Origin of the sequence: Stenotrophomonas tumulicola (assembly GCF_014117215.1) — a bacterium.
In the GTDB taxonomy this organism is placed as follows: domain Bacteria; phylum Pseudomonadota; class Gammaproteobacteria; order Xanthomonadales; family Xanthomonadaceae; genus Stenotrophomonas; species Stenotrophomonas tumulicola.
The window spans coordinates 1-115,343 of sequence record NZ_JACGXS010000001.1; the positions used below are offsets into that span (position 1 = coordinate 1).

The 115,343-nt window shown below is 64.7% G+C and carries 92 protein-coding genes, 1 tRNA gene and 1 pseudogene (1 of these 94 running past the window's edge); 54 read left to right on the forward strand and 40 right to left on the reverse strand.

The window, feature by feature from the left end; genetic code table 11:
* Window positions 1-427: 427 nt before the first annotated feature.
* Window positions 428-697, reverse strand: a complete 270-nt coding sequence (rpsT, locus tag H4O11_RS00005) for a 30S ribosomal protein S20 (RefSeq protein WP_166924970.1) — start codon at window positions 695-697, stop codon at window positions 428-430.
* 116 nt (window positions 698-813) lie between these two features.
* On the opposite strand from rpsT, the gene murJ reads away from it, so the two are divergent.
* From murJ to H4O11_RS00035, 6 genes are all read left to right on the forward strand, one after another.
* The gene (gene murJ, locus H4O11_RS00010; RefSeq protein ID WP_182338360.1) at window positions 814-2,406 is read left to right on the forward strand and encodes a murein biosynthesis integral membrane protein MurJ; all 1,593 of its coding nucleotides are present in this window, start codon (window positions 814-816) and stop codon (window positions 2,404-2,406) included.
* A 75-nt stretch (window positions 2,407-2,481) separates the two neighbouring features.
* Complete coding sequence (locus tag H4O11_RS00015) at window positions 2,482-3,429, forward strand: bifunctional riboflavin kinase/FAD synthetase (protein ID WP_182337381.1); 948 nt, start codon at window positions 2,482-2,484, stop codon at window positions 3,427-3,429.
* Window positions 3,426-6,257 carry an isoleucine--tRNA ligase gene (ileS, locus tag H4O11_RS00020; RefSeq protein WP_182337382.1) on the forward strand — a complete coding sequence of 944 codons (2,832 nt, stop codon included), beginning with the start codon at window positions 3,426-3,428 and terminating at the stop codon, window positions 6,255-6,257. The genes H4O11_RS00015 and ileS overlap by 4 nt, the downstream gene beginning before the upstream one ends.
* Entirely contained in the window at window positions 6,257-6,775 is a 519-nt protein-coding gene (gene lspA, locus H4O11_RS00025) for a signal peptidase II (RefSeq protein WP_182337383.1), read from the forward strand. Before ileS ends, lspA begins: the two co-directional genes overlap by 1 nt.
* Window positions 6,776-6,811: 36 nt before the next feature.
* Window positions 6,812-7,762 (forward strand): 4-hydroxy-3-methylbut-2-enyl diphosphate reductase, encoded by a 951-nt coding sequence (ispH, locus tag H4O11_RS00030; protein WP_182337384.1) that lies wholly within the window; start codon window positions 6,812-6,814, stop codon window positions 7,760-7,762.
* A 250-nt stretch (window positions 7,763-8,012) separates the two neighbouring features.
* Complete coding sequence (locus H4O11_RS00035) at window positions 8,013-9,896, forward strand: M61 family metallopeptidase (RefSeq protein ID WP_182337385.1); 1,884 nt, start codon at window positions 8,013-8,015, stop codon at window positions 9,894-9,896.
* A 69-nt stretch (window positions 9,897-9,965) separates the two neighbouring features.
* On the opposite strand, the gene H4O11_RS00040 is transcribed toward H4O11_RS00035, so the two are convergent.
* A complete protein-coding gene (locus tag H4O11_RS00040) occupies window positions 9,966-10,709 on the reverse strand; it encodes a hypothetical protein (protein ID WP_182337386.1) in 744 nt (247 codons plus the stop codon).
* Complete coding sequence (locus tag H4O11_RS00045; RefSeq protein ID WP_182337387.1) at window positions 10,706-11,662, reverse strand: hypothetical protein; 957 nt, start codon at window positions 11,660-11,662, stop codon at window positions 10,706-10,708. The genes H4O11_RS00040 and H4O11_RS00045 overlap by 4 nt, the downstream gene beginning before the upstream one ends.
* A 116-nt stretch (window positions 11,663-11,778) precedes the next feature.
* Here H4O11_RS00045 and H4O11_RS00050 point away from each other — a divergent pair.
* Together H4O11_RS00050 and H4O11_RS00055 are read left to right on the forward strand one after the other, a co-directional pair.
* Window positions 11,779-11,854, forward strand: a tRNA-Thr gene (locus tag H4O11_RS00050).
* Between the two features lie 277 nt (window positions 11,855-12,131).
* Window positions 12,132-12,410 (forward strand): hypothetical protein, encoded by a 279-nt coding sequence (locus H4O11_RS00055; RefSeq protein WP_182337388.1) that lies wholly within the window; start codon window positions 12,132-12,134, stop codon window positions 12,408-12,410.
* Window positions 12,411-12,480: 70 nt separating this feature from the next.
* Here H4O11_RS00055 and H4O11_RS00060 read toward each other — a convergent pair whose 3' ends face one another.
* On the reverse strand, window positions 12,481-14,295 hold the full coding sequence (locus H4O11_RS00060) for an AAA family ATPase (RefSeq protein WP_182337389.1): 1,815 nt from the start codon (window positions 14,293-14,295) through the stop codon (window positions 12,481-12,483).
* A 392-nt stretch (window positions 14,296-14,687) separates the two neighbouring features.
* Here H4O11_RS00060 and H4O11_RS00065 point away from each other — a divergent pair.
* Window positions 14,688-14,888 (forward strand): annotated as a pseudogene (locus H4O11_RS00065) (DUF1153 domain-containing protein); the annotation flags it as partial.
* Between the two features lie 280 nt (window positions 14,889-15,168).
* On the opposite strand, the gene H4O11_RS00070 reads toward H4O11_RS00065, so the two are convergent.
* From H4O11_RS00070 to H4O11_RS00090, 5 genes are all read right to left on the reverse strand, one after another.
* Window positions 15,169-15,876: a hypothetical protein gene (locus tag H4O11_RS00070; protein ID WP_182337390.1), complete on the reverse strand. Its 708-nt coding sequence runs from the start codon at window positions 15,874-15,876 to the stop codon at window positions 15,169-15,171.
* A gap of 1,379 nt (window positions 15,877-17,255) precedes the next feature.
* Window positions 17,256-17,666: a hypothetical protein gene (locus H4O11_RS00075; RefSeq protein WP_182337391.1), complete on the reverse strand. Its 411-nt coding sequence runs from the start codon at window positions 17,664-17,666 to the stop codon at window positions 17,256-17,258.
* A 444-nt stretch (window positions 17,667-18,110) separates the two neighbouring features.
* Window positions 18,111-18,536: a VOC family protein gene (locus H4O11_RS00080; RefSeq protein WP_182337392.1), complete on the reverse strand. Its 426-nt coding sequence runs from the start codon at window positions 18,534-18,536 to the stop codon at window positions 18,111-18,113.
* Window positions 18,537-18,572: 36 nt separating this feature from the next.
* The gene (locus H4O11_RS00085; RefSeq protein ID WP_182337393.1) at window positions 18,573-18,911 is read right to left on the reverse strand and encodes a hypothetical protein; all 339 of its coding nucleotides are present in this window, start codon (window positions 18,909-18,911) and stop codon (window positions 18,573-18,575) included.
* Between the two features lie 13 nt (window positions 18,912-18,924).
* Window positions 18,925-20,055, reverse strand: coding sequence for an alpha/beta fold hydrolase (locus H4O11_RS00090; protein ID WP_182337394.1), 1,131 nt, complete (start codon window positions 20,053-20,055; stop codon window positions 18,925-18,927).
* Between the two features lie 145 nt (window positions 20,056-20,200).
* Here H4O11_RS00090 and H4O11_RS00095 point away from each other — a divergent pair, with 145 nt between their 5' ends.
* The 19 genes from H4O11_RS00095 (at window position 20,201) to H4O11_RS00185 (ending at window position 43,913) form a co-directional block, all read left to right on the forward strand.
* Window positions 20,201-21,583 carry a serine hydrolase domain-containing protein gene (locus H4O11_RS00095; protein WP_182337395.1) on the forward strand — a complete coding sequence of 461 codons (1,383 nt, stop codon included), beginning with the start codon at window positions 20,201-20,203 and terminating at the stop codon, window positions 21,581-21,583.
* 132 nt (window positions 21,584-21,715) lie between these two features.
* Window positions 21,716-22,573 carry an HpcH/HpaI aldolase/citrate lyase family protein gene (locus tag H4O11_RS00100; RefSeq protein ID WP_182337396.1) on the forward strand — a complete coding sequence of 286 codons (858 nt, stop codon included), beginning with the start codon at window positions 21,716-21,718 and terminating at the stop codon, window positions 22,571-22,573.
* Between the two features lie 85 nt (window positions 22,574-22,658).
* Window positions 22,659-25,106 (forward strand): sodium:solute symporter family protein, encoded by a 2,448-nt coding sequence (locus H4O11_RS00105; protein WP_182337397.1) that lies wholly within the window; start codon window positions 22,659-22,661, stop codon window positions 25,104-25,106.
* 85 nt (window positions 25,107-25,191) lie between these two features.
* Window positions 25,192-26,073, forward strand: a complete 882-nt coding sequence (locus H4O11_RS00110; protein WP_182337398.1) for a LysR substrate-binding domain-containing protein — start codon at window positions 25,192-25,194, stop codon at window positions 26,071-26,073.
* Window positions 26,074-26,315: 242 nt separating this feature from the next.
* Entirely contained in the window at window positions 26,316-28,493 is a 2,178-nt protein-coding gene (locus H4O11_RS00115; protein ID WP_182337399.1) for a TonB-dependent receptor, read from the forward strand.
* 107 nt (window positions 28,494-28,600) lie between these two features.
* Complete coding sequence (locus H4O11_RS00120) at window positions 28,601-29,899, forward strand: serine hydrolase domain-containing protein (RefSeq protein WP_182337400.1); 1,299 nt, start codon at window positions 28,601-28,603, stop codon at window positions 29,897-29,899.
* Complete coding sequence (locus tag H4O11_RS00125) at window positions 29,896-30,849, forward strand: ribokinase (RefSeq protein ID WP_182337401.1); 954 nt, start codon at window positions 29,896-29,898, stop codon at window positions 30,847-30,849. Before H4O11_RS00120 ends, H4O11_RS00125 begins: the two co-directional genes overlap by 4 nt.
* Window positions 30,818-33,076: a formylglycine-generating enzyme family protein gene (locus tag H4O11_RS00130; RefSeq protein WP_246333194.1), complete on the forward strand. Its 2,259-nt coding sequence runs from the start codon at window positions 30,818-30,820 to the stop codon at window positions 33,074-33,076. The genes H4O11_RS00125 and H4O11_RS00130 overlap by 32 nt, the downstream gene beginning before the upstream one ends.
* Window positions 33,073-34,953 carry a glycoside hydrolase family 127 protein gene (locus tag H4O11_RS00135; RefSeq protein ID WP_182337402.1) on the forward strand — a complete coding sequence of 627 codons (1,881 nt, stop codon included), beginning with the start codon at window positions 33,073-33,075 and terminating at the stop codon, window positions 34,951-34,953. Before H4O11_RS00130 ends, H4O11_RS00135 begins: the two co-directional genes overlap by 4 nt.
* A gap of 122 nt (window positions 34,954-35,075) precedes the next feature.
* The gene (locus H4O11_RS00140) at window positions 35,076-36,266 is read left to right on the forward strand and encodes a CaiB/BaiF CoA transferase family protein (RefSeq protein ID WP_182337403.1); all 1,191 of its coding nucleotides are present in this window, start codon (window positions 35,076-35,078) and stop codon (window positions 36,264-36,266) included.
* Window positions 36,244-36,540: a type II toxin-antitoxin system HigB family toxin gene (locus tag H4O11_RS00145; RefSeq protein ID WP_182338362.1), complete on the forward strand. Its 297-nt coding sequence runs from the start codon at window positions 36,244-36,246 to the stop codon at window positions 36,538-36,540. Before H4O11_RS00140 ends, H4O11_RS00145 begins: the two co-directional genes overlap by 23 nt.
* Window positions 36,537-36,731: a hypothetical protein gene (locus tag H4O11_RS00150; protein ID WP_182337404.1), complete on the forward strand. Its 195-nt coding sequence runs from the start codon at window positions 36,537-36,539 to the stop codon at window positions 36,729-36,731. Before H4O11_RS00145 ends, H4O11_RS00150 begins: the two co-directional genes overlap by 4 nt.
* Before the next feature lie 50 nt (window positions 36,732-36,781).
* Complete coding sequence (locus H4O11_RS00155) at window positions 36,782-37,786, forward strand: 2-hydroxyacid dehydrogenase (RefSeq protein ID WP_182337405.1); 1,005 nt, start codon at window positions 36,782-36,784, stop codon at window positions 37,784-37,786.
* A 351-nt stretch (window positions 37,787-38,137) separates the two neighbouring features.
* Window positions 38,138-39,202, forward strand: a complete 1,065-nt coding sequence (gene cyoA, locus H4O11_RS00160) for a ubiquinol oxidase subunit II (RefSeq protein WP_182337406.1) — start codon at window positions 38,138-38,140, stop codon at window positions 39,200-39,202.
* A 2-nt stretch (window positions 39,203-39,204) separates the two neighbouring features.
* Window positions 39,205-41,202 (forward strand): cytochrome o ubiquinol oxidase subunit I, encoded by a 1,998-nt coding sequence (gene cyoB / locus H4O11_RS00165; protein ID WP_182337407.1) that lies wholly within the window; start codon window positions 39,205-39,207, stop codon window positions 41,200-41,202.
* The gene (gene cyoC / locus H4O11_RS00170; RefSeq protein ID WP_182337408.1) at window positions 41,199-41,837 is read left to right on the forward strand and encodes a cytochrome o ubiquinol oxidase subunit III; all 639 of its coding nucleotides are present in this window, start codon (window positions 41,199-41,201) and stop codon (window positions 41,835-41,837) included. Before cyoB ends, cyoC begins: the two co-directional genes overlap by 4 nt.
* Window positions 41,837-42,175: a cytochrome o ubiquinol oxidase subunit IV gene (gene cyoD, locus H4O11_RS00175; RefSeq protein WP_182337409.1), complete on the forward strand. Its 339-nt coding sequence runs from the start codon at window positions 41,837-41,839 to the stop codon at window positions 42,173-42,175. Before cyoC ends, cyoD begins: the two co-directional genes overlap by 1 nt.
* A 122-nt stretch (window positions 42,176-42,297) precedes the next feature.
* Window positions 42,298-43,680, forward strand: a complete 1,383-nt coding sequence (gene radA, locus H4O11_RS00180; protein WP_182337410.1) for a DNA repair protein RadA — start codon at window positions 42,298-42,300, stop codon at window positions 43,678-43,680.
* A 38-nt stretch (window positions 43,681-43,718) separates the two neighbouring features.
* Entirely contained in the window at window positions 43,719-43,913 is a 195-nt protein-coding gene (locus H4O11_RS00185) for a hypothetical protein (RefSeq protein ID WP_182337411.1), read from the forward strand.
* Window positions 43,914-44,077: 164 nt separating this feature from the next.
* Here H4O11_RS00185 and H4O11_RS00190 read toward each other — a convergent pair whose 3' ends face one another.
* Window positions 44,078-44,875: a cytochrome C assembly family protein gene (locus H4O11_RS00190; RefSeq protein ID WP_182337412.1), complete on the reverse strand. Its 798-nt coding sequence runs from the start codon at window positions 44,873-44,875 to the stop codon at window positions 44,078-44,080.
* Between the two features lie 120 nt (window positions 44,876-44,995).
* Here H4O11_RS00190 and ffh point away from each other — a divergent pair, with 120 nt between their 5' ends.
* The 8 genes from ffh (at window position 44,996) to H4O11_RS00230 (ending at window position 51,294) form a co-directional block, all read left to right on the forward strand.
* Window positions 44,996-46,372 (forward strand): signal recognition particle protein, encoded by a 1,377-nt coding sequence (gene ffh, locus H4O11_RS00195; RefSeq protein WP_182337413.1) that lies wholly within the window; start codon window positions 44,996-44,998, stop codon window positions 46,370-46,372.
* A gap of 134 nt (window positions 46,373-46,506) precedes the next feature.
* Complete coding sequence (locus H4O11_RS00200) at window positions 46,507-47,499, forward strand: NAD(P)H-dependent flavin oxidoreductase (protein ID WP_246333242.1); 993 nt, start codon at window positions 46,507-46,509, stop codon at window positions 47,497-47,499.
* Complete coding sequence (locus H4O11_RS00205; RefSeq protein ID WP_343042745.1) at window positions 47,496-48,281, forward strand: aminotransferase class IV; 786 nt, start codon at window positions 47,496-47,498, stop codon at window positions 48,279-48,281. Before H4O11_RS00200 ends, H4O11_RS00205 begins: the two co-directional genes overlap by 4 nt.
* Before the next feature lie 232 nt (window positions 48,282-48,513).
* On the forward strand, window positions 48,514-48,774 hold the full coding sequence (gene rpsP / locus H4O11_RS00210) for a 30S ribosomal protein S16 (protein WP_182337415.1): 261 nt from the start codon (window positions 48,514-48,516) through the stop codon (window positions 48,772-48,774).
* A gap of 45 nt (window positions 48,775-48,819) precedes the next feature.
* A complete protein-coding gene (gene rimM / locus H4O11_RS00215; RefSeq protein ID WP_182337416.1) occupies window positions 48,820-49,332 on the forward strand; it encodes a ribosome maturation factor RimM in 513 nt (170 codons plus the stop codon).
* The gene (gene trmD, locus H4O11_RS00220) at window positions 49,332-50,090 is read left to right on the forward strand and encodes a tRNA (guanosine(37)-N1)-methyltransferase TrmD (RefSeq protein WP_182337417.1); all 759 of its coding nucleotides are present in this window, start codon (window positions 49,332-49,334) and stop codon (window positions 50,088-50,090) included. Before rimM ends, trmD begins: the two co-directional genes overlap by 1 nt.
* 158 nt (window positions 50,091-50,248) lie before the next feature.
* Window positions 50,249-50,653: a 50S ribosomal protein L19 gene (rplS, locus tag H4O11_RS00225; protein WP_182337418.1), complete on the forward strand. Its 405-nt coding sequence runs from the start codon at window positions 50,249-50,251 to the stop codon at window positions 50,651-50,653.
* A gap of 194 nt (window positions 50,654-50,847) precedes the next feature.
* The gene (locus H4O11_RS00230) at window positions 50,848-51,294 is read left to right on the forward strand and encodes a DUF1801 domain-containing protein (protein ID WP_182337419.1); all 447 of its coding nucleotides are present in this window, start codon (window positions 50,848-50,850) and stop codon (window positions 51,292-51,294) included.
* A 179-nt stretch (window positions 51,295-51,473) separates the two neighbouring features.
* Here H4O11_RS00230 and H4O11_RS00235 read toward each other — a convergent pair whose 3' ends face one another.
* A complete protein-coding gene (locus H4O11_RS00235) occupies window positions 51,474-52,973 on the reverse strand; it encodes an MATE family efflux transporter (protein ID WP_182337420.1) in 1,500 nt (499 codons plus the stop codon).
* Window positions 52,974-53,035: 62 nt separating this feature from the next.
* Between H4O11_RS00235 and H4O11_RS19470 the strand changes: the two genes are divergently transcribed.
* Window positions 53,036-53,275, forward strand: a complete 240-nt coding sequence (locus tag H4O11_RS19470; RefSeq protein WP_343042747.1) for a hypothetical protein — start codon at window positions 53,036-53,038, stop codon at window positions 53,273-53,275.
* A gap of 9 nt (window positions 53,276-53,284) precedes the next feature.
* The gene (locus H4O11_RS00240) at window positions 53,285-53,692 is read left to right on the forward strand and encodes an RNA-binding S4 domain-containing protein (RefSeq protein ID WP_182337421.1); all 408 of its coding nucleotides are present in this window, start codon (window positions 53,285-53,287) and stop codon (window positions 53,690-53,692) included.
* Between the two features lie 107 nt (window positions 53,693-53,799).
* Here the strand turns inward: H4O11_RS00240 and katG are convergent, their stop codons facing one another.
* From katG to mutS, 4 genes are all read right to left on the reverse strand, one after another.
* Window positions 53,800-56,040, reverse strand: a complete 2,241-nt coding sequence (gene katG, locus H4O11_RS00245) for a catalase/peroxidase HPI (protein ID WP_182337422.1) — start codon at window positions 56,038-56,040, stop codon at window positions 53,800-53,802.
* 155 nt (window positions 56,041-56,195) lie between these two features.
* The gene (locus H4O11_RS00250) at window positions 56,196-56,825 is read right to left on the reverse strand and encodes a DUF937 domain-containing protein (protein WP_182337423.1); all 630 of its coding nucleotides are present in this window, start codon (window positions 56,823-56,825) and stop codon (window positions 56,196-56,198) included.
* Between the two features lie 113 nt (window positions 56,826-56,938).
* A complete protein-coding gene (locus H4O11_RS00255; RefSeq protein WP_182337424.1) occupies window positions 56,939-58,909 on the reverse strand; it encodes an acyltransferase family protein in 1,971 nt (656 codons plus the stop codon).
* Window positions 58,910-59,087: 178 nt separating this feature from the next.
* Window positions 59,088-61,658 carry a DNA mismatch repair protein MutS gene (mutS, locus tag H4O11_RS00260; RefSeq protein ID WP_246333197.1) on the reverse strand — a complete coding sequence of 857 codons (2,571 nt, stop codon included), beginning with the start codon at window positions 61,656-61,658 and terminating at the stop codon, window positions 59,088-59,090.
* 202 nt (window positions 61,659-61,860) lie between these two features.
* On the opposite strand from mutS, the gene H4O11_RS00265 reads away from it, so the two are divergent.
* The gene (locus H4O11_RS00265) at window positions 61,861-63,009 is read left to right on the forward strand and encodes a hypothetical protein (protein WP_182337426.1); all 1,149 of its coding nucleotides are present in this window, start codon (window positions 61,861-61,863) and stop codon (window positions 63,007-63,009) included.
* On the forward strand, window positions 62,994-65,318 hold the full coding sequence (locus H4O11_RS00270; RefSeq protein WP_182337427.1) for a KAP family P-loop NTPase fold protein: 2,325 nt from the start codon (window positions 62,994-62,996) through the stop codon (window positions 65,316-65,318). The genes H4O11_RS00265 and H4O11_RS00270 overlap by 16 nt, the downstream gene beginning before the upstream one ends.
* Window positions 65,319-65,434: 116 nt before the next feature.
* Here H4O11_RS00270 and H4O11_RS00275 read toward each other — a convergent pair whose 3' ends face one another.
* Window positions 65,435-66,190, reverse strand: a complete 756-nt coding sequence (locus tag H4O11_RS00275; protein WP_182337428.1) for a hypothetical protein — start codon at window positions 66,188-66,190, stop codon at window positions 65,435-65,437.
* A gap of 267 nt (window positions 66,191-66,457) precedes the next feature.
* On the opposite strand from H4O11_RS00275, the gene H4O11_RS00280 reads away from it, so the two are divergent.
* The 6 genes from H4O11_RS00280 to H4O11_RS00305 all read left to right on the forward strand — a co-directional run bounded on the left by H4O11_RS00280 (window position 66,458) and on the right by H4O11_RS00305 (window position 74,802).
* Window positions 66,458-66,727, forward strand: a complete 270-nt coding sequence (locus tag H4O11_RS00280; protein WP_182337429.1) for a hypothetical protein — start codon at window positions 66,458-66,460, stop codon at window positions 66,725-66,727.
* A gap of 157 nt (window positions 66,728-66,884) precedes the next feature.
* A complete protein-coding gene (locus tag H4O11_RS00285; protein WP_182337430.1) occupies window positions 66,885-67,562 on the forward strand; it encodes a L,D-transpeptidase in 678 nt (225 codons plus the stop codon).
* A gap of 89 nt (window positions 67,563-67,651) precedes the next feature.
* Window positions 67,652-68,992 (forward strand): S41 family peptidase, encoded by a 1,341-nt coding sequence (locus H4O11_RS00290; protein WP_182337431.1) that lies wholly within the window; start codon window positions 67,652-67,654, stop codon window positions 68,990-68,992.
* 511 nt (window positions 68,993-69,503) lie between these two features.
* The gene (locus H4O11_RS00295; protein WP_220466537.1) at window positions 69,504-70,727 is read left to right on the forward strand and encodes a hypothetical protein; all 1,224 of its coding nucleotides are present in this window, start codon (window positions 69,504-69,506) and stop codon (window positions 70,725-70,727) included.
* Window positions 70,728-70,927: 200 nt separating this feature from the next.
* Window positions 70,928-73,984, forward strand: coding sequence for a TonB-dependent receptor (locus H4O11_RS00300; protein WP_182337433.1), 3,057 nt, complete (start codon window positions 70,928-70,930; stop codon window positions 73,982-73,984).
* Window positions 73,985-74,175: 191 nt separating this feature from the next.
* A complete protein-coding gene (locus tag H4O11_RS00305; RefSeq protein ID WP_182337434.1) occupies window positions 74,176-74,802 on the forward strand; it encodes a YiiX/YebB-like N1pC/P60 family cysteine hydrolase in 627 nt (208 codons plus the stop codon).
* A gap of 80 nt (window positions 74,803-74,882) precedes the next feature.
* On the opposite strand, the gene H4O11_RS00310 is transcribed toward H4O11_RS00305, so the two are convergent.
* Entirely contained in the window at window positions 74,883-76,772 is a 1,890-nt protein-coding gene (locus H4O11_RS00310) for a S8 family peptidase (protein WP_182337435.1), read from the reverse strand.
* A 63-nt stretch (window positions 76,773-76,835) separates the two neighbouring features.
* Window positions 76,836-80,270 carry a YadA-like family protein gene (locus H4O11_RS00315; RefSeq protein WP_182337436.1) on the reverse strand — a complete coding sequence of 1,145 codons (3,435 nt, stop codon included), beginning with the start codon at window positions 80,268-80,270 and terminating at the stop codon, window positions 76,836-76,838.
* A 240-nt stretch (window positions 80,271-80,510) separates the two neighbouring features.
* On the opposite strand from H4O11_RS00315, the gene H4O11_RS00320 reads away from it, so the two are divergent.
* On the forward strand, window positions 80,511-81,923 hold the full coding sequence (locus H4O11_RS00320) for a sensor histidine kinase (protein WP_182337437.1): 1,413 nt from the start codon (window positions 80,511-80,513) through the stop codon (window positions 81,921-81,923).
* On the opposite strand, the gene H4O11_RS00325 is transcribed toward H4O11_RS00320, so the two are convergent.
* From H4O11_RS00325 to H4O11_RS00355, 7 genes are all read right to left on the reverse strand, one after another.
* A complete protein-coding gene (locus H4O11_RS00325; RefSeq protein WP_182337438.1) occupies window positions 81,870-82,568 on the reverse strand; it encodes a response regulator transcription factor in 699 nt (232 codons plus the stop codon). The genes H4O11_RS00320 and H4O11_RS00325 overlap by 54 nt on opposite strands.
* A 101-nt stretch (window positions 82,569-82,669) precedes the next feature.
* A complete protein-coding gene (locus H4O11_RS00330; RefSeq protein WP_182338364.1) occupies window positions 82,670-83,629 on the reverse strand; it encodes a cation diffusion facilitator family transporter in 960 nt (319 codons plus the stop codon).
* Window positions 83,630-83,765: 136 nt separating this feature from the next.
* Window positions 83,766-85,409, reverse strand: coding sequence for an alkaline phosphatase D family protein (locus H4O11_RS00335; protein ID WP_182337439.1), 1,644 nt, complete (start codon window positions 85,407-85,409; stop codon window positions 83,766-83,768).
* Between the two features lie 14 nt (window positions 85,410-85,423).
* The gene (locus tag H4O11_RS00340) at window positions 85,424-88,471 is read right to left on the reverse strand and encodes a TonB-dependent receptor (protein ID WP_182337440.1); all 3,048 of its coding nucleotides are present in this window, start codon (window positions 88,469-88,471) and stop codon (window positions 85,424-85,426) included.
* A 64-nt stretch (window positions 88,472-88,535) separates the two neighbouring features.
* On the reverse strand, window positions 88,536-89,723 hold the full coding sequence (locus H4O11_RS00345; protein WP_246333199.1) for a hypothetical protein: 1,188 nt from the start codon (window positions 89,721-89,723) through the stop codon (window positions 88,536-88,538).
* Window positions 89,724-89,808: 85 nt separating this feature from the next.
* Window positions 89,809-90,705: a FecR family protein gene (locus H4O11_RS00350; protein WP_182337441.1), complete on the reverse strand. Its 897-nt coding sequence runs from the start codon at window positions 90,703-90,705 to the stop codon at window positions 89,809-89,811.
* Entirely contained in the window at window positions 90,702-91,295 is a 594-nt protein-coding gene (locus tag H4O11_RS00355; RefSeq protein WP_182337442.1) for a sigma-70 family RNA polymerase sigma factor, read from the reverse strand. Before H4O11_RS00355 ends, H4O11_RS00350 begins: the two co-directional genes overlap by 4 nt.
* A gap of 200 nt (window positions 91,296-91,495) precedes the next feature.
* Between H4O11_RS00355 and H4O11_RS00360 the strand changes: the two genes are divergently transcribed.
* Complete coding sequence (locus tag H4O11_RS00360) at window positions 91,496-92,425, forward strand: hypothetical protein (protein ID WP_182337443.1); 930 nt, start codon at window positions 91,496-91,498, stop codon at window positions 92,423-92,425.
* Window positions 92,426-92,444: 19 nt separating this feature from the next.
* Here the strand turns inward: H4O11_RS00360 and H4O11_RS00365 are convergent, their stop codons facing one another.
* The 12 genes from H4O11_RS00365 to H4O11_RS00420 form a co-directional block, all read right to left on the reverse strand.
* Window positions 92,445-94,727, reverse strand: coding sequence for a glycoside hydrolase family 3 N-terminal domain-containing protein (locus H4O11_RS00365; RefSeq protein WP_182337444.1), 2,283 nt, complete (start codon window positions 94,725-94,727; stop codon window positions 92,445-92,447).
* Window positions 94,728-94,825: 98 nt separating this feature from the next.
* Window positions 94,826-94,975, reverse strand: a complete 150-nt coding sequence (locus H4O11_RS00370) for a hypothetical protein (protein WP_182337445.1) — start codon at window positions 94,973-94,975, stop codon at window positions 94,826-94,828.
* A 5-nt stretch (window positions 94,976-94,980) separates the two neighbouring features.
* Window positions 94,981-96,540, reverse strand: coding sequence for a sodium/sugar symporter (locus tag H4O11_RS00375; RefSeq protein WP_182337446.1), 1,560 nt, complete (start codon window positions 96,538-96,540; stop codon window positions 94,981-94,983).
* A gap of 27 nt (window positions 96,541-96,567) precedes the next feature.
* A complete protein-coding gene (locus tag H4O11_RS00380) occupies window positions 96,568-97,470 on the reverse strand; it encodes an SMP-30/gluconolactonase/LRE family protein (RefSeq protein WP_182337447.1) in 903 nt (300 codons plus the stop codon).
* Window positions 97,467-98,255, reverse strand: a complete 789-nt coding sequence (locus H4O11_RS00385; RefSeq protein ID WP_182337448.1) for an SDR family NAD(P)-dependent oxidoreductase — start codon at window positions 98,253-98,255, stop codon at window positions 97,467-97,469. The genes H4O11_RS00380 and H4O11_RS00385 overlap by 4 nt, the downstream gene beginning before the upstream one ends.
* Before the next feature lie 5 nt (window positions 98,256-98,260).
* A complete protein-coding gene (dgoD, locus tag H4O11_RS00390; RefSeq protein ID WP_182337449.1) occupies window positions 98,261-99,409 on the reverse strand; it encodes a galactonate dehydratase in 1,149 nt (382 codons plus the stop codon).
* A complete protein-coding gene (locus H4O11_RS00395; RefSeq protein WP_182337450.1) occupies window positions 99,406-100,041 on the reverse strand; it encodes a 2-dehydro-3-deoxy-6-phosphogalactonate aldolase in 636 nt (211 codons plus the stop codon). Before H4O11_RS00395 ends, dgoD begins: the two co-directional genes overlap by 4 nt.
* A gap of 10 nt (window positions 100,042-100,051) precedes the next feature.
* On the reverse strand, window positions 100,052-100,768 hold the full coding sequence (locus tag H4O11_RS19475) for an FCD domain-containing protein (RefSeq protein WP_182337451.1): 717 nt from the start codon (window positions 100,766-100,768) through the stop codon (window positions 100,052-100,054).
* Window positions 100,769-100,867: 99 nt separating this feature from the next.
* Complete coding sequence (locus tag H4O11_RS00405) at window positions 100,868-103,624, reverse strand: TonB-dependent receptor (RefSeq protein WP_182337452.1); 2,757 nt, start codon at window positions 103,622-103,624, stop codon at window positions 100,868-100,870.
* 78 nt (window positions 103,625-103,702) lie between these two features.
* A complete protein-coding gene (locus H4O11_RS00410; protein WP_182337453.1) occupies window positions 103,703-104,851 on the reverse strand; it encodes a cellulase family glycosylhydrolase in 1,149 nt (382 codons plus the stop codon).
* A gap of 105 nt (window positions 104,852-104,956) precedes the next feature.
* Window positions 104,957-106,102: an aldose epimerase family protein gene (locus H4O11_RS00415; protein WP_182337454.1), complete on the reverse strand. Its 1,146-nt coding sequence runs from the start codon at window positions 106,100-106,102 to the stop codon at window positions 104,957-104,959.
* A 107-nt stretch (window positions 106,103-106,209) separates the two neighbouring features.
* Window positions 106,210-107,139 carry a 2-dehydro-3-deoxygalactonokinase gene (locus H4O11_RS00420; RefSeq protein WP_182337455.1) on the reverse strand — a complete coding sequence of 310 codons (930 nt, stop codon included), beginning with the start codon at window positions 107,137-107,139 and terminating at the stop codon, window positions 106,210-106,212.
* 185 nt (window positions 107,140-107,324) lie between these two features.
* Between H4O11_RS00420 and H4O11_RS00425 the strand changes: the two genes are divergently transcribed.
* Window positions 107,325-108,332 (forward strand): glycoside hydrolase family 43 protein, encoded by a 1,008-nt coding sequence (locus H4O11_RS00425; RefSeq protein WP_182337456.1) that lies wholly within the window; start codon window positions 107,325-107,327, stop codon window positions 108,330-108,332.
* 18 nt (window positions 108,333-108,350) lie between these two features.
* Here H4O11_RS00425 and H4O11_RS00430 read toward each other — a convergent pair whose 3' ends face one another.
* Window positions 108,351-108,743 carry a barstar family protein gene (locus tag H4O11_RS00430; protein ID WP_182337457.1) on the reverse strand — a complete coding sequence of 131 codons (393 nt, stop codon included), beginning with the start codon at window positions 108,741-108,743 and terminating at the stop codon, window positions 108,351-108,353.
* Between the two features lie 122 nt (window positions 108,744-108,865).
* Here H4O11_RS00430 and H4O11_RS00435 point away from each other — a divergent pair, with 122 nt between their 5' ends.
* Window positions 108,866-109,228, forward strand: a complete 363-nt coding sequence (locus tag H4O11_RS00435; protein WP_182337458.1) for a glycine zipper 2TM domain-containing protein — start codon at window positions 108,866-108,868, stop codon at window positions 109,226-109,228.
* 55 nt (window positions 109,229-109,283) lie between these two features.
* Here the strand turns inward: H4O11_RS00435 and H4O11_RS00440 are convergent, their stop codons facing one another.
* Window positions 109,284-110,336 carry a threonine aldolase family protein gene (locus H4O11_RS00440; RefSeq protein WP_182337459.1) on the reverse strand — a complete coding sequence of 351 codons (1,053 nt, stop codon included), beginning with the start codon at window positions 110,334-110,336 and terminating at the stop codon, window positions 109,284-109,286.
* A 198-nt stretch (window positions 110,337-110,534) separates the two neighbouring features.
* Here H4O11_RS00440 and H4O11_RS00445 point away from each other — a divergent pair, with 198 nt between their 5' ends.
* The 4 genes from H4O11_RS00445 to uraH all read left to right on the forward strand — a co-directional run bounded on the left by H4O11_RS00445 (window position 110,535) and on the right by uraH (window position 114,672).
* Window positions 110,535-111,122 carry an ECF-type sigma factor gene (locus H4O11_RS00445; RefSeq protein ID WP_182337460.1) on the forward strand — a complete coding sequence of 196 codons (588 nt, stop codon included), beginning with the start codon at window positions 110,535-110,537 and terminating at the stop codon, window positions 111,120-111,122.
* Window positions 111,119-113,815 (forward strand): serine/threonine-protein kinase, encoded by a 2,697-nt coding sequence (locus H4O11_RS00450; protein ID WP_182337461.1) that lies wholly within the window; start codon window positions 111,119-111,121, stop codon window positions 113,813-113,815. Before H4O11_RS00445 ends, H4O11_RS00450 begins: the two co-directional genes overlap by 4 nt.
* Before the next feature lie 66 nt (window positions 113,816-113,881).
* Complete coding sequence (locus H4O11_RS00455) at window positions 113,882-114,142, forward strand: hypothetical protein (protein WP_182337462.1); 261 nt, start codon at window positions 113,882-113,884, stop codon at window positions 114,140-114,142.
* 116 nt (window positions 114,143-114,258) lie between these two features.
* Window positions 114,259-114,672, forward strand: a complete 414-nt coding sequence (uraH, locus tag H4O11_RS00460; RefSeq protein ID WP_182337463.1) for a hydroxyisourate hydrolase — start codon at window positions 114,259-114,261, stop codon at window positions 114,670-114,672.
* Here uraH and H4O11_RS00465 read toward each other — a convergent pair whose 3' ends face one another.
* On the reverse strand, window positions 114,673-115,343 hold the 3' portion of the coding sequence (locus H4O11_RS00465; protein WP_220466573.1) for a Rieske 2Fe-2S domain-containing protein. It continues 403 nt past the right edge of the window; the window shows 671 of its 1,074 coding nt (coding positions 404-1,074); its start codon lies off the right edge, out of view; it ends in the stop codon at window positions 114,673-114,675.

Genomic DNA, 115,343 nt, shown 5'->3' on the forward strand with positions numbered 1-115,343 from the left:
GATCTTTCGTGGGGGACGGCAAGAGCCGCATCCTGCGGGCCTCGTTTCGCGCCATCCATGGCGCTCAACGCCCCCACGAACCCCTCCCGCCCGGCCCTGAGAGTTCGCTCGCGCGTCCCGCCACGTATGAAAAGAAAGAAGAGCGGTAGCGCCGAGCCATGCTCGGCGGCTCTTTGCTGGCGCGAACGGATGGTTTCCGCCGACCATGGGTCGGCGCTACCGACCTGCTCTTCTTTTTTCCTTTGCGTGGTGGGGCGCCACGAATCTCCCGCCCGGCCAACCCCGTAGAGCCTGCCGTGAGCGACCCACCACGAGGGGCTTCGCCGTTCGCTGCCAACCTCAGCCAAATCGCAGGCAACAAAAAACCCGGCCGAAGCCGGGTTTCAAGCAGCAGCCAGCACCGGAAGGTGCCGGAAGCTTCGCCGGATCAGGCGGCCTTGAGGGCCTTGATACGGGCGGTCAGGCGGCTCTTGTGGCGAGCAGCCTTGTTCTTGTGGATCAGACCACGCGCGCTGAAACGATCGAGGATCGGCTGGGCAACGGTGAATGCGGCTTCTGCGCCGGCAGCATCGTTGGCATCCAGAGCCTTGATCACTTTCTTGACAGCGGTGCGCAGCATCGAGCGCTGAGCCACGTTGCGCGCGTTGCGCACGACGGTCTGCTTGGCGCGCTTCTTGGCGGACTTGATATTGGCCACGGTGGTGGGTTCCTGAAAAATCGGTGTTATGGGGACAGCAAGCTAGCTAGTATGATGACTCGGAAAATGTACGTCAAGTCGATTGTCAAGAGGATGTTTGAGTGAGTTCACCCAAGATGCTGCGGGGCCTGCTGTCGTTCAGCAGCATGACAATGGTTTCGCGGGTGTTGGGGCTGGTGCGGGACACCGTCATCACCACGACTTTCGGTACGAACGCGGTCACCGACGCGTTCTGGGTCGCCTTCAGGGTACCTAATTTCCTGCGCCGTTTGTTCGCCGAGGGCTCCTTTGCCACCGCTTTCGTGCCGGTGTTCACCGAAGTGAAGGAGACCCGCAGCCACGAGGAACTGCGCGAGCTGATGGCCCGCGTGGCCGGCACCCTGGCTGGCGTGCTGATGGTGGTGACCGCGCTGGCGCTGATCTTCGCGCCGCAGCTGGCCAACCTGTTCGCCAGTGGCGCCGACACCGATCCGGCCAAGCAGGGCCTGCTGGTCGACCTGTTCCGGCTGACCTTCCCGTTCCTGTTCTTCGTATCGTTGACCGCGCTGGCGGGCGGGGCGCTGAACAGCTTCCAGAAATTCGCGATGCCGGCGCTGACCCCGGTCATCCTCAACCTGTGCATGATCGCCGGTGCGCTGTGGCTGGCCCCGCGGATGGACGTGCCGATCCTGGCGCTGGGCTGGTCAGTGCTGGTGGCCGGGGTGCTGCAGTTGCTGTTCCAGTTGCCTTCCCTGAAGGGCATCAACCTGCTGACCCTGCCGCGCTGGGGCTGGAGCCATCCCGGCGTGCGCAGGGTGATGACGCTGATGATCCCGACCCTGTTCGGCTCGTCAGTGGCGCAGATCAACCTGCTGCTGGATACCGTCATCGCGGCCAAGCTCACCGATGGCTCGCAGTCCTGGCTGTCGCTGGCGGACCGCTTCCTGGAGCTGCCGCTGGGCGTGTTCGGGGTGGCCCTGGGCACGGTGATCCTGCCAGCGCTGGCCCGCCACCACGTCGGCACCGACCGTGCCGGGTTCTCCAATGCGCTGGACTGGGGCCTGCGCATGACCCTGCTGATTTCCGTGCCGGCCATGCTGGGCCTGCTGCTGCTGGCCGAGCCGCTGATCGCCACGATCTTCCAGCACGGTGCATTCAGCGCTTTCGACACCCGCATGACCGCCCTGGCGGTGTATGGCTTGAGCTTCGGCCTGCCGGCCTTTGCCCTGCTGAAAGTCGTGTTGCCGGCCTTCTATGCCCGCCAGGACACCCGTACCCCGGTGCGCGCCGGCATTGCCGCGCTGGTCGCCAACATGGTGTTCAACTTCGCCCTGCTGGCCGTGCTGTACCACGTGATGGTGCCGCAGGAACTGCGCGCGCAGGGCGTGATGCAGGCGTTGGGCCAGCAGCCGGGCCTGCACCTGGCGCTGGGCATCGCCAGTGCGCTGTCCAGTTACCTGAACCTCGGGCTGCTCTGGTACTGGCTGGGCAAGACCGACGTCTATGAGCGCCGCCCCGGCTGGAGCCGTTTCCTGGTCCGCCTGCTGGTGTCCTGCGTGGTGATGGTGGCCGTGCTGCTGGGCCTGCTTTACTGGCTGCCGCCGTTCTCGCCGATGGCCGTGTGGGAGCGGATCGGGGCGCTGGCACTGCTGGTCGGGGCCGGTGCCGCCGCCTATCTGCTGGTCCAGGTGGCGCTGGGCCTGCGTCCGCGCGACCTGCGTGGGCATTGATCCCCGGCCATGGCGGCTATACTTCAGGGTTACCACGGTTGAATCGACGGCCACTGCGTGCCGCGAGCGGAGTTGATGAGCAGGTTGTTTCGAAGCGTTGAAGGCGGGCCCCTGGTTCCGCACGGAAGCGTGGTCTGCATTGGTGCCTTCGACGGCCTGCATCTGGGCCATCGGGCGCTGGTGCGCCACGCCGTCGCCCGTGCGCGTGCGCTCGGGGTGGCCGCGGTGGCCGTGGCATTCGAACCATTGCCCCGGGAGTTCTTTGCCCGGGACACGCCGCCGCCGCGGCTGACGCTGGCGCGCGGCAAGGTCGACATGCTGCGGGAGATGGGCGTGGACGCCATCGGCCTGCTGCGCTTCGATGCCGCGATGGCCGCGATGCAGGCCGAGGACTTCGTCCGCCAGTTGCTGGTCGGCCGCCTGGCCGCGCGCGAAGTGTGGATCGGGCCGCAGTTCCAGTTCGGCAACCGCCGCCGGGGCGACCTGGCCCTGCTGCAGCAGATGGGCGCGGCGCATGGTTTCGAGGCCAACGAGATCGAGGCGGTGGACCTGCGCGGCGAGCGCATTTCCAGCACCCGCATCCGCCAGTTGCTGCAGGCCGGTGACTTCGACCATGCAGGCGAACTGCTGGGCCGTCCCTACGCCATCAGCGGGCGGGTGGTGCGCGGGCGCCAGTTGGGCCGTACGCTGGGCTTCCCTACGGCCAACCTGCGCTTCCCGAAGACGCCTGCCCTGGCCGGCATCTATGCCACCTGGGTGCATGGCGTGTTCGACCAGCCATGGCCGTCGGTGTCCAGCTTCGGCACCCGGCCCACGGTGCAGGGCGTGGAGCCGTTGCTGGAGGCGCACCTTTTCGATTTCCAGGGAGACCTGTACGGTCGTCATATCGAAGTCGAATTCGTCGCCAAGCTGCGCGACGAAGAGAAATTCAACGATCTGGCGGCATTGACCGTCCAGATGCACCGCGATGCCGAACAGGCGCGCGCCATCCTTTCCGAACATAGATTGCGAGCCACTGCGTGAGCCAGGACTACAAAGCCACCCTCCACCTGCCGGCCACCGAGTTCCCGATGCGCGGCGACCTGCCCAAGCGCGAGCCGGGCATCCTGGCGCGCTGGGAAGAGCAGGGGCTCTACGCGCAGCTGCGCGCGAACGCCGCCGGCCGCCCGCTGTTCGTGCTGCACGATGGCCCGCCGTATGCCAACGGCCGCATCCACCTGGGCCATGCGGTCAACAAGATCCTCAAGGACATCATCGTCAAGTCGCGCTACCTGGCCGGCTTCGATGCGCCTTATGTTCCGGGTTGGGACTGCCACGGCCTGCCGATCGAGATCGCGGTCGAGAAGAAGTGGGGCAAGGTCGGGGTGAAGCTGGACGCGGTGGAATTCCGGCAGAAGTGCCGCGAGTTCGCCGAAGAGCAGATCGAAATCCAGCGCGCCGACTTCAAGCGCCTGGGCGTGACCGGCGATTGGGACAACCCGTACAAGACGCTCAGCTTCGAATTCGAAGCCAACGAAATCCGCGCGTTGTCGAAGATCTTCGCCAACGGCCACGTGGTGCGCGGCGCCAAGCCGGTGCACTGGTGCTTCGACTGCGGCTCGGCGCTGGCCGAAGCGGAGATCGAGTACCAGGACAAGGTATCGCCGGCCATCGACGTGGCTTACGCCGCCCGCGACAGCAAGGCGCTGGCCGCGCGCTTCGGCGTGGACCTGCCCGAGGGCGTGGAAGTGGCGGTGCCGATCTGGACCACTACCCCTTGGACCCTGCCGGCGTCGCTGGCGGTGTCGTTGGGTGCGGACATCGAGTACTCGCTGGTGGAAGGCCCGGCGCACAACGGTGCGCGTCGCTGGCTGGTGCTGGCCACTGCGCTGGCCGGTCGTTCGTTGGTGCGCTATGGCGTGGCCGACGTGGTCAGCCATGGCCACGCTTCCGGTGCGGCGCTGGAAAACCTGCTGCTGGCACATCCGTTCTATCCGCAGCGTGACATCCCCCTGCTCAACGGCGCGCATGTGTCCGACGAGGACGGTACCGGCGCGGTGCATACCGCGCCCGGCCATGGCCAGGAAGACTATGCGGTCAGCCAGCAGTACGGCCTGCTGGAGCGTTACCACGCCGGCGAGATCAATCCGGTGGACGGTGCGGGCGTGTACCTGCCGTCGACCCCGCCGGCCGGTGACACCGTGCTGGCGGGCGTGCATCTGTGGAAGGCGCAGCCGCTGATCGTGGAGGTGCTGCGCGGTTCCGGCGCGCTGCTGGCGTTCGTGGAAATCACCCACAGCTACCCGCATTGCTGGCGCCACAAGAAGCCGGTGGTGTTCCGCGCCACGCCGCAGTGGTTCATCTCGATGGACAAGGCCAACCTGCGCAGCGATGCACTGGCTGCCATCGACCAGGTGGGCTGGTTCCCGACCTGGGGCAAGGCGCGCATCCAGAGCATGGTCGACGGGCGCCCGGACTGGTGCATCAGCCGCCAGCGCACCTGGGGCGTGCCGATCGCCTTGTTCACCCATCGCATCACCGGTGAGCCGCACCCGCGCAGCGTGGAGTTGATGCAGGCCGTCGCCGACCGCGTGCAGGCCGAAGGCATCGACGTCTGGTATTCGCTGGACGCCGCCGAACTGCTGGGCGCCGAAGCCGCCGACTACGATAAGGTCACCGACATCCTCGATGTCTGGTTCGATTCCGGCGTTACCCATGAAGGCGTGCTGCTGGCCCGTGGATTCGGCAAGCCGGCCGACCTGTACCTGGAAGGTTCCGACCAGCACCGCGGCTGGTTCCAGTCCTCGCTGTTGACCGGCGTGGCCATCGACAGGCATGCCCCGTACAAGCAGTGCCTGACCCACGGTTTCACCGTGGACGAGCACGGCCGCAAGATGTCCAAGTCGCTGGGCAACGGCATCGAGCCGCAGGACATCATGAAGAACCTGGGGGCGGACATCCTGCGCCTGTGGATCGCATCGGCCGACTACAGCAACGAGATGTCGCTGTCGCAGGAAATCCTCAAGCGCAACGCCGATGCGTACCGCCGCCTGCGCAACACCGCGCGTTTCCTGCTGTCCAACCTGGATGGATTCGATCCGGCCAGGCACCTGCGCCCGTTGAACGACATGGTCGCGCTGGACCGCTGGATCGTGCACCGCGCGTTCGAGCTGCAGGAGAAGATCAAGGCAGCGTACGAACGCTACGACATGGCCGAGATCGTGCAGCTGCTGCTGAATTTCTGCAGCGTTGACCTCGGGTCGCTGTACCTGGACGTGACCAAGGACCGGTTGTACACCATGCAGGAGGACTCGCGCGGCCGGCGTTCGGCGCAGAGTGCGATGTACCACATCGCCGAGGCGTTCACCCGCTGGGTCGCCCCGATCCTGACGTTCACCTCCGATGAACTGTGGGGTTACCTGCCGGGCGAGCGCAGCGGCCACGTGCTGTTCGATACCTGGTACGACGGCCTGGCCCCGCTGCCGGCCGACGCCGAGCTGGGCGCGGACGATTTCGACCAGTTGCTGGCGCTGCGCGAGCAGGTGTCCAAGGTGCTGGAGCCGATGCGTGCCAATGGGGCGATCGGTGCTGCACTGGAAGCGGAGATCACCGTGGCGGCCAGTGCCGAACAGGCCGCCCGTTGGCAGCCGCTGGCCGAGGAGCTGCGCTTCCTGCTGATCAGCGGTGACGTGCAGGTGCGCCCGGCCACCACCGACGAAGTGTTCGTCAGTGCGCAGCCGACCAGCAAGACCAAGTGCGCGCGTTGCTGGCACTACCGTGCCGACGTGGGAAGCGTGGCCGCGCATCCGGAAATCTGCGGCCGGTGCGCCGACAACATCGACGGTGCCGGCGAAGACCGGCGGTGGTTCTGATGGCCGCCGCGCGTCCGCGTCCGAATGCGCTGGTGTGGCTGCTGCTGTCGGCGCTGGTCATCGTGCTGGACCAGTGGAGCAAGGCCTGGGTGCTGTCCAGCCTGCCCGAGTTCCAGCCGGTGCCGGTCATCGATGGGTTCTGGAACTGGTACCGCACCTACAACACCGGGGCGGCGTTCAGCTTCCTCAGTGATGCCGGTGGCTGGCAGAAGTACTTCTTCACCGTACTGGCGGTGGGCATCAGCGGGCTGATGGCGTGGTGGCTACATGGCACCGCCCGCGGCAACTGGCGCAGCGCGCTGCCGTTCGCCCTGGTGATCGGCGGGGCCATCGGCAACGTCATCGACCGCCAGGTGCACGGCCACGTGGTGGATTTCATCCAGTGGTACGTCGGTGACCACTACTGGCCGTCGTTCAACATCGCCGATGCGGCGATCGTGGTTGGCGCCGTCGGTATCGCGGTATTCGGCCTGTTCGAGGGCAAGCCGAAGAAAAAAGCGGATAATACGACCCCGTAACCCCCCCAGCCGGCTGACGCCGGGAGACGTTGATAGATGGATGTCCTGCTCGCCAATCCGCGTGGTTTCTGTGCTGGTGTCGATCGTGCGATCGAGATCGTCAAGCGCGCGATCGAAACGCTCGGCGCGCCCATCTACGTGCGCCATGAAGTGGTGCACAACCGTTTCGTGGTCGATGACCTGAAGAGCCGCGGTGCCATCTTCGTCGAGGAACTGGACGAAGTACCGGACAACAACACGGTGATTTTCAGCGCGCACGGTGTTTCGCAGGCGGTGCGTGCCGAGGCCGATCGCCGTGGGCTGAAAGTGTTCGATGCCACCTGCCCGCTGGTGACCAAGGTGCACTTCGAAGTGGCCCGCCATTGCCGCGCTGGCCGCGACGTGGTGCTGATCGGCCATGCCGGGCACCCGGAAGTGGAAGGCACCATGGGGCAGTGGAACCAGGAGGCCGGCACCGGGAAGATCTACCTGGTCGAAGACGTGGAGCAGGTCGCCACGCTGGTGCTGGAGCAACCGGAAAACTTTGCCTACACCACGCAGACCACGCTGTCGGTGGACGATACGCGCGGCATCATCGATGCATTGCGCACGCGCTTCCCTGCCATGCAGGGGCCGAAGAACGATGACATCTGTTATGCCACGCAGAACCGGCAGGATGCCGTGCGTGACCTGGCCGCGCGTTGCGACCTGGTGCTGGTGGTCGGCTCGCCGAACAGCTCCAATTCCAACCGGCTGAGCGAGCTGGCACGTCGCGAAGGCGTGGAGTCGTACCTGATCGATGGTGCGCAGGAGATCGACCCGAAGTGGGTGGTCGGCAAGCAGCACATCGGCGTCACCGCGGGCGCATCGGCACCCCAGGTGCTGGTGGACGGCGTGCTGGCGCGCCTGCGCGAACTGGGTGCTGATGGTATCGGCGAGCTGGATGGCGAGCCGGAATCGATGGTGTTCGCGCTGCCCAAGGAACTGCGGCTGCGGCTGGTCGACTGACGGCCCCTGTGACGGGCATGGCCCGTCACTACCAAGGTGGTGCAGGATGTTGCCTGTGACGGGCATGGCCCGTCACTACCGGTGTGATGTGCCATGCCGCGTGGTACGGGTAGTGACGGGCCATGCCCGTCAACCACGCAGATTCGCTTTGCTGCATCAGGCCATCGGCCCGTGCATGACCTTTGGCCATGGGGCAGGGCGCTGCATCGCGCCTAGCATCGGTGTTCTTCCCCGCTTGCTGGAACTGCCGATGAAATCCCGTGCCCTGGCGTTGTCCGTCCTTCTCTCACTGACGGCCGTGCCGGCGCTCGCGCAGACTCCACCGCCGGCACAGAGCGCTTGGCCGGGCACGCTGCGCATCAACGTCGATGCGCGTGACCTCGGCCATCGCATTTTCAAGGTCACCACCACCGTCCCCGCCAAGCCAGGCCCGCTGACCCTGCTGTATCCGCAGTGGTTGCCCGGCCATCATTCGCCCAGTGGCCCGATCGACAAGCTGGCTGGCCTGCAGGTCACTGCCAATGGCAAGCCGCTGAAGTGGCAGCGCGACCAGTACAACGTCTATGCATTCAAGGTGGAGGTGCCGGAAGGTGCCAGCGAGGTAGTGGCCCACTTTGACTATCTGTCCTCGCAGGGCGGCAGCCAGGGGCGGGTGGTGATGACCCCGGAAATGCTCAACCTGCAGTGGAACGCCAATTCGCTGTATCCGGCTGGCGTGGACACCCATGGCGTGACGGTGCAGGCCAGCGTCACCCTGCCCAGCGGCTGGTCCTATGCCACCGCGCTGGAAACCGAACGCCGTGATGGCGACACCGTGGTGTTCAAGCCGATCAGCTACGACCACCTGGTGGATTCGCCACTGTTCGCCGGCACGCACTACCAGCGCTTCGACCTGGACCCGGGTGCCCGCATGCCGGTGCACCTGAATGTATTTGCCGATGACGCAAAATCGCTCAAGGCCAGCGAAGACCAGCTGAAGGCGCATCGCGCGCTGGTGCAGCAGATGGACAAGCTGTACGGCGCGCGCCACTTCGACCATTACGAGTTCCTGCTGGCATTGACCGGGAAACTCGGCGGCATCGGCCTGGAGCATCATCGTTCCAGCGAGAACAGCGGTGACGTTGGCTACTTCACCGAATGGGACAAGACCTGGCTGGGCCGCGACCTGTTGCCGCACGAGTTCAACCATTCCTGGAATGGCAAATATCGCCGTGGCGCCGACCTGGCCACCGCCAACTTCAATACGCCGATGGGCGACAGCCTGCTGTGGGTATATGAAGGCCAGACCCAGTTCTGGGGCCAAGTGCTGGCTGCGCGGTCGGGTCTGTGGAGCCAGCAGCAGGCCCGCGACGTGCTGGCCAACGTGGCGGCAGTGTACGACCGCGGCCGTCCCGGGCTGGCGTGGCGCGCGCTGCAGGACACCACCAATGACCCGACCATCGCCCAGCGCCGCACGTTGCCTTATCGCAACTACCAGATGAGCGAGGACTACTACTCCGGCGGACAGATGCTGTGGCTGGAGGTGGAAGGCAAGCTGCGCGCGCTGACCGCTGGCAAGCGCGGGCTGGATGATTTCGCCAAGGCATTCTTCGGCATGGACGACGGCGACTGGGACGTCAATCCCTACACTTTCGAAGATGTGGCCAGCACGCTCAACGGCATTGCGCCGAGCGACTGGTCCGGATTCCTGCGCGAGCGGCTGGATGGCAATGGCCCGCTGATTGGTGGGCTGGAAATGGCCGGCTGGAAACTCGTGTACCGCGATACCCCGAACGAAGCCTTCAAGGCCCAGGAAACCCGCGCCAAGTCGGCGATGCTGGCCTATTCGATCGGCGCGACGGTGACCGATGGCGGCGTGGTTGGTGATGTCATCTGGGACAGCCCGGCCTTCAATGCCGGCCTGGCACCGGGCATGACGGTGATCGCCATCGATGGCCGCGAGTACAAGAGCGAGCGGCTGAAGGACGCCGTTGCTGGCTCCAGGGACAGCAAGGCACCGATCACCCTGCTGGTGAAGAGCTTCGACCGCATCATGCCGCTCAGTATCGATTACCACGGTGGTGCGCAGTACCCGGTGCTGGAGCGCATTGCCGGCACGCCGGACCGGTTGTCGGCATTGTGGAAGGCCCGCTGATACAACGATTCCAGCGGTTCCGCGGTGGCTGGGCCGGAGCATTCCCGCCTGGCCACCGTGCGTTGCCTGTCAGCGCTTCCGCACGCCAGTAGCGTTGCCCTGCGCATCGAAGCCGATGCTTACCGTTTCACGGTCGCCGGCCACATCATCGGGCAGCCAGCGCAGTCGTCCGCCCTTGGAAACGATCAGGTAGACATGGTCCACCTGCTTTGGCTCGCGCATCAGCGCGTCGCGCTGTTCCTGCAGGGCCACGGCCACGCGCTGCACCGCTTCGAAGTCGATCCTGTCCAGCGGCGCACTGTTGGCCTGCACGGTGATCAGCGGTGACATCCGCTGCGGATTCACCGGTTCGCCCTTCTGCCATGCATCGTCCTTGAAATGGTATTCGTCGACGTAGGTCGGCTGTCCGGGATCCACCAACTGGATGTTGATGCGCCCGTCGTCGTAGAAGTGGATGCTGTGGAAGACGCGGAGATCACCTGCTTCCAGGCCGGGCAGGGCCTGCAGGGCAGCCTTGGCGGCCAGCAGGCGTTCGCGGTCGAACAGCAGGTTGCCGCGTGGCTCCGGCGGTAGCGTAGGTGTCGGTGCTGACGGCGGTTGCGTCGCCGCCGCTTCATCGTCGCTTGGGCGCGGGTGCTGCGCGATGGGCGTCTGCAACCGCCCAGGCCGGGCAGGCGCATCCGTCGCGGTGGCCATGCGTGGCCCTGCCTCCAGCGTCTGCACGATGGTCTGCCAGGCGCCGCCAGCGAAGGCCAGGCCGGCCAGCACCAGCAGCACGATGGTGAAAAGCTGTGGAGTCGAGGGAGTCTTCATGGGCTCACCATCTGCACCTGGGCCGGGTCTTCCGGGTCGTACAGGATGTCCAGTTGATGCCGTGGAATGTTCGCCAGGTCGATCAGTGACCAGAACCGACGCAGGCTGGCCTGGCGCGCCACGCCATTGGCATCGTCGAATGCCAGCTTGAACTCGACCTGCGGTTGCTCGTTGAGGTAGGTACCGGTCTGGCGGACATCCAGCACGCTGGCCGTGGTGCGAACACCGCGAAACTTGAGTGATTCGCCCTTGGCATCGCCCTGCATCAGTCGCAGCAGCACGCGCAGGGTGACCAGGTAGCTGCACAGCACCAACGGGCAGATCAGCAGGGGATGGCCGAAGGACAGGAAGGTCCAGCCCATGCCTTCATTCTGCACCCGCCACGCGGCGATGTAGGCGGCGGCCACTACTGCCGTCGCACAGGCACCCAGCAAACCGCGCAGCCAGAGCGCGCGCCGGTCGGTTTCCGGCCTTGTTCCTTCCAGCACCAGGTTCGGCACGACGCCTGGGGCGCGACTGAGCCGGACCGTCAACGTCCTGCCGATGTCGAAGCGACGCTGCTCCGGCTTGGTATCCACCACCACCAGCTCGTCGGTGATCGGGCTGCCGGACAGGTTGTCGAAGACAAGCCGCAGCTTCCATTGCGCGAAGCCACGAACCTGCGCGCCGGTTTGCCCGGCGTGCTCCACCCGCGCGCTGCGCGTCACGCCGCCAACCAGGATGCCGCGCACGCGCTGCAGCGCACGTACCGGGCCCAGCAGCAGCTTGTCCAGGAACTGGTACAGCAGCACCAGCCACAGGGCGAGCGAGATCGCCAGCAGGGTCAGCGCCCACCAGGGTTCGGCACGCTGTGACAGGGGCATCGGCCAGGAGGTGCTGAAGTAGATGACGCAGGGGAAGGGCAGCGCGAAGAACAGCATGAACGCGCCCCAGAACCAGAGAATTTTCTTCACGTTCGCGGTGAGGATCCGTTCGGGCGGGGCAGGGTACTACAGCCGGCAGCAGCACCCTGTCGCGTTCACCGGCCGGATTGACCGGCCCCCGGCGAGCCTCTAGAATTGCCTGCTCAGCCGGAATAGCTCAGTTGGTAGAGCGGCGCATTCGTAATGCGTAGGTCGTAGGTTCGATTCCTATTTCCGGCACCAGTTGTACGAAAAGCCCCGGCCCTGGTCGGGGCTTTTTGTTTGGACGAATGTTGGAACTCGTTGATGCGAAAGGGATTCGCTGCAAGCCGATCATTGGTCGACGCTCATGTTCTCTATTGCGGATGGTTCGCTTCCGAGCGAATGGGGCGCGTTGGTCCTGATCACTTGGCTTCTCAGCTACTTACGTAAAGCACGCATTCGTAGGGATGGCTTGCTGCTTGAAAGATTCCCATCGATGTCGATAATCGAAAGACACGAGATGTAGGCAGGAACAGCTATGAACAAAGAGATGCATCTTGAGCAGGCGGAGCAGGAATACGCGGAGAGCGTGCAAGAGGCAATTGAGGAGGTTGCAGCGACGTGGGTAGCCAAGGGCATGGGGCGAGAGGAGGCTCTGTCTCGTGCCCACGACGCAGTAAATGGCGCACTCGAGGCAGATCACGACCCCACCGGTGTCCAGCAGCTTCTCCCCGAAAATCAAATCCCAGCGCTGCCCGCCGATACAGCACTGCGGCGTCAAGTGGCTGCTATTGCCCGGGATTTAAAACGGGGGTGATTTTTCTGAGGTCGTGTTGATAAGTCCCTTTGGAGACCGACTGTCTTTAGAACGGTTCGTTGGAGAACCTCTACGGCGCCCCTGAATCTATCCCTCGTGCCGGTGGAAGTTGAGGGATCGGCAACGGGCTAGGCTGAGCTTGCTGGGGCTGGCTTGGAGTGGCTAGGGCTCGCGGGATACGGCCAGTTGATATCTGGTTGGTGTTGGACTGGGCTGCAAGGCGGATTGCAATGAGATCGGAGAGGTCTAGTGCCGGCGTAGGCTGAATCAGCTGAACTTTTCTCTCGTCACTGGCAAGCTGCGGGCGGATCCATTTGAGCATGTCTTTACCCCTCAAGTGGCTCGACGGGAGGGGTACTTGATTTCCCATAAGTTGGGTCGTGCTGGGTGCCTGATCGCTCCTGCCTCTGTACAGTAAGTGCTTGATCTCGTCGCGTTTGCGGACATAGCTAACCACAGCATCATTGTGGTTCAGTTGCGCGACCTGCGAGAGCCAACCCTCAGTCGCCTCACGGCTGACTCCGAGGAGCAAGGCCACATGCGTAGGGCCGGTGAAATACGACTCGACATCACTGCCCATCGTGATAAACGGAATTGCATCAGCTCCCCGTATTTTATCCGCAACCGTTTCAGCCTCCTCGGCTGTCATGAAATCTCGGTCTCTATGAATGATCACATTGGTCGCGGGCCAGAGCTCTCTAAGATACGTCGCGAGCGCCAGCGCTGCTTCGAGCTTAGAGCTAGTTCCATAGCTACGAAACTCACTACGATTGGCAGGGAAGCCCGCATGCTGGAATAAAATTTGAAGCATGCTCATGTCAGAATCTTCGGAAAGAACGAACCAATCGGTTCTACCTCCTTTGATTCGGTCAAGGCTATCAAACGCGCCTATATCCATGAGCAGAGGGACAAGCGGCATGTACGTTCCTTGCTCAGCTATGGTTCCTTCCCGGAGCCAGATGAACTGAGCCTCATCGTTCAAAGCCTCGACTAGGTTTCTGGAGTGCGTTGAACAAATGATCTGTGTATCGGTGTGTTTTGACGCGTGTATGAGGGCTCGAGCCAGTGCTACTTGATTGTTGGGATGAAGATGGGCGTCTGGCTCGTCTAGCAGTAGAACTGTCGGCTCAAAAAGAGTGATGTATGAAAAGATCTGCAAGGCTTGGAGGAGGCCCGTGCCCGCGAGCTCGAGCGGAACAAACTGTGTGCCATCCGTAACCTTTACCTCGATCCCAACATCAACTTGTTGATTGAAGTCAATCTGGATCAGGAACGCAGGAAAAACCTGTTTTACTTGCTCGAGTAGCGTCGGTAGCCTTCCCTTCTGCTTTATAAGAAGTAAGACGTTTCTAAGATAGAGGTTGGCGTCTCCGCCTGCTACGCCTCGGCGGACGACGCCTTCGGATCGAAATTCTTCCACGCGCGATATGCCGGCAAGGCCGGGGACATAGACGCTAAAGGGGCGGCTGGGATCGCTGACGAGTTGGCCCAGTCGAACATCTCCCGTCCTTCTGCAACCGACGTTTCCTTTGTTCCTGGCTCGATAGATGCTTATCCTATGTTCTACAACAGTTTGTGATGGCGTTTTTGCTAGGAAAGTGAGCGACCCCCAGTGCGTTTGGTTAGTGTAGGGAGTGGCATGGCGAAGTTCTGTGAAATCATTGGAAGGGCAGTATAGAAGCGCGTCTTGAGAGAATGTCTCTTTTTCCGTAACTCTGCGCGCTGTTGCAACGCTGACGCCGAAATGAATTGCCTGAAGCAGGCTGCTCTTTCCGGAACTGTTGCCGCCCACAACGAGATTGAGTCCTCGGAGTATTACGTCTGCAAGTCTCAAACGTCGGAAAAACTGCACCTTGACGCCGGTTAGTTCGTAGTCCCTGCTCATGGATCTCCCTCCCGCCAATGTGTGGGAGATGTTACCTGAGGAAACGGCGTTCTCTCTACGATGTAAGCGGTTCCGTCTCCTCATCCGACTGAGGTAGCCTGGGCGCACAAGAGATCTCTCCCGTTCTGCAATGCGGACAATCCGCATCCAAACACCGCCTCGCATCCTGTCCTAAGTTGGCCCTATCGCCACTTATGGACAGGTTGCCTGATGTCATCCCCCCTCACCAAGCGCATCGTTCTCACAGCTGAGCCCCGAGAGCGCCCCTACGAGCTCAGGGACGCTCAGGTTCGCGGACTGATCCTGCGTGTGCAGCCTTCAGGGCATAAGGCTTGGATGTAATGACCCACTGATTTCCTGCTCAGGTGTTACTTTCCCCGAAGGAGACACCGATGAGCGAAATGATGGAAGAAGAGATCAAGCGCTGGACCGCCCGGCGCGAGTCGGCGCTGGGCCTTGAGATCATCCAAGGCAAGACGACGGTGGCCGCTGCCGGTCGCCAGTTCGACCTGACCCCGGCTGAGATCGAAAGCTGGGTCGAGGACGGCAAGCGTGGCATGGAGAATGCCTTGCGGGCCAAACCGGAGGACGTATAGCACTGTGGCTGCGTTGCTTGGCATGAACAAGAACACCGTGCAGCGGATCTTCCAGTTGAAGGGCTGGCAGGAAGGATAAATCCGCCTGGAGGTGCACGCTAGCACCTCCAAAACAGCAGAACATTATCAATCTGGGGTGTCAGTCGTTAGCAGATCGAGCTTGGCCCGAGAGCTCCGGGCTCAAAGCTGATTGTTCAGAGCATCCTCAAATAAAACAGGCGCCCCGAGGTGCGCCTGTTCGCGTTAAGGCGGTTGCCAGGAAACTAGCCGAAACACCTTACTCCTGAGGCCTGGGATCCGGCACTTGGTCGCCTGCGAATCCCTTATACAGTTGGGATGCCCGTGAATCAGCTGCGGCGAGCTCCGCCGAAGTGAGCCCCATCCTCGCCAATTCAGTTGCCGCCTTGTGGTCGCCTAAAATGTAGGCTACCCGGAGATATGCGGCGCTGTCTATGAGGTTTGGGCTCTTTGCTTCGCGATACGACTCCGATATGGCATAGAACGCGTAGATGTTTCCGGAAAGTGCCTGATCCCGGAGAATAACCTGTCCGTCCAAAAAGTTCCTCTCCAAAGAAATGCGCTTACCCAGCACTGCAGCAGCAGCCGTATTGCCAGCGGAGGTTTCCTGTTTCAACACATCAAGGGACTGCGTGCGCATAATTTCAAGTTCTGCAGCGGTCGGATATCGATGTCGAATCAGCCATTCAGCCTCTTCCGTGGTTTTTGCCTCTAAAGGACCAGGCCGCTGGCATTCACCCACACAAAGTCGAGAGGCAAGAGCGGTCGGGCTTGCCGAAAGATAATGCTTAGGCGTCAAGTGAGATTGAGAGCTTGACGATGGTGCCTGAGCTTTCCCAGCCGCGGACGCACCCATCTGCTGACGACCCGTTGATTGACCACTATCCGTTTCTGCAGGCTCGTTCGAGCACCCGGCCAGCGTAGCTGCGAACACCAACGCAAAGACAATCCAATTGAAACGCATCACGGCACCCCGCACATGTTTGTCTGAACTCGACCGCATGGCTTGGCGGATACCCATCTCACCGGGCAGCGCAAAGATACTCTTTGCAATGGTCGCTGTTGCCGGCAAATGCGCAGAAGGGAGGACTTCCTAATCGTAACCGCAGGAGAATCCGTACAGAAAGACACGTCCCCTGACGTCATGTTCAAACGATGCGCGAGAAGTTCAAGGTAAGGCATCGCCTGAAGCACCAAAGCTTCCGCGGCCCTGAACTGATAACAAGCCAAGTCTGGCGGCACCTCTACCCTGACTTCGTGAGCGCCCCAAACATCGTCTTCGGAGCATTCCAGGCGAGCAGGCGGAGGGCAAAAATAGTGAGTCCCTGAATGCATTCCCATCGACACAATCCTTGTCATGTTACGAGGAAACATATCGCTGAAGCTATCACGCTCGTCGCCATACGTCTGCTTAACCTCCCATTTTTGCGATACGTATCACCCTTGATGATCACGCTGTGCTGCATTGCCGCGCAATGCCCGGCAGACTACATCCTGATACAGCTGCCCACCGATCTCATCGGCAACCGTTTCGTAGATGCATTCTAGGTGGAAAAATTGAAGGATCTCCGGATGGCCGCTTCGTTCAGGCGAAAGGGCCTGATGGTCAGCCTACTGGGGTGCGTATAGATGGAGGACATAAACCATCAACCCATCCCGATCCGCGTGCGCAGCAGCCGCATGCCCATGTGTTAGGAGTAAACAATGCCGGTGGGACCCCTTGGCTTCCAATAAAAATGGCAGAGGAACTGCGTGGAACATGGATAATGATGTAGGGCTCATCAAGATGACGAGGCTTGTTAGAGAATTTGCGCACGGCACTGTCAACGCCCAGAGCTTCATTGACGAGTACGCCAACTTTTACTACTGCTAGGCGTTGGATGGGCACGAGGCTTCAAGTACGGTACCTGCTGGAGATATGGTGCGACTAGGTCTGGCTTTTGAGTTGCATCGCCGCATTCAGGAGGAAGTTGTGAACAGAATTTCGCTTGATTCGGAGTTTTCAACCGAAACATTTTGAAGATGGCAGGGCGACTGACGGCCTCTGAAGCCCGAGAGCGCGCGCTTCGGATCTGTACAGACGTCGGAATTGATGCTGTCTTGTCGGCGGTAGGGTCTGCTTGAGTAGATGGTTCTGAGATATCTAAAGGATGCCAAGTAGATCGTACTGGTCGGAAAGCTACTCAATGCCCAAATGGGTGGCCTCGTAATGCGTAGTGTAATGACCCACTAATAATCTGCTCACATGTGTTCTTTCTCCAAAGAAGACGCCGATGAGCACAGTGATGGAGAAAGAGATCAAGCGCTGGACCGCCCGACGCCTCGGCGACGGGCGGCTGCATCCAATTACCCGGCGCCAGATAGACCGTCATCCACTGCGTCGAACAGCTCCCGGCCAGCCATCAGCAATCCTTCCACCAGATGCACGCCCAGCACTGGCTCGTTGGTGTCCTCTTCCCGGCAATGATGCGCGGCCTCCAGTATCTGCATGATCGCGCTCAGGCCGGCGAACTTGCGGCTGATCGAGGCGGCCTGGTCCTGCCCGTTGGCAGGTGCCCATGTCGCTTCAGAACGAGGGTGGCCTTGGGCGCGATGCCGGTCGCCGAAGAGGTTCACCACGCGGTCGGTGGTGGTTTCCTTGTCATCCTGATCGGCCAGGAGGCGATCAAGCTTCCTGACAAAGTGGGGCGAGAGGTCGTGAATGGCGTCGCCTATCAGGGCCTGCAGGCGCTCACTGGCGGGGGAGGAATCGGTCATCGGTAGCCTCGCGTCACAAGGAGGCCACCTGCGCCGTAGCGCAGGGTGGCGGACGGTGCGGGTTGGCGTACCGGACAACTTCTATGCGAAAAACCGGCGGATCGGGAGATCGATCCCCGCACACCGCCCGCCATGTAACCGGCAAGGCAGTGCATTCTCCGCCGTGCCCTAGGGGCAACAACAGAGCTAACCGCATAGAAATATGATCGGGACGCCAATCCCGGCTGACGCCAATCGCGCCAGCCCGACCATCCTGCGCAGGATTCTTGCCCGTGTACATGAGGAAATATGCAGATCTGTTGCGTTGTGTGAGCAGGAAAACGTGAAGCGAATGACCATTCGATGCCGTCATCCTGCGTAGATCGCCATCGACGCTTCAGACTGAGCCGCCAGGCGCTGCAAGTGTCGGTGCAGAGGGGCCCAGGCCTGCGCTTCGCAGCAGTATTATCCCGAAACGACCGAAGGCCCCTTCAACTCGATCGCATTGCCATCAGGGTCCCTGAAATACAGCGATGGCCCGTCTCCCTCGGCGCCGAAATTGACCTCGGCTGGTCCGCGCGACGAGATGCCATGCCGTGCCAGGTGGGCGACCAGTGCTGGCTCATCAAAGGGCTCTATGCGCAGGCACAGATGGTCCACGTTGCGTCCGTCCTCGCCTGGCCCCCGGCCGCCCTGGCTGCCCAATGTTCCATCAAGGCTGATCAAGTCGATCATCGACACGCCCGCCCGCAGGTGGACCAGCCCCAGGTGATCGCGTCGCCGCACCACCTCGCACCCGAGTACCTCGCGGTAGAAGTCCACGCTTCGTTGCAGGTCGCGTACGCGGAACACCAGGTGGTCGATGCGTTCAACAACGAATGGCCTATCCATCAAGGTTTCCTCCAGGGGATCAGGAATGCTTCCTGGTCATGCAGGTCGCCCGATGACGACCGTCCCACGCGCGATGCCGAAGACAAGCTGCCGCAGATAGCCTCCGATGGCACCGGCCAGCAGGGCAGCGAGCACTCGGCAGGCCTGCCGGGCACCCCGCGTGGCATGGTCGCGTAGCCACGGTGCCGTGGCCATTACCTGGGCACCCAACAGCAACACCAGGACATCCAGGCCGACGGCATCGATGACCGGCAGCAGCGGCAGCAACTGCGGGTTGCAGGCCACGATGACGGCGGCCACCGTCGTAACCGCGAACAGGACGCGGCGGCCAGTTGGCGTGGCGCTGCAGCGCAGAAGGCGGGATATCAGGCTCATGGCGCGTGCTCCTTCATGGCGCGACGTCGCCAGCACGTTCGGCGATGGGGCGGACCTGCTGCACCAGCGTGAGCAGTGTCTTGCCGGGCTCTTCGATCATGACCTCATGGGCGGATTGCTCGAACCAGACCAGTTGCTTGCGGGGTGCCTGCACGGCCTGGAACCACTCTGCAGCCAGCGCCGACGAGACATTGTGGTCGTGACGTCCCAGGAACAGGAACAGCGGCGTATCGAGCGAGCGGACCGTCGTCATGTCCAGCGTCAGCACGTCGGCCAGCAGGTGTTGCGTCGAGAAGTCGTTACCTTTCCATACCCCGGCAACGTCAAGGTCGGTGTACTCGGGCGAGAGGCTTATCGCTGCCGCTTCGGCATCGCCGCCTTTGCGGTTGTGCACCATGCCGCCATAGTGGTTCAGCCATTTTCGCTGTTTGAACAGGCTGTCGAGCGGAACCGGTGCGCTGCCCTGTGCGTAGGGGGCAAGCGCTTCCAGCTCGGCGATGGCCTGTGCGTTGCCGTCGCGCCGGGCCTGCTGCAGCGTCCATGACCAGCCGCGGCGCTCGCTCTCGGGCGCGTTCGAAACCTGCCCCATGCCGATATAGGCATGCAGCCATTCCGGTCGGCGTTGTGCCAGTTCAAGCCCGAGATAACTGCCCCAGGAGTGGCCAAGCACGAAGATCTTCTCTTTCTCGAATTCCCTGCGCAGCCACGCCACCATTTCCTCGGTATCGGCGACCATGCGCTCGCGGGTCATGGTGGGTGCCACCGTGTGCGGATCATTGGCAGAATAGGTTTTTCCCGCGCCGCGCTGGTCCCATTGCACCACGGTGAAATACTCTTCCCAGCCCCGCTGGAAGTACCAGCTGGTCGGCATCGCGACCCAGCCCGGTCCGCCGTGCAGCATCAGCAGCACCGGGTTCCGGCGGTCGTTGCCACGTATGGATACCCATTGGTCGATGCCGCCGATACGGACCTTCTCGAGCCGCTCGATGCCATTGTCGGCCACCACCCGGCGCATCTCCGCCACGATCGCGGTGGCCTCGGTGCGATTGTGCGGCGCAGGAACTGCCGCTGCCGACACGGATGCGGGGATGCAAGCCAAACCTGCAACGGCAATGGATATAAACCCGAGAAGCGGCGTTTTCATCAGTCTCCTTTACCGGACAGGGCGGTCGACGCTGATTGTGGCATGCTCCGCGGCAAGGGGCGCCACGCTTGCCCGGCCTGCAGATCCTGCTGCAGGCGCATCGCCGGATGCAGAAGACTACTGAAGAATGAAGGATCGGGTGAGAATGAAACTGGCCAGATTTGCTTTGGTGACATGCTTCCTGTTGCCCCTCGGTGTTGCTGCCGGGGCCGCCTCCGGCAACGAGGCCAAAGATGCATTCGATATGTGGCTGGCCGCGCACAATTCTGCTGAGCGCAGCCAGTTCGAAGCATTCAATACCAGGTACCACCTCACCCAGGACGTCCAGGATGACCTGGATATCCGCGAGTCCATTGGCAGCCTGCAGGTGGCCGAGGTCAGGCGCAGCGCGCCGACGGACACGCAGGTGTTGCTTGTGTCGGAGTGGGGCAGGGCCATCCTGGCAACCTTCGAGATGGTTCCCGGTTCCCCCTTGAAGGTGAAGCGGCAGCTGGAAGGCGCGCCGATGCCCGAAGCATTCAAGCCCCGGCCCATGGCGCTGGACGCGCTGGCCGAAGAAGCTAGGCGACGGCTGGACGTGCTGTTGGCCGACGACAAGGTGGCGGGGAGCTTCCTGCTGGCACGCAATGGCCAACCGCTGTTCGAATGGCATGGCGGGCTGGCCGACCGTGAGGCATCGGTTGCTGTCTCGCCGACGACGCAGTTCCGGTTTGCCTCGCTTGGCAAGATGTTCACCGCCGTTGCCATCCTGCAGCTTGTTGACGGAGGCAAGGTGTCACTGGATAAACCCCTGTCGACGTACCTGCCGGACTACCCCAACCGTGCCGTGGCCGATGCGGTCACCGTGCGCCAGCTGTTGAACCACACCGGCGGCACCGGGGAGATATTCGGCGAGGGGTTCAACCGGATATCGGGCACGCTCAGGACGCACCGGGATTACTGGGGAGCCTTTTCTGCCAGGCCACTGGAGTTCGAGCCGGGTTCACAGGATGCCTATTCGAACTACGGTTACATCCTGCTGGGCTCGGTCATCGAGGCGGTCAGCGGCACCAGTTATTACGACTACGTAGAGCAGCATGTCTATCGCCCCGCGGGCATGTCTTCGACCGGGGCGGAGCCGGAGTCTGAAGCCGTGCCCCGGCGCGCGCATGCCTACACCCGCACCGATGGACGATGGACGAGGGAAACGGAATCGCTGCCCTGGCGCGGCACGGCAGCCGGTGGCGGATACACCACCACGGGCGATCTGATGCGGTTTGCGACCGCATTGAATAACGGCACGTTGCTGTCCGCCAGGTCCCTTGAGGCGGCCACCCGCGCGCAGAACAACAAGGCCTGGTACGGCTATGGATTCATGGTAAGTGGCGAGGGTGGGCAGCGGCAGTTCGGCCATGAGGGTGGGGCGCCGGGGGCGAATGCGATCCTGAATGTGAAACCTGCCGCCGGCTATGTCGTGATCGGACTGAGCAACGTCGACCCGGCCGCAATGGAAAACACCGTGAACTACGTGACCCAACGCTTGCCTTGAGGTGGCGCGTCCAGCGCATGGACCTGGGCGAAAGCGCGCCACTCGCAACAAAAGCTATGCAATGAATGTCGGGGAATGCGCTTTTTCAGGCGTTCTAATTCTGCAGACTGCGCTGGTTGATGAGGGAAAACCATGCGCAGCAAGCTTTTCGTACCCGGTGCCCGTCCGGAGTTGTTCCACAAGGCCATGGCCAGCGAGGCCGACGCGCTGTCGTTTGACCTGGAAGATTCGGTTCCCGAAGCCGGCAAGGACCAGGCCCGCCGCCACGTGGGGGACTTCCTGCAGCGTCCGCAGGCCGGCGCCAGCGCAAAGATGCTGATCGTGCGGACCAATGCCACCGACAGCCCGCACTTCGAGGCGGACCTCGCTGCCGTGGCGCTGCCCGCCGTTGCACTGCTGAACATCCCGAAGATCGAATCGGTGCCGCAGTTGCTGAAAGTCATTGCGCGGCTGGAACAGAGCGAACGTGACAATGCCGTGCAGCGTCCGATCGGCCTGTTGATCAATATCGAGACCCCCAGGGGCCTGCGCATCGCGGCCGAACTGGCCGTGGCGACGCCGCGCGTGGTCGGCCTCCAGCTGGGGCTGGGCGATCTGTTCGCGCCCAATGGCATCAGCCGCGAGCCGGTGAACGTGCATGCCACCCTGTTCGCGTTGAGGATGGCCGCCGCCGAGGCCGGGGTGTTCGCCTGTGACGGCGCTTATCCTGACGTGGCCGATCTCGATGGCTTCCGCGCCGAGGCAATGCTGGCGCAGCAACTGGGATTCATCGGCAAGAGTTGCATCCATCCGCGCCAGGTCGGCATTGCCAATGCCACCTTCAGCGTATCGGCGGACATGGTCGAGGAGGCACGTCGGATCGTGGCCGCGTCTGCTGAAGCCGCCACACGGCGTCATGGCGCTTTCCTGTTCGAAGGACGGATGATCGATCTGCCATTCCTGCGCCGTGCCGAAGCCATCCTGGCTTCGGTCCGTGCTGCTGCGGACTGATCGCGGCATCCCGGACACCATGACTGCCTCCTTTCATCGCGTGACGGCCTGCATGGGCCCTCCCACGCTTTTCCCGGGTGACCCCATGCTCAAGCCTGCATCATTCGTCTTCGCCTCAACCGTGCTCCGGCATGTCGGACGCCAGTTCCGGCTGGTCGCCGCGCTCGTCCTGCTGGCGGCAAGTGGCACGGCCGCTGCTGACAGCCTGACCACGGTCAAGTCCGGCAGCCTGCCTATGCTGCCGGTACAGCTTGTGCCTGCGGGCCTGGTCAACGTAGAGGGGCGCACCGTTGCCTTCAGCAAACAGGACGCCTGGGCGCTGGCTGCCGACGGCACGGCGTGGGAGCCACTGGCCTACGCGTCGAACGACGGTGGCATGGTGCTGCAGGGAAGCGTGCACGCTGCCGGCCAGGCCTACCTGCTGGGCAGCAGGGAAGCCGCCACGGTGCTGCAGCCGGTGGGCGTGGAGGCGGCCACTCTTGTTGCCGGCGAGCCACTGCCATTGCCGGTCGTCCTGGATGCTGCCCACGCGGCGGCGCTCGGCGATGCACTGTACGTGGCCGGTAATGACGCCGCCGGCGTTACCCACCTGTACCGTCGCAGCGCGTCAGCGGCCGACGTTGCATGGCAGCGCCTGGCGGCCTGGCCGCAGGTCGGCGTTCCCCATGCGTTGCAGGCCCAGAAGGGCGCGCTGTACGCCGGTGTCGGCATCCCGGGGCAGGGTGACCAGCTGTGGCGCTGGACCCCGGACGACAACTGGCGGCAGGTGACATCGCCAGAAGGGCAGATCATTGCCGGCTCGATGCGCGCGTTGGGCCAGGCGCACCTGCTGATGTTGGTCAAGGACGCGCAAGGCCAGGTCCATGCCCGCACCTTCCATACCATTACCAGCGCCTGGGCCACGCTGGACGATACGCTGGCCAGCGATCCAGTAGCCGTTACCGCCTGGGGCAATGGCCTTGCATGGGCAAGCCCCGGCGCCGCAGGCACCCGGTTCCAGTACGCCGAAATGCAGGGCGGCAAGCACCTGCTGCGCTGGCTCGACTGGACGGTGATCGGCATCTACCTGCTGGCCATGCTCGGCATGGGCTTCTATTTCTACCTGCGCGACCGGAACTCCAATACCACCGCCGACTTCTTCGTCGGTGGCCGTTCGATCCCCTTCTGGGCCGCCGGTATCAGCCTGTATGCAACCAATACCAGCTCGATCAGCTTCATCGCCATCCCGGCCAAGGCCTTCGACACCAACTGGCAATACATGACCAACAACCTGATCGCGGTGACAGGGCTGATGTTCGTGGCCATCTGGATCGTGCCGTTGCTGCGCCGCTTGGATCTGATGAGCGTGTTCTCCTATCTGGAAACCCGTTTCCATCCGGCCATCCGCATGCTGTCCAGTGCGCTGTGCATCGTGATGCAGATCGGCAGCCGCATGAGCGTGATCCTGTTCCTGCCGGCGCTGGCGATCTCCACCATCACCGGTGTCGACGTTGTCTGGTCGATCATGCTGATGGGGGTATTCACCATCATCTACTCCACCGCTGGTGGTTCCAAGGCCGTGATCTGGACCGACGTGGTCCAGGTAGTGGTGATGTTCGGCGGCGCCCTGTTCGCGATCGGCTTCATCTTCCTGCATGCCGGTGGCGACCTGCCGCAACTGCTCAGCGCCGCTGCGGCCGAAGACAAGACCCGGCTGTTCGATTTCAGCTTCGACCTGACCAAGGCCACGGTGTGGGGTTTCATCTTCCTGGTCGTATTCGACGTGGTACTTACCTTCCCCAAGGACCAGGTGTTGATGCAGCGGACCCTGTCCACCCGCTCGGACAAGGAGGCGGGCCGTTCGATCTGGACATTCGCGGCGATCATGATACCGGGCGGTTTCGTGTTCTATGGCATCGGTACCGCACTGTGGATGTACTACCGCAACAATCCGGAACGGTTGAACCCGTTGCTGCCCATCGATGCCACGTTCCCATTGTTCATTGCCGCCGAGTTGCCGGCGGGGGTCACCGGGCTGATCATCGCCGGCATCTTCGCTGCGGCCATGTCGACCCTGTCCAGCATCATCAATTCCATCTCCACGCTGGTCTCGGTGGATTTCTACCAGAAGCTGGTCAAGGATCCGAACGACAAGACCGCCGTGCGCATCGCCGAATGGTCCGGTGTCGGGGTGGGTTTCATCGGCATCGGGATCGCGCTGTTGATGAGCCGCTATGACATCCATTCGCTGTTCGATGTCTCCATTGAACTGGCTGGCCTGCTCGGTGGCGGCTTTGCAGGCGCGTACACGCTGGGCATGTTCACCCGTCGCGCCAATGCGCCGGGCGTGGCCATCGGCGTGGCCGGCTCGATCCTGGTCACCTTGGCCTGCTGGACCATGGACCTGGTGCACCCCTATTTCTACCTGGCCATATCGATCCTGCTGTGCATCGTGATCGGCTACGTGGCGAGTTTGTTCTTCCCGGCTCCGGCGCAGTCGCTCAAGGGCCTGACCATTTACCGCGATACCCCTGCAGAGGCAGCCAGCGCATGACGGCCGCCGATGTGGGCCGCGTGCCGATTGGATCGCATTGCGCTGGTGGCTGGTGTAGCGTGCTGGCGGGCTGAGAGGGCAATCCGTGGAAACCCAGTTTCTCAATACATTCGTAACGGTCGTGGATCGCGGCTCGATGGCTGCGGCCGCGCGTTCCCTGCACATCACGCCTGCTGCCGTGGCGCAGCAGATCCGTACGCTGGAGCGCGAGTTGGGCGCGCCGCTGATCGCCCGCTCCGGGCGGACGGTCAGTGTCACCGAAGACGGCGCGCGCATCCTGCAACGGGCGCGTGACCTGCTGCGCAGCGTGGCCGACCTGCGCAGCGTGGCCAACGAGAACGACCTTGCCGGCGAGCTGCGGTTGGGCGCCTGTCCTACCGCGCTGGCGGGACTGCTGCCGGACATCCTGTCGCGGATGGTGGCGACCTTTCCGCAGATAAACGTTTTCATCAAGCCGGGTTATTCGGCTGATCTGTATCGTGCGGTGGAAGCCGGCGATCTGGACGCCGCGATGGTCCTGCAGGCGCCGTTCGCCCTGCCCAAGACCTGCAACTGGCAGTTGCTGAGGGAAGAGCCGCTGGTGGTGCTGGCACCCGCCCATATGGTTGGCTGCGATCCGCATGCATTGCTGCGCGAACAGCCGTTGATTCGATATGACCGCCACGAGTGGGGCGGTCGCCAGGCAGACGAATATCTGCGCCTGGCCGGGATCGTGCCGCGCGAGCGCTTCGAACTGAACGCTCTCAATGCCATCGCGGTGATGGTCGACCGCGGGCTTGGCGTTTCGCTGGTGCCGGACTGGGCCAAGCCTTGGCCGGAAGGCCTGAACGTGGTGCGCATTCCTTTGCCGCAGCGCAGCGAACCGCGCCGTATCGGCATGGTGTGGTCGCGTTCGTCCGTCCGTATCCGCCTGGTGAGTGTCCTGCTCGAAGAAGGTCGTGTCGTCCTGAGCGAGCGGCAGCGCTGAAAGCAGGGGCCTGGCGGGGCTTGCTGGGCTGACCGAAACAAATACTAGTCATTGAACATACGAAACCGCGCTTCTATCGCCACGGAGCCACGCCTAGGCTCTCGCCTCATTCCCGGACAGTACGTGGACGCCCGCAAGGCAGGCCACGGACCGGATGAAGAGAACGGGAGCCCAGTGCTCTTATCGGTGGCGACGGCTCCCCGGCCGGCTGTCCCGCATTTCCATATCGGGGGGAGAGACGAATGATCAAGCCACTTTCTGCGGCCATCAGCGCAGCACTGTTCGCCAGCGCCATCAATCCGGCGTTGGCCCAGGACACCACCGCCGCCACCGATCTGGACCAGGTGATCGTCACCGGCAGCCGCACCCCTGTCGCGATCGACAAAGTCCCCGGAGCAGTCACCCTGGTGAACCAGGAGCAGGTGCAGCGCACTCTCAACCTCACCGAAGATGCCACCGCGGTGCTGGCGCGCATGGTGCCGGGCTATTCCGAGTCTTCGCAGGCGATGAGCAACAGCGGTGAAACGCTGCGCGGCCGTGTCGCACTGCGCCTGTTCGATGGCGTGCCGCAGGGCTCGCCGTTGCGCGAAGGCAGCCGCAACGGCACGTTCACCGATATGGGGGTGATCGGCCGGATCGAAGTCATCAACGGCCCGTCGGCTGCCGAAGGCATTGGTGGCGCCGGTGGCGTCATCAACTATCTGTCCAAGGACCCGCAGGTGGAAGGCCACGAGACCACCGTGACCACCCGCTACAGCAGCCAGTTCAAGGACGACAGCGCACAGTCGAAGATCGGCATCACCCACGCCTACAAGGGCGATTCGGCCGATTTTCTGGTCAGTGGCGCCTATATCGACCGTGGCATCGCCTATGACGGCGATGGCCGCCGCGTGGGCCTGAATACCTCCGGCTCGCTTTCCGATTCGTACAGCAAGAACCTGTTCCTGAAGGGTGGCTACAACTTCGGCGAAGGGCAGATGCAGCGCATCCAGGCCAGCTACAGCAATTTCCATATCGGCGGAAAGCACAATTACATCCCGGTCGAAGGCTGTCGCTTCGATCCCGTCGAGTGCCCGGTGCCCAGCACCAATACCGCCGAGAAGGGATCCATCGCCGGTGCACTGGCTGAGTTCAATGATTTCGAGCAGGCCGCAGTCAAGTACACCAATGCCGATTTCTTCGGTGGCGACCTGAGCGTGGATGCCTACTGGGCAAAGCAGGCGATGCGCTATGTGCCCGAGAACGGCGCCGACCGCCAGTTGGTGAAGCCACCGCCGGCCGACGCCGACCTCATCTGGGATCAGTCGGAGATCAATTCCGAGAAGAAGGGGCTGCGTTTTGGCTACGCCTACAACGATCTGTTCAAGGTCGAAGGCCTGCGCCTGCGCGCTGGCCTGGACCTGGTGGAGGACACGGCCGACCAGCGCCTGGCATTGACCAACCGCGTGTGGGTTCCACCGATGAAGTACACCAGCATCGCCCCCTATGCCCAGCTGAGCTGGGACATCGGGCCGGTGACGCTGGATGCCGGCATCCGTCGCGAAGACGGCGAACTGGAGATCGACAGCTATACCACCACCGCCTACCGGGATTTCACCCCGGTGCAGGGCGGCAAGATGGACTACAACGCCAACATGCCCAACTTCGGTGCGATCTGGCGCATCAGCGATGAATGGTCGGTGTTCGCTTCGTACTCGGAAGGATTCGGCATCGCAAACGTCGGCATCCCGTTGCGCAACATCCAGGCCAACAGCCCGTGCAAGGCCGTTTCCTGCATCGCCGACCTGCAGCCGCTGATCACCGAGAACAAGGAGATCGGCTTCAATTGGCGGGGCGCCAGGGGCCAGCTGGGTGTGTCGGCATACCGCTCGACCTCCGATTTTGGTTCCAGCCTGACCATCGACAAAGCCACCGAAGACTTCATCCTTACCCGTGCCCCGGTGGAGATCGAAGGCATCGAACTCAACAGTGCCTGGACCTTCAATGATCATTGGAAGGCCACCTTCCTGTACTCGCGCATCCGTGGCCAGACGCAATACTACGAAGGGTCCGGCCTCAGCAAGGAGATGGGCATCCTCGACATCTCGCCGGACAAGGTGAACGCCTCGCTGACCTGGACCCCGAACGAGCGCTTCGACGCCACGCTGGGCGTGAGCAGGACCTTCAGCCGCGACCTGCGCGAGACGTTCGTCAATCCAGCCAACGGCGACGTGTATCTCAACGAAGAGGACACCTACGGTTACGCGTTGTGGGATCTCAGCATGAACTACGACACCGGCCGTTACGGCCAGCTGTCGCTGGGCATCGAGAACGTGTTCGACAAGCAGTACGTGCTGACCTGGTCGCAGCTGCCGGGCTGGCAGAACTACTTCGCCGGCCGCGGCCGGATGGTTTCGCTGACCCACACGTTCAAGTTCTGATCGTTGCAACGGAGGAGCGGCGCTGCAGGCTTGCCACGGCGCCGTTTCCCCGTTTCTGGCTTACCCTGACGCGACGAGGCTGTCGCGCTGGATACACAGGAGAGCGGATGTACAGGTTCCAAGGTGGGCAGGCCGGTACCTGCCCACGCCGGAGACGCCGGTTCGGTGCGGGCGTGCTGTTGATGCTGGTGTGCGGCAGCGCGGTGGCGTGCGCCCCTGCGGAACCTGCGGCTTCGCCTTGCCTGCCGAAGGTGGACCGCTTTCTTCGCGAGGCGACCGGCGCGCAGGGCTATGCCGGCGCGGTAGCGCTGGTGATGCATGAAGGGCAGGTCGTGCATGCCGCCGGTTACGGTTGGCAGGACCTGGCACACACCCGGCCAATGCAGCGCGACAGCATCTTCCGCATCTATTCGATGACCAAGACCGTTGCCTCGGTGGCGGCGCTGATGTTGATGGACGAGGGCAAGCTGGACTTGGATGATCCGGTGGCGCGCCACCTGCCGGAGTTTTCCCGGCTGCAGTTGTTCGTCGGCGGCAGTGCCGACGCGCCGCAGCTGCGCCCGGTGGCCAATACGCTGACGGTACGCCACCTGTTCACCCATACATCCGGTTTTGCTGCCGGCGGCGAAGGCTTCGAGGCCGCCACGCAGCTGCTGGACCGGCAGCATGTACGCGATGCCGCCACGCTGGCCGATTACAGCGTGCGGTTGGCCAGGGTGCCGCTGGCGTCCGAACCGGGCACGCGCTTCCGTTATGACAGTACGTCCGCCGAAGTGCTGTCGCGGCTGGTGGAAGTGGCCAGTGGCATGCCGTTCGAGACGTTCCTGCAGCAACGCATCTTCACCCCACTGGACATGCGCGACACCGGATTCGAGGTGCCTGGGCCACAGCGCGGACGCGTCGCCGACCTGGCCACCATGGATGCCCAAGGTGACCTGGTGCTGGCCGATGAGGCGCATGCGCGCCATCCCGGCATCGCCTTGCGGCCTTATCGCAGTGGTGCGGGCGGGCTGTACTCCAGTGCCGCGGACTATGCCCGGTTTGCCCAGATGCTGCTCGACGGTGGCGAGTACCATGGCATGCACCTGCTCAAGCCAGGCACCGTCGCGTTGATGATGCGCAACCAGCTGGTGCATACCGCACTGCCCCGCCCGGTCACCGAATTCAGTGATGCCGAGGGCTTCGGCCTGGGCGGATCGGTATTGCTGGATCCGGCAGGGAAGGGGCGGACCGCATCGGCAGGGGCCTTCGGCTGGTCCGGCGCCGCTTCGACCTATTACACGATCGACCCGGCCAGGAAGGTGGTGGCGATCCTGATGCTGCAGTATCTCCCCGGTGGAAAGGACGACCTGCCACGCGTCAGCACCCCGTTCTACAACCTGGTAGATGAGGCGATGGAACCATGACCGATGCAGTCCGCCCCATGGTGCTTGTTGCCGGCTCGGCCAATCTTGATTTCGTGGTGCGTGCCGCGCACGTTCCGGCTCCAGGTGAAACGGTGCTGGGGCGTGACTTCAGCACGTTCCCGGGTGGCAAGGGGGCCAACCAGGCGGTCGCCTGCGCCCGCGCAGGCGGTGCGCAGACGCAGATGCTGCTGGCATTGGGCCAGGACGAAGCTGCCAGGCCGATCGAGGCATCGTTGCGTGATGCCGGCGTGGTGCTGCACGTCATGCGCGATGCCGCGTTGCCAACCGGCACCGCCTTCATCTGCCTGTCCGACAGCGCCGAGAACGCGATTACCGTGGCCCCTGGTGCCAACATGGCACTGCGTGGTGAACACCTTCCTGCGCTGGACGGCATTGGATGGCTGTTGCTGCAGCTGGAAACGCCGATGGCCAGCGTGCTGGCACACGCGCGCGCTGCACGGGCAGCCGGGGTCAAGGTCGCGCTCAATGCCGCGCCGGCACGAGCACTGTCCGGCGAGCTGTTGTCCCTGCTGGACGTGCTGATCGTCAACGAAGGCGAGCTGCAGGTCGTAGCGGACAACCCACCGGACCTGGCGACCGGCCTGGCGCGGCTGCCGGTGCCGTGCGTGATCGTGACGCTGGGTGCACGTGGCAGCCTGGCGCGCATGGCTGGACAGATCCGGGTGCAGCCTGCATTCGGCGTCGAGCCACTGGATACCACTGCAGCCGGCGATACGTTCTGCGGCGTGCTGGTCGCCGCGTTCGCCCACGGCGCATCCGTGGTGGAGGCGCTGCGCCAGGCCAGCGCTGCTTCGGCACTGGCCTGCACCCGGTTGGGTGCGCAGTCGAGCATTCCCACCCTGGCCGAGGTCGAGGCGCTGCTGTCGGACACCTCGCGAACGCCTGATGCCGACGCCCATGCCGCGCTTGCGGCATGGTGCGCGCCGTGATGCTTCTCCTTTCCATTACCTGCTGGATGTTCCGTTCATGACCACGCCTTATCGAACCCCCGACTACGACAACGAGGCAGCTGACCATGGGCGCGAGGCGGTCAATACCGAGTACAAGTTCTCGCATGTAACCACCGGCCGCTACCTGCCGACGCCAGGCAAGGCACCGGCGTGGCCGTTCGCCGATATCGGCAGCTGGATGATCGATGCCAACGGCAGCGCCGCTGACTGGCTGACCGAACTGAAGGATTGGCGCCGCGAGCACCTGGTCCGCATCGGCTATACCGACGTGAACTATCGCCGGCCGGAACTGCAGTGGGCGCAACGCAACTTCGTGCATGCGCAGATGATGGTCGAGGATCGTTATTTCTTCGATGTCGATACCGCACGGTACACGGTGGACAAGTACCTGGATGATCTGGTCGCGCGCTTCGGCGGCCTGGATTCGGTGCTGATCTGGTACATCTACCCGAACATCGGCATCGATGACCGCAACCAGTTCGATCTCGCCCACACCCTGCCCGGGGGGCTGGAAGGCCTGAAGGCGGCAGTGCAGGCATTCCAGGCGCGTGGGGTGCGGGTGTTCCTGCCGGCCAAACCATGGGACCACGGTACCCGTGACCCGGGCGTCAGCCATTGGGATGGACTGGCTGGAATCATCAAGGCAACCGGTGCCGATGGCATCAACGGCGACACCTTCAACGGCGTGCCGCGCGCGTTCTTCGATGCCTGCGATGCACTGGGAAATCCGGTGGTGGTGCAGCCGGAGTCGACCATCAGTTCGGAAGAACAATTGATCTGGAACGTGCAGAGCTGGGGCAAGAAGGCCCCGGATGGCCCGGTGCCGCCGGTATCCAAGTGGAAGTGGCTTGAGCCGCGCCACATGGTCAATTATGAGAACCGTTGGGGCCGCAACCGCAACCACGATCTGCAGTATTGCTTCTTCAACGGCATCGGCTACAACGCCTGGGAGAACATCTGGGGCATCTGGAACGCATTCACCGCCCGCGATGGCGAGACACTGCGCCGCATGGCGGCGATCTACCGGCAGTTCCCGCAACTGATCGTGGCGATGGACTGGGAGCCGTACCAGGTCTGCTACCAGGGCGGGATCTTCGCCAGCAGGTTCCCGGTGGACGGGGTGTGCCTGCATACCTTGATCAACCGCAACGAATACGCGGTGGACGGCGAGCAGATCGGCCTTGCGCATGTCGACGGCACCCGTTACTACGATGTGTGGCACGGCGTTGAGCTGTCGCCGGTGGTGCGCCACGGCGTGGCCGTGATCGAGCTGCCGATGGAGGCGCGTGGCTTCGGTGCGGTGCTGAGCGTACAGCCGGGTGCATCGGTGGAAGGCCTGGATGCTTTCCTGGCGCACGCGGCCAAGCGCGCCGAACAGCCGCTCAACAGCTATCCGGCTGCCTGGAAGGCCATGGCGCAGCAGTTGCGCGAGATCCCTGCCACGCCGCCGCAGCCGATCGCACCGCACGGGATGGTCACCATTCCGGCGGGGGACTTCGTGTTCGCCGTGGGCGGGGTGGAAATAGAAGGCTTCAACTGGGCTGGCCAGGACGTGCAGTTTCCGTGGGAGGACTGCCCGCGTCGCCACCACCGCAAGCTGATGCAGATGGCCTCGTTCCATATCGACCGCTACCCGGTGACCAACGCACAGTTCAAGCAGTTCGTCGATGCCACCGGTTATCACCCGGCCGACGACATCAACTTCCTTGCCCATTGGCGGGAGGGCGCGCCGCGTGCTGGCTGGGAAAACAAGCCGGTGGTGTGGGTGTCGCTGGAAGATGCACGTGCCTACGCCGCCTGGGCCGGCAAGCGCCTTCCGCACGAATGGGAATGGCAATACGCCGCACAGGGCCATGACGGCCGTACCTATCCCTGGGGCAATGACTGGGACGACGCCCGCGTGCCGCGTGTGAACCGTGGCCGCCGCGTGCTGGCACCGGCCGACGTGGATGCACATCCACAGGGGGCCAGTCCATTCGGCGTGGAGGACCTGGTCGGCAATGTCTGGCAGTGGACCGACGAGTTCATCGATGACCATACCCGCGCGGCGGTCCTGCGTGGTGGCTCCAGCTACCAGCCGCAGACCTCGCACTGGTATTTCCCCCAGGCCTACCGCCTGGACCAGCACGGCAAGTACCTGCTGATGGCACCCGCCAAGGACCGCAGCGGCATGCTCGGCTTCCGTTGCGTGGTGGACGCGGCATGAGCGCACCCATCACCTGTGGCCAGCAGCTGGTCACGCCATCGGCAGTGCAGCTCGATGGCCTGTTCGGGCAGATGCTGGCGGCCAACCGCAGCGGCCGCCTGAGCCATTTCATCGTCGATGAAGGCAGCCCGTCGATCACTATCTTCGGCCAGGCGCACAAGCAGAAAAACCAGGAAGGCGACTGGTATGGCGAACATGCCGGCAAGTGGTTGTCGGCCACCGCACGCGCCGTTGCGCAGGGCGGGCAGGCGCAACTGGAGGCCAACCTGCGGCGTGTCGCCGATTGGTTGCTCAGCCAGCAGGACGCCGATGGCTATCTGGGTACTTACGCCGCCGACCGCCGTTTCACCGTGCCGCAGCCGCCCCTGCCGGAGAGCTGGAACGGCGAACCGGCGCTGCGCACCTGGGATATCTGGACGCACAGCTACCTGATCCTGGGCTTCCTCGAAACCTGGCGCGCGCTGGGCGACGAAAGCTACCTGTACGCCGCGCGTCGCATCGCCGACCTGTGTTGGCAGGCACTGGAATCGGGCATCGACATCACCACGCTGGGCAACCACCACGGCATGTCGGCCACGGTGCTGCTGGATCCGGCCGCCGACCTGTACCTGGCCACTGGCGAACCACGCTACCTGGCACTGGCCGAGAAGATCCTGCAGCAGGCCAATGCGAACCCGCGCCTGGCGCTGCTCGACAAGGGCCTAGCCGGCGAGGACGCTGCCTTCATCGCCACCGGCAAGGCCTACCAGCTGTCCTGGAACCTGGTCGGCCTGGCCAAGCTGTACAAGGCTACCGGCAATCCCGACTATCGCCTGGCCGTCGACAACCTGTGGCGCAGCATCCGCGAGCACCACCTCACGCTGGGCGGCGGCCCGTCGGGTGGCGTTGCCCATCGTTCGCGCGAAGTGTTCAACGCGCCCCGTACGTTCTTCCCGCAGGCCTACGTGGAAACCTGCTCGGTACTGGCGTGGATGCAGCTCAACCGCGAACTGCTGGCCATCACCGGCCACGCGCGCCATGCCGCCGAGCTGGAACGCACGGCCTACAATGACCTGCTGGCGGCGATGGCACCCAACGGCGAGGACTGGTGCTACTACACCTTTCCCAACGGGAAGCGGGTGCATACCACCTACTGGCGCTGCTGCAAATCCAGCGGCGCGATGGCGGTGGAAGAACTGCCGCAGATCGCATACGGCATTGCTGCCGACGGTGGGTTGCGGGTGAACCTGTACGGCCCGGGCAAGGCCGTGCTGGTGCACGCCGACGCCGGCAAGGTCAGCCTGGAACAGCGCACCCGCTATCCGTTCGATGGCACCATCGATATCGACGTGCGGCCCGAGCACGGCGCCGTCTTCAGCATCGGCCTGCGCATTCCCGATTGGGCCGAGGACGCACGCATCGCGATCAATGGCGAATTCCAGCCCGTCGAAGCAGGGGACGATGGTTTCGTGCAGCTGCGGCGCTGCTGGCAGGCCGGCGACAGCATCCGTGTGGGCCTGCCGATGCAGCCGCGGTTGCACCGTGCCGCCAACATCAATGTGCAGGAATCGCGCGCGCCGGATGGTTCGCCGGTGGCACAGGAAGTGCTGCGCTGGGAATATGTCGGCCTGAGCCTGGGCCCGTTGGTGTATGCCACCCGCCTGGTCGATGGCTACAAGACCGACGAAACCCTGCGCCTGCCGGATGCGCCGCCGTCGCAATGGCTGCAGGTGGGGGAGGACGGCGGGGAGGGGCCGGTGGTCACGATGCAGTTGCAGTACCGCGCGCCGCTGCAGTTCGAGCCCTACTACCGTTGCGGCGGCCGCGAAGATGGAAGCTGGCGGCTGAGCTGGCTGTCGCTGGCACCGGCGTGCCCGGGTCCGGGGGACCACCGGTGATCCTGCCGTTGCTGGTGATACCGGCGCAGCGTGTTTTTTGTCCACGCTGAAAATACCCCCGCGACCTGTTTCCTGCTGATCGCTGGGAGGAAACTGCCACCAAGGTATCGAGTGCACTGACCATGACCGGAAGCAACAGCCCCTCTCCCTTTGCCATCGCCCGCCGCGAGGGCCCGACCGGACCGTTGAGCGGCATCCGGGTGCTGGACCTGAGTGCCTATATCGCCGGTCCCTACGGCTGCACGTTGTTGGCCGACCAGGGCGCCGAAGTGATCAAGGTGGAGCCCCCTGTCGGCGACAACCTGCGCCGGTATCCCTCGACGCTGGAACCGGAAAGCCGGGCGTTCCTCGGGGTGAACCGCTCCAAGCGTGGCGTCGTGCTGGACCTCAAGCAGCCGGACCAACGCGCGGTGCTCATGCGCCTGGTGCGTGAGGCCGACGTGCTGGTGCATAACTTCCGGCCCAATGTACCGGTGCGCCTGGGCATTGATTTCGAGAGCCTGCACAAGATCAATCCGCGGCTGGTGTACTGCTCGGTTACCGGCTACGGGGAGCAGGGCCCCTTGAAGGACAAGGCCGGCTATGACCAGGTGCTGCAGACCATGACCGGCATGTGTGCCATGCAGGGCAAGGCCGGGGGGGCGCCGGAAATCCTGTATGGCTCGGTGGTGGACTACTACGCCGCCGCGCTGGTGGCCGCTGGTGTGTCTTCGGCGCTGTATGAGCGCGAACGCAGTGGCGAGGGACAGTTCGTGGGCGTGTCGCTGCTGCGCAGCGCACTGACCATGCAATCGGCGCGGATGATCTGGGCCGAAGGCGAACCCGCTGCGGTGGGGCGTGACATGCGCTCCGGTGGCGTCACCGGCATCCATCCTACTGCTGAAGGCCATCTGTACATATCGGCCAACACGGCACGCTTCTGGCAGGCGTTGTGCGAACGCACCGGCCTGCCACAGCTGGCGACCGACCCGCGCTATGACAGCGTACGCAAGCGCGCCGTGCAGGCAGCCGAACTGCTGCCACAGCTGCATGCCGCGCTGGCCACGCGCACCGCGCTGGAATGGGAAGCCCTGTTCGGCGAGGAGGTGCCATGCGCCGCCGCACGCAAGGTGGAAGACATGTTCGATCATCCGCAGGTGCTGGCCGAAGACATGGTTGCCTCGCTGGAACACCCGCTGCTGGGCAGCTACCGGGGCATTACCCGCCCGATCGTGTTCGGCCGCACCCCGGGGCCGCAACCGTTCGCCGCACCCGCGCTGGACCAGGACACCGCGGCGGTCAACGCGCTGGCTGAGGCGCCGTCCGAAGGGTGACTCCACCCGGGAGTGGCAGCCAGCGTCCGAACAGCCACTCAAAGCCTGGTATGACGAAGCCAAGCATGCCGCTTGGCTCACACCGCAGGACATTCGTGGTCACTACGCAAGCGCGAGATTTGTCGGCAGGAACCGCATGGTGTTCAATATCAAGGGCAACGATTACCGGCTGATCGTTGCGCTGGCTTATCGGTTTCAATCCGTATACATCAAGTTTGTCGGTACGCATGCCGAGTACGACAAGATCGATGCTGTCATCGTGGGAGCCCCATGAATATCCACCCCGTGCGAAATGAACAGGAATATCTCGCTGCGCTCGCTGAACTGTCGGCGTACTTCGAACGCGAGCCTGAGCCCGGAACGGAGGAAGGAGATCGGTTCGACGTGCTTGCGACGCTTGTCGAGGCCTATGAGGCAAAGCGGTACCCGATCGATGCACCGGCCGAAAGCCTGATCGGCGCCTGAGCCTGCTGGCTTGGTAGGCTGTACCCATGTCGTCCGGACAGGCTGTCTCCATGAAGATCGCGGTTTACAGTGCGCGCCCTTACGATCGTCGCTCCCTCGACGCGGCCAGCCAGCGCGATGGCGCGGGGCAGGGGGCCGAGTTCGTCTACTTCGATGCAGCACTGGATGACCACACCGCGGCGCTGGCGCAGGATTGCGAGGCAGTCTGCGTGTTCGTCAACGACCGGCTGGATGCCGGGGTGCTGCAGGCGTTGCATGCCTTGGGTGTCCGGGCGGTCCTGCTGCGCTGCGCCGGCTTCAACAACGTCGACCTGGCGGCGGCCGGACGGCTGGGCCTGTTCGTAGCGCGCGTGCCTGCCTATTCGCCCGAAGCGGTGGCCGAACACACGCTGGCACTGGTCATGACCCTCAACCGGCAGACGCACCGGGCCTACAACCGCGTCCGCGAGGGCAATTTCATGCTCGACGGCCTGCTCGGCCGCACCCTGCATGGCAAGACCGTCGGTATCGTCGGCACCGGGAAGATCGGCCTGGCGACGGCGCGCATCTTCCATGGCATGGGCTGCACGGTGCTGGGCCATGATCCGTTTCCCTCGCCTGCGCTCCACGCGCTCGGGACGGCTGTCACGCTGGAAGCCTTGCTCGCACATTCGGATATCGTGTCGCTGCATTGCCCGCTGACCGAACAGAGCCGGCACATGATCGATGAGGCGTCGCTGTCATTGATGAAGCCCGGGGCGATGCTGGTGAATACCTCGCGCGGCGCACTGGTGGATACCGACGCGGTGATCCACGCGCTGAAGTCACGCCAGCTCGGCCAGCTGGCCATCGATGTCTATGAACAGGAAAACGCGTTGTTCTTCCAGGATCGGTCCAGCGAGATCATCGACGACGACGTATTCCAGCGCCTGATGACCTTTCCCAACGTGCTGGTAACCGGGCACCAGGGCTTCTTCACTGCCGAAGCGCTGCAGGAAATCGCCGAGACCACGCTGGACAACCTGGCCCACTTCGCCGCCGGAACGGCCTGTCCCAACCGCATTTCCGCTAACTGAGGAGGGGCTGCCGGCCTTGGCGGGCCTGGCCAAGGGGCGTTGCACGGCCGACGGTGAGCGGGTAGGGTGCCGGGGCCGGGACTGGTGGTGGCTGTGCCCGTGCCCGGCCCAGCGCAGGAAAGTGCGCAATATCGCGGCAACTGCGACGCTGCGACAACGTGTCGCAGGCCAAAAACGCCGGAAACTGCGTCAGATCAATGTCAATGCCTTTCTTAAATGGTCGGTGACGGCCTAAAATTGGAAGGCTGACTCCTCCCCCGTATTCCCAACCTGTCCCACAAGACCGGTCGGGCCGGCTTTTGGCCGGACAGGGCAGGGCGGGGCGGCATTCCCTCGCAATTGGATCGACCGATGATTCCGTTGAAAACCCTTGGACGCTATTTGCGTCCGGGCCTGCTGTTGGCACTGGCGGTGTTCCTCACCGGCTGCAACACGGCCATCCTGAATCCGAAGGGCCAGATCGGCCACGACGAGAAAACGCTGCTGATCACGGCTGTCGTGCTCATGCTGCTGGTGGTCATTCCAGTGATCGTGATGACCTTGGCCTTCGCGTGGAAGTACCGCGCGTCCAACACCAAGGCCCGTTACGAACCGAACTGGTCGCATTCCACTGCGATCGAAGTCGTCGTCTGGTCGATCCCCTGCATGATCGTGCTGGTGCTGGCCGTGCTGACCTGGCGGTCCTCGCACGCGCTGGACCCCTACAAGCCGATTGAATCGGATGTGCCGCCGGTCACCATCGAGGCCATCTCGCTGGACTGGAAGTGGCTGTTCATCTATCCGGAAGAGAAGATCGCCACGGTCAACGAGATCAAGTTCCCGGTGAACACCCCGCTGAACTTCAAGCTGACCTCCGACACGGTGATGAATGCGTTCTTCATCCCGCACCTGGGCAGCATGATCTACTCGATGGCCGCGATGGAGACCAAGCTCCATCTGATCGCCAACGAGACCGGTGAATTCCCGGGCATGTCCTCGCATTACAGCGGCGCGGGCTTCGCCAAGATGCATTTCACCGCCTATTCGGTCACCGATGCGGAATACCGCCAGTGGCTGGACCAGGTGCGTGCCGGCCAGGACAGCCTGGACAAGGCCTCGTTCAACGCGCTGGGTGCGGACCGCAATGCCGATTGGCATCCGGTGACCTACTACGGCCAGGTCGAGGAAGGCCTGTTCGACTGGGTCGTCGCCAAGCACATGGGCAACAACCAGCACTACGGTATGAAGCATGCGCACACCGCGCCGGCCGATGCCGGGGACGCCGGTGCGCACGACGCGCATGGCAGCCACGCTGGCCATGATGCGCATGAGGGCCACGACGCTGCGGCGCCGGGCGAGCATGCCGGACACGCCGAACACACTGCAGACGAGCACGCCGCCGGCACCCATGCCGGTCACGCGGGCTCGGGAGAATGAACATGTTGGGAAAACTCTCGTTTGAGTCGCTCCCCCACGACCCGATCGTCCTTTCGACGCTGATCGGTGCGGTGCTTGGTGGCCTGGCCGTCGTCGGGCTGGTCACCAAGTTCAAGCTGTGGGGCTATCTGTGGAAGGAGTGGTTCACTTCGGTGGATCACAAGAAGATCGGCGTGATGTACATCATCGTCGCCTTCGTCATGCTGCTGCGCGGCTTCTCCGACGCCATCATGATGCGTACCCAGCAGGCCATCGCCGTCGGCGGGTCCGAGGGTTACCTGCCGCCGCACCACTACGACCAGATCTTCACCGCCCACGGCGTGATCATGATCTTCTTCGTGGCGATGCCGCTGATCACCGGCCTGATGAACCTGGCCGTGCCGCTGCAGATCGGCGCGCGCGACGTTGCGTTCCCGTTCGTCAACTCGCTCAGCTTCTGGCTGTTCGTGTCCGGTGCGGTGCTGATCATGCTGTCGCTGTGGATCGGTGAGTTCGCCGCCACCGGCTGGCTGGCGTTCCCCCCCTTGTCGGGCATCGAGTACAGTCCAAGCGTCGGCATGGACTACTACATATGGGGACTACAGGTAGCAGGCCTGGGCACCACGCTGAGCGGCATCAACTTCTTCATTACCATCCTGAAGATGCGCACGCCCAGCATGAAGCTGATGCAGATGCCGATCTTCACCTGGACGGCGCTGGTGACCAACGTGCTGATCGTCGCCGCCTTCCCGGTGCTGACCATCACCCTGGTGCTGCTGACCCTGGACCGCTACCTGGGCACGCATTTCTTCACCAATGATGGTGGCGGCAACGCCATGCTGTACATCAACCTGATCTGGATCTGGGGCCACCCGGAAGTCTATATCCTGGTCCTGCCGGCGTTCGGCGTGTTCTCCGAAGTGATCGCCACGTTCTCGCGCAAGGCGCTGTTCGGCTACAAGGGCATGGTCTATGCGACCGGCGCCATCGGCGTGCTGTCGTTCCTGGTGTGGCTGCACCACTTCTTCACCATGGGCTCGGGTGCCAACGTCAATGCCTTCTTCGGCATAACGACGATGATCATCTCGATCCCGACCGGCGTGAAGATCTTCAACTGGCTGTTCACCATGTTCCGCGGCCGCGTGCACTTCACCTCTCCGGTGCTGTGGACCATCGGCTTCATGATCACCTTCGTGATCGGCGGCATGACCGGCGTGATGCTGGCCATCCCGGCCATCGACTTCGTGCTGCACAACAGCCTGTTCCTGATCGCCCACTTCCACAACGTCATCATCGGCGGCGTGGTGTTCGGCATGTTCGCGGGCATCACCTACTGGTGGCCGAAGATGTTCGGCTTCAAGCTCAACGAAGCCTGGGGCAAGGCCGCGTTCTGGTGCTGGTTCATCGGTTTCTACGTGACCTTCATGCCGATGTACGTGCTGGGCTTCATGGGCATGACCCGTCGCCTGCAGAGCACCGTCAACCCGGCCTACGAGCCGCTGCTGCTGATCGCGGCCGGTGGTGCGTTCATCGTCGGCGCCGGCATCCTGTGCCAGATCATCCAGGTGGCCGTCTCCATCCGCGACCGCAAGAAGAATGCCGACCTGACCGGCGACCCGTGGGATGCCCGCACGCTGGAGTGGGAAACCTCCTCGCCGCCGGCCTTCTACAACTTCGCGACGCTGCCGCAGGTCACCGGCCTGGACGATTTCTGGGAGCGCAAGCAGAGTGGTGAGGCCTGGCAGAAGCCGGCGAAGTACAGCGACATCCACATGCCGCGCAACACCGGCACGGGCGTTGTCATCGGTGCCTTCAGCATGGTGTTTGGCTTTGCGATGATCTGGCACATCTGGTGGATGGCCATCATCGGCCTGGTCGGCATGATCGGCACGTTCATCTACCGCACCTTCGACAAGGACGTGGACTATTGGGTCCCGGCCGCCGAGGTGGAGCGCATCGAAAACGAACACCGCAAGCACCTGGAAGCCCAGGGCCTGGTGAAGTCGGAGCTGAAGGCATGAGCACCCATACCGCTACCGTGAACCACGGGCACGCCGCGCAAGCGGCGGCCCATGGCCATGACGACCACGAGCACCACGACACCGGCGGCAACACCGTCTTCGGTTTCTGGGTGTACCTGATGAGCGATTGCCTCATCTTCGCCTCGCTGTTCGCCACCTACGTGGTGCTGGCAGGCGGCACCGATGGTGGCCCCGGCCCGAAGGACCTGTTCGAACTGTCCTTCGTGGCATGGGAAACCGCGTTGCTGCTGACCTCCTCGCTGACCTTCGGCCTGGGCATGATCGCCATGCACAAGAGCAAGGTTGGCCAGATGTACCTGTGGCTGGGCATCACCTGGCTGCTGGGCTTCGGCTTCATGTGCATGGAAGTCTGGGAGTTCAACCACCTGATCCACCAGGGTTATGGTCCGGACCGCAGTGCCTTCCTGTCGGCGTTCTTCGCCCTGGTCGGTACCCACGGCCTGCACGTCAGCGCCGGCCTGCTGTGGCTGCTGGTGATGTTCATCCAGGTCAAGCAGAACGGCCTGACCGCCACCAACAAGACGCGTCTGGCGTGCCTGAGCCTGTTCTGGCACTTCCTGGACCTGATCTGGATCGGCGTGTTCTCCGTCGTCTACCTCAATGGAGCGCTGTAATGGCACATGACAACGCACACGACCACGGCGCCGGCGGCGAGAGCCACGGCAACGTCAAGTCGTACCTGATCGGCTTCGTGCTGGCGGTGATCCTGACCGTCATTCCGTTCTGGATGGTGATGTCGGGCGATTTCTCGCGCACCGTCAGCGGCGTGGTGATCGCGGTGAGCGCGGTCCTGCAGATGCTGGTCCACCTGGTGTTCTTCCTGCACCTGGACCGTTCTTCGGAAAGCCGCTGGAACGTCAACGCTGCGGTGTTCACCGTGGTGGTGATCGGCATCATCGTCGCCGGCACCCTGTGGGTGATGCACAACATGAACGTGCACATGATGCACTGACGTCGTTGCGACGTTGCCTGCACTGCAGAAAGGCCACCCCCGGGGTGGCCTTTCTGTTTGGGTCGCAGCGGCTGCGACCGGCCTCGGCTATGCTCGCCATCCAACGTGTACACAGGATCGACATGGCCAAGAGCCGCACCGCCTACGTCTGCAACGAATGCGGCGCCGAGTACAGCAAGTGGCAGGGGCAATGCACCGAGTGCAATGCCTGGAACACGCTGTCGCAGATCGTGCTGGAAAGCGCCACCGCTGCCAGCGCGCCGGCCGCGCGGCGCGGTGGTTGGGCCGGCAAGGTCGATCCGCCCAAGGTCACCGCGCTGAAGGACGTGGCACAGACCGACCATGTGCGGGTGACGACCCGCATCGGAGAGTTCGACCGCGTGCTGGGCGGTGGCCTGGTCGAAGGCGCGGTGGTGCTGGTGGGTGGCGATCCCGGTATCGGCAAGTCGACCCTGTTGCTGCAGGCGGTGGCGCTGATGGCGGCTGAACTGCCGGTGCTGTACGTCACCGGCGAAGAGTCGTTGGCCCAGGTGGCGGGCCGCGCGCACCGGCTGGAGCTGCCGCTGGAAGGGGTCAACGCGCTGGCCGAAACCTGCGTGGAAACCATCCTGCAGCACGCCGGCAAGGCCAAGCCACGGCTGATCGTGGCCGATTCGGTGCAGACGCTGTGGACCGAATCGTTGACTGCCGCACCGGGTTCGGTCAGCCAGGTGCGCGAAAGCGCGGCGCGGCTGGTGCGCTTCGCCAAGGAAACCGGCACGGCGGTGTTCCTGGTCGGGCATGTCACCAAGGAGGGCGGCATCGCCGGTCCGCGCGTGCTGGAGCACATGGTGGATGCGGTGTTGTATTTCGAAGGCGAAAGCGGCAGCCGGTTCCGCCTGTTGCGCGCGTTCAAGAACCGCTTCGGCGCGGTCAACGAGCTGGGCGTGTTCGCGATGGGCGACAAGGGGCTGAAAGAGGTCTCCAACCCGTCGGCGATCTTCCTGTCCGGTGGCAGCACGCGCCAGCCGGGTTCATGCGTGATGGTTACCCGTGAAGGCACCCGGCCGTTGCTGGTGGAAGTGCAGGCGCTGGTGGATTCCTCGCCGTTGTCCAACCCGCGGCGGGTCGCGGTGGGACTGGAGCAGAACCGGCTGGCGATGCTGCTGGCGGTACTGCATCGCCATGGTGGTGTGGTGGTGGGCGATCAGGACGTGTTCGTCAACGTGGTCGGAGGCATCCGCGTGCAGGAAACTGCGGCGGACCTGCCGGTGCTGCTGGCGGTGCTGTCTTCACTGCAGGACCGCGCGCTGGCGGAGAAGACCATTGCCTTCGGCGAGGTCGGCCTGTCCGGCGAGATCCGCCCGGTGCCCAATGGCGAAGACCGCCTGCGCGAAGCGGCGACGCACGGTTTCAAGCGCGCCATCGTGCCCAAGGCCAACGCCCCCAAGGGCGGGACGGTGAAGGGCATGGAAGTGATTGCCGTGGAGCGCCTGTCCGAAGCCCTGGAAGCGGCCGGCCGGTAGAGCGGGGCCATGCCCCGCTGCCTTTTCTGGTGACGGGCATGGCCCGTCACTACCGGAACAGCGGCCGGCCGGTAGAGCGGGGCCATGCTCCGCTGCTTTTGCTGGTGACGGGCATGGCCCGTCACTACCGGAACAGCGGCGCCGCATGGTTTCAAGCGCGCCGTCGTGCCCAAGGCCAGGAAGTGATTGCCGTGGGGCGCCTGTCCGAAGCCTTGGAAGCGGCCGATCGGTAGAGCGGGGCCATGCCCCGCTGCCTTTGCTGGTGACGGGCATGGCCCGTCACTACCGGAACAGCGGCCGGCCGGTAGAGCGGGGCCATGCCCCGCTGCCTTTGCTGGTGACGGGCATGGCCCGTCACTACCGGAACAGCGGCGCCGCACGGTGAAGTGATTGCCGGTCAGCGGGTGGTGTGCCCGAAGACCAGTTCGATCACGAACTGGCTGCCGAAGAACGCCAGCAACAGCAGCAGCATCGCGCTGAGCGTCCAGTGCACGGCCTTCAGTCCGCGCCAGCCATAACGTCGGCGGCCGATCAGCAGCACCCCGAACACGATCCATGACAGCACGCTCAGCACGGTCTTGTGCACCAGCTTCTGGGCCAGCAGGTCGTCCACGAACAGCACGCCGGTCACCAGCGTCAACGTCAACAGCGCAAAGCCCACGGTGATCACCCGGAACAGCAGGGCTTCAAGGTCGCCCAGCGGCGGCAGGGCGCGCAGCCATGGGCGGAATTCGCGGCGGCGCAACGCGCGTTCCTGCAGCCATTGCATGATCGCCAGCAATGCGGCCACGCTCAGTGTGGCGTAGGACAGCAGCGCCAGCCAGGCATGGCTGGCCAGCCGCCAGCCCAGTTCCTTGCTGGGTTCGTGGCCATAGCCGTGGTACGCCGCCAGCAGCAGCGCCGCCAACGGAAACACCACCACGCCCAGCGCCGCCATGCGCCCGCGCGCGCCCACCAGCGATGTCAGCCCCGCCATGCCCAGGCCGACCAGCGACAGCGCGGCGAAGAAATGCATGTCCGGACCACCGCTGTTCTGCAGCGCGACCTGCACGTGGTAGCCGGCATGCAGCAGCGCTGCCGGCACGGCGGCCCACAGCCAGCCCTTGCCCGGCCGCGGCGCCTCGCCGGCGACAGCGCGCACCAGCAGGACCGTGGCGGCCAGGTAGAGCAGGACAGCGATGAGAACGATTGTCATCGTGGAAGTTTCGCACACCCCCAGCGCAGTGGCGACGGTTCAGCGGTCGCATCCGGGCCACTGGGGTGACCGGCTATACTGTGTGCCTCATTGTCCCCCGTTCCAGACAGGTTGCATCGCATGTTCGAGTCCCTGACCCAGCGCCTTTCCGGCACCATCGAGCGCCTGCGCGGCCGTGGCCGCCTGACCGAGGAAAACATCCGCGACGCCACCCGCGAAGTGCGCATCGCGCTGCTGGAAGCCGACGTCGCCCTGCCGGTGGTCCAAGCCCTGGTCGAACGCATCAAGGTGCGGGCAGTCGGCCAGGAAGTGCTGAAGTCGCTGACCCCCGGCCAGGCGCTGATCAAGGTGGTGCGTGACGAGCTGACCGCGGTGATGGGCGCTGAAGCCAGCGACCTCAACCTCAACGTGCCGGCCCCGGCGATCATCCTGATGGCCGGCCTGCAGGGTGCGGGCAAGACCACCACGGTCGGCAAGCTGGCCAAGCACCTAAAGGAAAAGCGCAAGAAGAAGGTGATGGTGGTGTCGGCCGACGTCTACCGTCCGGCCGCTATCGAGCAGCTGAAGACCCTGGCCGACCAAGTCGGGGTGATGTTCTTCCCGTCCAGCGCCGACCAGAAGCCTGAAGCCATCGTGCGCGCGGCCATCGACGACGCCCGCCGGTCGTTCGTGGACGTGCTGCTGGTCGATACCGCAGGCCGCCTGGCCATCGACGAAGCGATGATGGCCGAGATCAAGGCCCTGCACGCGGCGGTCAACCCGGCTGAAACGCTGTTCGTGGTCGATGCCATGACCGGCCAGGATGCCGCCAACACCGCCAAGGCCTTCGGCGATGCGCTGCCGTTGACCGGCGTGGTGCTGACCAAGACCGACGGTGATGCCCGTGGCGGTGCCGCGCTGAGCGTGCGCTACATCACCGGCAAGCCGATCAAGTTCGTCGGTGTCAGCGAAAAGCCTGACGGCCTGGACGTGTTCCACCCGGACCGCATCGCCAGCCGCATCCTGGACATGGGCGATGTGCTGTCGCTGGTGGAGCAGGTGGAACAGCAGGTCGACAAGGACAAGGCGCAGAAGCTGGCCGAGAAGGTCGCCAAGGGCAAGAAATTCGACCTCAATGACATGCGCGACCAACTGGAGCAGATGCAGAACATGGGCGGCATCGGCGGGCTGATGGACAAGCTGCCGGGCCTGGGCCAGATTCCCGAGCACCTGAAGCAGCAGGTCAGCCAGGGCAAGGAAGTGCCGCGCATGATCGCCATCATCAGCTCGATGACCAGGAAGGAACGGCGCAACCCGGGCCTGTTGAACGGTTCGCGCCGCGCGCGCATCGCCAAGGGCTCGGGTACCCAGCCGGCCGACGTCAACAAGCTGATGAAGCAGTACATGCAGATGGAAAAGATGATGAGCAAGATGGCCGGCGGCGGCATGAAGGGCATGATGCGCAGCATGAAAGGCATGATGGGTGCCATGGGCGGTCGCGGCCTGCCGTTCCGCTGAGTGCCGGTCCCTGATGGCCGGGCATGCCCCGGCACTACCCGGAGATGAGCTGCGTGCGCAATCCTGAAACCGCCTCCCGCGTGGAGGCATTCTGCCAGCGCTTCGGTGTAACGCTTCCGGTCCTGCTGGCGCCGATGGCCGGTGCGTGCCCGGTGCCACTGTCGGCCGCGCTGGCCAATGCCGGCAGCATGGGCGCAATGGGGGCGGTACTTTCCAGCGCCGCCGATATCGGCCACTGGATGGACGCCTTCCGTGCCGCCTCGCATGGCCCGGCCCAGGTGAACCTCTGGCTGCCCGATGCGCCGCCGCCGCGTGATGCCGCCGCTGAAGCGCGCACCCGCGAATTCCTCGCCAAGTGGGGCCCGGATGTGCCGGCCAGCGCCGGTGATGCCGGACCTGCGGATTTCGAAGCGCAGTTCGCTGCGTTGCTGGCAGCACGCCCTGCGGTCGCCTCCACCATCATGGGGGTGTTCGGCCAGCACCACGTGCAGCAGTTGAAGGACGCCGGGATCGCCTGGTTCGCCTGTGCCACCACCCTTGCAGAAGCGCGTGCGGCCCAGGATGCGGGCGCCGATGCGGTGGTGGCACAGGGATTCGAGGCCGGCGGACATCGGGGTGCCTTTGATCCGGCGCGGGCCGAACAGCAACTGGTCGGGCTGTTCTCGCTGTTGCCGCGGCTGGTGGACCATCTGCAGGTTCCGGTGATCGCGGCGGGTGGTATCGCCGATGGGCGCGGCATTGCCGCGGCGCTTACCCTGGGTGCCAGCGCGGTGCAGGTCGGTACCGGCTTCCTGCGCACGCCCGAGGCCGCGCTGCCGGCCGCCTGGGCCGGGGCGTTGGCCACGGCCGAACCCGAAGACACCTGGCCGACCCGGGCGTTCAGTGGACGCCTCGGGCGTGGATTGGCGACGCCTTACCTGCGTGCATCGGCAGCAGCCGATGCGCCGCCGCCGCGACCGTATCCGGTGCAGCGTGGCCTGACCGCGCCGATGCGCGCGCAGGCCGTGCGCGAAGACAATCTTGCCGCGATGCAGGCGTGGGCGGGACAGTCGGCATGGATGGTACCGGCCGCGCCCGCCGCCGGGCTGCTGCAGCGCTGGTGGCAGGACGCCCAGGCGCTGCTGTGACAGGGGTTTCCTGCAATGGCCAACCCGCCGATGCCGCTTTGCTGGCGCCTGCGTTGGTCAATTACGGCCACTTCACCTCGCTGCAGGTGCGCGCTGGTGCCGTGCAGGGGCTGGACCTGCACCTGCAGCGGTTGGCGCATGCCACCGGCGTGTTGTTCGGCAGTGCATTGGACACGGCGCAGGTTCGGCAGTGGATGGGCGCGGCGCTCCAGCAGGCAGGCATGGCTGACGCGTCGTTGCGGGTGACGGTGTTCTCGCGCGCCTTTGATTTCCGCGACCCGCTGGCACCGGTCGCCGTGGACACCCTGGTGGCGGTCTCGCCGCCGGTGCAGCTGACCGCCGCGCGGAGCGTGCGCACGGCCACCTATCAGCGCGACCAGCCGGCGTTGAAGCACGTTGGCACGTTCGGCCTGTTCGACCAGCGACGGCAGGCGATGGCGGCCGGATTCGATGATGCGCTGTTCCTCGGCGCTGGCGGAATGGTCAGCGAAGGCAGCACCTGGAACCTGGCCATGCACGATGGCGAACGCCTGCTATGGCCGCAGGCACCCGCGCTGCGCGGCATTGCCGAGGCCCTGCTGCAGGCGGGCTGGGAAGGGCCGCAGGCTGTGCGGCCGGTGGCCGCAGCGGAACTGGTTGATGTGAAGGCGGCTTTTGCCTGCAATGCCAGCGGAATCTGGCCGTTGGCGGCGATCGATGGCCATGTCCTGCAGGGTTCGGCGGACCTGGCTGCCCAGGGCAGGGCGGTGATGGCCCGGGTGCCGTGGCAGCCGCTCCGGTAGCGCCGAACCGTGAATCCGGTGGCATCGCGCCATGAACCCCGTAGCGCCGAGCCATGCTCGGCGAGCGCAGCGGCGCCCCAACAGCGCCCCAACAGCACAACAGCCGCCGGGCCAAGCCCGGCGCTACCAAGGGCTGGCGTTGCCCATGGGCTTGGCGCGGGCCAAAGCTGCCGCTATAATCACCGGCTTACCGCGCCATCCTGGCGACTGGGCAACATAGGAAAACACCACCATGGTCAAGATTCGACTGACCCGCGGCGGCGCCAAGAAGCGTCCGTTCTACCACATCATCGTGACCGACGTCCGTAGCGCCCGTGATGGCCGCAACATCGAGCGCGTCGGTTTCTACAACCCGGTCGCCCAGGGCGCCGAGAAGCGTATCGAGCTGGACCTGGCCCGTGTTGACCATTGGGTCAAGAACGGCGCCCAGCCGACCGAAAAGGTCCGCAACCTGATCAAGGAAGCGGCCAAGACCCAGGCCGTTGCGGCCTGATCCTGAAGGGCCGCGCCTGGCGCGCGGCCCGTCTGGCATACGCATATGAAAGATACCGAGCGCCGGATCCTGCTGGGCAGGGTTGCCGGCGCTTTTGGTGTGCGCGGCGAACTGAAGCTCGAGTCCTGGACCGAGCCGCGTTCCGCCATTTTCCGTTACCAACCGTGGATCCTGCGCAGCCCGTCCGGGCAGGAATCGACGCTTTCCGGCGTGCGTGGCCGGGATAGTGGCAAGCATCTGGTCGCCACCTTCCCGGGCATCGAAGACCGTGACACGGTCGAAGCCATGCGCGGCACCGAGATCTTCGTGGCCCGCAGCGCGCTGCCGCCGCCACGGCCGGACGAATACTACTGGGTCGACCTGGAAGGCCTGGACGTGCGGACCGTCGAAGGCGTGTCGTTGGGGCAGGTGTCGCACCTGTTCTCCACCGGCGCCAACGATGTCCTGGTCGCACGTGGCGACCGCGAAAGGATGATCCCGTTCGTGCTGCCGGATTTCGTCAGGTCGGTGGATTTCGAGGCGAACCTGGTGGTCGTCGACTGGGATCCCGAGTTCTGATGCGATTTGACGTCATCACCCTGTTTCCCGATTTCCTCGCCCAGTCCGCCGGACTGGGCGTGGTTGGGCGTGCACAGGAAAAGAGCCTGTTCAGCCTGCACGGCTGGAATCCGCGTGATTACGCCGAAGGCAACTACCGCCGGGTGGATGACCGTCCTTTCGGTGGTGGTCCGGGCATGGTCATGCTGATCGAGCCGCTGCAGGCCTGTTTGGCAGCGGTCCGCGCCGCGGACCCGACCCCTGCGCCGCTGATCCATCTCAGCCCGCAGGGGCGCCCGCTGACCCAGTCCAGGGTGCGTGAGCTGGCAGCGTTGCCGCGGATGATCCTGCTGTGCGGCCGCTATGAAGGCATCGACGAGCGCTTCCTGGCCAGCGAGGTCGACGAGGAGATTTCCCTCGGTGATTACGTGCTGTCTGGCGGCGAGCTCGGCGCGGCGGTGATCATCGACGCGGTCGCGCGGCTGCAGGAGGGGGCGCTGAACGACGCCGAATCCGCAGCCCAGGACAGCTTCGAGGGGGAACTCGGGCTGCTCGACTGCCCGCATTTCAGCCAGCCGGCCCAGCACCCGCTGGGGGAGGTGCCGGACGTGCTGCGTTCGGGCAACCACGCCGCCATCGCCCGCTGGCGCCGCCAGCAGTCGCTGCTGCGCACCTGGCAGCGGCGTCCGGAACTGCTGGACGAGGCCGTCCTGTCCAAGGCCGACCGCAAACTGCTGGAGCAGGCGCGGCAAGGCCTGGGCGATGAACCCACCCCCTAGCGCTACGGCGCTGGATTGGGCTATCATTGCGAATTACCGTCGGCCGGACCGGTCGATGTGCGCCACACATAACAAACGTGCAGCACAGTCCAGTGACTGCATGAGCCCACGTTGTCGAATGACACGCCCACCCGAACATTACGAATCGGTGTAACCCAATGAGCAAGCTGAACAAGTCCATCGTCGCGGAATTCGAATCCGCCCAGATCACCCGTGAACTGCCGAAGTTCAGCCAGGGCGACACCGTTGTCGTCAACGTGAAGGTGAAGGAAGGTACGCGCGAGCGCGTGCAGGCCTATGAAGGCGTCGTGATCGCGACCAAGAACGGCGGCCTGAACTCCTCGTTCACCGTGCGCAAGATCTCGCATGGCTACGGCGTCGAGCGCGTGTTCCAGACCCACAGCGCCATCATCGACTCGGTCGAAGTGAAGCGTCGTGGCAAGGTCCGCGCCGGCAAGCTGTACTACCTGCGTGGCCTGGAAGGCAAGGCTGCCCGCATCAAGGAAGACCTGGCCGCTGCTGCGCAGGCCAAGGCTGCCCGCCTGGCTGCCAAGGCCCAGTAATACCGCCGACAACTCCGCTTGTCGCCGCAACGGCCGCCTTCGGGCGGCCGTTTGCGTTTGCGTTCTGCCAGGGGGCAGGGCCATGTCGGCCGCCGTGGCGTGGTATCGGCAGCCTGCGGCACGTGTGGCGCCGCGCCATGACGGCAAGGGCAGGGCGTGGCACGCTGGCACACCGTCATCAAGGTGCGCTCTGCATGCCTGGTCCGCGAACGTCCAAAGCCGTTGCCAGCCCCGCATCCCCCAGGTTGCTGTCTGGCGGAAATCCCCAGATACCCAAAGGCGAGGGCGATGCGCCGGTGCAGGCGTGGATCGCCGCCGCACCCGAGTGGAAGCGTGCCGCCGCCGCGCGCCTGGATGCGCTGGTCGAACAGGCGGTGCCCGGCGTGCGCAAAGCGGTGAAATGGAACTCGCCGCTTTATGCGGCACCCGGGCAGGAAGGCTGGTTCCTCAGCCTGCATTGCTTCACCCGCTACATCAAGGTCGCCTTCCTCACCGGCGCACACCTGGAACCGGTGCCGCCGGAGGCGTCCAAGCACCCGCAGACCCGCTACCTGCATGTGTTCGAAGAGGCGCCGCTGGACGAAGCGCAGTTCCTTGACTGGGTGCGGCAGGCTGCCGCGATACCCGGCGAGCGCATGTAGTCTCTGCGCGCGCAGTGCCGACGCCCGCGACGGCATTCCGGTGGCTCGTAGCGCCGAGCCGTGCTCGGCGGCTGTCGATCGCCGCGAGTGCCATGCCTGGCACTGCTCGCCGAGCATGGCTCGGCGCTACGGTCGCTTCGTTCTGGTGGCCATTCCGCGCACGCCAGAGCGGGGCAGGCTCAGCGTGGCGGTGATGCAGGCGATGCCGCCGCCGGGGCCACCGCTTCCAGCGCCGCATCCGGATCAGCCACGGGCGAGGGCGGCAGGGCCGGAATTTCAGCGGGCGTGGCCAGTTCCTCGGCATGTGCCGGCGTGCCCATCATGCGTGCCTTGCGCCAGCCACCCCAGCGGTAATACGCCAGTGACAGCAGCATCGACACCAGCGAGCTGACCGGGAAACTCCACCAGATCGCATCCACGCCCCAGTAAGGTTGCAACAGCTCGGCGAACGGCACGCGCACGCCCCACAGCGAGCCGGCCAGGATCAGCAGTGGCGGCAGCACCGCACCGGTGGAGCGCACCACGCCGGAAATCACGAAGCTGACGCCGAAGAACAGGAACGACCACACGGCGATGTGGTTCAGGTGGCGGGCCGCCTCCAGCGCCTGGCTGCCATCGGGCATGAACAACGCCAGGGTATAGCGGTCGAACAGGATCAGCGGAGCGATCAGCACGCCGGTCAGCAGGAAATTGAACAGCACGCCCTGGCGCGCGGTGGCGCGCACGCGTCCCCACAACTGCGCGCCGACGTTCTGCGCCGCCATCGAAGAGCATGCTGCACCGATCGCCATCGCCGGCATCTGCACATAGGTCCACAACTGCAGCGAGGCGCCATAGGCTGCGGCGGTGTCGGTGCCGTACTGGTTGACCATGGTCATCAGCATGATCATCGACAGGGAAATCAGCACCATCTGCAGGCCCATTGGCACGCCCTTGACCACCAGCGCCTTGAGGACCGGCAGGTCCACCTTGAACAGCGCGATGTCCTTGCGGCCCAGCCACAGCACATGGCGCTTGTGGCGCATGTACAGCAGCAGCGCGATCAACGAAAGCGTCTGCGCGATCAGCGTCGCCCAGGCGGCGCCGGCGATGCCCAGTTCAGGCAGCGGCCCCAGGCCAAAGATCAGCAACGGGTTGAACACGATGTCCAGCGCTACCGAGACCAGCAGGAAGCGGAACGGCGTACGCGAATCGCCGGCACCCCGCATCGCCGCGCTGAGGAAGGCGAACGCGTAGAGCGTGGGCATTGCGAGGAAGATGACCTTGAGATAGGCCTCGGCCAGCGGCAGCGACTCGGCCGGCGTGCCCATCGCGGCCAGCAACGGATGGGCCAGGAACCAGCCCGCTACCGCGATCACCACTGACAAGCCGATGAAGAAGGTCGCGCTGGTGCCCATCACCTTGCGCGCCTGGCCGATGTCGCGCGCACCGATGGCCTGGCCGATCAGGATGGTCGAGGCCATGCCGATGCCGAACACCGATCCGATCAGGAAAAACATGATGTTGTTGGCGTTGGCCGTCGCGGTCAGCGCCGCCTCGCCGAGGAAACGCCCCACCCAGACCGCATTCACCGAACCGTTCAGCGATTGGGCGATGTTGCCGGCCAGGATGGGCAGCGAGAACAGCAGCAGGTTGCGCCCGATCGGGCCGGCAGTCAGGTCAAGAGGCGCTTTTGCCATGGAGTGGAGATCGAACAGGGGTGGGCGCACACTAGCATCAAGCCGGTCTGGAGAATGTGCCGATGAATGCAGGACGAAAACGGTGCCGCGCTGCGGCAATGGCCTTGTTCGGGCTTGTATTGGCCGCATGTTCCACTACGGACCGTTTCGGCGACGCCCAGGTACGGCCCAGCGACCGGCCCGAATGCCAGGTAGGCAGCCAGCGTGATGACCTGTCGGCTGGCGTGCCCACCTTGATCGGCGGTACCGGCTGCCGGTCCGATCCCGACCATGCGCGTCCCCTGAACAAGCCACAGGAGTAACCCGAAACGATGACCGAGCTCTCCCTGCCCCTGCCCAGCGTTCGTTTGGACATCTGGTTGTGGGCGGCACGTTTCTTCAAGACCCGCAGCCTGGCCAAGCAGGCCATCGAAACCGGCAAGGTGGCCGTGGCAGGGCAGCGGCCCAAATCCTCGCGGGCATTGCGGGTTGGCGAACAGTTGGCCATCGACCGCGGCGAGGAGCATTTCGAGGTGCAGGTGCTGGGCCTGAGCGAACAGCGCGGGCCGGCGCCGGTGGCGCACCAGTTGTATGCCGAAAGCGCGGAATCCAAGGCGCGTCGTGCCGAACAGCGGGCGATGCGGATTGCCGCACGGGATGGTTACAAGGCGCCCGAACACCGCCCCGACAAACGTGCCAGGAAGCTGATCCGCGCGTTGGGTGACCTGGACGCACTGTAGGTGCCGGCTACTGGCCGGCATGGTGGGCCCAGGCCAGGGTGACGGGCGTGGCCCGTCACTACACCGGGTCAAAGGGGGTGACGAACAACGTTCGCCACCCTATCGGCTCAGCCGTGCAGGTCGTAGCGGTCCAGCTCCATCACCCGCGTCCATGCAGCGACGAAATCCTGCACGAACTTCTGCTGGCCATCGGCACTGCCATACACTTCGGCCAACGCACGCAGCACCGAGTGTGAGCCGAATACCAGGTCGGCACGGCTGGCGGTCCAGCGCGACGCACCGTCGCTACGGCTGACGCCTTCATAGCGGCCCTCGCCGGAGGGCTTCCATTGCGTGCCCATGTCCAGCAGGTTGACGAAGAAGTCGTTGCTCAGGGTGCCCGCGCGATCGGTCAGTACGCCGTCCTGGTTGCCGTCCACGTTCGCACCCAGCACGCGCAGGCCTCCTACCAGTGCGGTCATTTCCGGTGCGGTCAACGTCAGCAACTGCGCCTTGTCGACCAGCAGCGCCTCGGCTGGCACGCTGTAACGACCCCTCAGGTAATTGCGGAAGCCATCGGCTGCCGGCTCCATCACTGCGAAGGATTCGACATCGGTCTGCTCCTGGCTGGCATCGGTGCGGCCCGGGGTGAACGGCACGCTGATGTCATGGCCACCGGCCTTGGCGGCCTGCTCGATACCCACGCCACCGGCCAGCACGATCAGGTCAGCCAGCGACACCTGGTTTCCACCCGCACCGTTGAAGTCGGCCTGCACTTTCTCCAGCGCCGCCAGCACCTTGGCCAGTTGCCGTGGCTGGTTCACCGCCCAATCCTTCTGCGGCGCCAGCCGGATGCGCGCGCCATTGGCGCCGCCGCGCTTGTCGCCACCGCGGAACGTAGAGGCCGACGCCCATGCGGTGGACACCAGTTCGGACACGCCCAGGCCGGAGGCGGCAATCTGCTGCTTCAGCGTGGCGATGTCCCTGGCATCGACCAGGGGATGCGTCGCCGTCGGCAGCGGGTCCTGCCAGATGAAAGCTTCGGCAGGAACTTCCGGTCCCAGGTAGCGCGCACGCGGTCCCATGTCGCGATGGGTGAGCTTGAACCAGGCGCGCGCAAAGGCATTGGCAAATGCCTGCGGATCGTTGAGGAATTTCCGCGAGATCTTCTCGTAGGCCGGATCGAAACGCAGGGCCAGGTCCGATGTCAGCATGCTGGGGCGATGCTTCTTCGACGGATCATGTGCGTCGGGAATCACGGCTTCCGCATCCTTGGCCACCCACTGGTGTGCACCCGCCGGGCTCTTGGTCAGCTCCCACTCGTACTTGAACAGGTGCTCGAAGAAATCATTGCTCCACTGCGCCGGCGTGCGTGTCCAGGTCACTTCCAGGCCGCTGGTGATGGCATCTCCGGCCTTGCCGCTGCCGAAGGAGTTGGCCCAGCCCAGGCCCTGCTGTTCCAGTCCGGCGCCTTCCGGTTCCGCTCCCACGTTGTCGGCCGGTCCAGCGCCATGGGTCTTGCCCACGGTATGGCCACCGGCGATGAGGGCGACGGTTTCCTCGTCGTCCATCGCCATGCGGGCGAATGTGTCGCGGATGTCGTGCGCGGACAACACCGGGTCCGGGTTGCCGTCGGGGCCTTCGGGGTTCACGTAGATCAGGCCCATCTGCACCGCTGCCAGCGGGTTTTCCAGCTTGCGCGAATGCACGTCGCCGTCGGCGTCATCATCGGATACCAGCACGCCACCGGCCTTCTCCACGCCTTCGGAACCGTGCTTGTAGCGCTCGTCGCCGCCCAGCCAGGTGGTTTCGCGGCCCCAGTACACGTCCTGGTCCGGTTCCCAGGTATCCGGGCGGCCGCCGGCAAATCCCAGGATCTTGAAACCCATCGATTCCAGCGCGACGTTGCCGGTGAGGACGAGCAGGTCGGCCCAGGAAATGGCCTGGCCGTACTTCTGCTTGATCGGCCACAACAGGCGGCGTGCCTTGTCCAGGCTGACGTTGTCCGGCCAGCTGTTGAGCGGGGCGAAGCGCTGCTGGCCACGGCCGCCACCGCCGCGGCCATCGCCGATGCGGTAGGTGCCGGTGCTGTGCCAGGCCATGCGCACGAACAGGCCGCCGTAATGGCCAAAATCGGCTGGCCACCAGTCCTGCGAGGTGGTCATCAGCTTTTTCAGGTCGAACTTCAACGCCGCGTAATCAAGCTTGTTGAAAGCATCGGCGTAGTTGAAATCCGCGCCGAGCGGATTGGAACGGGAAGAGTGCTGGTTGAGCAGATCGACACGCAGCTGCTTGGGCCACCAATCCTGGTTGGTGGTGCCTTCGCCGGTGACGGCGTGATTGAAAGGGCACTTTGCTTCGCTTTTCATGGGCATTACCTGTGTACTGGCGAAAGTTGAATTGGAGATGTGAATCTAGTTTCCACTCAACGGTAAGCAGAGCCGATGACAAGGTAAATTCGATTCCCTCAACGGAATTGATAGCTAGAAGCTATCGAATGTCCGTGCGGGACGGGCGTACCCGGTCAGGAACGCTTTCCAAGCAGGCCACTGCCTATTTTCAGCACGTCGCCCAGCCCGAACTGGCCGTCGCCGTCCTGGTCCAACAGCCCACCCAGTCCGCCACCTGCCACGCCCGATGCCTGCGCCTCCTGCCCAAGCGCCTGGCTGAGCTGTCCGGCGTTGCCCTGCTGCGCGAAACGCTGGGCCAGGAACGACATGACGATCGGCGCCAGGATGGCCAGCAACTGGCTGGACTTGCCGCTGTCCAGACCGGTCTTCTGGCCCAGCACCTGTGCGGCCTGGGGGCTCTGCTCACCAAACACATGGCCCAGGATGCCGGCGCCATTGCCGGCATTGCCACCCGCGCCGCCCAGCACTGAACCCAGGATGCTGCCGATGTCGAAGCCGCCGCCCCCGGCCGGGGCGTCCGTGCCGCCGCCCAGATGATCGCGCTGCAATGCATTGAGCAGCGATTGGGCGCCTTGCGGACTGCTGGCGTTGTTGCCCATGGCGCCCATCAGCAAGGGGAGTGCGGTCTGGATGGCCTTGCTGGCCTGGCTGCTGTCCACGCCAAGCTGCTGGGATACCTGCTGCAATGCAGGACCCTGCTGCAGGTGCTGGAAGAGCGAAGCAGTGAGCGATTCGGTGTTCATTGAGGGCTCCTGGGACATGGGGTGGGGATCCGCCCGAGCATAACGCTGCCTGCACGAAAAGGATGCGAAGGGTTCACGCGGTCCCGGGATGCCGGGCAACGGGCTGCGAGCCGTCACCTCGGCGCCTCTCCGATCTCCAGCAGCAAGCGGTCGAAATCCGGCAGCAGCACGCGGTTGCCATGCCCGCTCAGATGGTCCTGGTCAAAGAACAGGGGCTGCTCTCCGTCCATCGCCGTGCAGGTGGTGGCCTGGCACAACAGTGGCAGCGGATCCCAGACATGCAGCGCAGGGTAACGGGCAGCCAGTTTGTCCAGCAGCGCCATCTGTGGCGCACGCAGTGCTTCCATTTCCGCGCGCGACACGCCGAGCCCGCCGGCGCAGGCCGGATTCATGCGATTGAAGGGGTCCGAGCAACGGTACGCCGCTGATTTGAACACCGGCATCGGGGCATCCATCACCACGTGTACCCCGAGCGCCTGCAGGCGCGACAACACCGCCTCTGCATCGGCCTCGGCCGCCGTCGCATCGGCCAGCGTGCGCGCCTCACGGAGCTGCCTGAAGACGACGGCGTCGCCGGCACTCCAGTCGAGCCCCCGCAATTCCTGCATGCGCAGCGAGGCCAACAGCACGATGTCACCGGGACGTGCCTCGCGCTCGATCTTCGCCAGTACCTGGTCGCGGTAGGCAATGCACTCGGCGCTGCTGGCACGCAGCAGGTTGGCGATGCCGCAACCACCGCGCTCGTCCATGCGCAGTTGCAGGTCGAACTGCCGTGCGGCCATGGTCACCATGGTCCGATAGGCTGCCGCGTGCGAATCACCGGCCACGAACAAGCTGCGCCCGGACAGCGAAGGTGCATCGATCGATTCCACCGGCATCCAGGCGGGATGGCGTTGCGCACGCCACATGTAGCCATCGCGCGTGGTGCTCAATGACAGGTGTTCGCTGTACTGGATGATGCCCCATGCACTGGCGCCCGAGGCGACAACCGCCGCCAGTGCCACCGCCAGCACCTTGCCTGGATGCCCGCGATGGCCCGCCCGGGCATGCCGGATGGGGCATTCCACCCAGTGGTAGGACGCACTGGCCAACGCCAGCAGCAACACCGGGTAGGCCCACAGCGCCATGCCCTGCATGCCGTAGGTCCAGCGCAGCAGCACCAGCACGGGCCAATGCCACAGATACAGCGAATACGACAGGCGGCCGATGTAGGCCAGCGGCGCCCAGCGCAGCAGCCGCAGCAGGGCATGCGGCCTGTCCTCGGGCGTGGAGGCGGCCGCTACGAGCAGCATCAGCGTGCCCACCACGGTGCCTGCCGCACCCGGGAACGGAAATGGCAGCTCCGGCGCGAAGGCGAATCCGACCAGCACCAGTGCCAGCCCGGGCATGGCCCAGCGCTGCCAATGTGCAGCCGCATCGCGCGTGGCCAGTTGCTGATAGAGCAGTGCACCTGCGGCCAGCTCCCACAGCCGCGCCGGCAACAGGTAGAACGCCTGGGTTGGTGAAGCCGTGGTCTGGTAAGCGGCCAGCGCCAATGATGCCAGCGCCAGTACCGGCAGCAGCCAGCGGGCCATCGCGTAGCGGTGCCGCCCACGCAACCAGGCAAAGAAGACCAGGGGGAACAGCAGGTAGAACTGCTCCTCCACGCCCAGTGTCCAGGTATGCAGGAAGGGGTTCAGGTCTGCGCCGGGCGAGAAGTAGTCACCGTCCTGCCAGGCCAGCACGATATTGCCGGCACCGACCAATGCCCCCAGGCCGGTCTGGTCGAACTGTTCGTTGCGCCATGCGCGCGGCATGAACAGTGCCGACAGCACGAAGGTGGCCATCAGCACCAGCAGCAGCGCGGGGAGCAGCCGCAGCACGCGACGTCGATAGAAGTCGAGCAGGTAGCTGGAAAGACGGTCGCTGGGCCGGGACGCCAGTGACTGGCTGATCACGAACCCGGAAACGACGAAGAACAGGTCTACGCCGGTGAAACCACCGGGCAGCAGGCTGCCGTTGGCATGGAAGACGATGACGGCGATGACGGCAAGCGCGCGCATGCCGTCGATGGCGCCGTTGTGGCGCGGCGTGGGATAGGACATGGACGAACCTGCGGCGGAGAGACCACAGGATCGAAAGCGGGTGCCTGGCCCGCAAGCGGCAAGTGCGACAGCATGGAATGCCGTTCTGCTGGTGGTGGGGTTGCCTGGCTGCACCTGGTCGGCGACGACCGTTGGTCGTCATGCCTTCCCCTGCCATGGTGACGGGCCTGGCCCGTCGCTACACCAGGGCTTTCAACCGGTACAGCGCTTCCAGCGCCTGGCGTGGGGTCAGCTCATCCGGATCCACCGCGGCCAATGCATCCAGTGCAGCGGTGTTGTGCGCGGCGAAAAGGCCGAACTGCTGCGGCGCATCCAGTGCCTGCGGCGCCACTGCGGCGGCCTGGCTCTCGCCACCGCGCTGTTCCAGCTCGGCCAGCCGACGTCGCGCCTGTGCCACCGTCGCGCGCGGCAAACCGGCCAGCGCCGCTACCTGCAGGCCGAAGCTGCGGTTGGCAGGGCCATCTTTCACTGCGTGCATGAACACCAGGCGTTCGCCGCCGTTCTTGTCGGTGTGTTCCACCGCATCCAGGTGCACGTTGGCGATGCCACTGCGGCCGCCTTCGTGCTGTTCGTCAGCCAATGCGGTCAGTTCGAAGTAATGGGTGGCGAACAAGGTGTAGCAGCGGTTCTGCCAGGCCAGGTGGCGTGCCACGGCGTCAGCCAGCGCCAGGCCATCGTAGGTCGACGTGCCACGGCCGATCTCGTCCATCAGCACCAGCGAATGTTCGGTGGCGTGGTGCAGGATGTAGCTGGTTTCGGCCATTTCCACCATGAAGGTGGATTGCCCGCGTGCCAGGTCGTCGCCAGCGCCGATGCGGGTCAGGATGCGATCGATCGGGCCGATCACCGCACGGCTGGCCGGTACGAAGCTGCCGATGTGCGCCAGCAGGACGATCAGCGCGTTCTGTCGCATGTAGGTTGATTTGCCGCCCATGTTCGGGCCGGTGATCACCAGCATGCGACGGTCCGGGTGCAGGTCCAGGTCGTTGGGTTCGAAAGGCTGTTCGCGCACGGCTTCCACCACCGGATGGCGGCCGCGTTCGATGTTCAGGCATGGCGCGGTATCCAGCTCCGGTCGCGACCAGTCCAGCGCCTGCGCGCGTTCGGCGAAGGCCGCCAGCACGTCCAGTTCGCTCAGTGCGGCAGCGCACTGCTTCAGTGGCTCCAGGCCGTCGCCCAGCGTATCCAGCAGTTCTTCGTACAACTGCTTTTCGCGCGACAGCGAGCGCTCGCGCGCGGACAGCACCTTGTCCTCGAATGCCTTCAGCTCCTCGGTGATGTAGCGTTCGGCATTGGTCAACGTCTGGCGGCGCGTGTAGTGCACCGGCGCGCGATCGGACTGGCCCTTGCTGATTTCAATGTAGTAACCATGCACGCGGTTGTAGCCGACCTTCAGCGTGGCGATACCACTGCTTTCGCGTTCGCGCTGTTCCAGATCGATCAGGAACTGGTCGGCATGCGTGGACAGCCGACGCAGTTCGTCCAGTTCTTCATCGAAGCCATCAGCCAGCACGCCACCGTCGCTGAGCTTCAGCGGTGGCATCTCGGCGATGGCGCTGGCCAGCAGGCGCGCGCAGTCGTCGTGCTCGCCAAGCAACTGGTGCAGTGCCTGCAGGCGCGGCGAGTCCAGCGGCCCGAGCACCTCGCGCACGGCCGGCAACAGGCCCAGCCCGTCGCGCAGGGTGGAGAAATCGCGCGGGCGTGCCGAACGCAACGCCACGCGGGTGAGGATGCGTTCCAGGTCGCCGAGGCGACGGAACTGCTCGCGGATATCGGCATCGGCGCCGCGGTCGATCAACGTAGCCACCGCATCATGGCGGTGCACCAGCACGTCGCGCAGGCGCAGCGGACGGTGCAGCCAGCGCCGCAGCAGGCGTCCGCCCATCGGCGTCACCGTGCTGTCCAGTACCCCCAGCAGGGTGTTGCGGGTGTCGCCGTCCACGCGCGTGTCCAGCTCCAGGTGGCGGCGGGTGGCGGCGTTCATTGCGATCGCTTCGCCTGCGTTTTCCATCGCGATGGCGGTCAGGTGAGGCAGCCGCTGTTTCTGGGTTTCTTCCACGTAACCCAGCAAGGCGCCGGCCGCGCCGATGGCGCGAGGTTTGTCATCCAGGCCGAAGCCGGTCAGGTCGTGCAGCTTGAAGAACGCCAGCAGCTGGCGGCGGCCGCTATCGGCATCGAACAGCCATGGTGCGCGACGACGCACGCCGTTGCGGTGGCGTAGGAACTCCGGCCAGCCTTCCTCGTCGGGGACCAGCAGTTCGGCCGGTTCCAGCCGCGCCAGCTCCGCCTCCAGCGCGTCATCGGTGTCCACTTCATTGACCAGGAAACGGCCGCCGGCCAGGTCCGCCCACGCCAGCCCATAGCCATTCTTGCTGCGCGACAGCGCCATCAGCAGGGTATCGCGGCGTTCGTCCAGCAGTGCCTCGTCGGTGACGGTGCCGGGGGTGACCACGCGTACCACCTTGCGTTCCACCAGGCCCTTGGCCAGGGCTGGATCACCGATCTGCTCGCAGATGGCCACCGATTCGCCCAGTGCCACCAGCCGCGCCAGATAGCCTTCATAGGCATGCACCGGCACGCCTGCCATTGGAATCGGCGCGCCCCCGGAGCTGCCGCGCTGGGTCAGGGTGATGTCCAGCAGCCGCGCAGCCTTGCGCGCGTCGTCATAGAACAGTTCGTAGAAATCCCCCATGCGGAAGAACAGCAGCAGGTCCGGGTAGTCGGACTTTGCGGCGAAGAACTGCTTCATGAGGGGCGTGTGCTCTGCACTGGCCTTGGATGCAGACGGTTTTGCTTTTGAATCAGTAGTTTGCAAGAGAACTTCCTACGGGTTGTAGCGATCGATCCGGGTCACTGACGGCTAGTAACGGGGTTCTTCGTTGCGCCGCAGTTGCGCTGGTCACTCAAAGGAGATCAAATCGATGTTGCGACGGACAGACGGCGGATCGACCATGGATACGGTTGTTGCGACGCAGGCAGGTGCCCCGCGCCGCCGAGACACCAAGTTTAAGCTGACCTACCGCCAAATCTGCGAACTGAGCGTGGCCAAGGGCCCGGTCGAAGGCAAGCCGGGCAGGGTGGTCATCGCCTCACCGCCGTCGGCAGACGCCGGGAAGCCTTACCGCGTCCTGGACGGCAATCAGGGGGCGCCAACGGGCTTTGGCTTCTACGTGGGCACCACCCGCACCACTTACGAAGTCGTGGTCCGAGGCCCGGCCGGGGTTCGTCGGTTCTCCCTGGGCAGCGTCACCGACATCGGTCCCGAGCAGGCCTACGGGTTGGCCAGGCAAAAGTTGGCCGTGGTCCGAGAGACGGGCGAGCATCCCTCTAAGGAAGAGGCCCGAGCCGAGCAGCTGGTTGAGCTGAAGGGGCTCACGCTGGCGGATTGCTTTGCGGCCTACGTTGATGACCTGCGGAAGCGTGTCCGCAACAAGAAAGCCAAGCCCGCCAGCATCCGGGCCATCCAGGACAGCTTGGCGCGGTTCGCTCGTCCGGAAGTGGGATTGGCGGACAGGCCGATTCTTCAGCTCTTGGACAAGGACATCCACCGTGCGTTCGACAGCCTGCGGCGATCGTCCATGGCGCGCTCTAACCGGATCCCCACCCCGATGCGCCAAGCCCTGGCTGATCAGCTGGATTGGGCCGCGCTTTCCACGCAAAAGCTCGAAGCGTTGGGTGTGACAGGGAAGTACGTCCAGCGAGTCAAAGCGGCCGGTTTGGCGTCGACCGAGCACGCGTTCACGGACGCCAAGAGAGCGGTCGACCTGGTGCTGAAGCGGGAACGCAAAGCGGCGGCTCAGCAGCAGCGGGAACCGGTACTGCGCTACAACCCGTTCCAGGTCATACACGACGACGACATGCTGCGGGACTCGCAAGCACTGCGCCGGCACTACGAGCGTGCTGAGGTGCGCAACGCGCTGGGTGACGAGACGCTGCCCACGGTCCTGAAGGTGATCTTGGCTCGGCGGGACGAGCAGGGCGGCTTGAACGCGACCGGCGCGGACTACTTGCTGCTGACCCTGCTCTGGGGCGCCCGATTGGCTCAGTTCAATATTGCAGTTGACCATGGTTACAGGGGGCAGAAATGCTGGAACGACTAAGGAAGTTGTGGGCTTCAAACAAGAATGGTTCCGAGGGATCGAAGGCCAGCGCCGAAGAGCCTATTCATGCAGAACTGGACACAGGTTTGGACACGGAAGAAGCGGAAGCACCACCCAGTGATCAGTTCCTGGATGATCAGCCCATCACCGATCGCTTGTCTGACCGGTTCAATCGGGCGCCGTTCGCGTCCCGGTTGGCTCATACACTGGCCCAGCGCGCCGATCCGTCCAGCATTGTCGTTGGCCTGTACGGCCCTTGGGGGGATGGGAAAACATCTGTCCTTGAAATGATGGGGGAGGCATTGAAGGAGTATCCGCGGGTCATTCTTGTACGCTTCAACCCGTGGCACTTTCAAAGCCAAGACGCCCTGCTGCGAGGGTTTTTCGCCACCCTTGCTGAGGCGATGGAGAAGTCCCTGCCTAACAAAAAAGAGATGGTGGGCGACCTTCTGAAGCAATACGGGGGGCTTCTCTCTCTCGCGAACGTGACCCTCGGAGGTGTGGTCCAGATCTCTGCGGGGGAGGCCGCAAAGAGTGTGGGCGAGTCGTTGTCCACTGTGAGTTTGGAAGAATTGCGCTTGCGAATAGATCGAATGCTGGGCCAATCGAAGCGCCGTTTGGTGGTTCTCGTTGACGATATCGATAGGCTGGATCGCGAAGAAACCCACGCCATCTTCAAGCTGGTCAAGCTGTCCGCCAGCTTCAAGCACACGTCGTACGTTCTGGCCTTCGACGATGACGTGGTTGCGGCGGCGTTGGGTGAACGCTACGGAGAGGGTGGGGCCAAGGGAGGCCGGGCGTTTCTAGAGAAGATCGTCCAAGTGCCGCTCAACCTTCCCCCGGCAGACACCAATAGCCTGCGATTGATCGCTTTGGAGGGGGTACAGAGGGCGGTTGATCAGACAGGGATCGTGCTCACCCAGAGTCAGGTGGACGCGTTCATTAGACACTTTGATGACGTTATTGCGCCAGCGCTTGGAACGCCGCGGAAAGCAAAGCTTCTTTCTAACGCTCTCCTGTTTGCCCTGCCTATTCTCAAGGGCGAGGTTAACACCGTGGATCTGATGCTCATCGAGGGGGTCCGGGTGATCTATCCTGGCCTGTACGCTGCAATTCGATCCAACCGCGACCTTTTTCTTAAGGGCGGGCGCGCGGGCGCGCGCGACGATCATCAGAAAAGAGAAGAGGATATCTCAGCTTTGCTGGAGAAATCGCTTCCTCACATGTCGGTCGAAGAGCGCGGCTGGACCCGTCGTCGGCTGCTGGAGCCGCTGTTCCCCAGGCTGGGAAATTCGATGTATGGCGGGGAGTGGGATTCGACCTGGGCGGCGGAGCAAAAGATCTGCGCGGGGGAGTACTTCCAGCGATACTTTGCTTACGGAGTGCCGCTGGGCGATGTGTCGGACAGGCTTATTGTGGAATTCATTAAGGCTGCTCCTGACCTGTCGGCCTCCGATTCGAGAGCGGCGCTCCAACGCTTCAGTGAAATGCAAGGTATGCCGCGTTTGGTGATGAGGCTTCGCCAGAGAAAGGAAACGATCGGAGCGTCTGAAGCGAAAGCGATAGCACTCACGTTTGCAAGGAATGGTGATCTTTTGCCGCGCGAGCGAGGCATGCTTACGCTGGTGGACACCCGAGCATCAGCGGCCATTCTCATCAGCGACATGCTTAAACAGTTGCAGATGGGTCCCGAGAGGCAGAGCGCGGCCGAACAGGTCATTCGTGAGGCTTCCTCAGTTGGATTCGCTTCCGAATGTCTGCGTTGGATTCATCACAACAATGATCGGCCCGAAGAGCGGAGGGTGCTTTCCGACGACGGCGATAAGGCGCTCTCTAGACTGGCTAGTAAGCGCATCGAGGTTGCCAGCGCCGAAGCGCCATTCTTCCTCACCGAACCCAAGGACGCCCCTACGCTCTATTGGCTATGGCGCCAAGAGACATCGGATGCACATGTGCAACAGGCGCTACGTGCCCAGTTGAAAACGTCGGCTGACCACGTGGATGCCTTCTTGGCGTGCTTCGTGGGAGAGTCTTGGGGAGTTGAGAGTGGGATTCCAAGGCCGGGAGATTTTGACCGGCGCCAATACGACTCCGTTTCCAAGCTTGTTGGCGCGGACTACATTGCTGCCAAGCTCAAGGAGCAGTATGGGGCTGAATTGGACAGCCCTGAGGAATATCCTGCTGAGGGAATGGATCAACCCCGCCGAGTCTCTCATCAGTTCATGAACGTACATATCTTCGTGACTCAGGAGAAAGGCTCGTCGAGCGGCAGCGACTCAGCTCATGCAAGCGAAGAATCCATGAAGTAGCTTGTTCGAGTCATGGCAGGGGCACATGGCCATGGACGGCAGCCCCGCAGCATTCGATCCAGGTTAGAAGATTGATTTTCTCATCGTACTGATGTTGCTCACGGATTCCATCGCGCTCATTCGGGTGCGATGGCACACAGGCGGCGAACATACGTGGGGTAGGCGCCCGACGTGGCGCTGACGATGACCACGTTGTCGTTGATGCGGCGCGTTCTATTGCCAGGTCCTGTGGTGCACGCCGGGTCATTGTAGAGGTCTAGGAAGACTGCTGACTTCCGGGCCACGGTTTCCATCCACGTCGGCACGATCGTGGCGCTGCTCGTACTGGAAATGATGATTGCGATCGAAAAACCTGCAAGGACTCGTGCCGAAAGGAGCCAAAAGTCTTTGTCGTCCAGTGGCTCCCAGGTCAGAAGCATTTTTGCTCCCGCCCAGAGCATTAGCGCCACGGTGGAAAGTGTGCTGACGACAATCGCCACCACTGACACGACCCGTAGCACAGACAGCGGCAGCAGCAACGCAATTGTCGTCGGGAAGTACGAGGGGTCTTGGCCGGTGGCCTCGTTCACCGCCATTCTGCTGATGCCCGTTGCAGCCGCCAGTGCCATCACGCTCGCGCCGGTCACCAACAGCTTCACAAGAGGAAGCTGGAGCTTCGGTATGACCCACAGGTATGCCTCGCGCAGAAAACCAAAGGCTAGAAGCCCGCTTGAAGCGTAGGTCAGGCACCCGGTCAGCAGTCCGCGAGGGGAGGCGTGAAAGCAGGCGATGGCCATCAGCAGAAGCGCTGAACCTCCGAAGTAGACCTTGATTGCCAACGACTGGCCTTCCCACCAAGCAGAAAAGCGTCGGTACCAGTTTGGGTCTTCCACAGCACCGGCCATCCATATCCCCCCTCTCTAATGAGAGAGGATCGTCTCGTGCTGCTGTCGCAGTGGGTGAGACTACCGATGCATCGAGGCGGTGGCCATTCACCAGCCATGACTACACCCGTCTGGTGCGCAGCTAGGGGCTGCAGCAGGGGGGCATTCCACGACTTCACACGCCATCTACGTCTTCTAACTTCAGCTGAAAGCCGATCATGGCTTTGACGAAAAGGCCGCTATATTCCAGATTCCCCAGACGAAGGAGGGAGTGGAATGTTAGTGACCAAGCGACATCTGATGACGGCACGTACTCTTGGCGTGGCGATCATCGCCACCTTGAGCCTGGGCGCCTGCGCCACCTATAAAGACGATTTTGCAACGATCAACTCACGGCTCGATCAACTCGATGTGAAGGTGCAGGGTGCAGCCCAGAGCGCTGAATCCGCCAATCAGTCTGCGCAGCAGGCCAACCAACGTCTGGATCAGATTGAAGGGCGTGTCCAACAGCTTGAAAAGGCGCCTCGCCGCACTCCGCGCGGCTAGCCGCTCTTGCACAGTTTGTGATGAACGTCTGAATCGGGGATCCAGTGGCCTTGAGGGGCCGCTGGTTTCCTTCAGCTCCGCCGTCTGCATTCCAAGGAACCGTCCCATCCGCACGTATACATCCCCTGTAATCCGGGCCGTCCATGCCGCGCTGGCAATGGCGCTGGTGTTCGCGAGCATCGGCGAGGCAAGCGCTGAGGAGGCCTCCACGCAACCGGCAGCCGCCGTCGATGAGCTTCCACAAGGCCAGGACGTGTCTTCGACGGTGATTGAACTCGCGGGCTGGGTTGTCGCAACGAAGGACAGCCAAGGCTATCCATTCGCGATCATGGACAAGGCCGCTGCACAGATTCTGGTATTCGGCGGCGACGGCCGGCTTCGCGGCGCGGTTCCGGGGCTGTTTGGCTCGGCGACCGGCGACCATACGGCCCCCGGCGTCGCCGGGCTCGCGCTTCGCGAGATTCCCGGCCGGGATCGCACGACCCCTGCGGGTCGCTTTGTGGGCGGTTTCGGCCCGTCAATCGACGCCGGACGCGTCCTGTGGGTGGACTACGAATCCGCAGTCTCCATCCACCCTACCGCGACTGGCGTCCCGTCCGAGAGACGCGCCGAACGGCTGGCATCACCTTCGCCGGACGACAACCGCGTCACGCACGGCTGCATCAACGTCTCGCCCGAGTTTTACAAGCAGATCATCAGTTCCACGTTCGAGCGCGGCGGGGTGTTCTACATCCTGCCGGAGAAGGCGTCGATAGCGGAGACGTTCCCTGAGTTCGCGCAAAGTCGGGCGGCTGAAGGCAATGATGGAAAAGGCACACGGCACGCTGGCAAGTGAAGTGAGCTTCGATGTCTTGCCTTGGTTTGCGCACGAGCAGGCCTGACAATTCAAGCCGAAGCGACTTCGTTCATCAACAGGGAACAGGGATGTTGACCATGCACCGCACGGCGGCTGTCCTCCTATTGGCGCTCTTCAGCGCTGGGACGCAAGCTGCGACCCTATGGAAGGGTACGAGCACCCACTCGGTTGCCAGTGGCTCTGGGGACGTTCTGGGCACGGGCGGCGCCGCCGTCACTTTGTTCGCCGAGTCGACGGGCGAGAACCCGTTCATCGGTGCGATCACCTCGCTGGAGGCTGGTCCCTTCCAAGGAAAGGAAGTGCGTCTGGCCAGCAAGCTGCGGGTCAATGATGGCGCCGGGATCGCGGCGCTCTGGGTTCGTGCGGACGGGCCCGAAGGAAGGTTGGCCTTCGCCAGCTCGGGGCGCGATCCTGTGCGCGCGGGTGACGGTTCACTCGCGCGGGAGCTTTTGCTCTACATTCCCGCCAGCACGATCAGCCTCAAGTTCGGGGTGACACTGAACAGTGCCGGGCATGTGGAGGTCGAGCACCTCATGCTGACGGCAGAGCCTGCGAAGTCGACCGGCGTCTCTGCCCATGACATGGTGGCGCATGCGCTTCCCCTCATTCGCGCCAATGCACTGAACGCGGGCAAGGTAAATTGGTCAGCTGAGGAAACTGCACTGCTGACGCCCGACCTGAAAGGCCTCCCCGCGCAGGAGGCATACGGCAGGATACGGCAGGTCCTGGATGCATTGGCAGATCGCCACAGCCGCCTTGAAACGCCCGAGGACGCTTTGGCCTATCGCCAGAGCGCGGCTGCCACCCGGCCCATCGAAGCCAGGCCGATGCAGGACATTGGCTACGTGCTGGTGCCTGGCCTGCGCGGCACCGATGCACGCGCCGGTGCGGCGTTCACCGCAGAGCTCTGCGAACGTATTGCCACGCTGGCACCGACCTCATCCAGAGGTTGGATCCTCGATCTTCGTCAGGACACCGGCGGCAACATGTGGCCCATGCTCAATGGACTGCATGCATTGCTGGGCGCCCGCGATGCAGGCGCATTCCGCGATCGGGACGGTGTCGTGACCCGCTGGCGCTCGCGGGCTACCCGTGCATGTGGCACGAATCTTTCCGATAGCCCCGTGGCCGTGCTGGTGGGCCCGAAGACGGCAAGCTCCGGCGAGGCGGTGGCCGTGGCGTTCAGGGCCCGCCACGGAACCCGATTCTTCGGGCAGACCACCGCGGGGCTTGCGACGTCCAACCGTGCCTTTGCGCTTCCCGACGGCGGTGTCCTTCGGTTGACGACCGCGGCAATGCTTGACCGTGATGGTGAGGCATACCCCCAAGGCATAACGCCGGAGAGCTTTGTGCCCAGTGATCAGGACGCCATTGAAACTGCCGCAGTATGGCTGCGCTCCATGCCCTGAAAGTTGGAAATGTCACTGATCTCTTCATTCTGAGCCGTGCGGAGATCGGTGGACCCGTATTGAGGTCTTGTCCGGTGTCCGTTTCTGGCCGAGGCTGTGCGAAAAACCCTGAGCCACGGTATAGACGGTCCCCGCGCCAATCAAAGAGAGAACAACGGACGGCAGGTTTGTGCTGAGCCCAAGCCCCTTAGCGAGGTCTACGGTGCGGCCACGGGTAGACCATTGTAGGAGAAGGGGCGGCCAGGCGAAGCGGATGGGATCGGATGATCCCGTATCGACATCCGTCAGTTGGACCGGTCGCCGGCCACGAGGGCCACTACGTGGTGCTGTGGCTTCGCCCTGCCCAATGCAAGGACGCTGTCTTCCCCACCGGATTGCGCACGATGGTTTATAAGGGTTTCTGGCGCGGCTCGGGGACCTTCTGCGCTGCGCCAGATCCAGGCCCGGTACCGACAGGCGCCGTAGCATTCAGAGCTAACCTACAGGGGGTGGTATGAATCGGCTTTACTCGATGATTGTTGTTGTCTTTGTGCTGTTGGCATGCGCAGGTTGCAGTACCAGGAAGAACGTTATCTATGCCAAGGACGATCGTGCAGAAGTGAGGTCGGGGTCGGCCTTCTTCATGGATAGATCGGGTGATCTCTATCCACCGGCTTCCGTTGAGGTGGATGCAGCTGGCATGAGGGGCGATGGCCTGGGCACGCAAGACGTCACGATGGAGAACGTGGCAACGCTCCGTGCGTATTTTGAAAGGGAATCCAAGGTGGGGTCCGGGAACTGGGCCGATTTCCTGAGAGCTACCGGCACTGTTTCCTCCGGGAGGTTTGAAAGCGATTGGCGCCTGGTTCAAGACAAGCTTCGCGACAACGTCGTGGCAGACTTCAACGCCCATGCTGACAAGGAAATCCTGCTGTTGGTTCATGGCTTCAACAACAACCATGGTGAAATCAATACATGGATGGAAAAATTTGTTGACGATGTTCATCGGGACCGCCCGGACGTCCATGTTGTTCAGATGTATTGGGACGGTCTGCGCGGAAACTTCGCGGGGATAGGCATCTGGGGAGAAGCGCAGTTCAATGGTCCACGTGTTGGCCATGGGTTGCGGCGCATCCTCAACAAGGTTGAGCCAAACGCACGATTGCGGATATTCACCCATAGCTCTGCTGCATTCGTCGTCACCAATGCCCTGGGAAATGGTGGAGGGAGCTATAAAGGGTTTTCGGGAAAAGGGAATGAGCTGGTTGGTGCACGGGCTGGCGCAACCAGGGGCGACTACCGAATTCCCACCAATCTGACCAACCTTCGTGTTGCGATGCTGGTCCCCGCCCAGCCGGTTACGGCGTTCAGCCACTTCAGGGATGAAAGCCCTGCCCAGAAGGATGAGAGCTATCAGGGTGTTGTTCCCTCTCGCTTGATCCTTGGAACCAGTAAAGGTGACGTGGCAACATCCAAATTCCTGTTGCCCTGCAATACCTTGGGCACAGGAAACACCTGTATGGCAGTCAGGCCAAAGCGTGCATGCGCGACGGTCAGACGTGACCTTGACCAAGGCGGTAAGCCTTCGCCTGTCTATCTCGTCAACTTTCCGAGACCTTGGCACTGGTACCACGCTCACGGCGTCAACAGCTACAAGAAGAGCGTCAAGCAATGGGATGAGTTGATGGCGCAGCTCTTCGAAGATGATCCTGTCGATCCCGTGGCGACGACCACATGGTGTAGAAAGTCTGCCTAGAAGCCGTTTGATGTTGCGCGCCGGGGCATGTTCCCTTGGCGCGCAGCATGTGTTCGAGGCGCTCCAGCGCCGGCGAACGCATGCCCCGCCTTATGCGGAAACGGGTCTAATCAAATGAATACGCGTCATTTCCTCCTAGATTAACGGCATGTGAACGTCAGTACTGACTTTCCATTTCGTTAACTTCCAAGGGGGAACTGATGACTTCACGCCATAAACGCCTGCGCCGTGCCGTACTTCCCTATGCATTGATCGGTGCGCTCAGCGTCATGGCCCCGGCATTCGCACAATCCAATGCCACGGGCACGATCTTCGGCCTCACCGGGGATCCCGATACCGCCGTCGTGGTGGAAAACACCCAGACCGGGCTGGTGCGGACGCTGCGTCCGGATGCGGAGGGACGTTACCGCGCTACCGCGTTGCCGGTGGGCCGCTACCGCGTATCGCTGCAACGTGACGGTGCCACCGTCGCCAGCCGCGACGAAGTCAACGTACTGCTTGGCGGCGGCAGCGAAGTCTCGTTCAGCGCCAGTGGCGCGCAGACTCTGGAGCGGGTGACGGTCACGGCCACGAGCGTGCCGCCGATCGACGTATCCCAGGTCGACTCGCGCCAGGTGTTTACCGCAGAGCAGATCGAGAAACTCTCCGTCGGCCGCGACATCGCCGCGCTCGCCCTGCTGACGCCCGGCGCCGTGGGCGGCGATTCCCGGTACCAGGGTGCGCGCGGTTTCAGCGACGTGGCTTCCTTCGGTGGCTCTTCTGCGTCGGAGAATGCGTATTACATCAATGGTTACGCGGTCACCAATCCGTACACCGCGCTGGGGGCGACCACCTTGCCGTTCGGTGGAATTTCGCAGTATCAAGCCATTACGGGCGGATATAGCGCGGAGTTCGGTCGCGCCACCGGCGGCGTGGTCAACATCATCACCCAGCGTGGCACCAACGAATGGAAGTTCGGTGGACAGGTGGTGTGGAATCCGGATACCGGCCGCGCCAAGCGCGAGATCATCTATTACCCGGAGGGAACATCCAGCCCGAATGCCGGCCGCATCTACCAGGATCGAGAGAAGCACTACGAGAACGAGTCGACCACCTATGCCGCATACGTAGGGGGACCGATAGTCAAGGATCGCCTGTTCTTCTATGCGGCTGGCGAGATCACAAGGCAGGACATCCAGGGGCTGTCGGTGGGCACCTCCGGCTGGAGCAGCGGCACCAACGGCCTGCAGACTTACGACTACAAGATCCCACGCTGGCTGGCCAAGATCGACTGGCAGATCAATGACTACAACCTGCTGGAATTGACCGCCATCTCCGACGTCACCAAGGACAAGGAACGCTATACCCGTTACAACTTCACTACCGGTGAGCGCGATCCGTCGACTGTCTCCGGTTACGACTACGAAGACGGAGGCGAGTTGTACATCGGCAAGTACACTGGCTACCTGACCGATTCGCTTACCTTGACGGCCCTGTACGGAAGGCAGAAGCAGGACCATCTGGTCACTCCGTTCGGCCTGAATCCGGATTCGAGCGCGGTGTATGTGACCGACGGGCGCAACATCGCCGATGAACAGAAGTTCCGCAACAGCCAGCAGGCGTTCTCCAGCGTGGCCTGGAACGACCAGTACGACAAGACCGATGGCTACCGGATCGATCTGGAATGGCGCCTGGGGGATCATGACATCCGCTTCGGCCTGGATTCGCAGGACCTGGAAGTGCGTCGTGGCTCGGCCTCCACCGGGCCCGGCTACTATTGGTCCTACAGCGGTGGAGCAGGTGCGGTTCCCGGCAGTCCGCTGGGAGGCGGCGCGGTGATTCCCGCCAGCGGCCAATATGTGACCCGCGTTTCGGCGCGCACTGGCGGCACCTTCCGCGTGGAGCAGTCCGCGCAATACATCGAAGACCGTTGGCAGGCCACCGACAACCTGCTGGTGTCGCTGGGCCTGCGCAACGAGCAGTTCACCAACTACGACAGCAACGGCGCCGCCTACATCAAGCAGCGCCACCAGTTGGCCCCCCGCCTGGGTGCAAGCTGGGACGTGTTCGGCGATGCATCGCTGAAGGTGTTCGCCAATGCGGGGCGCTACCACCTGGCGTTGCCCAACCGTACGGCCTACCGCCAGGCCGCGCCTTCGCTGAACACCAGCGAATACTTTGCGTTCACCGGCATCGATCCGGCCACCGGCGTGCCGCTTGGATTGACGCCGCTCGGCAATGGTCCGTTTTCACCCAACAACGAATACGGCCAGGCCAAGGATCCCAGCTCCATTGCCGCCAAGAACATCAAGGCGCATTACCAGGATGAGTACGTGCTGGGCTTCGAGAAACAGCTTTCCGACCGTTTCAGCGGCGGCGCGCGGTTCATCTACCGCGACCTGAAGAGCGCCATCGAGGACTTCTGCGACTTCCGCGCGGGCGTGGCATGGGCCGAAGCCAACGGCGTGGATCCGTTTGTTTCCGGAGGCATCCAGGACAGCTTCTACAGCTGCCGGCTGTTCAATCCGGGCGAGAGCAACACCTTCGTGATCACCGATGACAACGGCACGGTGACCAACGTACCGCTCACCGCCGGCCAGTTGGGATTCCCCAAGCTCAAGCGCCGCTACCTGGGCGTGGACCTGTTCCTGGAGCACAAGTTCGACGGCCAGTTCTATGGCAAGGTGGACTACACGTGGTCGCACAATTACGGCAACGCCGAGGGCCAGCTGAATTCCGACCTTGGACAATCCGATGTGTCGGCGACACAGACGTTCGACTTCCCGGAGCTGACCCTGGGGTCCAGTGGCAACCTGCCCAACGACCGTCGGCATTACCTGAAGGCGTTCGGCTATTACCAGATCAATCCACAATGGCAGGTTTCGGCGACGTTCACGGCAGCCTCCGGGCGACCCAAGAACAAGACTGGCCTGCTGCCTGAGTCCGTCGCTACGGACGATCCCTATTTCTACGATTACATCTACTACAACGGCCCCTACTATTTCTTCGTCGATGGCGAACCGTCGCCGCGCGGCAGCCACGGCAACCTGCCGTGGACGACCAAGATCGACCTCGGCCTGACCTGGCGCCCCACCTTTGCCGACGGCAAGCTGCAGATCCGTGGTGATGTCTTCAACGTGCTGGATCGCCAGACGGTGCAGAACCAACTGGACTATTACGAGTCGCCCAGCATCGGGACGGTGTACTCCCAGGCAAACCGGGTAGTGAGCTATCAGGCCCCGCGTTCGTACAGGTTCCAGGTCCGTTACGATTTCTGATGCGGGAATCGGCCCTGCCCACGTGGCGTGGGCAGGGCCGGTACATGGAGTGGATTGAGCGAGGCCTGGAGACCCCGTGCACGGGAAGGGGTCCAGGCCGCCTGGCCGGGCAGCAGCGGCACATCGCGCTGCCCTACAGGAGGCAGGCGCGACATGGCATCATCACGCCCTTGCCATGCCCCGTGACCGCCATGCGTACCCTCCTGCTTTCCTTTGTGCTGTTGATTGCCTCTCTGCTGCCGGTACATGCCAAGGCGCCGCAGGTACAGGATGGCGACCTGCTGTTCGTCACGGCGGCAACTACGGGGTTGAGCGGGGCCATCAACGACGCTACCGGCAAGCAGGGCGCGGTGAGTTATGACCATGTTGCACTGGTTGCGCACGAATCCGATGGGTACGTGGTGCTGCATGCAGACGAGAAGGGATCGCGGGAGCAGGCGCTGGATGCCTTCCTGGATGAAGCGAGGGCCAGGCACCGACAGGTGGTCATCCATCGCTTGAAGGGCGATCAGCGCAGCGCCATTCCCGATGCCATCGCCCGCGCGCGGACGTTGCTGGGCAAGCCCTACAACGAGACCTACGTGCAGGATGAGGACAGCTACTACTGTTCGGACTTCATCGAACGTGCATTCCGTGCACGGCATGTATTTGCGACCCAGCCGATGAACTTCAAGAACCTGCAGACGGGTGAGATATCGCCTTACTGGGTGGATTTCTACCGCAGCAAGGGCATGGACGTGCCGCAGGGTGCACCGGGAACCAATCCGAATGACATGTCCGCATCGCCGGTGCTGGAGCGTATTGGCGTGGTGGACTGATTCGATGCACGCCGGGTCGTGGATATCCGCCGGGCATGGCCCGGCGCTACGGAATCCTCTCGGCGGCTGGCTGGTTGCGCTTACTGGCGCGCCACGACGGTGAGGCCGCTGTAGCTTCCTGCTACCCAGATGTAATACGTACCTGGTTGAGGTGATGCCACGCGGATACTCTCGGTGTTACCCGCGCGCTGGGACCTTGCGTCGTAATGCCCTGCATCCGGCACCTCGCCGCGGCGCACGTATACCGTGGCATCGCCGAGGCCACCGAAGGTCATCAAGGTCAGTGGTGCACTGCCCGCGACCTCGATGCTGTACAGGATGCCGGCACCATTGGAGCCCTGGTTGGCCAGCGCGACGTTGGCGGCCAGCGGCGTGGTTTCTGGTGCGCATTCGACCGTATCGCTGGGCACGCAGGGCTCCACCAGTGCCTTGGTCACTGCGGCATTGGCATCGACGATGCCGGCACCGATCGGAGTATTGGCCGGAATCGCCACCGGAAACACGCGCGCGGTGTCCTTCAACAGCACCTTGATCTCGGCAGGGCTCAGCGGGTCGCGGTCCTGCGCGACCCGCCCGGCCTGCACCAGCGCGACGGTGCCTGCCACATGCGGGGCCGCCATCGAAGTGCCGGCCAGGCCTGCGTAGAGATATTCGCCCGACGTGGGGGTCGTGGTGCCGCTGTAGCCAGCCTGCAGCACGTAGCCATCCCAGCCACCGTTGCCCGGATCCTGGTCGCCACCGCCGCCGGGGCCTGCAACGTCCACCTGGGTACCGTAGTTGGAGTACCCGGCACGGCCGCCATTGATGCGGTTGGCGCCGACCACCAGCACGTTGTTGCAGTTGGCCGGGGAGAAGTTCCTCACATCGGCGTTGCTGTTTCCGGCCGCGACCACCACCGTGGTGCCGCGCGCGACGGCCCCGTCGATGGCCGCCTGGGTGTCGGTCGAGCAGGCGCCGGAGCCGCCAAGGCTGAGGTTGATGACTTCGGCGGGATGGGTGTTGGCGGGGACACCGGTCACGCTGCCACCGGATGCCCATACGATGGCTTCGGCGATGTCAGAGTCGTAACCGCCGCATTGGCCGAGCACGCGCACCGGCAGGATCTGCGCGTCGTAGGCGACGCCGGCACCACCGATGGCATTGTGGGTGGCCTCGGCCACCGTGCCGGCGGTGTGCGTGCCATGCCAGCTGGATGCAGTGGCGGGGCTGCCGCTGCCGCAGCCGTTGGCCGTGGTCCAGTCGCCCAGGTCCAATGCACCCGGTGCGCGGCTGTCGTCTTCACGCCGGGATACGAAGGCATCGGTGATGAAGTCATAGCCTTCAAGCACGTTGTCGGCGAAGTCCGGATGCCCGGCAAGGATGCCGGTATCCAGGACCGCCACCACGATGCCCTTGCCGGTACTGGTATTCCAGGCGCCGGGCACGTTGATGGCGCCCTTGGAGTCGTGCAGGTGCCACTGGTGGGTGGCATAGAACTCATCGTCGGGCGTGGCGACCGCGGCCGTGCCAAGCGACGGCGCCGGATCCGCGCGGACCAGGTTGCGCACCGGTTGCAGCATGCGGTCGACATCCACCGAGGCCACGGCGGGATCTGCGGCAACTTCCCGCAGCAGCCGGGTGACTTCGGCGGGGGCCAGGCCGCGCGACAACGAGAACAGCTCGGCACCGGTGGCCAGCGTGCGCAGCCGCTGTGCGCTGAGTGGCGCAGGCGTGCCGCGCGCCGTCGACGATGGGGTTGCCAGTCCACTGCGACTTACGGCGGAGCTGAGCACGCGCAGGCGGCCCCCGGCGTCGTCGCCGGGCAACGTGCGGTAACGCACCACCAGCCGGCTCGGGGCCTCGCTGCGTGCAGGTGCGGCGGTAGCCATCGGGCGGATCACCATGCGTGCGGTCGCTGCGTCGCTGGAGGCAACGAGCGTGGCGGTGCTTAGCACCGCGGCCACGGCGGCGGCTATCAAGGTCTTGGTCATGTCAGGATCTCCAAAGAAGGGTGAAGCCGCTGCCCGCCAGTGGGCGGGCAGCGGCGGGGGCAATTACCAGCTGAAGCCGGCGCCTGCCGTGACGCTGGACTCGCCGCCGGAGGTGGCGCCACCGAAGGAGACGCTGGCGCGGTTGCCGATGGCGCGTTGGTAGCCGATCGCCAGGGCGCTTTCACCGCCCTGCGCCCCTACGCCCACGCCGATGCGGTTGACGCCCGACAGGCCGGCGGTGTTCATCGCCATGCCAGCGTAGGCACCACTCATCGCAGCCAGGCGATCGATGCGACGATCCTGTTCGTGGAAGCGACGGTCCACGTTGCGCTGGTAGCCCACCATCTTTTCATCCCACGACGACAGCGAAGCGTCCGTATAGGCTTTTGCGGAGGTGAGGGTCTGTGCGTCACCGGCCTGTACCTGGCCGACATTGGCTGCGTCGGTGGCCTGGGTACCTGCGGCGACGTTGGTCACCTGGCGTGTGTTGCCGGGTCCACCGACCGAGACCGTGTTGGCACGATCGGCGACCGAACCTTGCCCCAGTGCCACGGCATTGTTGGCGCTGACCGAGGCACCTTGCCCCAGTGCGGTACCGGAGGCGGCCGTGACGCTGGCGCCTTCGCCCACGGCCACGGCATTGGTAGCGGCCGCGGCAATGCTGGTATTCGAACCCACCGCGGTGCTGCCATCGGCATGGACCTTGGCGTTGCCGCCGATGGCCGTGTCGTTGGGCCCTGCGGCATAGGCACCGCCGCCGACCGCGACGCCGTTCTGGCCGCCGGTTTCCGCGCCCGAACCGATGGCTACGCCGTTGGTACCATCGGCCACCGTTGCGGGATTATCGTTGCCCACCACCACGCCTGGCCCCTGGCCGTTGCCCACTTTGCCTTCGAGCGCATCGACGCGGGTCTGCAGCGTGCCGAACACAGCATCCAATGCATCGAATGCGCCTGCCACGGTCGTGTAGCTGCTGCCACGGATACGGAAGCTGGTACCGCTGATCTGGCCAGACTCCAGCAGCTCGCTGCCGCCGCCCAGCACCTTGGCCAGCGATTCCTGCGCAGCGAACAACTGGCCACCGGTGATGGCTTCGTTGCTTTCCACTGTCACCCGACCGTTGGCCAGGTTGGCCAGCACCGTACCGTCACGCCCCCCGAAGGTCACATGCTGGCGATTGCTGTCATCGTAGGTGACTGCATTGCCCAGCACTTGGCCGATGCCGGTTTCTACCTCGCGCAGCTGGGCCAGGTTGACCGCATCGGTATCCTCGGTACCGGCGGCGACGTTGGTCAGCTGGCGGTCCAGGGCCTCGTGGCTGAGGCCGTTGTGGTCCGTCCACGCCTTGGCGGCGCCGATGGAGACCGTATTGTCCCGGTCGGACAACGACCCGCTGCCCAGCGCGACGCTGTTGTCACCCAGGTTGAGCGCTCCATACCCCAGCGCCAGTCCGCCGGTGCCGAAGGCCTGGGAATTGTTGCCGATGGCGATGGCGTAATCCGCGTCCTCGGGCCAGTTGACGGCCGTCGCGGCCGGGCCACAGATCCAGCACTCCCCCGGATCGCCCGGGTCCACCGGATCGGACGGTCGCTGCCCGCCAGTCTTGGCGAACTGGCCGATGGCGATGCTGCCCACGCCGTCGGCGATGGCCAGCAATCCACTGGCAATGGAACCTTCACGATTGGCATAGCTGCCATTGCCGAGCGCAATGGCGTGGTCGCCGGTGGCAAAGCTGTTGGCGCCCAGCGCGGTTGCATAGGCGCCGTTGGCGCGCGCATTGCTGCCGATGCCCGTGGCGCCATCGCCGATGGCAGCGGCGGTGCCGCCCACGGCGGTTGCAATATAGCCCTGCGCATCGGCTCCGACGCCCAGTGCATGGGCCTGCTCGCCGATGGCGGTGGAGTTGTAGCCGAAGGCAGTGGCCCATAGGCCGTCGGCATAGGTAAAGCCGCCAATGGCCATCGATGCGGGCGACAGCGCTTGTGCTTCCAGACCAATGGCAATGCTCTGGTCGCCTTCGGCATAGCTGCTGGAGCCAATGGCGATGGTGTTGTAGTTGACCGCTGCGGCGTTGCTGCCCAGTGCCAGGGCATGGTCAGCAGTGACCAAGGCATTGTGGCCCAGCGCCAGGGCGCCATCGGCATAGGCCACGGCGCCGGCACCGAAGGCCGATGCACCGCTGCCCACCGCCGCCGCCGCTTCGCCGGCAGCGGTTGCTTCCTCACCACTGGCATAGGCGCCGGTGCTTTCCGCGTCCTCTGCGCGACCGGTGCCGGCAAAGAAACGCGATGAACCGGTTACTTCCTGCAGCTGCGCCAGGTTCACCGCATCGTTGGCTTCGGTGCCGGCGGCCACGTTGGTGATCTGCCGGGTGATGCCGTAGTCCACGTCGCCCACCGACACTACGTCATCGCGGCCGGCATAGGAGCCCTGGCCGATGGCTACGCTGCGTACGCCTTCGGCGAAGGCGTTGTTGCCGATGGCCACGGACTGGTCGCTCAGCGCGATGGCTTCCAGCCCGACGGCGATGGAACGTGCGCCCAGCGAAAGCGATGCGGCGCCCAATGCCAGCGACTCATCGCCCCATGCACTGGACTGCGTGCCGATGGAAACGGCATTGGTGCCGCTGCCCTGGGCGGCGACGCCGATTGATACGGCCTGGATGCCGGAGTTGGCCGACACGCCCAGCGACACGCCGTAATCGTTGAACGCGACGGCGCCGGAGCCGATCGCGATGGCATGGTCGCCGGTTGCTGACGTCGGTGCGGTGACATCCACGATCACATCGCCATCCGGGGTGGTGAGGATCAGCTTGGTCGGGAAGGACCCACCAATGGCAACGCTGTTGTTGCCGAGGGCTTCGGCGAAATCACCCACCGCTACCGCGCGGTCCGATGCCTGTGATGCAAACCCCACTGCAGTGCCGCTCACGCCAAGGACCCGGGCATTGGTGCCCAGCGCGGTGCTGAAGGCACCTGTGGCCTGGCTGCCAGCGCCAAATGCCGAGGCATAGGCCCCGTTCGCCGCAGCGGTCACCAACAGCGGATCGCCATTTTCGTCCAGCAGCGGGGCAAGCGGAGTGAGCGAGCGCACGTTGAACTGCTCTGCCTGCCCGCCGACGGCGGTGCTGCTGGCACCGGAGGCCGAGGCGCCGTAACCGGCAGCCACCCCGTAGGCGCCACCGGCCCGTGCATTCTCGCCCAGTACGGTGCCGTGGCCGCCATCGGCCAGCGGTGCCACCAGGGCATCCAGGGGCCTGGCGGTACTGGCATCCTCTTCGTCCTGCGGCGCGGGGTCCTGCAGCCCGGCGGTGTCGACGCCTGCATCTTCTGGACCTGTGGGTGTTGTTGGTGCAGTGGTTGCGGTTGCCTGCGACCAGGCGGGTGCGGCGCACAGCGAAAGCGCGGCCAGGATGGCCAGCGCCATCGGCCGCAGTGGTCGATCAGGGGAGCGCGTGGGGGAGTGGCACAAGGAGCGGGACAGGGAGGGGCGGGTCATCGCAATCATCCGGTAGGAAGGACGGGGTCAGCCGGACATGGCACGGTCACCAGAGGATCGCGTGCGATTCCGGTCGGGCAGTAGCAGATACAGAAAGCCCCGGGTCATGCCGCCATCCCCTGCGGGCTTCGACGCGGTGCAAAAACGACACTAGACTTCAGTCGTGTGGCTTGTCACGCTCACTTTTTCGTGAGTCCTCACCACTTCTCACCGATTTGCCTGACGAGGCGCTACCCGTCCATGCTCAAGCGTCTTTCACAGTGGTTCCAACGTGTGCCGATCATCGATCCCGTCGAGCGACGCAATGCCGTTGCCATGCAGGCACTGCTGCTGTTCCTGGGCATTACCGTGCCGTTGAACTGGTGGCTGCACGCGTCGCTGGGCATGGTGAGTACCGGCACCCTCTGGGTGATGGTGGTGGACAACGCCGCGGCGCTGTTTGGCTTCGTGCTCATCGCCCTGATCCGTCGCGGATCGTTCCGTTTGTCTGTGGTGCTTTTCAGCGTTTCGATGCTGGCGACCATGAGCATGGCGACCTGGCATTTCGGGTTGCTGCGCGACCAGACCTCGCAGATGCTGTGCCTGGTGGTGAGCGGTTTGTTCCTGGGCCGGCGCGCGCTGTGGACGGTATTCACGCTGCTGCTGCTGATTTCCTGCGCCGGTGGCATCAACGAGATCAACGGTGGCACTGCACGGCTGGGCGGCGGGGTGCAGATCATTTCGTTGATCGTGTCGTTCGCCATGAGCTACATGGTGGTGGCCGTGGTGATCGATCTGTGCATCACTGCGCTGCGCCGCAGCCTGGCCGAATCGGAGTTGCGCGGGCAACGACTGCAGGAAGAAATGGCCGAGCGCGAGCGCACGCAGGCGCAGCTCGTGCAATCGCAGAAGCTGGAGGCCACCGGTCGCCTGGCAAGTGGCGTGGCGCATGACTTCGACAACATCCTCAACCTGATGACCGGCTTCGCCTCCGAACGCCATCGGCTGGACGATCCGGATTACAGCAGTGCGGAGAACGCGCGAGCGCTGGCATTCGCGTTGGAAGGCGTGGATGCCGCGGCGCGGCGCGGCATGTCGCTGACGCGCCGGTTGCTCAGTTTTGCGCGACCCGACGTGTCACGGCCCGAGCGCTTCGACGCCGGGGTCGCGGTGACTGAACTGATGCCGATGCTGCGGCAGAGTTTCGGCCCACAGGTGCGCCTGAAACTGGACTGCGCCAACGTGCCCATGCCGGTATACCTGGACCGCGACCAGTTCGACCTGATGCTGCTCAACATCGCCTCCAACGCGCGTGATGCGATGCCGGAGGGAGGTGTTTTCGAAGTGGCCGCATCGCCTGCCGCCGACGGCGCGTCGGTGGACCTGTGTCTGCGCGACAGCGGCGTCGGCATGAACGCGCACGTGCTTTCGCAGGCCTTCGAGCCCTTCTTCAGCACCAAGCCGGCAGGGCAGGGTACCGGGCTGGGCCTGGCGGTGATCCATGGCCTGATGCGCACCGCGAACGGGGTCATCGATATCCAGAGCGCGCCCGGACAGGGCACCACGCTGCACCTGCGCCTGCCGCTGCAGGACCCCGATGCGCAGGGTCTGGAAGCCAGGTCAACCGAAGGAAGTAAGCACGTAGCCTTCGCCGTGGACGGCAGCCAGCGGTAGCGGCATGCCACAGCCCTGTTCGACCTTGCGGCGGAGCCGATAGACCAGCGTCTCCAGCCGATGTGGATCGAAGTCGTGGACGTTGCTTGAAAGCGAGGCCATCAGCTCCTCGCGTCCCACGGCCTCGCCGCCCGCAGTGACCAGGCGGGCCATCAGGCGGCGCTCGGCCTTGGTCAAGGCGACGTTGCCGCCGGATGGCGCGACCAGGTTCCAGCCCTGCGCGTCCAGGTGCCAGGCAGCTGGCGCGGACTGCCATTTCCCGCGCAGGCGCCTTGCCAGGCTGTGCAACGTGGCGGCCAGAAGCTCGATTTCCACCGGTTTGGACAGGTAGGCGTCGGCCCCTTGGCTGAGGCCGCGCACGCGATCAGGCGTTTCGCTGCGTGCGGTCAGCAGCACGATACCCAGCTCGGGATGGCGCGAGCGCAGCTGCCGGGTGACTTCATAGCCATCGATGTCCGGTAGCCCCACATCCAGCACGATGATGTCAGGCAGGCCTGCCTGGAGGGAGGCGAACAGTCCGGCGGCCGTCTCCATGCCCACCGCCTTGAACCCGTAATCAGCCAGGCGCGGGAGCAGGACACGCTCGCGAAGCATAAGGTCGTCTTCCAGCACGACGATGTTGAGTAGCGCTTCGGCAGGGGACATTGCGGTGCTGTCGCTTGCTTCTGGAAACCGGATGGTAACCATGATGTAACACGGCAAGGCAACGGGGTCCACGGCAGGGCTGCGTGGAGGCGTGCCATCGCTCAGGCCTGCGGGTCCGGATTGGCCAGCATGGCCCGCCGAGCCAGGAAGACTTCAGGCGCCTGCGGCTTGATGTACAGCGCCGTCAACTCGGGATACTCGCGCTTGACTGCTTCTTCGATACGGGTGATGCAGGCTTCGATCCTGGGCGTGGTGCAATCGTCTTCGAACTCGGCGCTGAGCATGGCCAGCACCTGGTTGGGGCCCATCTGCATGGTGGTCACGCCGTTGGCATTGCGCAGGTCGGCATCGGTATTGGCCACGGCCAGGATCCGTCGTGCCACGTGTGGGTGCGCTGACTCACCCACCAGCAGGCCCTTGGTTTCCCGCGCCAGCAGGAACGCGGTCAATGCCAGCACGGCGGCGATGCACAGCGAAGCGACGCCGTCGAGCACCGGCATGTCCAGCAGTTGCGCCGCCGCCAGTCCAGCAATGGCGAAGCCCAGGCCCAGCAGCGCGGCGCTGTCCTCCAGCAGCACGGTGAAGGTGGAGGGGTCCTTGCTGCGGCGGAAGGCCTCGAAGTAGCCCAGCGGCCCCTTGGTGGCCCGGAATTCGCGCAGCGCGATCCACCAGGACGTGCCCTCGAACAGGATGGAGACGCCCAGCACCCCGTAGCTCAGCAGATGGTTGGTGGCCGGTTCGGGATGGCGGATGTGCTGGATGCCCTCGTAAGCCGACACGCCGGCGCCTGCGGCAAACACCAGCAGCGCCACGATGAAACTCCAGAAGTACAGCTCGCGCCCATAGCCGAACGGGTGGGTGATGTCGGGCTTGCGGTCGGCGCGATGCAGCCCATACAGCAGCAGGACTTCATTGAGCGTGTCCACCAGCGAATGCACGCCTTCGCTGAGCATCGCCGAGCTGCCTGAAAGCCAGGCCGCGAAGAACTTGGCCACCGCGATGCACAGGTTGCCGACCAGAGCGGCATAGACGACGAGACGGGAGCCGGACGGCTTGGCCATGGCGTGGGCTGGCAGGGTGGGGAGGCCCATCATCGGCAGGTGGCTGTCTTGGCTGCGTGCACGGCGCAGCAGGCAGGCCACCGGCGCGCATCGGTGCCGCAATGGCCGGGCACGTCCCGGCCATTGCGATCGCGCCTTACCGGCTGAAGCGGCGCTGGCCGCGTGCCACGGCCATCCGGTGGCTTCCGGCCACGGCCGTGCTGCGCTGCTTGATCCCTTGCAGGAACACCCATTCGCCGGTGACCTGGTCGGGACGCACGTCGATCATCATGTAGCCGCGCTGGCTGGTGTCGGCCCAGTCCAGTTCCGGATTGGTCTCGATGAAGGCGCGCGCGACTTGTTTCGGATCGACCCCCATGCTCTTCTCGATGCCATGCGAGGTCACGCTGTGCCCGGCGAATTCCACGCCGGCAGGTGTTCCGTCCTCCAACAGCGAGTAGGCCCAGGCGTTGTGGCTGTCGCCAGACAGCATCACCAGCTCCGCATCGGCCTGCTGTGCAGAGCGCAACAGGCGCGCACGCGCGGCCGGATAGCCGTCCCAGCGATCCATCCACATCGGCACGCCCTGGCGCGACCCGCGGACATCGCGGCGGAACTTGTCCAGTACCTTCGCTCCGGCCTGCGGAGACACCCAGTCCAGGGTCTGTTCCGGCATCAGGGTGCGTCCCAGGATCGTTCCCATGCCGACCAGCTGCCATGCGCCCTGGCGTCCGTTGCGGGCGAATTCGGCGGCCAGCCATTGCTCCTGTACCGAACCCAGCATGGTTGCCCCCGGGTCCTGCCATGCGCCATCGCGAAAGGCGCGCAACGCGGCATCCGGGTCGCTGGCGGCGTGGGCTGCCTGCAGCGCAGGGTAGGCTGGGCGGGTGCGTGCCAGCAGGCGTGATTCGGTGCGGTAGAGCGTGGCCAGTTCGCCGATGGCATAGGCCTTCCAGGGTTCCTCGGATACCGGCATCCACTCGCGATAGGCCTGCATCGCCGCCGCACGGCGCGGGCCCCAGTCGCCCTCGCTGGCGGGCTGGTGATTCTGCGCTCCGCCCTCCCAGCTGTCGTTGGCGCTTTCATGGTCGTCCCACAGCGCCACCATCGGGGCCATCTGGTGCAGGCGCTGCAGGTCCGGGTCGGCCCGGTAACAGGCCAGCCGCAGGCGGTAATCGGCCAGCGATACCATCTCGTGGTCATGCGCGGGCATCGCCTCGCGCCCTGCAATGCGATCGTCTGCGGGATAGGAGGCGATGCCGTATTCGTAGACGTAGTCGCCGACATGCAGCCACAGGTCCAGGTCCTCGCGCGCAGCGGCATGGGCGTACGCATTGAACCAACCCATGGGCAGGTTGGAACAGGAAAACACCGCCAGGCCGAAGCGCGGCACCGGTCCGGCCGGCAGCGTGCGCGTGCGTCCGGTCGGCGAAGGCGTGCCATCGGGCGCAATGAAGCGATACCAGTAGGTGGTGCCCGGCTGCAGGCCATCCACGCTGAGCTTGGCCGTCCAGTCGCGCCATGCGCCGGTGTGCACGCTGCCGCCGGCGACCACGCGCGCGAAGTCACTGTCCAGCGCGACTTCCGCGCGCAGCAGCACCTCGTCGGTGCCCACGGCCGGCACGTAACGTGTCCACAGCAGCATGGCGTCGGCGGCGGGTTCGCCGCTGGCGACGTTGTGGCTGAAACCCCGCGCCGACAGCAGGTCGGCAGCAAGGCTTCGTCCGCCGGGCAACAACAGCGCGCCCAGTCCCAGGGTGCCGCCCACGATGAGCCGGCGGCGTTCGATGTCGATGGTCATGGCGTCATCCCTTCTCAGAAGCGGCCCTTGATGCCGAAGCTCCACATCGAGCCATACTTGTCGTACATGCGTACGCGGCTGCGGATGTTGGAGTACACGATGTCCGGCGCGTCGAAGATGTTGCGGCCGGCGATCTGCAGGTCGAAGTTCTCCGACAGCTTGTAGCTCAGGCTGACGTTCCACATCTCGCGCGAGGCCCGGTACAGGATGCCGTTGTCGGGCGTGGTGGTGGTGTTGGACAGCGCACTGATGCGGTAGCTGTCCTGGTAGTTGCCGTTGACCTGCAGGTCGAAGCGGCCGTACTTGTAGCCCAGGCCCCAGTTGGCTACCTGTTCCGGCAGGTTCACCCGCGGTCCGTCCGGATTGATGCGCGTGAACGAGCCGCGCAGGCTCAGGCCCTTCAGCGCGCCCGGCAGGAACGTCAACTGCTGGCTGTATTCCAGGATCAGCCCATCGTTGGTGCTGGTGCCCGGTATGTTGCCGGCGCTGACGAACTGGTAGCCGGGATACTCGTCAGGGCCGAAGCCCACGTCTTCCGGATTGACGGTGAAGCCGGTGGCCTGCATGTCCTCGATGTCGAGGCGGTAGTACGACGCGCCGACCACGCCGGCAGGCGCCAGGTAGTACTGCAGGCCGGCGAAGTACTTCACCGAGTGTTCGGGCTTGAGTTCGGAGTTGGGCACGGTGACGATGCCACTGTCCTCGTTGATGCTGACCACGCCGCCGAGGTTGCCGTAGTCCGGTCGCAGGATGGACTGGCTGAAGGCGAGTTGGCCGACCAGTCGTTCGCTGAAGTCGTACTTCATGCCACCGCTGAGGAAAAAGTCATCGTAGCGGCCCTTGCGCGTGGCATAGGTCGGCCTGCCATCCACGCAGTGGTACTGGTAACAGAGCCCTTCGACGGTGCTGGTGGAGTAGCCGGCAGCGGTGACCTCGCTGGCAGGTCGGATCACCGCGGTGCGCGCTTCGGTCTCGGTCCGTTCCATGCGCAGGCCCAGGTCGAAGCGGGCATTGCCCCAGCGTGTCTGGCCTTCGATGTAGGCGGCGTTGACGGTTTCCTCGATGCGCTTGTTGTTGTCGAACACGCGCTTGAGGTTGCCCACCGTGTCGGCCACGAACCAGTCCGGGTGTGCCTTGTACAGTTCGTACATGGCGTAGTTGTCGTCGGCACGCCAGCCCAGCGAATTGATGTTGCCGGAGTCCAGGTTGAGGAAGCCGAACTGGTAATCCTCGGTCCACGGAATCACGGCGGCGGGGTCGCGCTGGCTGAGGTCGCCGTTGGGGCCAACGTACTGGTACTGCTGGTAATGGCTTTCGTCGGTCTCCCACTCGTTGCGGCGGGTGCCGAGGCCGGCCATCAGGGTGAACGGTTGCTGGCCGATTTCCAGTTCCTTCTTCAGGTCCGCGTTGAAACCGTACTGGCGGTTCTTGGCGTTGGACTGGTTGTTGCGCACGTTGTTGCCGATGTCGTCATCCAGGTTGAAGTTGGCCGGGTTACCCCAGTCGCGGCCGGCGGTCTGCTTCAGGTACCACGCGGTGGAATCTTCCGAGGCGCGGTCGGCGGTGAAGCCGATGCGGGTCAGCCAACTGTCGGTGCGCTGGAAGAAACCCTCGTCGCTGTCGCGGAAGTTGAACTCCGAACTGGACCAGGTGCCGCGCAGGGTGACGTCCATCGATTCGCCCTTGAACTCCAGCTTCGGCGCCAGGGTCAGGGTCGGCGTGCCGGCGTAGCGGTGCGAGTACTCGGTGCGCAGGCGCGGGCCGCTGCCGCCGGTGAGCGTGCCGGGGTTGACCTCCAGGTGGGTGGGGGTGGAGTCCGGGGTGGCCCAGGACGTGGTGGGCGTGCCCAGGTAGAGATAGGTGTACTGGTTGAAGTACTCCACGTCGTACATCGAATAGGCGCTGCGCAGCGACAGCGTCCAGTCATCGGTGATGCGGAAGTCGGTGCTGAGGTTGACGGCGGTCCGGCTGGTCATCTTCGGGCCCGGCCGCCACATCAGCCGGTAAGGCAGCACGCGGCCATCTGGGTAGTAGGCCCAGTCGGTCTGGATGCGCTCCTGCTGCACGTAGTTGGCGTTGTAGCTGGCGTTGAGGGCCACGCCGAAGCGGCCATCCAGGAACACGTCGCCGTAGCCGAACTGGCCGGAAGGGTAGACGGTGGAATGCTTGCGGTCATCCGGGAGGTAGCGGCGCGAGAAGAAGGTCGAATCGGAGGTGGCCACGCCGCCGAGCTGGAACACGATGTCGCGCTGGGTACGGTCGAAGGCGTACTTGCTGCGCAGGTTGATGTTGCCCGCCGGCGCGTCGGCATCCATGCTGGCGGTGAGCGTGTTGTTGAGCTCGATCGCCTCGATGCCGGTCACCGACATCTGCTCGAACGAGTTCTGCCGGCCGGAGTTGTTGTTCGACGTGGCCGTGGCCATGCGCGCGCCGTCCAGGGTGAATGTCGCGTACTTCGGATCCAGGCCGCCGATGCGTACCGCGGTGGCGTCCACTTCGGTGTAGTCCAGCGACAGGCCCGGCATCGACTTCATGAACTCGCCCACGTCGCCCATGGTCAGTGCGCCGTAGGTGTCGGCCGGCACGACATTCTTGGCGTTCATCGCCGCACGGCGTTCCATGATGGCAATGGCGTCCAGGCCTACCTGCTCGGCGGTGACCTGCATCGTGTCCAGGGTGGTGGCATCGGTGGACGCGCTGCCTGGCGAGGTGGCCGCCAGTGCGAAATCGACGGTGGTGGCCTGGCCCGGGGTCACCGTGGTTTCGATCCGGGCTTCCTGCATGCCGGCGTAGCGTGCGACCAGCACCACCCGGCCGGCCGGCACGCCGGCCAGGCGGAACGCGCCGCCATCTTCGGACCAGGTGGACAGGCGGCTGCCCTCGATGCGGATCTCCGCATTGCGCACGTAATCACCGGTCGCGGTATTGAGCACGCGGCCGCGCACGAAGCCGGCCTGCTGCGCTTGCGCGCTTGCATCAACCTGCTGTGCATGGAGCTGTGATGGGAGGGACAGCGCGATGACCACGGCGCAGGCAAGCGCCGAACGGATGGGGTGGTTCATGGTGGTTTCCGGTGACGGTGGAGATGGAGTGGTGGGAACGGGGCGCGATACGGGATGGCGGCGCTCAGGGCACGGGTTCGCCAACCGCGGCGAACGGGGCGTCGGCAGCGCCGGTCCAGCGCACCAGGTCCACGCGTGCTGAGTGCAGGTTGCCGCGGCGCAGGTTGGTGGCCAGGTAGAACAGGCCATCGCCCAGTGGCTGCAGGCCGACGTCGGCTTTCTGGTGCCAGCCGCGGATGCCGCTGGCCGGGTCCTGCAGCCCGATGTCGGCCAGGGGAAGCAGCAGGCCTTGCTCCCAGCCCGGCTGGTCGCGTGCCTGCACGCCGACCAGATCGCCACGCCGCGGTTGCGCATGCGCCTCCACGGCAAACAGCGTGTAGTTGGGGAAGGTCGGCTTGCGGCCCTTGTAGGTGCCCAGCAGCCAACGCTGGCCGTGCGTGTCGTAGGCGAGGTTCTGCACGCCGTAGGTGGTGTTGCCGGTACGCACGAAGTACTTGCCATGCGGCGCGCCGGCGGCACTGTGGTGCAGCGCTGTTTCGTCCAGCGGGCGGGCCAGCGAGGCCCATTGGCCGATGTCGTACTGCAGCAGCACCTGGTGGTCGTTGTCGCTGCGGTCGTTGTTGGCGTAGATGCCGTAGGCCACGGTCAGCAGCCGCGGGCCGTCAGTGCGGCCGAAGGCTGGACCGAAGGCAACCCCGTCGATGCCGGAACTGCCATAGCGATGGTCGGCGCTGTGCGCGCCGGGAGTGGCCTGCCCATCGCCGTCCAGGTCGGCGGAGAAGTCCTGCCCGACCTCCGGCAGCAGCACGGTGGACAGCACGCCGGGTGCGGAGGCATCCATGCCGACGCGGTCCATGCGGGTGGTGTCGACCACCGCGATGTAGAACGCCTGGGCATCGCCATATTCCAGCGAGCCATACAGGCGACCATCGTCCGGATTGAAATCCAGGTCGCCGAAGTGCCCGTGCCAGCCGTCCAGCGTGGCCAGCAGGCGGCCATCGAAATCGTACTTGGCCAACAGCCGCGTGAACGAGTAGTACACGTGTCCGCGTTGGCGATCCACGGCGATGCCCTGCACGTGGCCCGCATTCCAGGGGCCAGCCTCCATGCGGATGGGCAGTTCCGGCGGGGCGATGGCCGTGGCGTTGCCGGTCGCGGCCAACGGCGGCACGGCGTTGGAAGAGCCGATGGCATTGCCGGTGGCGAGCACCAGGCAATACAGGGCAATCAGTCGGACGTGGAGCGGTCGCATGGGGTCTGGCGCCTGCGCAGGTGGTGTCTGCTATCAGGACGCGCGCGTACACGGGTTCCGTCACGCCGGAGTGATTAAATTTTTGTTACATGCCTTTGTCGCGCGGGGTAATGAGCAGTACGTCACCGTGCCGCTCCACTTGAGCACCTGCCAGCAACGCGGCGGCCTGGGCGAACTGCTCCGGGTCGTTGGCGCGGAACAGGCCGACGATGCGTGTTTTGCCCAGTTGCGTGTCGCGGACCTCGATCTGCACCTGGTTGACACGGTTGAAGCGAGAGATGGCAGCGTGCAGCGGTTCGTTGTCGAAGGCGATCTGCGCCACATCCGGATCCGGCAGCGACGGCGCGCCCGATGAGGTGCCCGGCGCGAGGGTAAGGCTGCCACCTGCGCGCAACAGCACGGCCTGGTCGCGTTCATTACCCGACCAGACCAGCACGCTGCCTTCGCTCACTTCCACGGCGGCGCCGCGTTCGCCGACGCGACGGACCGAGTACACCGTCCCGGTGGCCTGTGCGAAAACCTGGCCCGAGGCGACCACGAACGGGCGTGATGCATCCTTGGCCACCTTGAAGGTGGCATGGCCCTTGAGCAGGGTGACGCGGCGCTGCCGGCCATCGATGTCCACGCGCACGTCGCTGTCGGCGGCCAGGGTCAGTACTGAACCATCCCGCAGTTCCAGCGTGCGTGCTGCAGCGGCGATGCCTGCGGGCGCGCGCGGTGCATCGCGGAGCAGCATGGCCGCAAGCCCTGCCGCCAGCGCCATGCAGGCCACCCATGCCAGTGGACGCGGCAGCCGGCGGCGGCGAGGTCGCGCGTGTTGCGCGCCGTAGTCGCTGTCGTTGCCGGATACCACCGTGCTGGAGCCCCGGTGTACGGCGTCTTCCAGGGCCAGCAGGGCCGCCTGCGCGCGCAGGTAGGCACCTCGGTTTCGTCGATCCAGGGCCAGCCAGGCGTCCAGCGCTGCCCGGTCGGCATCGCTCATCCGCCCGAACGCGGCCTGCGCCGCCCAGTGTGCAGCCTGTTCGTCCCTTTGATTGTTGCTGTGGTCGGAGTCCAACCCGGTTCACCCTTGCGTTGTGTTGGCGCGGCCTGTTCTTCGATCGCCTTCAGCAGGCTGCGCAGGCCGCGCACGATATGGTTTTCGACCACGTTCTCGGTGACGCCGAGCCGATGGGCGGTTTCGGCCTGCGACAAACCATGGATGCGCCGCAACTCGATCACCTGCCGTCCGGTCCATGAAAGCCGGGACAGCAGCTCATCCAACTGCAGCAGCGCTTGTCCTGCTTCCGCGACCCGATCCGGCTGGGCGCCCTCATCCATGACGTCTTCCCAGTCGATTTCCGTCAGGTTCCGCACGTTCACCACCTTGGCCGCACGCGTCATGTCGATGGCCACGGCGCGGGCGGTAGCGAAGAAGTAGGCCCGTCCATTCTGGATGTGCGCTACTGAATCCAGCTCGCTGAGGCGGCAATAGGCTTCCTGCAGGACATCGTCCACATCCAGCGTACGGCCCCAGCGGCGTGCCAGCCAGTTGCGGACGATGCCCTCGTGCGGAAGGATCGCGCGCGCCACCCAGGCGGCGATGTCCAGTGGTGTCGTGTCCGTGGCCCGTGGCGATGGCTTGGAAGGGGGCGGCACGTGGCGTCCTCGGCTGCGCGGGTCAAAAGACGTCAGGCTGCCCCATGGATGCTACGGGACGGTTACGCGAGGCGGACCCTCTACGCCGATATGCGTCACGTATGGAATGGTTCGTTGCGCTGGTGAAGTGGTAGATGCCTGATACCTCGTCGGGATCGCTCTATCTAGCATGGGGCGCTGTTTGCCAGGACGGGGGTCCCCTAGTGTTGACGAGATTGCTGGGCGCTGCCCTGGACGGCGAGAAGGCGGATGAGCTGCGCACGCGGGCCGAGTACGATGCCTGCCTGAAATGGTCCGGCGATATCAAGGCGGGATTGCGGGCGAAAGCAAAGAGCGCGTTGGCCCGTGACTATCCCGATGCCCGGACGCTGATCAATGCGGAGTCGATTTATTACATGTCGCTTTCGCTGGGCAAGGAGCGGCTTGTCTACGGCATGATCGGCGATGCCCTGGTCCCGGCGATCCGCTTCGTCCCGGACGTGGCACAGGATGTGGCGGCCAAGCGGAAAAAGGCGATCGCCGAGTTCCACGATGCCCAGGTCGCCAATGCGGGGAAGTACTTCCTTCCGCCTCGCGTGCAGCCGGGCCAGGGACGGGCCGAGCAGATCAGCCATTCGCTGGAGGAAGATGGCCATGTCGTGCTTTTCGATGTGTCCTGCAGTGACCTGTTGGGGCTTTCGCTGGCTATCGATGGCGACATCATCGTTGCGGGCAGCTGCTGGGATGTCCAGCCGGTCGGATTCTTTTCCGGCGCCCTGCTCGGCCTGGTCAGTGCGATGAAAGGCAGCGGCAAGTCCGCTTCGACCATCGCCATTGCGGTGCACGTCCTGGAGGGGGAGAAGCGGGTGGTGCTGAACTACTATCTTGCATTCGACCCGCGCCAGGATTTCAGTGCGCCGCACGGTTTTGCGCAGCTCCAGCAGATGTTCTTTCCCTTGATTGATTTCCTGGACGGGATCGAGCAGTTCGTCTACCAGATGCCTCGCCGCCTGCGCAGGATGTCCGATGCCAGGCTGAGGGCGCACATGCAGGACTTCCGTGCAGCGGTGGGGCTGCCGCCCTGAGCCTCCCCGGCTGCTCGTGTCAGCCCAGCAGCTCGAACGTGGCGTGCAATCCCTCGGCTTCGGCCGAGGGCGCTACCCACAGGTCGAACGTGCCCGGTTCCACCGTGGCGGCAAGCGCGCTGCCGAAGAACAGCAGGTCCTGGCGGCGCAGGGTGAACTCCACATCGGTGCTGTCGCCTGGAGCCACCGCGACCTTGCGGAAATCCTTCAGTTCGCGGACCGGTCGGGTGATGCTGGCGACGCGGTCACGGATGTAAAGCTGCACGACTTCTTCTGCTGCATGCGTGCCGCGGTTGTGGATGCGCGCACGGACCGTCAATACGCCGGTGGCATCGAGGCGGGCATTGCCGATGTCCAGTCCGTCGTAGTCGATGCGGCCATAGGTGAGGCCATGTCCGAACGGATACAGCGAAGCGTTGGGGATGTCCCGGTAATGCGTCGTGTAGGCGCGCAGCTCCGCGGGCTGTGGATCGGGCCGGCCGGTGGGCTTGTGTGCGTAGTACCAGGGCACCTGGCCTGGTGCCCGCGGGAAGCTGACCGGCAGGCGCCCGGACGGGCTTGCCTGCCCGAACAGCAGGTCCGCCAGCGCCGGGCCGGACTGTGAACCCAGGAACCAGGTCACCAGGATCGCTGTTGCATCGCGTACCGTCCCCTGCAGTGCCAACGCGCGCCCGTTGCTGAGCAATACCACCCGCGGGGTTCCGGTGGCAGCCACCGCATCGGACAGGCGTTGCTGTGCGGCGGGAATGACGATGTCCGTGCGCGACTGGGCTTCGCCGGAAAAACTGCGCGGTTCGCCGATCGCCAGGACCACCACGTCGGCCGCGCTGGCGGCCTGCACCGCCTCTTCGATGCCGCCGGGAAGGTCGCTGTCGAAGCCGCTGCCGTCGACTACCTGCAGTGCGTCCGGGTCGCCCATCGCCGCACGCATGGCGCTGGCCAGGTCGCTGCCGCTGTCGTCGCCGCCGAACAGCGTCCACGGACCATGGATGTTGGCCGTGTCGCGCGCCATCGGGCCGATCAGCGCGATGCGTCGCCCCTGCCGTGCCAGGGGGAGCAGGGCATTGTCATTCTTCAACATCACCACCGACCGACGCGCTGCGTCACGTGCCAGTTGCAGCGTTTCCGGAAGCCGTTGGCGGGCCTGTGCGCGCCTGGGCCGGATGCGCTGGTAGGGGGCATCGAACAGGCCCAGCGCGGCCTTGAAACGCAGCACCCTGCGGACCGATTCATCCAGCCTGGCCATCGGCACGTCACCACTGGCGACCAAGCTTGGCAGCCAACGCAGGTACAGCCCGCTCTGCATGCTGATGTCCACGCCGGCCAGGAAGGCCTTGCGCGTGGCATCACGCTCATCGCTGGCGAAGCCATGGGCGATCAGTTCGCGGTCGCCGGTGTAATCACTGACGACCAATCCCTGGTACTTCCATTGCCCGCGCAGCACGTCGTCGAACAGCCAGGCGTTGCCGGTGGCGGGGATGCCGGACAGCTCGTTGAATGCTGCCATGGTGGTCACCGCGCCGGCGTCGAAGGCGGACTGGAACGGCGGGAAGTAGACCTCGCGAAGCGTGCGTTCGGAGACGTCGACCGTGTTGTAATCCAGGCCTGCTTCGGCGGCACCGTATGCAGCGAAGTGCTTGGGGCAGGCGGCCAGTGCGTCGGGGTGCGAAAGCCCTTCGCCCTGGAAGCCCTGCACGCGTGCTTCGGCCATGCGCCGGCCGAGCAGCACGTCCTCGCCAGCGCCTTCGACGGCGCGTCCCCAACGCGCATCGCGCGCCACATCGACCATGGGCGCAAAGGTCCAATCGATGCCGACGGCGCTGGCCTCGCGTGCGGCGGCGCGCGCCGTACGGCGTGCCAGCGCCGGCTCGAAGCTGGCCGACTCCGCCAGCGGAACCGGAAATACGGTGCTGAAGCCATGGATGACGTCCGCAGCGAACAGCAGCGGAATCTTCAGCCGGCTCTGCATGGCGGCGTCCTGCAGTTGCCGGTGCCAGCGGACATCGGAGCCGTTGAATACGCCCGTCAGCTGGCCAGCGCGTGCCGCCTCCAGTTGCAGGGCGACCGCTGGCTGGCGCATGCCGGGGTTGGCGGCGATGGCGGCCGCGCTGGCAGCAACCGAGCCGAGCAGGGTGAGCTGGCCCGCTTTCTCCTCCACTGTCATGCGCCCGATCAACTGGTCGATGAAGGCTGGCGTTGATGCGTCGCTGCGCGGCAGCGCCCAGCCGGAAGGGACCTGGGACAACAGGGCCAGGGAGCCGCTACCGAGCAGCAGGTTGCGACGGGTGCTGAGGAAGGGCAATGCAGTGGCCTCCGCGTGGGACGTGACAGGTGCTGCATGGAAGAGGCTAGCACAGGCGGTTGGTGCCCCTGGCGGACAACCCAGGGACGAATCCTGCGTCAGTAGCTGCCGAGGCGGATCTGCACGCTGCCGTCGACGCTGTTGATGACGCCGATTTCCTTTGGCCCGATTTCAATCACGGCCGGCCCCCGGCCGCGCCCGCCGTCGCGGGAAATCCGTTGCGACAATCGGGCGCGGATCCGGGGCATGGCAATCACCAGTAGGTTGCGTACAGGGCCACGAGGATGGCCAGCACGGCCAGCGACGCTACGTTGAAGGACGGCGCGGTGGCATAGCCGACGTCGTCGGTGCGGATGCGGTCGCGGGCACCACTGGCGGTAGTCACCAGCGCCACGCCGACCCCCAGCACCAATGCCAGCAGGAATACCAGGCCGATGCGATCCATGAAGGGCAGCTCTGGCCACGCCAGCTTCAGCACCAGCGACAGCACGAATGAACCGATCGCCGCCGACAGGGCGCCGGCTTCGTTGGCGCGCTTCCAGAACAGGCCGAGCAGGAAGATGACCACGATGCCCGGGGTAAAGAAGCCGGTGAATTCCTGGATGTACTGGAAGCCCTGGTCGAAGCCTCCCAGCAGCGGGCGCGCGGTCAGCACGGCGATCACGATGGAGATCGCCGCGGCGATCCGGCCCACCCGCACCAGCTTGGCCTGCGATGCCTCCGGCGCGCGTTTTGCGTAGAAGTCCAGGGTGAAGATGGTCGCCACCGAGTTGATCTTGGAGGCCAGCGACGCGACGATGGCCGCCACCAGCGCAGCGAATACCAGGCCCAGGACACCGCTGGGCAGCAGCCGCAGCATGGTCGGGTAAGCCTCGTCCGGGCGATCCAGCTGCGGTGCCAGCACCACCGCCGCGATGCCGGGCAGGACCACGATGACCGGGATCAACAGCTTCAGGAACGCTGCGAATACCACGCCCTTCTGTGCTTCGCGCAGGTTCTTTGCCGCCAGCGCGCGCTGGATGATGTACTGGTTGAATCCCCAGTAGCTGAGGTTGGCGATCCACATGCCGCCCAGCAGCACCGACAGACCCGGCAGGTCCTTGTAGAACGGGTTGTCCCTGTCCAGGATCATCTCGAACTTTTCCGGATGCTGCTGCCACAGCGTGGTGAAGCCGTCGACCACGCTGCCCTGGCCGATCTGGCCCAGCGTGATCGCCGTGACCATCAGTCCGCCCAGCACCAGCAGCGAGACCTGCACGATGTCGGTCAGCGCCACCGCCTTCAGTCCGCCGTACAGCTGGTAGGCCAGTGCGAACGCACCGAGCAGCATCAACGCCAGGTTCTGGTCCATGCCGGTGACTTGGGCCACGGCGATCGAGCCCAGCCACAGGATGGAGGTCAGGTTGACGAATACGTACAGGCCCAGCCAGAACACCGCCATCAGCGTGCGGATGCGGTTGCCGTAACGCTCTTCCAGGAACTGCGGCATCGTGTTGATGCCGTTGCGCAGAAAGATCGGCAGGAACCATTTGCCGACGATCAGCAGGGTGAGTGCGGCCATCCATTCGTAGGAGGCGATGGCCAGGCCGATGGCATAGCCCGAGCCGGACATGCCGATGATCTGTTCGGCCGAGATGTTGGCTGCGATCAGCGAGGCGCCGATGGCCCACCAGGGCAGGGCACGACCGGCCAGGAAGTAGTCTTCTGCCGATTTCTGGTGGCCGGCCTTCTCGCGCGATACCCATTGGGCGAGGATGAAGATGCCGGCCAGGTAGGCCAGCACGATGCTGATGTCGAGGGTGGAAAGGCTCATGGATTCTCCGCAGGGTGGTGCGCGGTGTCAGCGAGGCGGCAAGGCATCGGGGTTGCCGGCAAACCGGGGTTCGGGGAGCCCGGCGACGCCGGGCACGAAGGCGAACAGGTCGCCGGCATGGGGATCGTGCGTGCGCGTGGCGGCGTCCATGCCGTCGTGCGCGCTGGTGACGAACAGCGTGGTCAATCCGGGGCCCCCGAACGCCGGGCGGGTCGGCTGCGTGGTCGGGGTGGACAGGTGGATATCCTCACGGCCGTCGGGCAGGTAGCGCACTACGCGTGTGGCTCCCCAGCGTGCGTTCCAGACTCCCCCTTCAGCATCCACGGCGCTGCCATCGGGCTCTCCGTCTTCGCCGCGCAGGTCGGCAAAGGGCATTGCGGGGCCGAGCGTGTTGCCGTAGTCGCAGCGCTGCAGCACCTTCTGCTGTGAATCGCAGAAATACATCGTGCTGCCGTCAGGGCTGAAGGCGATGCCGTTGGCGATGGCGGCGGGAGGCAGGGGCAGCGTCTCCAGCGAGAGATCCGCATGCAGCCGGTGGAACCGGCCCACGGCCTGCTTCGGTCCCTGTGCCGGCTCGTGCAGCATGCCGAACACGAAGCGGCCCTGGCGGTCGCAGGCGCCATCGTTGGCGCGGGTGCCGGCCGAGGTGTCGATGCGATGCAGCTCACGCAGTTCGTTGCGCCCCGGATGGAAGAACGCCAGCCGCGATGCCAGCGCCAGCAGCAGCCAGCCTTCGGCTTCGCACAGGGCGATGGCGGCCAGGCGTTCGGGCATCGGCCAGCGCCGGGTCGTTCCCTCCGCAGGGTGGTGGCGCCACAACTGCGCGGCAGCGATGTCGGTCCAGTACAGCGCCTGCTCGCGCACGCACCACAACACGCCTTCGCCCAGTTGGTTGCCGGCGGGCACGGCGAGGGTCGCGCGCGCGCTCACACCCAGCCACCATCAATGATGAATTCCTGGCCGGTGCACATGCGGCTGTCGTCGGCGGCGAGGAACAACGCGGCGCGGGCCAGGTCGTCGGCCTGCAGGTAGCCGGGCAGGCATTGGGCGCGCCGCAGTTCCGCTTCGCCTTCCGCATCCAGCCACAGCCGCTTCTGCTTCTCGGTAATGACCCAGCCGGGCACCAGCGCGTTGATGCGGATGTGGTCGCGGCCCAGCTCGCGTGCCAGCCCGTTGACCAGGCCGTGCACAGCGGACTTGGCCATGGCGTACATCGGGTAGCCGCTGTTCTTGATCATCCAGCCGGTGGAGCCCAGGCAGATCACCGATCCGCCACCGAGCGTGCGCATGTCTGCGGCCACCGCCTGGATGGCGAAGTACTGGTGGCGCAGGTTCACCGCCATGTTGCGTTCGAAATCCGCCGCGGTGGTGTCGGCGAATGCATGGCGGTGGTCGCTGGCAGCATTGTTGACCAGCACCGAGAACGGGCCGACCTGCGCGCGTGCTTCGGCGATGGCGGTACGCAGCGCATCCAGGTCGGTCACGTCGCAATGCAGGTAGACGGGCCGGTGGTCGACCGGGCCGAGGCCATCCAGCAACACCTGCGCGCCCGCATCATCGATGTCCAGGAAGGCAACGCGCGCGCCCTGCTGGGCGAAATGCTCGACGAAACCGGCACCGATGCCGGTGGCGCCACCGGAAACCAGCACCGTGCGCCCGGAGAGGCTGGGATAGCGCGCCATGCCGGCGTGCGGGGAAGACGTGTGATCGGTCATCGCGCTCACCATTCGGCCACGCTGCCATCGGCATGCCGCCAGATCGGGTTGCGCCAGCGATGGCCTTCGGCCGCGCGCTCGTCCACGTAGGCCTGGTTGATCTCGATGCCCAGTCCTGGTCCGTCCGGGATCGCCACGTAGCCGTCCTTGTAGTCGAACGGTGCGCGATCGACCAGGTAATCAAGCAGGTCGTTGGTGGCGTTGTAGTGGATGCCCAGGCTCTGCTCCTGGATGAAGGCGTTGTAGCAGACTGCATCCAGCTGCAGGTTGGCAGCCAGTGCGATCGGGCCAAGCGGGCAATGCAGCGCCAGCGCGACGTCGTAGGCCTCGGCCATCGCGGCGATCTTCCGGGTTTCGGTGATGCCGCCCGAGTGGGAGGGGTCGGGCTGGATGATGTCCACGCCGCCGGTCTGCAGCACGCGCTTGAAATCGAAGCGCGAGTACAGGCGTTCGCCGAGCGCGATCGGTGCGGGCGACAGCGCCGCCAGCTCCGGAATGGCTTCCAGGTGCTCGGACAGCACCGGTTCTTCGATGAACATCAGCCCGAATGGTTCAAGTTCGCGCATCAGTACCTTGGCCATCGGTTTGTGCACGCGGCCATGGAAGTCCACCGCCAGGCCGATTTCACGGCCCACCGCGTCGCGCACCGCCTGTACGTTCTCCAGTACGTGGGTGACCTTGGTATGCGAATCGACGAACTGCACTTCCTCGGTGGCATTCATCTTGACCGCGGTGAAGCCGCGCGCCACCGCTTCCTTCGCCGCACGCGCGGTATCGGCCGGGCGATCGCCACCGATCCAGGAGTACACCCGGATCCGGTCGCGTACCGGCCCGCCCAGCAGCGCATGCACCGGTACCCCGAGGGCCTTGCCATGGATGTCCCACAGCGCCTGGTCGATGCCGGCCAGTGCGCTCATCAGGATGGGGCCGCCACGGTAGAAGCCGCCGCGGTACAGCACGTTCCAGTGGTCCTCGATGTGGCGCGGATCCTTGCCGATGAGGTAATCGGACAGCTCCTCCACGGCGGCGGCCACGGTGTGCGCGCGACCCTCCACGATGGGCTCGCCCCAGCCACTGATGCCCGCATCCGTATCGATGCGGACGAACAGCCAGCGTGGTGGAACGAGGAAGGTGGTGATTGCGGTGATCTTCATGCGTGGGGGTCCGTGTTCGTGTCGTTCCATGCGTCGACGAAGGCGCGCGCACGTCGCGCGACCTCATCTGCAGATGTGCCGGGTGCATAGAGTGCCGAGCCGATGCCGAAACCGGCTGCGCCAACCTCACGGTAGGCGGCCATGCGCTCCGGCGTGATGCCACCCACCGGAAGCACCCCGGTGCCCTTCGGCAGCACGCTGAGCCACGCCTTCAGCACCGGCGGTGGCAACTGCTCGGCGGGAAACAGCTTCAGCGCGTCGGCACCGGCGCGCAGGGCGGCAAACGCTTCGGTAAGGGTTGCCACGCCCGGTGTACAGCGCAGGCCCATGGCGTGTGCCGTGGCGATCACCTCGGTGTCGGCATGCGGCATCACGATCAGGCGTCCGCCTGCGTCGGCTACTTCCTGCACCGCGCGCGGGGTGAGCACCGTCCCGGCACCGACCAGGCAGCGGTCGCCCAGTGCCTTGGCCAGCAGGGCGATGCTTTCCAGCGGCCGTGGCGAGTTGAGCGGCACTTCCAGGATGCGGAAGCCGGCGTCGAACAAGGCCGCGCCGATCGCGGGCGCTTCCTGCGGGGTAAGCCCGCGCAGGATCGCAACCAGGGGGAGGGGCTGCATCCAGGCGGTACTCATGCGGATTTCCTCAGCGGGTGGACTTGCGGGAGCGCCCTCGTCCCTTGATGTTGGCGCGGGAGTCGACAATCATGCCAAGCATGGCCGCGCGCGCTGCCTCCGGCCGCTTCAGCCGGATTGCATCGTAGACGTCGAAATGCCGTGGCAGCGAGTACTTGAAGTCCGCGGCGGTCTGCGCGGACAGCAGGAAGAAGGCGCCCAGGGCTGCATCGATGACCGAGAACAGCGACCCCACCAGTTCGTTGTTGGTGGCGTCCAGCACGCATTCGTGGAAGTCCAGGTCGGCCTTGGCCCAGGCGGCCTGGTCGTCGGCATCGGCCATCGCCTGGTAGGCGGCCTTGATCCTCGCCAGTTGTTCGGGCGAGCGCCGCCGTGCCGCGGACGCTGCCGCGGCCGGCTCGATGATCTCGCGCATCTCCACCAGCTTCTCCACGAAATCCTCGGTCGGCATCGAAGCGCACCGCCAGGCCAGGATGTCCGCATCGAGCTGGTTCCAGTAGCGCGGCTCGCGTACCCGGGTACCGGTCTTCTGCCGGGTTTCGATCAGCCCCTTGGATCCGAGTACCTTCAATCCCTCGCGCAGGGCGGTCCTGCTCACCGCCAGCGTCTGCGCCAGCAGCTCCTCGCGTGGCAGCAGGTCGCCGGGCTGGATCTCGCCGCTGACGATCATCTTCCCGATCTGCTGGGTTACCTGGTCGTGGAGGGTGCGTACCGCGATCTGCTTCACTGGATCCCCTTGGGCTGCGTGGACCGCGTGATGCGGTCACTCGTATTATCCGACAAAAGGGATATAGCACGACTGAAGGCATGGACGAAGCTCCCAGCGTCACAGCTTGAACCGCAGGCCGATGCCGACGGTCTTGTCCTGGAAGCGGATGTCACGCGGCCGCGTGTTGCCGCTGCCCCAGTACTGATGCAGGTTGTTGCCCAGCAGGTTGGTGGCCGAGAACACGACCGTGGTGCGTGGCGTGGCGTCGTAGCTGACGGAGAAGTCCAGCGAGCTGGCCGGTTCCACCTGGTCTTCCGTGCCGGCCACGGTGGGCTGGGTGAAGAAGTCGATGTAGCGGCTGCGGTAGCCATAGGCCAGGCGTGCGGACAGGCCGAAGTTCTCGTAGAACAGCACCGCGTTGTAGTTGTTCTTCGAAACGTTCTGCAGCGGGCGGGAAATGACCGGGCCACCGATGAACTCTGGCGAGCGTGTATCGCCTTCGATGTAGGTGTAGTTCAGCTGTGCGCCCAGGCCGGCCCATGCGCCGGGCAGGAAGTCGAAGGTCTGCTGGTAGGCCAGTTCCACGCCCTGCAGGTGGCCGCTGCCTGCGCTCTGCGGCGAGGACAGTTCGTATGTCTCGCCGGCGATGTCCACGTTGGTGATGTAGTTCTGGATGTAGCCGTCGATGTCGCGGTAGAACACGCCGGCGCTGGCATAGCCCACCGGCGAGAAGTACCACTCCAGCGAGGCATCGTAGTTGGTCGACTTGATCGGGCTCAGGTCCGGATTGCCGCTGCTGGCCACGCCAGCGCGGTTGACGGTGCCGGGATTGAGCGAGATCGACGGGTTGAGCGCCCCGAAGTCCGGGTAGCTGAGGGTCTTGGCCGCCATCAGCCGCAACTGCCAGGCGTCGTTGAAATGCAGGTTCAGGCTCGCGTTCGGCAAGGTGTTGGTATCTTCGGTCTTCCGCGTGATCGCGCTGTACACGCCGGTGCTGGCGTCGAAGGAGAATGCGTCGAGTTCGCGCTTGATCTTCTCCATGCGTACCCCGACCAGGCCATCGGCACGCAGGCCGAACAGGTCGAAATCGTACTTGGCCTGCAGGTAACCGGCAGCCTTGCGCTCTTCGATGTTGAAGAAGCGGCCGGGATTTTCCGCTGCCAGCCCGTCGGGCAGGCCGTAATACGCGCGCAGGGCGTCGGCATTGTCGATCAGGTAGTCGTAGCAGGGCGCCAGGAACGATTGGTTCAATGCCGCGTTGCCGCGCTTGCTGCAGAAGAAGCTGGAAGCCGGGAACAGCCCGATGACCTGGTTGGCAGGGTTGGGCGAAGCGGTGATGTTGCCGGTGCCTGCGCCGCCTGGCGGTGGGGTGTTGATCTCCACGCTGCCCTTGGCACTGGCGGTGCGGTCGGCGTAACGCAGGCCGAACTGCAGGTTGGCGATCGGGCCGTCCAGGAACTCGAATCGCCCGTCACCGCGCCAGCTGTTTTCCTCGCCCCTGGACTCGCCCCAGGTCTGGAACAGGCCGTTGAGGTAGTGGCGCGATGGATCGCTGGCCGGATTGCCAGCCAGGTGCCAGTTCTGGTGCTTGCCCGAGGTGCCATCCCAGATCGTGGTGATCGGCCCGGACAGGAAGGTGTCGATGATGAAATTTTCATCGCGGTAGTAGCCCGAAGTGCGCGACAACTCGGTCGACAACTGCAACTGCTCGCCACGCCACTTCAGGCCGAGGGCATTCTGGATGTCCTGGCCGCGCTGCTTGTGCGCCTGCGTGCTGCTGGCGGCGTAGGTGTCGCCGGTCCAGCTGCCGCTGGTGGCATCGCAGATGGTCTGGCCAGCCAGCGGGCCTTCCAGCCGGTTGGGATAGCAGTTGCTGCCGACGCCGAGCTGGGTAGGTGGCACTTCACCGACCGGGAAGCTGAAGAGAAAGGCCTGGTCGTAGTCATCGCGCAGCCAGTCGTACAGCCCTTCCAGGTAGACCTCGGTGCTTTCGTTGGGCTTCCACTGCAAGGCATAGTTGAACGCACTGCGATCGCGGTCACCATGGGCGTAGTTGGTACCCCAGCCGTTCGGGGCAGCGATCAGGTCGCCTGCCTCGGTGCGCATGGGCTGGCCATCTTCGCCGTTCAGCACCTTCGGGAAGTCGCCCCATACCGCGTCATAGGCGTACTTCTTGCCTACGTAGCCGAAGTTCACCAGTGCACCGAACTGTCCCGCATCGGTATCCCAGCGGTTGCTGAGCAGCAGGCTCACGTTGGGATCGACATCGCCGCCGTATTTGCTGTGGGTGCCGGTCACCGTGCCGGCGATCTCCGCGCCGTCGAAGTCGAGCGGACGGCGCAGTTCGATGTCCACCAGGCCAGCGATGCCACCCAGCGGCAGGCTTGCCTCGCTGCTCTTGTACACGCTGAGGGTCTTGATCGCGGTAGCCGGCAGGTTCTGGAAAGCATAGCCGCGGCCGGAACTGCTGAAGATCTCGCGGCCGTTGAGGGTGGTGATCAGGTTGGGCAGGCCGCGGATTACCACGCCGGTGGTCTCGCCCTGCGCGCCTTGCGAGACCTGGACGCCGGTAATGCGTTGCAGCGCATCGGCGACACTGTTGTCGGGCAGCTTGCCGATGTCTTCGGCAACGATGGAATCCACCACCATGTCCGCTTCCTGCTTGATCGTCTGGGCGGTCTGCAGGCTTCGCCTCAGTGCGGTCACCGTCACCGTGTCCAGGTCGGTGGCTGTGGATTGTTGCGGCGAGGCCTGGGCGGCCGGCGGCGATTGCACCTGCGCGGCGTCGCCGTCCTGGGCCAGGGCCAGGGATGGCACGGCCAGCGCGGACAGGATCGCCAGGGACAGCAGGGAACGAGGTGAGCGAGGGTTCATGGCGGTTTCTCCGGATTCCGGAAAGAGGGCTCAGGCAGTGGAATCCCTGCCGCCGGGTGGCGGCGGGGTGCAGTTGGATCAGGGCGTGGCGACAGCGTCGCGCGGGGTGTTGGCAAGCGTGCGGAACAGTTCGGCTTCACGGGCGCGGTAAGGGGTGCCGTCGGCCTTGAGCAGGTCGTGGAACCACACCGTGGGTTCTTCCATCGTGTACGGGCGCTGCCAGCTGTCCCAGGGGAAGCGGGTCTGGATGGCGCCGTCGACGAAGCCCCAGTTGATCATGCCGATGTTCTCGCGCCGGGCGATCGGCAGGATGGTGTCTACGTTGGAGCCGGCGCCGCGTGCCAGCCATTCGGTGCAGATCAACGGGCGGCCGTAGCCGCGCAACTGGGCGATGCGTGCTTCGAACGCTTCGGGCTGCTCGTAGTTGTGGAAGGTGATGATGTCGGACTGCTCCAGCTGGGTGCGCTGGATCGAGGTCAGCGAGGCTGCGCCCGGTGACCAGTCATCGCCGATCCACACGCCGCTGGTGAGCGGCTGTACGGGCTTTTCCGCACGTGCCCAGGCGAACACCTTCGGCAGCAGCTCGGCGATGCGTGCCTGCTCGCCGTCCAGCTGCTTGTCGATGTAGTTGCCGCCGCCCGGATTGTCCGGCTCATTCCACAGATCCCAGGCCAGCACGCGCTTGTCGTTGGCGAATGCACCGATCACGCCCTGCACGTAGGCACGGAAGTGGGCATCGTTGGCGGGATCCACCAGCTCATGGCGGCCAGGACTCTGCAACCAGCCGGAATTGTGCACGCCGGGGATCGGCCGATGCTGCGCACCGAGCGCCGGATCCGGATCCCAGCAGCTGTCGAACAGCACCAGCATCGGACGGATGCCATGCTTTGCGGCGATATCCAGGAACTGGTCCACGCGGCGCAGGAAGCCCTTGGGGTCCTGCTTCCAGAGCAGGTCATGGAGATAGACGCGCATGGTGTTCATGCCGAACTGTTCGTGCGCCCAGCCAAGTTCGCGATCAATGGCCACCGGATCGAAGGTGTCGGCCTGGAACATCTCCAGCTGGTTGATCGCATTGGACGTGGAATAGTTGGCGCCGACCAGCCACGCCTGCTTGGCGTACCAGGTCTCGGCTTCGGCGGGCGTCCAGCGGTCGCCATCGGCGGCCTGCGCCTGGGGGGCGACGGCGAGCAGCGCCGCCAGCAGGGGAGTGAGCCACTTTCGCATGGTATGCGTTCCTTTCATGGGAAGAATGAGGACATGCCTTCGGCGTCCACCACGGCCCTGGCCGTGGCGCCGGATCGGCACGGGCGCCCGCGAGGGGCGCCGTGATCAACGGGAGGTTCGGGTGCCCGGCTCGGTGCTGAACCGATAGACCATCCGGTTCACGTACTTCTGGCCGGGCGCCAGCCGCGCCGAACCGAAGGCAGGCTGGTTCGGCGTGTCTGGAAACAACTGGGGTTCGAGTGCGATCGCATCCCCCTGGCGATAGACATGGCCGCCCTTGCCGACCGTGCTGCCGTCCAGGAAGTTGCCGGAATAGAACTGCAGGCCGGGCTGGGTGGAAGACAACGACATCACCCGGCCGGAGTGCGGGTCGTATACACGCGCCACTTCGCGTGGTTCACGGCTGGCAGCGCGGCTGATGACCCAGTTGTGGTCATAGCCATGCCCATGCAGCAGTTGCGGTTCGTCGCCACGACGCAGGTCGCGGCCGATGGGCTTGGCACGACGGAAGTCGAATGCCGTGCCGGTGACCGGTTCGAACACACCGGTGGGGATCAAGGTGGCATCGACGGGGGTATAGCTGTCGGCGGCGATCATCAACTCGTGGTCCATCGCCGTGCCTGAACCTTCGCCGGAGAGATTCCAGTAGGTGTGGTTGCTGAGGTTGACGATGGTCGGTGCGTCGGTGGTTGCGCTGTACTCGATGGCCAGGCGGCCATCGCCTTCCAGTGCGTAAGTGGCGGTGACGGTCAGGGTGCCGGGAAAGCCCTGGTCGCCATCGGGGCTGACGTGGCGCAGGGTGGTGCGATCCGGGGTCGCTTCAACGACCTCCCACACCACTTTGTCGAATCCGCGCGAACCACCGTGGAGGCTGTTGGGGCCATCGTTGGTGGGAACGCTGTAATCGCGGCCATCCAAGGTGAACCTGCCGCGGGCGATGCGGTTGGCAAAGCGCCCGACGACCGTGCCGAAGTACTGCGGGTTGGCCAGGGTGGCCTGCAGGGTCGCGTCGCCGAGCACGACGTCGGCAAGCTTGCCGTCGCGATCCGGCACGTCGAGCGAGTGCAGCGCCGCACCGAGGGTCAGCACGCGCGCCTGCATGCCGTTGCTGTCGCGCAGCAGGATCGATTCGACCTGCGTACCGTCGGCCAGCGCGCCAACGACTTCGCGCTGCTGCGCGACACTGGTTCCCACCACCGAGAGCGCCAGCGCGCCCAGACAACCTGCGATTTTCCCCTTGCCAGCCTGCATCGCTCCGGACCTCTGAAGATAACGTGGAGGCTACAAAACCATATAATCATACAATACGCACGTTGCGACGCAGCAAGGAAGGCAGGCGTGGGGCGCGGGGGCGAGGCTTACCGGGCGTGGCCGCGCAGCGCGTGGATCGCAGCGAACCCATGGGCGACGGCACCAGAAGATGCCAGCGGATGCGCGGCGATGCCCAGCGTGGCCAGGGCTGCCTGGTAGAGCGCGCAGACCGGCGCCGAGCCGACCAGCGGCACGGTGGCCGTGCGCAGTTCCGGGAACAGGGTAAGTGCATCGGCGATCTCCGAACCGATCAGAATGCCGCGCAGGTAGGCGCTGGCGTCGGCGCGTGCCAGCGTGCCGCGGATCATCCGTGCGCGGACACCGAACAGCAATGCATTCAATCCCAGTGTCCGCGCCGCCGCGGTGCGGACACCCTCGCGGAAGGCAGGGCCATCACTGCCAGGGCCCTCGACGACCGACGCCAGCAGCCCGCCGCTGGACAGGCGGTCGAAGACTTCGCCGGACATCGCGGTCATGAATCCATGCACCGCACCGTCGCGCAGTTGCACCCATTTGGTATGTGTTCCCGGCAGCGCGACGACAGGTGCCGTATCGAGTTGGCCGCTGGACAGCAGCCCGAACAGTTCGGTTTCCTCGCCACGCAGGATATCCGGCGCGCCGTCGGCGTCGCGCACGCAGGCCAGGCCGGGCACGATGTCGACGGCCAGGTCGCCCATCGTGGTCGGGACCAGTGCGCTGGCGAGCGCGTCGATACCGGCCGGACAGTCCAGGTAGCCGGCGTCGGTCCAGCCGACGTTGGAGCCGATCATCCCGGCGGCATAGGCGTGGGCCGCATTGGGCCAGCGGTGGTGCACCTGTGCGGCCATGTCGAGCATGCCGGCACGCTGCAGCGTGGTTACGCCCGCCGCCGCTTCCATCACATCCTGTACCTGCCCATCCGGGCCGATCAGGTAGGCACGGAAATTGGAACTGCCCCAGTTGATGCCGATGATGCTGTCCGCGTTGCTCTGGTTCATGACGAAGCTCGCTGCTGATGATTGAGGTGGTGACGGCGCGGGGGAGGGAACCGGGCATTCTTGTATATTGTCGGATTATATGATTACCCTTGCCCGGTCGCGCAAACGGGCAAGGGCATGGCCCTGCCAGGACCCGTCGAAGGGAACGGCGCGCCATCGATTCCAACGGATGACGAGGAGGAGCTATGTTGCATTGGTCGGCACGCCTGCTGCTGGGTGCACTACTGGTATCGACAACGGCGGCGCACGCGGGCGCACCGGTCGCGTTCGATGATCCGTTGCTGCCATCCGGGCCGGATCCCTGGATCGTCCGCGATGGCGACGTGTTCCATTACATGGGAACGCACGGTGATCGGTTGGCGATCCGCACCACGCGCGACCTGGCGCGGCTGGCTGAAGCGCCCGAGACGACGGTATGGCGGCCGCCGGCATCGGGACCCAACGCCCGTTCGATATGGGCGCCGGAACTGCATCGCATCGATGGCAGTTGGTACATCTACTACACGGCTGCGGCCAGTGGCGAGGGCGAGGCGACCGACCAGGATCGCGGCATCTTCGTGCTGCAGAACGACAGCGACGACCCGACCCAGGGCGAATGGCGCGACCGCGGCCAACTGGCCACGCACCAGCCGGGAATCGATGGCACCACTTTTGTCGTCGGTGACAAACGCTACTTCGTGTACTCGCCTTATGTCGGCCCGGACAGCGTGCTGGCGATCGTTGCGATGTCCAATCCGTGGACGCTGGCGGGTGAGGAAACGATCATCGCGCGGCCTGACCAAGCGTGGGAACGGCAGGGCGGACGGCAGATCCTCGAAGGCCCCGAGTTCCTGGCAGGGCCGGATGGTGATCTGTTCCTTGCATACTCCGGCAGCGCCTGCTGGTCGGATGACTATGCGATCGGCCTGCTGCGTGCACGCGCTGGCAGCAATCCACTGGATGCCGGTGCATGGACCAAGCTGTCCAGGCCCATTCTGACCAAGAACCCGCAGGGAAACGTCTACGCGACGGGCCACAACGGGTTCTTCGAGATGGCCGACGGCAAGACCTGGATCGTGTACCACGCCAACCCGGGCCCTGGCATGGGTTGCACGGCCAAACGGTCACCGCGCATCCAGCCGGTTCATTGGAACGCCGACGGTACGCCATGGCTGGATCCGCCTACGGCACGTCGCACGGCTCCGGCGGATTGAGTGCCCGGCACGCGTGCGTCACGCCGGCAGGAGCCGGACAGTGGCATGCGCGGCGAAGATCTCCAGCACGATATCGAAATACGTCTTGCCCGTTCCCTGTTCCAGTGCCCGTAACTGGGCCTGGATCAGCGTGGTGTTGAAATTCCCGGGCTGCAGCAGCTTCTGCTGCAGCCATGCCTTGGTTGCGGCCGCTCCCAGCGCGGCCCTGCTGGTTTCCATGTCCCGCCATTCCACGGTCATCCTGTCGTGGCCATGCAGTGCGCCATAGGCGCCGTAGAGCAGGTCATCCAAGGCATCCAGGCTATGCCCGAGCCGCCACGATTCACTGGACATGAATACCCGGTTGATCTCCTCGTACAGCGATGGGATATCCGTGATGGCGCTGCCGTCGAGGATCAGGCGGTCGGTCATGCTGCTTTTCCGTGAACTGAACGGGGTAAAGGGATTTAACGCGGCCTGCACGCAATTTCACTCCCGGTTGCCGCCCGGGGGAGAACACTGCCGGCACGTACTCGGAGCATAAGGAGTCCTGCATGAAGATGACCACCCACTTGTTGTGCATCGGCGCCCTGATGGCGGCATCATCAGCTGCTTCGGCGCAGAGCTACGGGCCGAGCGACGAAGGACGCCGCTTCGATGACGGCAGTCGCGTGGTATGCCGTAACGTCGAAGTGCAGCGCAACAGCAAGGATTCCAACCGCGTCGCCGGCACGGCGACCGGCGCCGTGGTTGGCGGCCTGCTGGGAAACCAGGTCGGCGGTGGCAAGGGCAAGAAGCTCGCCACGGTGGCGGGTGCCGTGGCAGGCGGCGCTGCAGGCCGCAACATCCAGGGCCGCCACCAGCAGAAGACCGGTGACCGCGTGGTCGAACGTCGCTGCGAGCGTGAATACAAATAGGCTCCCATAGGCAGCCATCGTTGATGGCTGCCTTTCCAGCGACCGGCACGTCCAGTCAGCGCAGCAGGTCGTGCAAAGCCCGAAGATCTTCGGTACCGGTCGTCCATGAGGTGACGAAGCGCGCCGGAACATCCTGCGCATCGAGCACCAGCGATGGCGGCAGGCTGTCGGCATACCAGTCATAGCAGCGCACGCCATCGGCGAGCAGGCGCTCCAGCAAGGGCTTGGGCATCACCACGAACACCTCGTTGGCCTGTACCGGCCAGGCCAACCGGATGTCCGGATGGGCCTGCAGGATGCCGGCCAGCTGCAGCGCGGCAGTATTGGCGTGGCGTGCCAGGTCCAGCCAGTGATCATCCTGCAGCCAGGCGCAGAACTGGGCACCGAACAGACGTCCCTTGGACAGTAGCTGCCCGGCCCGCTTGCGGCGCAGTTCGAAGTCCCGCGCCAGTGCGGTATTGAAGAAGACGACCGCCTCGGCGGCCAGCGCGCCGTTCTTCGATGCACCCAATGACAGCACGTCGATGCCGGCCTTGGCAGTGAGGTCCGCCGGTGTGCAGCCCAGGGTAGCCACGGCATTGGCAAAGCGGGCGCCGTCCATATGCACATGCAGGCCATGCTGGTGGGCCAGGGTGGTGAGCGCGCGCAGTTCGTCCGGCGTATAGACCAGCCCATTCTCGGTGGCCTGGGTCAGGCTGAGTGCGGCAGGCCGCACGCTGTGCGGTGGTGCGTCGGGAAGTCGCTGCAGGGTCTGCTGCAAGGCCTCGGCGGTGATCTTGCCGCTGTCGGTGGCGATCGGCAGCAACCGCGCTCCGCCGGTGAAGAACTCCGGTGCGGTGGATTCGTCGGTGGCCACATGCGCCTGGCGATGGCACAGGACCGCGTCCCACGGTTGCACCAGGGCTGACAGCGCCAGGCAGTTGGCCGCCGTGCCGGTGGCGACGAAGAAGGCGCGCAGGTCATGTTCGAACGCGTGTGCGATCGCTGATTCGGCCCGCCCGGTCCATGGGTCGTTGCCATAGGAGGCGGCGGTACCGGAACAGGCGTCCACCAGCGCCTGCAGGATACGGGGTGATACGCCTGACTGGTTGTCGCTGCCGAAATCCATGTTGCCCTCTGCGTTGATCGTCTCCCCGCAGACTACAACGTCACGGCCTGCAGGACCGGGGGGAGGGCGCGCGCGGCAGCAGCGGGCTGGAGGAGGCGGCCGTGGCCTGCGCGTGGCGGCGGTCCAGCAGCGACAAGTGTCATGCATCAGGGCCGTGTGATGGGGGATACTGCGGTCTGTGTTCCATCTGCAACGTCCATGCCGTCCTCGCCATCCGCCACCGACAACGTGACCCTGCTGCTGCAGGACTGGGGCCAGCGTGGCGACGTGCAGGCCCGCGACCGCATGCTGGAACTGCTGTACGCGCAGTTGCGCGAGATGGCGGCCTTGCGCCTTGCCGGGGCCGAACCGCGCCAGCTGCAGCCCACCGCGCTGGTGCACGAGGCGCTGTTGCGCATGTTGGAAAGCAATGCGGGCTATGTGGATCGAGTGCATTTCCTGTCGCTGGCGGCGTTGAAGATGCGCAGCGTACTGGTCGACCAGGCACGTGCCATGGCGGCGGCCAAGCGTGGCGGCGGCAATCTGCACCTGACCCTTTCCCATGCCGAACGCGAGAGTGCCGGCGATGACGAGGCCATCGATGTGCTGGCGCTGGATGCGGCGCTGACGGCGTTGGCGACAGTGGACCGGCGTGCGGCAGATGCGGTGGAGTGGATGTATTTTTCCGGCATGAGGCGCGAGGAGATCGCTGCCGCGCAGCACGTATCGGTGCCGACCGTGGATCGCGACCTGCGCTTTGCGCGTGCATGGCTCAAGCGACACCTTGCGGGCGGGCAGCTGGCATGAGCGGCGCGTCGCTGGACTGGGCCACCGTACGGAGCCTGTTCGACGCGGTCTGTGATCTTCCGGCAGACCGGTGGCAGCCGGCGTTGCAGGAGCTGACCGACGATCCGGCGATGGTGGCCGAATCGCTTTCATTGCTGCGGGCGCAGACCGTGGCGCTGGGGGGCGTGCAGCAGTCATTGGACGCGTTTTTCACGCGGATGGACGAACCGGCGGCACAGGTTGGCCAGCGGCTGGGGCCATGGCGCCTGCAGCGCCTCCTGGGCACGGGTGGCATGGGCATGGTGTACCTGGCCGAGCGTGCCGACCGGCTGTATCGGCGGACGGTCGCGATCAAGCTGATACGACGGCGCTGGGATGCGGCGATGGCACGCCAGTTGTCGGCTGAAAGCCAGTTCCTGGCCGATCTGCAGCATCCCGGCATCGCCCGCCTGCTGGATGCAGGCGTGACCGAGGACGGCCAGCCGTACCTGGTGATGGAGTACGTGGACGGGCGGCCGCTGGATGCCGCGTGTCGTGACGCGTCGCTGGACCGGAACCGTGTCCTGCGCCTGTTCGCCAAGGTCTGCCGCGCGGTGCAGGCGGCGCATGCACAGGGTGTGATCCATTGCGACCTCAAGCCAGGCAACGTACTGGTGCGTGCCGACGGTGAACCTGTATTGCTGGACTTCGGCATCGCCCGGCTGCTGGATGATGGTGGCGATGTCAACGAGTTCGCCACGCCTGCCTATGCCAGCCCGGAACGGATGGCGGGCCGGCCCGCCGGCGTGGCCAGCGACATCTACAGCCTGGGCGTGATGCTGTCCGAACTGCTGGCTGCGCTGTCTGCCGGCGCACCCGCCAACCGCGACCTGCTGGCGATAGCGGGCAAGGCGCAGGCGGGGCTGCCGCTGCAGCGCTATGTTGCAGCCGAAGCACTGGCCGAGGACATCGAGCGTTTCCTTGATCATCGCCCGGTGCGCGCGGGCTCCACCGGCAGGTCGCGCCGGCTGGGTCTGTTCCTGCGCAGGAACTGGCGTGGCAGCGTACTGGCCAGCATCGCGCTGCTGGCGGCCGGCGTGTTCGTGATGCGCTTGAGCGATGCCCGCGCGGCTGCCGAACAGAATGCGAGGGAAGCGGCCGGCATCGCCGATGTGCTGGTGGCTGCCTTCGATGCAGCCGATCCGGCGCTGCGCGGCGACGTGCAGCTGAGCGCACGCGATGTGCTGGACCAGGCTGCTGGCCGGATCGAACATGACCTGGAATATTCGCCGGCCATCCGTGCGCGCCTGCAGGCGACCCTTGGCCGCGCATACCAGAACCTGGGGCGGCCACAGCAGGCCGAGACGCTGTTGCGCGCAGGCATGCAGGGCCTGGCCGAGGCCGGCGCGCCGCCACGGCAGCAGGCGGCGGCGCGGGTGGCATTGGCCCTGCAACTAAGCGATGCACGGAACGTCGCCGAAGCCAGGGAGCTGGCCGGGCAGGCACTGCAGTTGCTCGACCGGGACGATGACCGGCCCACGCGCGTGCAGGCGCTCAATGCGCTCGGCCGTGCGCAGTCTGGCAGCGGCGCGGATGGCGATGCGCGGGCAGAGGCTTCCCTGCTGCAGGCACTGGCACTGGTACGGCAGGAAAGCGGCACGGAAGCACGCCGGGGCGAGGCGACCACGTTGGCCAACCTGGGGGCACTGTACCGGACCAGCAACCAGCTGGATCGCTCCGAAGCCACGCTGCGCGACGCACTGCGTGCAGCCGCACCTACCGAGAGCATGCAGGGGCTGGAATACCAGCGCGTGCTGCGCTCGCTGTCATTCACCCTGCTGGCGCAGGGGCGCACCGATGAGGCGCTGCAGCTGGGCGAGGAGGGCTTCGAGCTCACCCGTCGCCTGTTCGGCGCGGAAAGCAGTTATACCGCTGCGGCGGAAGCCGAGCTGGCGGGGCAGTACCTGGACCTGGGACGCTACCATCGCGCTGAAACCCACTTCCTGGACAGCCTGGCGACCAGTGCACGGGTGGATGGCGAAGACAGCCAGGCCTTTGCGTCGAAGGTCCTCGGGCTGGGAATCATGGAAGAGGCACGCGGTGACTACCTGCAGGCCGAACGGCGTTACCGGCAGGCCCTGGCGCTGCGCAGGCGGGCGTTGGGGCCCACGGACGCCAGCAGCCTGGATACCGAGATGATCCTGGCGCGGCTGCTGTTGCGGTCGGACCGTACCGCTGAAGCGGAAGAGCCGTTGCGCCGTATCGCGGCCCACTGGCGGCGCGAGCTGGCGGCATCGTCGCGGCAGTTGCTGACGCTGCGGCTGGTGGAGATCGAATGGATGACGCGGGCTGGCCGCCTGGCAGAGGCCGGTGCCGCATTGCGGGAGTTCGCGAGGCGAAATCCAGACCCGGGAACCTCGCTGAAGCTTCGCCAGCAGATGCAGCTGGCCTTGCTGGCGCAGCGTGCGCATGATCCTGTAGCGGTCGAGCGCTGGGCAGAAACCGTGGCTACCTTCGAGCAGTTGTACGGTGCCGATTCCACCGCGACGGCGAAATGGCGCATCGCGTTGGCGGAGGTCCTGCTGGAACATGGACAGGCGCCTGCCGCACGCGCGCAGATCGACCGCGCCCGGCCATGGCTGGGCGAGCTTTCGCCGGATTCGGATTTCCTCAGGCGCATCGCGGTGCTGGACACGGCGATGGCGCCGTCTACGAAGATTGCGCAGGCACGATAGGTTCGTGACGCATTCTCCGGTTTGGTAAGGACAGCCCCACGCTGCACACCGAACCAGGAGATTGACATGCCACATACGAACGGAAAGCCGTCCTCGCCCCCTGCACCTGCGGACAGGCTGCCCGATCCGGAAGGCCCGGTGGCGATGATACGGCGGCGCAGCGTACGGGCGGACTTCTTCAAGGCCTATCGCAAGGCACGCCAGTGGCACTGTGCGCCGTTGCTTTCCTGCGCGGTGGCCGTGCGCTTTGCCTTTTTCGGCGACAGTGGCCGCTTCGCCAGCCATGGAGGCTGGCGTGTATCGCGTATCCGTCGTGATGGTTTCTGAGTCGCGCAGGCCTCGGGCCGCAGCCTGTCGGTGGCATGCAGGACCGGTCCGATGGCCTGTTGGTGCGCCAGGCAACAGCATGGGGTTTCGCTCGACTTTCCGGTGAACCTTCCTCCATGTCCCGACTCTCCAACGCGGCAACCACCATGCTGCTGGGCAGCGTGCTCGCCCTGCCTGCCCTGGCTGCACCCAATCCCATCAGCGTGCATGTGCTGGACCAGCAGACCGGATTGCCTGCACAGGGCATGCAGGTTGAGCTGGAAAGCGTACAAGGCGACGGCTGGGCCCGCATAAGCCAGGGACGTACCAACGCCGATGGCCGAATCGCCACGCTGTATCCCGCAGGCCAGGCGCTACAGCCGGGGCGTTACAGGATCACCTTCCAGACGGGCGACTGGTACACCGCGCGCGCGGCATCGACCTTCTACCCGAAGGTCGAAGTCGTCATCGACGCCGACGGTTCGCTACCGCATTACCATGTCCCGCTGCTGCTGAGCCCGTACGGCTATTCGACTTACCGCGGCAGCTGATCATACCGCCGGGTCGAAGAACCGGCCGTGGCCACGCCGGGCCAATGCACGTCGATAAGCAAGCGAACTGCGGTCAGCAGGGACGTGCGCTTCGTCGCGGACATCCAGCGGCAGGTTGCGCGGGCGCTGGGCTTCCATCAGCGGTTTGTCCTCATCGAACACGCGCAGGTTGAAATCGATCATTTCCTGCGCGGGTCGCTCGGTATCGAAATTGCGTGATACCGGCACGAACAGGTGGGTCCGCAACGCGGAAACGGGCGTGGCGATGTTGAAGATCACCGCACGCCCACCTTCCGGGAAATGCAGGATGAGGCTGGCGGCAAAAGGAAGATGGACATCGAACTGGCGGTGCCAGATGAAGCCGTCCGGCGCCCTCCTGCCAGATTCGAGCGGATAGTTCGCGATGCCACTGTAGTAATCCGCGGAGAAGCCGTGCTCGGTTTCCTCGACGGCGTAGGACGGAACGCTGCGCTGCCCGGCGCAGGCGAATGTCGTGCGGTGCACCCACGGAAAGTGGGCCACGTCGAGGAACCCCTCCATCTGCCGGCCGGCGAAACAGTCCATCGTATAGCACGGGCACAGTGCCTGCTGGAAGCCGGCGTCGCCCCAGTGCGGCATCGATGGAATCTCGGGGGCGGCGTCTTCATGCGGCCACAGGCACGTCCAGACCA

Bases quoted from the DNA above. Each gene is read 5' to 3' on its own strand.
- H4O11_RS00300 (WP_182337433.1), top strand. From the start codon at position 70,928: ATGACTTCACGCCATAAACGCCTGCGCCGTGCCGTACTTCCCTATGCA.
- H4O11_RS00200 (WP_246333242.1), top strand. From the start codon at position 46,507: ATGGCCGGTGCGTGCCCGGTGCCACTGTCGGCCGCGCTGGCCAATGCC.
- H4O11_RS00445 (WP_182337460.1), top strand. From the start codon at position 110,535: ATGCCGTCCTCGCCATCCGCCACCGACAACGTGACCCTGCTGCTGCAG.
- H4O11_RS00265 (WP_182337426.1), top strand. From the start codon at position 61,861: ATGGATACGGTTGTTGCGACGCAGGCAGGTGCCCCGCGCCGCCGAGAC.
- H4O11_RS00385 (WP_182337448.1), bottom strand. From the start codon at position 98,255: ATGACCGATCACACGTCTTCCCCGCACGCCGGCATGGCGCGCTATCCC.
- H4O11_RS00425 (WP_182337456.1), top strand. From the start codon at position 107,325: ATGTTGCATTGGTCGGCACGCCTGCTGCTGGGTGCACTACTGGTATCG.
- H4O11_RS00330 (WP_182338364.1), bottom strand. From the start codon at position 83,629: ATGGCCAAGCCGTCCGGCTCCCGTCTCGTCGTCTATGCCGCTCTGGTC.
- H4O11_RS00130 (WP_246333194.1), top strand. From the start codon at position 30,818: ATGCCGCGCTTGCGGCATGGTGCGCGCCGTGATGCTTCTCCTTTCCAT.
- radA (WP_182337410.1), top strand. From the start codon at position 42,298: ATGGCCAAGAGCCGCACCGCCTACGTCTGCAACGAATGCGGCGCCGAG.
- cyoA (WP_182337406.1), top strand. From the start codon at position 38,138: ATGATTCCGTTGAAAACCCTTGGACGCTATTTGCGTCCGGGCCTGCTG.
- cyoC (WP_182337408.1), top strand. From the start codon at position 41,199: ATGAGCACCCATACCGCTACCGTGAACCACGGGCACGCCGCGCAAGCG.
- cyoD (WP_182337409.1), top strand. From the start codon at position 41,837: ATGGCACATGACAACGCACACGACCACGGCGCCGGCGGCGAGAGCCAC.
- dgoD (WP_182337449.1), bottom strand. From the start codon at position 99,409: ATGAAGATCACCGCAATCACCACCTTCCTCGTTCCACCACGCTGGCTG.
- H4O11_RS00295 (WP_220466537.1), top strand. From the start codon at position 69,504: ATGATTGTTGTTGTCTTTGTGCTGTTGGCATGCGCAGGTTGCAGTACC.
- H4O11_RS00100 (WP_182337396.1), top strand. From the start codon at position 21,716: ATGCGCAGCAAGCTTTTCGTACCCGGTGCCCGTCCGGAGTTGTTCCAC.
- H4O11_RS00235 (WP_182337420.1), bottom strand. From the start codon at position 52,973: ATGGCAAAAGCGCCTCTTGACCTGACTGCCGGCCCGATCGGGCGCAAC.
- H4O11_RS00305 (WP_182337434.1), top strand. From the start codon at position 74,176: ATGCGTACCCTCCTGCTTTCCTTTGTGCTGTTGATTGCCTCTCTGCTG.
- H4O11_RS00320 (WP_182337437.1), top strand. From the start codon at position 80,511: ATGCTCAAGCGTCTTTCACAGTGGTTCCAACGTGTGCCGATCATCGAT.
- trmD (WP_182337417.1), top strand. From the start codon at position 49,332: ATGCGATTTGACGTCATCACCCTGTTTCCCGATTTCCTCGCCCAGTCC.
- H4O11_RS00270 (WP_182337427.1), top strand. From the start codon at position 62,994: ATGCTGGAACGACTAAGGAAGTTGTGGGCTTCAAACAAGAATGGTTCC.
- H4O11_RS00395 (WP_182337450.1), bottom strand. From the start codon at position 100,041: ATGAGTACCGCCTGGATGCAGCCCCTCCCCCTGGTTGCGATCCTGCGC.
- H4O11_RS00230 (WP_182337419.1), top strand. From the start codon at position 50,848: ATGCCTGGTCCGCGAACGTCCAAAGCCGTTGCCAGCCCCGCATCCCCC.
- H4O11_RS00335 (WP_182337439.1), bottom strand. From the start codon at position 85,409: ATGACCATCGACATCGAACGCCGCCGGCTCATCGTGGGCGGCACCCTG.
- rplS (WP_182337418.1), top strand. From the start codon at position 50,249: ATGAGCAAGCTGAACAAGTCCATCGTCGCGGAATTCGAATCCGCCCAG.
- H4O11_RS00315 (WP_182337436.1), bottom strand. From the start codon at position 80,270: ATGACCCGCCCCTCCCTGTCCCGCTCCTTGTGCCACTCCCCCACGCGC.
- rimM (WP_182337416.1), top strand. From the start codon at position 48,820: ATGAAAGATACCGAGCGCCGGATCCTGCTGGGCAGGGTTGCCGGCGCT.
- H4O11_RS00240 (WP_182337421.1), top strand. From the start codon at position 53,285: ATGACCGAGCTCTCCCTGCCCCTGCCCAGCGTTCGTTTGGACATCTGG.
- cyoB (WP_182337407.1), top strand. From the start codon at position 39,205: ATGTTGGGAAAACTCTCGTTTGAGTCGCTCCCCCACGACCCGATCGTC.
- H4O11_RS00410 (WP_182337453.1), bottom strand. From the start codon at position 104,851: ATGCGAAAGTGGCTCACTCCCCTGCTGGCGGCGCTGCTCGCCGTCGCC.
- H4O11_RS00075 (WP_182337391.1), bottom strand. From the start codon at position 17,666: ATGACCGATTCCTCCCCCGCCAGTGAGCGCCTGCAGGCCCTGATAGGC.
- lspA (WP_182337383.1), top strand. From the start codon at position 6,257: ATGGCCGCCGCGCGTCCGCGTCCGAATGCGCTGGTGTGGCTGCTGCTG.
- H4O11_RS00060 (WP_182337389.1), bottom strand. From the start codon at position 14,295: ATGAGCAGGGACTACGAACTAACCGGCGTCAAGGTGCAGTTTTTCCGA.
- murJ (WP_182338360.1), top strand. From the start codon at position 814: ATGCTGCGGGGCCTGCTGTCGTTCAGCAGCATGACAATGGTTTCGCGG.
- H4O11_RS19470 (WP_343042747.1), top strand. From the start codon at position 53,036: ATGAATGCAGGACGAAAACGGTGCCGCGCTGCGGCAATGGCCTTGTTC.
- H4O11_RS00120 (WP_182337400.1), top strand. From the start codon at position 28,601: ATGTACAGGTTCCAAGGTGGGCAGGCCGGTACCTGCCCACGCCGGAGA.
- H4O11_RS00190 (WP_182337412.1), bottom strand. From the start codon at position 44,875: ATGACAATCGTTCTCATCGCTGTCCTGCTCTACCTGGCCGCCACGGTC.
- H4O11_RS00420 (WP_182337455.1), bottom strand. From the start codon at position 107,139: ATGAACCAGAGCAACGCGGACAGCATCATCGGCATCAACTGGGGCAGT.
- H4O11_RS00290 (WP_182337431.1), top strand. From the start codon at position 67,652: ATGTTGACCATGCACCGCACGGCGGCTGTCCTCCTATTGGCGCTCTTC.
- H4O11_RS00370 (WP_182337445.1), bottom strand. From the start codon at position 94,975: ATGCCCCGGATCCGCGCCCGATTGTCGCAACGGATTTCCCGCGACGGC.
- H4O11_RS00040 (WP_182337386.1), bottom strand. From the start codon at position 10,709: ATGAAGACTCCCTCGACTCCACAGCTTTTCACCATCGTGCTGCTGGTG.
- H4O11_RS00455 (WP_182337462.1), top strand. From the start codon at position 113,882: ATGCCACATACGAACGGAAAGCCGTCCTCGCCCCCTGCACCTGCGGAC.
- H4O11_RS00360 (WP_182337443.1), top strand. From the start codon at position 91,496: ATGCCTGATACCTCGTCGGGATCGCTCTATCTAGCATGGGGCGCTGTT.
- H4O11_RS00140 (WP_182337403.1), top strand. From the start codon at position 35,076: ATGACCGGAAGCAACAGCCCCTCTCCCTTTGCCATCGCCCGCCGCGAG.
- H4O11_RS00155 (WP_182337405.1), top strand. From the start codon at position 36,782: ATGAAGATCGCGGTTTACAGTGCGCGCCCTTACGATCGTCGCTCCCTC.
- H4O11_RS00440 (WP_182337459.1), bottom strand. From the start codon at position 110,336: ATGGATTTCGGCAGCGACAACCAGTCAGGCGTATCACCCCGTATCCTG.
- H4O11_RS00135 (WP_182337402.1), top strand. From the start codon at position 33,073: ATGAGCGCACCCATCACCTGTGGCCAGCAGCTGGTCACGCCATCGGCA.
- H4O11_RS00285 (WP_182337430.1), top strand. From the start codon at position 66,885: ATGGCGCTGGTGTTCGCGAGCATCGGCGAGGCAAGCGCTGAGGAGGCC.
- uraH (WP_182337463.1), top strand. From the start codon at position 114,259: ATGTCCCGACTCTCCAACGCGGCAACCACCATGCTGCTGGGCAGCGTG.
- H4O11_RS00055 (WP_182337388.1), top strand. From the start codon at position 12,132: ATGAACAAAGAGATGCATCTTGAGCAGGCGGAGCAGGAATACGCGGAG.
- H4O11_RS00085 (WP_182337393.1), bottom strand. From the start codon at position 18,911: ATGAGCCTGATATCCCGCCTTCTGCGCTGCAGCGCCACGCCAACTGGC.
- H4O11_RS00095 (WP_182337395.1), top strand. From the start codon at position 20,201: ATGAAACTGGCCAGATTTGCTTTGGTGACATGCTTCCTGTTGCCCCTC.
- H4O11_RS00185 (WP_182337411.1), top strand. From the start codon at position 43,719: ATGGCCCGTCACTACCGGAACAGCGGCCGGCCGGTAGAGCGGGGCCAT.
- H4O11_RS00350 (WP_182337441.1), bottom strand. From the start codon at position 90,705: ATGAGCGATGCCGACCGGGCAGCGCTGGACGCCTGGCTGGCCCTGGAT.
- H4O11_RS00340 (WP_182337440.1), bottom strand. From the start codon at position 88,471: ATGAACCACCCCATCCGTTCGGCGCTTGCCTGCGCCGTGGTCATCGCG.
- H4O11_RS00415 (WP_182337454.1), bottom strand. From the start codon at position 106,102: ATGCAGGCTGGCAAGGGGAAAATCGCAGGTTGTCTGGGCGCGCTGGCG.
- H4O11_RS00115 (WP_182337399.1), top strand. From the start codon at position 26,316: ATGATCAAGCCACTTTCTGCGGCCATCAGCGCAGCACTGTTCGCCAGC.
- H4O11_RS00375 (WP_182337446.1), bottom strand. From the start codon at position 96,540: ATGAGCCTTTCCACCCTCGACATCAGCATCGTGCTGGCCTACCTGGCC.
- H4O11_RS00310 (WP_182337435.1), bottom strand. From the start codon at position 76,772: ATGACCAAGACCTTGATAGCCGCCGCCGTGGCCGCGGTGCTAAGCACC.
- H4O11_RS00035 (WP_182337385.1), top strand. From the start codon at position 8,013: ATGAAATCCCGTGCCCTGGCGTTGTCCGTCCTTCTCTCACTGACGGCC.
- H4O11_RS00345 (WP_246333199.1), bottom strand. From the start codon at position 89,723: ATGCGACCGCTCCACGTCCGACTGATTGCCCTGTATTGCCTGGTGCTC.
- rpsP (WP_182337415.1), top strand. From the start codon at position 48,514: ATGGTCAAGATTCGACTGACCCGCGGCGGCGCCAAGAAGCGTCCGTTC.
- H4O11_RS00435 (WP_182337458.1), top strand. From the start codon at position 108,866: ATGAAGATGACCACCCACTTGTTGTGCATCGGCGCCCTGATGGCGGCA.
- H4O11_RS00015 (WP_182337381.1), top strand. From the start codon at position 2,482: ATGAGCAGGTTGTTTCGAAGCGTTGAAGGCGGGCCCCTGGTTCCGCAC.
- H4O11_RS00280 (WP_182337429.1), top strand. From the start codon at position 66,458: ATGTTAGTGACCAAGCGACATCTGATGACGGCACGTACTCTTGGCGTG.
- H4O11_RS00125 (WP_182337401.1), top strand. From the start codon at position 29,896: ATGACCGATGCAGTCCGCCCCATGGTGCTTGTTGCCGGCTCGGCCAAT.
- H4O11_RS00150 (WP_182337404.1), top strand. From the start codon at position 36,537: ATGAATATCCACCCCGTGCGAAATGAACAGGAATATCTCGCTGCGCTC.
- H4O11_RS00405 (WP_182337452.1), bottom strand. From the start codon at position 103,624: ATGAACCCTCGCTCACCTCGTTCCCTGCTGTCCCTGGCGATCCTGTCC.
- mutS (WP_246333197.1), bottom strand. From the start codon at position 61,658: ATGAAGCAGTTCTTCGCCGCAAAGTCCGACTACCCGGACCTGCTGCTG.
- H4O11_RS00250 (WP_182337423.1), bottom strand. From the start codon at position 56,825: ATGAACACCGAATCGCTCACTGCTTCGCTCTTCCAGCACCTGCAGCAG.
- H4O11_RS00255 (WP_182337424.1), bottom strand. From the start codon at position 58,909: ATGTCCTATCCCACGCCGCGCCACAACGGCGCCATCGACGGCATGCGC.
- ispH (WP_182337384.1), top strand. From the start codon at position 6,812: ATGGATGTCCTGCTCGCCAATCCGCGTGGTTTCTGTGCTGGTGTCGAT.
- H4O11_RS00450 (WP_182337461.1), top strand. From the start codon at position 111,119: ATGAGCGGCGCGTCGCTGGACTGGGCCACCGTACGGAGCCTGTTCGAC.
- H4O11_RS00090 (WP_182337394.1), bottom strand. From the start codon at position 20,055: ATGAAAACGCCGCTTCTCGGGTTTATATCCATTGCCGTTGCAGGTTTG.
- H4O11_RS00105 (WP_182337397.1), top strand. From the start codon at position 22,659: ATGCTCAAGCCTGCATCATTCGTCTTCGCCTCAACCGTGCTCCGGCAT.
- katG (WP_182337422.1), bottom strand. From the start codon at position 56,040: ATGAAAAGCGAAGCAAAGTGCCCTTTCAATCACGCCGTCACCGGCGAA.
- H4O11_RS00325 (WP_182337438.1), bottom strand. From the start codon at position 82,568: ATGTCCCCTGCCGAAGCGCTACTCAACATCGTCGTGCTGGAAGACGAC.
- H4O11_RS00430 (WP_182337457.1), bottom strand. From the start codon at position 108,743: ATGACCGACCGCCTGATCCTCGACGGCAGCGCCATCACGGATATCCCA.
- H4O11_RS00080 (WP_182337392.1), bottom strand. From the start codon at position 18,536: ATGGATAGGCCATTCGTTGTTGAACGCATCGACCACCTGGTGTTCCGC.
- ffh (WP_182337413.1), top strand. From the start codon at position 44,996: ATGTTCGAGTCCCTGACCCAGCGCCTTTCCGGCACCATCGAGCGCCTG.